Annotated in this window: 113 protein-coding genes, 3 tRNA genes and 1 riboswitch (2 of these 117 only partly in view); of the genes, 52 read left to right on the top strand and 64 right to left on the bottom strand. The window is 55.5% G+C overall.

What is annotated here, in order from left to right; all coding sequences use genetic code 11:
• Both ACR2TX_RS12145 and ACR2TX_RS12140 read left to right on the top strand, forming a co-directional pair.
• On the top strand, positions 1-850 hold the final stretch of the coding sequence (locus tag ACR2TX_RS12145) for a DEAD/DEAH box helicase (RefSeq protein WP_077728038.1). The gene continues 893 nt to the left of window position 1, outside the view; only the last 850 of its 1743 coding nucleotides appear in the window; its start codon lies off the left edge, out of view; it ends in the stop codon at positions 848-850.
• 15 nt (positions 851-865) lie between these two features.
• Complete coding sequence (locus ACR2TX_RS12140) at positions 866-1753, top strand: ATP-binding protein (RefSeq protein WP_077728037.1); 888 nt, start codon at positions 866-868, stop codon at positions 1751-1753.
• Positions 1754-1961: 208 nt separating this feature from the next.
• Here the strand turns inward: ACR2TX_RS12140 and ACR2TX_RS12135 are convergent, their stop codons facing one another.
• From ACR2TX_RS12135 to queA, 6 genes are all read right to left on the bottom strand, one after another.
• The gene (locus ACR2TX_RS12135; RefSeq protein ID WP_077728036.1) at positions 1962-3080 is read right to left on the bottom strand and encodes a polysaccharide pyruvyl transferase family protein; all 1119 of its coding nucleotides are present in this window, start codon (positions 3078-3080) and stop codon (positions 1962-1964) included.
• Positions 3081-3113: 33 nt separating this feature from the next.
• Positions 3114-4682 (bottom strand): FAD-dependent oxidoreductase, encoded by a 1569-nt coding sequence (locus ACR2TX_RS12130; protein ID WP_077728035.1) that lies wholly within the window; start codon positions 4680-4682, stop codon positions 3114-3116.
• A gap of 71 nt (positions 4683-4753) precedes the next feature.
• On the bottom strand, positions 4754-5008 hold the full coding sequence (locus ACR2TX_RS12125) for a YkgJ family cysteine cluster protein (RefSeq protein ID WP_077728034.1): 255 nt from the start codon (positions 5006-5008) through the stop codon (positions 4754-4756).
• 4 nt (positions 5009-5012) lie between these two features.
• Positions 5013-5435 carry an HIT domain-containing protein gene (locus ACR2TX_RS12120; protein ID WP_077728033.1) on the bottom strand — a complete coding sequence of 141 codons (423 nt, stop codon included), beginning with the start codon at positions 5433-5435 and terminating at the stop codon, positions 5013-5015.
• 7 nt (positions 5436-5442) lie between these two features.
• Positions 5443-6549, bottom strand: coding sequence for a lysylphosphatidylglycerol synthase transmembrane domain-containing protein (locus tag ACR2TX_RS12115; protein WP_077728032.1), 1107 nt, complete (start codon positions 6547-6549; stop codon positions 5443-5445).
• Between the two features lie 40 nt (positions 6550-6589).
• A complete protein-coding gene (gene queA, locus ACR2TX_RS12110) occupies positions 6590-7624 on the bottom strand; it encodes a tRNA preQ1(34) S-adenosylmethionine ribosyltransferase-isomerase QueA (RefSeq protein ID WP_077728031.1) in 1035 nt (344 codons plus the stop codon).
• An 83-nt stretch (positions 7625-7707) separates the two neighbouring features.
• Between queA and ACR2TX_RS12105 the strand changes: the two genes are divergently transcribed.
• The 4 genes from ACR2TX_RS12105 to ACR2TX_RS12090 all read left to right on the top strand — a co-directional run bounded on the left by ACR2TX_RS12105 (position 7708) and on the right by ACR2TX_RS12090 (position 9178).
• Positions 7708-7794 (top strand) — tRNA-Leu (locus tag ACR2TX_RS12105).
• Between the two features lie 252 nt (positions 7795-8046).
• Positions 8047-8295: a type II toxin-antitoxin system HicA family toxin gene (locus tag ACR2TX_RS12100; RefSeq protein ID WP_077728012.1), complete on the top strand. Its 249-nt coding sequence runs from the start codon at positions 8047-8049 to the stop codon at positions 8293-8295.
• On the top strand, positions 8292-8870 hold the full coding sequence (locus tag ACR2TX_RS12095; protein ID WP_240502359.1) for a type II toxin-antitoxin system HicB family antitoxin: 579 nt from the start codon (positions 8292-8294) through the stop codon (positions 8868-8870). The genes ACR2TX_RS12100 and ACR2TX_RS12095 overlap by 4 nt, the downstream gene beginning before the upstream one ends.
• Entirely contained in the window at positions 8870-9178 is a 309-nt protein-coding gene (locus ACR2TX_RS12090) for a hypothetical protein (protein WP_077728011.1), read from the top strand. Before ACR2TX_RS12095 ends, ACR2TX_RS12090 begins: the two co-directional genes overlap by 1 nt.
• A 158-nt stretch (positions 9179-9336) precedes the next feature.
• Here the strand turns inward: ACR2TX_RS12090 and ACR2TX_RS12085 are convergent, their stop codons facing one another.
• From ACR2TX_RS12085 to ACR2TX_RS12030, 12 genes are all read right to left on the bottom strand, one after another.
• Positions 9337-9990, bottom strand: a complete 654-nt coding sequence (locus ACR2TX_RS12085; protein WP_077728010.1) for a hypothetical protein — start codon at positions 9988-9990, stop codon at positions 9337-9339.
• 301 nt (positions 9991-10291) lie between these two features.
• Positions 10292-10927, bottom strand: a complete 636-nt coding sequence (locus ACR2TX_RS12080; RefSeq protein ID WP_205780634.1) for a hypothetical protein — start codon at positions 10925-10927, stop codon at positions 10292-10294.
• Between the two features lie 312 nt (positions 10928-11239).
• Positions 11240-11803: an NUDIX domain-containing protein gene (locus ACR2TX_RS12075; RefSeq protein WP_077728008.1), complete on the bottom strand. Its 564-nt coding sequence runs from the start codon at positions 11801-11803 to the stop codon at positions 11240-11242.
• Between the two features lie 3 nt (positions 11804-11806).
• Positions 11807-12874 (bottom strand): uroporphyrinogen decarboxylase, encoded by a 1068-nt coding sequence (hemE, locus tag ACR2TX_RS12070; RefSeq protein WP_077728007.1) that lies wholly within the window; start codon positions 12872-12874, stop codon positions 11807-11809.
• Positions 12875-13002: 128 nt separating this feature from the next.
• Positions 13003-14625: an AAA family ATPase gene (locus ACR2TX_RS12065; protein ID WP_077728006.1), complete on the bottom strand. Its 1623-nt coding sequence runs from the start codon at positions 14623-14625 to the stop codon at positions 13003-13005.
• Positions 14612-15694, bottom strand: a complete 1083-nt coding sequence (gene aroB, locus ACR2TX_RS12060; RefSeq protein WP_077728005.1) for a 3-dehydroquinate synthase — start codon at positions 15692-15694, stop codon at positions 14612-14614. The genes ACR2TX_RS12065 and aroB overlap by 14 nt, the downstream gene beginning before the upstream one ends.
• Entirely contained in the window at positions 15691-16221 is a 531-nt protein-coding gene (gene aroK / locus ACR2TX_RS12055) for a shikimate kinase AroK (RefSeq protein ID WP_077728124.1), read from the bottom strand. Before aroK ends, aroB begins: the two co-directional genes overlap by 4 nt.
• 134 nt (positions 16222-16355) lie before the next feature.
• Positions 16356-18461, bottom strand: coding sequence for a type IV pilus secretin PilQ (gene pilQ, locus ACR2TX_RS12050; protein WP_240506836.1), 2106 nt, complete (start codon positions 18459-18461; stop codon positions 16356-16358).
• 128 nt (positions 18462-18589) lie between these two features.
• Positions 18590-19057, bottom strand: a complete 468-nt coding sequence (locus tag ACR2TX_RS12045) for a pilus assembly protein PilP (protein WP_240502357.1) — start codon at positions 19055-19057, stop codon at positions 18590-18592.
• Positions 19058-19160: 103 nt separating this feature from the next.
• A complete protein-coding gene (locus ACR2TX_RS12040; protein ID WP_077728003.1) occupies positions 19161-19805 on the bottom strand; it encodes a type 4a pilus biogenesis protein PilO in 645 nt (214 codons plus the stop codon).
• Positions 19802-20386, bottom strand: coding sequence for a PilN domain-containing protein (locus ACR2TX_RS12035; protein ID WP_077728002.1), 585 nt, complete (start codon positions 20384-20386; stop codon positions 19802-19804). Before ACR2TX_RS12035 ends, ACR2TX_RS12040 begins: the two co-directional genes overlap by 4 nt.
• The gene (locus tag ACR2TX_RS12030; RefSeq protein WP_077728001.1) at positions 20386-21447 is read right to left on the bottom strand and encodes a pilus assembly protein PilM; all 1062 of its coding nucleotides are present in this window, start codon (positions 21445-21447) and stop codon (positions 20386-20388) included. Before ACR2TX_RS12030 ends, ACR2TX_RS12035 begins: the two co-directional genes overlap by 1 nt.
• A 239-nt stretch (positions 21448-21686) precedes the next feature.
• Between ACR2TX_RS12030 and ACR2TX_RS12025 the strand changes: the two genes are divergently transcribed.
• Both ACR2TX_RS12025 and ACR2TX_RS12020 read left to right on the top strand, forming a co-directional pair.
• Positions 21687-24113, top strand: a complete 2427-nt coding sequence (locus ACR2TX_RS12025; RefSeq protein WP_434132268.1) for a penicillin-binding protein 1A — start codon at positions 21687-21689, stop codon at positions 24111-24113.
• An 8-nt stretch (positions 24114-24121) separates the two neighbouring features.
• Entirely contained in the window at positions 24122-24718 is a 597-nt protein-coding gene (locus ACR2TX_RS12020) for a hypothetical protein (RefSeq protein ID WP_434111787.1), read from the top strand.
• Positions 24719-24881: 163 nt separating this feature from the next.
• Here the strand turns inward: ACR2TX_RS12020 and rpmE are convergent, their stop codons facing one another.
• Positions 24882-25085: a 50S ribosomal protein L31 gene (gene rpmE, locus ACR2TX_RS12015; protein ID WP_077727999.1), complete on the bottom strand. Its 204-nt coding sequence runs from the start codon at positions 25083-25085 to the stop codon at positions 24882-24884.
• Between the two features lie 206 nt (positions 25086-25291).
• Here rpmE and ACR2TX_RS12010 point away from each other — a divergent pair, with 206 nt between their 5' ends.
• Both ACR2TX_RS12010 and ACR2TX_RS12005 read left to right on the top strand, forming a co-directional pair.
• Positions 25292-26071, top strand: a complete 780-nt coding sequence (locus tag ACR2TX_RS12010) for an exodeoxyribonuclease III (RefSeq protein WP_086133580.1) — start codon at positions 25292-25294, stop codon at positions 26069-26071.
• A gap of 19 nt (positions 26072-26090) precedes the next feature.
• Positions 26091-27380, top strand: coding sequence for an AmpG family muropeptide MFS transporter (locus ACR2TX_RS12005; protein WP_205780633.1), 1290 nt, complete (start codon positions 26091-26093; stop codon positions 27378-27380).
• 77 nt (positions 27381-27457) lie between these two features.
• On the opposite strand, the gene lpdA is transcribed toward ACR2TX_RS12005, so the two are convergent.
• From lpdA to aceE, 3 genes are all read right to left on the bottom strand, one after another.
• Positions 27458-28879: a dihydrolipoyl dehydrogenase gene (lpdA, locus tag ACR2TX_RS12000; protein WP_434111784.1), complete on the bottom strand. Its 1422-nt coding sequence runs from the start codon at positions 28877-28879 to the stop codon at positions 27458-27460.
• A 98-nt stretch (positions 28880-28977) separates the two neighbouring features.
• Positions 28978-30321, bottom strand: a complete 1344-nt coding sequence (gene aceF / locus ACR2TX_RS11995; RefSeq protein WP_077727995.1) for a dihydrolipoyllysine-residue acetyltransferase — start codon at positions 30319-30321, stop codon at positions 28978-28980.
• Between the two features lie 10 nt (positions 30322-30331).
• Positions 30332-33019: a pyruvate dehydrogenase (acetyl-transferring), homodimeric type gene (gene aceE, locus ACR2TX_RS11990; RefSeq protein ID WP_133716934.1), complete on the bottom strand. Its 2688-nt coding sequence runs from the start codon at positions 33017-33019 to the stop codon at positions 30332-30334.
• A gap of 427 nt (positions 33020-33446) precedes the next feature.
• On the opposite strand from aceE, the gene ACR2TX_RS11985 reads away from it, so the two are divergent.
• A complete protein-coding gene (locus ACR2TX_RS11985) occupies positions 33447-33770 on the top strand; it encodes a PilZ domain-containing protein (protein ID WP_077727993.1) in 324 nt (107 codons plus the stop codon).
• Between the two features lie 83 nt (positions 33771-33853).
• On the opposite strand, the gene moeA is transcribed toward ACR2TX_RS11985, so the two are convergent.
• Positions 33854-35122 (bottom strand): molybdopterin molybdotransferase MoeA, encoded by a 1269-nt coding sequence (gene moeA, locus ACR2TX_RS11980; protein WP_077727992.1) that lies wholly within the window; start codon positions 35120-35122, stop codon positions 33854-33856.
• A gap of 58 nt (positions 35123-35180) precedes the next feature.
• On the opposite strand from moeA, the gene ACR2TX_RS11975 reads away from it, so the two are divergent.
• Complete coding sequence (locus ACR2TX_RS11975; protein ID WP_077727991.1) at positions 35181-36272, top strand: PA0069 family radical SAM protein; 1092 nt, start codon at positions 35181-35183, stop codon at positions 36270-36272.
• Between the two features lie 100 nt (positions 36273-36372).
• Complete coding sequence (locus tag ACR2TX_RS11970; RefSeq protein WP_077727990.1) at positions 36373-37515, top strand: GGDEF domain-containing protein; 1143 nt, start codon at positions 36373-36375, stop codon at positions 37513-37515.
• A 205-nt stretch (positions 37516-37720) separates the two neighbouring features.
• Here the strand turns inward: ACR2TX_RS11970 and ACR2TX_RS11965 are convergent, their stop codons facing one another.
• From ACR2TX_RS11965 to ACR2TX_RS11945, 5 genes are read right to left on the bottom strand one after another with little or no spacing between them, the layout of a single operon-like run.
• Positions 37721-38722, bottom strand: coding sequence for a peptidylprolyl isomerase (locus ACR2TX_RS11965; protein ID WP_077727989.1), 1002 nt, complete (start codon positions 38720-38722; stop codon positions 37721-37723).
• Positions 38723-39013: a BolA family protein gene (locus tag ACR2TX_RS11960; RefSeq protein WP_077727988.1), complete on the bottom strand. Its 291-nt coding sequence runs from the start codon at positions 39011-39013 to the stop codon at positions 38723-38725.
• Positions 39013-39312, bottom strand: a complete 300-nt coding sequence (locus tag ACR2TX_RS11955; RefSeq protein ID WP_077727987.1) for a YciI family protein — start codon at positions 39310-39312, stop codon at positions 39013-39015. The genes ACR2TX_RS11960 and ACR2TX_RS11955 overlap by 1 nt, the downstream gene beginning before the upstream one ends.
• A 4-nt stretch (positions 39313-39316) precedes the next feature.
• Positions 39317-39859, bottom strand: coding sequence for a septation protein A (locus ACR2TX_RS11950; protein WP_086133583.1), 543 nt, complete (start codon positions 39857-39859; stop codon positions 39317-39319).
• A gap of 32 nt (positions 39860-39891) precedes the next feature.
• On the bottom strand, positions 39892-40272 hold the full coding sequence (locus ACR2TX_RS11945) for a hypothetical protein (RefSeq protein WP_086133584.1): 381 nt from the start codon (positions 40270-40272) through the stop codon (positions 39892-39894).
• Positions 40273-40516: 244 nt separating this feature from the next.
• Between ACR2TX_RS11945 and ACR2TX_RS11940 the strand changes: the two genes are divergently transcribed.
• Entirely contained in the window at positions 40517-40828 is a 312-nt protein-coding gene (locus tag ACR2TX_RS11940) for a DUF1244 domain-containing protein (RefSeq protein WP_077727984.1), read from the top strand.
• Positions 40829-40846: 18 nt separating this feature from the next.
• On the opposite strand, the gene ACR2TX_RS11935 is transcribed toward ACR2TX_RS11940, so the two are convergent.
• Together ACR2TX_RS11935 and ACR2TX_RS11930 are read right to left on the bottom strand one after the other, a co-directional pair.
• On the bottom strand, positions 40847-41191 hold the full coding sequence (locus ACR2TX_RS11935) for a phenylpyruvate tautomerase MIF-related protein (protein ID WP_086133585.1): 345 nt from the start codon (positions 41189-41191) through the stop codon (positions 40847-40849).
• Between the two features lie 12 nt (positions 41192-41203).
• Positions 41204-41593: a flagellar basal body-associated FliL family protein gene (locus tag ACR2TX_RS11930; RefSeq protein ID WP_086133586.1), complete on the bottom strand. Its 390-nt coding sequence runs from the start codon at positions 41591-41593 to the stop codon at positions 41204-41206.
• 92 nt (positions 41594-41685) lie between these two features.
• Between ACR2TX_RS11930 and nagZ the strand changes: the two genes are divergently transcribed.
• Genes nagZ through ACR2TX_RS11915 form a run of 3 tightly spaced genes read left to right on the top strand, consistent with a single transcriptional unit; the run spans position 41686 to position 44032 of the window.
• Positions 41686-42732 (top strand): beta-N-acetylhexosaminidase, encoded by a 1047-nt coding sequence (gene nagZ, locus ACR2TX_RS11925; RefSeq protein WP_434132262.1) that lies wholly within the window; start codon positions 41686-41688, stop codon positions 42730-42732.
• A complete protein-coding gene (locus ACR2TX_RS11920; RefSeq protein ID WP_133716941.1) occupies positions 42729-43280 on the top strand; it encodes a hypoxanthine-guanine phosphoribosyltransferase in 552 nt (183 codons plus the stop codon). The genes nagZ and ACR2TX_RS11920 overlap by 4 nt, the downstream gene beginning before the upstream one ends.
• Before the next feature lie 14 nt (positions 43281-43294).
• Positions 43295-44032: an S-methyl-5'-thioinosine phosphorylase gene (locus ACR2TX_RS11915; RefSeq protein WP_077727979.1), complete on the top strand. Its 738-nt coding sequence runs from the start codon at positions 43295-43297 to the stop codon at positions 44030-44032.
• Between the two features lie 12 nt (positions 44033-44044).
• Here the strand turns inward: ACR2TX_RS11915 and ACR2TX_RS11910 are convergent, their stop codons facing one another.
• A complete protein-coding gene (locus ACR2TX_RS11910) occupies positions 44045-44491 on the bottom strand; it encodes a thiosulfate oxidation carrier protein SoxY (protein WP_077727978.1) in 447 nt (148 codons plus the stop codon).
• Positions 44492-44565: 74 nt separating this feature from the next.
• Here ACR2TX_RS11910 and soxZ point away from each other — a divergent pair, with 74 nt between their 5' ends.
• Positions 44566-44877 carry a thiosulfate oxidation carrier complex protein SoxZ gene (gene soxZ / locus ACR2TX_RS11905; RefSeq protein ID WP_205780632.1) on the top strand — a complete coding sequence of 104 codons (312 nt, stop codon included), beginning with the start codon at positions 44566-44568 and terminating at the stop codon, positions 44875-44877.
• 14 nt (positions 44878-44891) lie between these two features.
• Here soxZ and ACR2TX_RS11900 read toward each other — a convergent pair whose 3' ends face one another.
• Both ACR2TX_RS11900 and ACR2TX_RS11895 read right to left on the bottom strand, forming a co-directional pair.
• Positions 44892-46472, bottom strand: coding sequence for a peptide chain release factor 3 (locus ACR2TX_RS11900; RefSeq protein ID WP_077728120.1), 1581 nt, complete (start codon positions 46470-46472; stop codon positions 44892-44894).
• Positions 46473-46592: 120 nt separating this feature from the next.
• Entirely contained in the window at positions 46593-46688 is a 96-nt protein-coding gene (locus tag ACR2TX_RS11895) for an entericidin A/B family lipoprotein (protein WP_240502365.1), read from the bottom strand.
• A gap of 988 nt (positions 46689-47676) precedes the next feature.
• Here ACR2TX_RS11895 and ACR2TX_RS11890 point away from each other — a divergent pair.
• The gene (locus tag ACR2TX_RS11890; protein WP_086133591.1) at positions 47677-49326 is read left to right on the top strand and encodes a M12 family metallo-peptidase; all 1650 of its coding nucleotides are present in this window, start codon (positions 47677-47679) and stop codon (positions 49324-49326) included.
• 1227 nt (positions 49327-50553) lie between these two features.
• Positions 50554-50641: riboswitch (cyclic di-GMP riboswitch) on the top strand.
• An 86-nt stretch (positions 50642-50727) separates the two neighbouring features.
• Positions 50728-52575, top strand: a complete 1848-nt coding sequence (locus ACR2TX_RS11885; RefSeq protein ID WP_139841027.1) for a reprolysin-like metallopeptidase — start codon at positions 50728-50730, stop codon at positions 52573-52575.
• Positions 52576-52722: 147 nt separating this feature from the next.
• On the opposite strand, the gene ACR2TX_RS11880 is transcribed toward ACR2TX_RS11885, so the two are convergent.
• Positions 52723-53439, bottom strand: coding sequence for a cistern family PEP-CTERM protein (locus tag ACR2TX_RS11880; RefSeq protein ID WP_166642523.1), 717 nt, complete (start codon positions 53437-53439; stop codon positions 52723-52725).
• A 171-nt stretch (positions 53440-53610) separates the two neighbouring features.
• Here ACR2TX_RS11880 and ACR2TX_RS11875 point away from each other — a divergent pair, with 171 nt between their 5' ends.
• The 3 genes from ACR2TX_RS11875 to ACR2TX_RS11865 all read left to right on the top strand — a co-directional run bounded on the left by ACR2TX_RS11875 (position 53611) and on the right by ACR2TX_RS11865 (position 55902).
• The gene (locus ACR2TX_RS11875) at positions 53611-54567 is read left to right on the top strand and encodes a transposase (protein WP_077727972.1); all 957 of its coding nucleotides are present in this window, start codon (positions 53611-53613) and stop codon (positions 54565-54567) included.
• A gap of 319 nt (positions 54568-54886) precedes the next feature.
• Entirely contained in the window at positions 54887-55264 is a 378-nt protein-coding gene (locus tag ACR2TX_RS11870) for a (2Fe-2S) ferredoxin domain-containing protein (protein WP_077727971.1), read from the top strand.
• Between the two features lie 161 nt (positions 55265-55425).
• Positions 55426-55902 carry a septal ring lytic transglycosylase RlpA family protein gene (locus ACR2TX_RS11865; protein WP_077727970.1) on the top strand — a complete coding sequence of 159 codons (477 nt, stop codon included), beginning with the start codon at positions 55426-55428 and terminating at the stop codon, positions 55900-55902.
• A gap of 249 nt (positions 55903-56151) precedes the next feature.
• Here ACR2TX_RS11865 and rsfS read toward each other — a convergent pair whose 3' ends face one another.
• Both rsfS and ACR2TX_RS11855 read right to left on the bottom strand, forming a co-directional pair.
• Positions 56152-56511, bottom strand: coding sequence for a ribosome silencing factor (rsfS, locus tag ACR2TX_RS11860; RefSeq protein WP_077727969.1), 360 nt, complete (start codon positions 56509-56511; stop codon positions 56152-56154).
• 112 nt (positions 56512-56623) lie between these two features.
• Positions 56624-57406, bottom strand: coding sequence for a S1C family serine protease (locus tag ACR2TX_RS11855; RefSeq protein WP_077727968.1), 783 nt, complete (start codon positions 57404-57406; stop codon positions 56624-56626).
• Positions 57407-57707: 301 nt separating this feature from the next.
• Between ACR2TX_RS11855 and ACR2TX_RS11850 the strand changes: the two genes are divergently transcribed.
• Positions 57708-59084, top strand: a complete 1377-nt coding sequence (locus tag ACR2TX_RS11850) for a phenylacetate--CoA ligase family protein (RefSeq protein WP_077727967.1) — start codon at positions 57708-57710, stop codon at positions 59082-59084.
• A gap of 42 nt (positions 59085-59126) precedes the next feature.
• Here ACR2TX_RS11850 and ACR2TX_RS11845 read toward each other — a convergent pair whose 3' ends face one another.
• Positions 59127-60842 carry a LysM peptidoglycan-binding domain-containing protein gene (locus tag ACR2TX_RS11845; protein ID WP_434132258.1) on the bottom strand — a complete coding sequence of 572 codons (1716 nt, stop codon included), beginning with the start codon at positions 60840-60842 and terminating at the stop codon, positions 59127-59129.
• Positions 60843-60901: 59 nt separating this feature from the next.
• On the opposite strand from ACR2TX_RS11845, the gene ACR2TX_RS11840 reads away from it, so the two are divergent.
• The 7 genes from ACR2TX_RS11840 (at position 60902) to ACR2TX_RS11810 (ending at position 65517) form a co-directional block, all read left to right on the top strand.
• The gene (locus ACR2TX_RS11840) at positions 60902-61633 is read left to right on the top strand and encodes a methyltransferase domain-containing protein (protein WP_133716952.1); all 732 of its coding nucleotides are present in this window, start codon (positions 60902-60904) and stop codon (positions 61631-61633) included.
• An 8-nt stretch (positions 61634-61641) separates the two neighbouring features.
• On the top strand, positions 61642-62130 hold the full coding sequence (rnhA, locus tag ACR2TX_RS11835; RefSeq protein WP_240502355.1) for a ribonuclease HI: 489 nt from the start codon (positions 61642-61644) through the stop codon (positions 62128-62130).
• The gene (gene dnaQ / locus ACR2TX_RS11830; protein WP_077727963.1) at positions 62111-62824 is read left to right on the top strand and encodes a DNA polymerase III subunit epsilon; all 714 of its coding nucleotides are present in this window, start codon (positions 62111-62113) and stop codon (positions 62822-62824) included. Before rnhA ends, dnaQ begins: the two co-directional genes overlap by 20 nt.
• Before the next feature lie 57 nt (positions 62825-62881).
• Positions 62882-62971, top strand: a tRNA-Ser gene (locus ACR2TX_RS11825).
• A 44-nt stretch (positions 62972-63015) separates the two neighbouring features.
• Complete coding sequence (locus ACR2TX_RS11820; protein ID WP_077727962.1) at positions 63016-63663, top strand: response regulator; 648 nt, start codon at positions 63016-63018, stop codon at positions 63661-63663.
• Positions 63664-63679: 16 nt separating this feature from the next.
• Positions 63680-63767: transfer RNA gene (locus ACR2TX_RS11815), tRNA-Leu, on the top strand.
• Positions 63768-64059: 292 nt separating this feature from the next.
• Positions 64060-65517 carry a TrkH family potassium uptake protein gene (locus ACR2TX_RS11810; protein WP_077727961.1) on the top strand — a complete coding sequence of 486 codons (1458 nt, stop codon included), beginning with the start codon at positions 64060-64062 and terminating at the stop codon, positions 65515-65517.
• A 19-nt stretch (positions 65518-65536) separates the two neighbouring features.
• Here ACR2TX_RS11810 and ACR2TX_RS11805 read toward each other — a convergent pair whose 3' ends face one another.
• From ACR2TX_RS11805 to ACR2TX_RS11785, 5 genes are all read right to left on the bottom strand, one after another.
• The gene (locus ACR2TX_RS11805; protein WP_077728119.1) at positions 65537-66013 is read right to left on the bottom strand and encodes a YbhB/YbcL family Raf kinase inhibitor-like protein; all 477 of its coding nucleotides are present in this window, start codon (positions 66011-66013) and stop codon (positions 65537-65539) included.
• A 138-nt stretch (positions 66014-66151) separates the two neighbouring features.
• A complete protein-coding gene (locus ACR2TX_RS11800) occupies positions 66152-66589 on the bottom strand; it encodes a universal stress protein (RefSeq protein ID WP_077727960.1) in 438 nt (145 codons plus the stop codon).
• Positions 66590-66616: 27 nt separating this feature from the next.
• On the bottom strand, positions 66617-67117 hold the full coding sequence (locus ACR2TX_RS11795) for a hypothetical protein (protein ID WP_077727959.1): 501 nt from the start codon (positions 67115-67117) through the stop codon (positions 66617-66619).
• A gap of 31 nt (positions 67118-67148) precedes the next feature.
• Positions 67149-69038 carry an ATP-binding cassette domain-containing protein gene (locus tag ACR2TX_RS11790; RefSeq protein ID WP_077727958.1) on the bottom strand — a complete coding sequence of 630 codons (1890 nt, stop codon included), beginning with the start codon at positions 69036-69038 and terminating at the stop codon, positions 67149-67151.
• Positions 69039-69091: 53 nt separating this feature from the next.
• Complete coding sequence (locus ACR2TX_RS11785; RefSeq protein WP_434132257.1) at positions 69092-69667, bottom strand: YcxB family protein; 576 nt, start codon at positions 69665-69667, stop codon at positions 69092-69094.
• A gap of 112 nt (positions 69668-69779) precedes the next feature.
• Between ACR2TX_RS11785 and bfr the strand changes: the two genes are divergently transcribed.
• Entirely contained in the window at positions 69780-70247 is a 468-nt protein-coding gene (gene bfr, locus ACR2TX_RS11780) for a bacterioferritin (protein ID WP_077727956.1), read from the top strand.
• Between the two features lie 125 nt (positions 70248-70372).
• Positions 70373-70582 (top strand): (2Fe-2S)-binding protein, encoded by a 210-nt coding sequence (locus tag ACR2TX_RS11775; RefSeq protein WP_077727955.1) that lies wholly within the window; start codon positions 70373-70375, stop codon positions 70580-70582.
• 147 nt (positions 70583-70729) lie between these two features.
• Here the strand turns inward: ACR2TX_RS11775 and ACR2TX_RS11770 are convergent, their stop codons facing one another.
• From ACR2TX_RS11770 to uvrA, 3 genes are all read right to left on the bottom strand, one after another.
• Positions 70730-72019: a porin gene (locus ACR2TX_RS11770; protein WP_077727954.1), complete on the bottom strand. Its 1290-nt coding sequence runs from the start codon at positions 72017-72019 to the stop codon at positions 70730-70732.
• Positions 72020-72297: 278 nt separating this feature from the next.
• Complete coding sequence (locus ACR2TX_RS11765; protein WP_077727953.1) at positions 72298-72999, bottom strand: DUF2959 domain-containing protein; 702 nt, start codon at positions 72997-72999, stop codon at positions 72298-72300.
• Positions 73000-73356: 357 nt separating this feature from the next.
• Entirely contained in the window at positions 73357-76245 is a 2889-nt protein-coding gene (uvrA, locus tag ACR2TX_RS11760) for an excinuclease ABC subunit UvrA (RefSeq protein WP_077727952.1), read from the bottom strand.
• Positions 76246-76346: 101 nt separating this feature from the next.
• Here uvrA and ACR2TX_RS11755 point away from each other — a divergent pair, with 101 nt between their 5' ends.
• The 4 genes from ACR2TX_RS11755 to ACR2TX_RS11740 all read left to right on the top strand — a co-directional run bounded on the left by ACR2TX_RS11755 (position 76347) and on the right by ACR2TX_RS11740 (position 79607).
• A complete protein-coding gene (locus ACR2TX_RS11755) occupies positions 76347-77708 on the top strand; it encodes an MFS transporter (RefSeq protein ID WP_434132458.1) in 1362 nt (453 codons plus the stop codon).
• A gap of 140 nt (positions 77709-77848) precedes the next feature.
• Positions 77849-78328, top strand: a complete 480-nt coding sequence (gene ssb, locus ACR2TX_RS11750) for a single-stranded DNA-binding protein (protein ID WP_086133601.1) — start codon at positions 77849-77851, stop codon at positions 78326-78328.
• Between the two features lie 496 nt (positions 78329-78824).
• On the top strand, positions 78825-79103 hold the full coding sequence (locus ACR2TX_RS11745) for a DUF883 family protein (protein ID WP_077727950.1): 279 nt from the start codon (positions 78825-78827) through the stop codon (positions 79101-79103).
• Between the two features lie 18 nt (positions 79104-79121).
• On the top strand, positions 79122-79607 hold the full coding sequence (locus ACR2TX_RS11740) for a phage holin family protein (protein WP_077727949.1): 486 nt from the start codon (positions 79122-79124) through the stop codon (positions 79605-79607).
• A 57-nt stretch (positions 79608-79664) separates the two neighbouring features.
• Here the strand turns inward: ACR2TX_RS11740 and ACR2TX_RS11735 are convergent, their stop codons facing one another.
• Positions 79665-80396 carry a Crp/Fnr family transcriptional regulator gene (locus tag ACR2TX_RS11735; RefSeq protein ID WP_077727948.1) on the bottom strand — a complete coding sequence of 244 codons (732 nt, stop codon included), beginning with the start codon at positions 80394-80396 and terminating at the stop codon, positions 79665-79667.
• 328 nt (positions 80397-80724) lie between these two features.
• On the opposite strand from ACR2TX_RS11735, the gene ACR2TX_RS11730 reads away from it, so the two are divergent.
• From ACR2TX_RS11730 to ACR2TX_RS11720, 3 genes are all read left to right on the top strand, one after another.
• On the top strand, positions 80725-81336 hold the full coding sequence (locus ACR2TX_RS11730; RefSeq protein ID WP_156879499.1) for a uracil-DNA glycosylase: 612 nt from the start codon (positions 80725-80727) through the stop codon (positions 81334-81336).
• 235 nt (positions 81337-81571) lie between these two features.
• On the top strand, positions 81572-82858 hold the full coding sequence (locus ACR2TX_RS11725) for a YhjD/YihY/BrkB family envelope integrity protein (RefSeq protein WP_077727946.1): 1287 nt from the start codon (positions 81572-81574) through the stop codon (positions 82856-82858).
• A 124-nt stretch (positions 82859-82982) separates the two neighbouring features.
• A complete protein-coding gene (locus ACR2TX_RS11720) occupies positions 82983-83759 on the top strand; it encodes a class II glutamine amidotransferase (RefSeq protein ID WP_077727945.1) in 777 nt (258 codons plus the stop codon).
• An 11-nt stretch (positions 83760-83770) separates the two neighbouring features.
• Here the strand turns inward: ACR2TX_RS11720 and ACR2TX_RS11715 are convergent, their stop codons facing one another.
• On the bottom strand, positions 83771-84292 hold the full coding sequence (locus tag ACR2TX_RS11715) for a metal-dependent hydrolase (RefSeq protein WP_077727944.1): 522 nt from the start codon (positions 84290-84292) through the stop codon (positions 83771-83773).
• A 146-nt stretch (positions 84293-84438) separates the two neighbouring features.
• Here ACR2TX_RS11715 and ACR2TX_RS11710 point away from each other — a divergent pair, with 146 nt between their 5' ends.
• Positions 84439-85392, top strand: coding sequence for an ornithine cyclodeaminase family protein (locus ACR2TX_RS11710; RefSeq protein ID WP_434132253.1), 954 nt, complete (start codon positions 84439-84441; stop codon positions 85390-85392).
• Positions 85393-85620: 228 nt separating this feature from the next.
• On the opposite strand, the gene ACR2TX_RS11705 is transcribed toward ACR2TX_RS11710, so the two are convergent.
• Positions 85621-86019: a Dabb family protein gene (locus tag ACR2TX_RS11705; RefSeq protein ID WP_434132251.1), complete on the bottom strand. Its 399-nt coding sequence runs from the start codon at positions 86017-86019 to the stop codon at positions 85621-85623.
• 17 nt (positions 86020-86036) lie between these two features.
• Positions 86037-86231, bottom strand: coding sequence for a hypothetical protein (locus ACR2TX_RS11700; protein WP_434132249.1), 195 nt, complete (start codon positions 86229-86231; stop codon positions 86037-86039).
• Positions 86232-86263: 32 nt separating this feature from the next.
• On the opposite strand from ACR2TX_RS11700, the gene ACR2TX_RS11695 reads away from it, so the two are divergent.
• Positions 86264-86800 (top strand): CPBP family glutamic-type intramembrane protease, encoded by a 537-nt coding sequence (locus ACR2TX_RS11695; RefSeq protein ID WP_077727941.1) that lies wholly within the window; start codon positions 86264-86266, stop codon positions 86798-86800.
• A 109-nt stretch (positions 86801-86909) separates the two neighbouring features.
• On the opposite strand, the gene ACR2TX_RS11690 is transcribed toward ACR2TX_RS11695, so the two are convergent.
• Positions 86910-88052 (bottom strand): Rieske 2Fe-2S domain-containing protein, encoded by a 1143-nt coding sequence (locus tag ACR2TX_RS11690; protein WP_077727940.1) that lies wholly within the window; start codon positions 88050-88052, stop codon positions 86910-86912.
• Between the two features lie 52 nt (positions 88053-88104).
• Positions 88105-89163 (bottom strand): NAD-dependent epimerase/dehydratase family protein, encoded by a 1059-nt coding sequence (locus tag ACR2TX_RS11685; RefSeq protein WP_168175310.1) that lies wholly within the window; start codon positions 89161-89163, stop codon positions 88105-88107.
• Positions 89164-89627: 464 nt separating this feature from the next.
• On the opposite strand from ACR2TX_RS11685, the gene ACR2TX_RS11680 reads away from it, so the two are divergent.
• Positions 89628-90866 (top strand): YncE family protein, encoded by a 1239-nt coding sequence (locus tag ACR2TX_RS11680; protein ID WP_434132244.1) that lies wholly within the window; start codon positions 89628-89630, stop codon positions 90864-90866.
• A 208-nt stretch (positions 90867-91074) separates the two neighbouring features.
• On the opposite strand, the gene ACR2TX_RS11675 is transcribed toward ACR2TX_RS11680, so the two are convergent.
• The 4 genes from ACR2TX_RS11675 to ACR2TX_RS11660 form a co-directional block, all read right to left on the bottom strand.
• A complete protein-coding gene (locus ACR2TX_RS11675; protein WP_077727937.1) occupies positions 91075-91581 on the bottom strand; it encodes a cupredoxin domain-containing protein in 507 nt (168 codons plus the stop codon).
• Positions 91582-91918: 337 nt separating this feature from the next.
• Entirely contained in the window at positions 91919-92434 is a 516-nt protein-coding gene (locus ACR2TX_RS11670; RefSeq protein WP_434132242.1) for a WbuC family cupin fold metalloprotein, read from the bottom strand.
• Positions 92412-93326 (bottom strand): zinc-dependent peptidase, encoded by a 915-nt coding sequence (locus ACR2TX_RS11665; protein WP_077727936.1) that lies wholly within the window; start codon positions 93324-93326, stop codon positions 92412-92414. The genes ACR2TX_RS11670 and ACR2TX_RS11665 overlap by 23 nt, the downstream gene beginning before the upstream one ends.
• A complete protein-coding gene (locus tag ACR2TX_RS11660) occupies positions 93323-94222 on the bottom strand; it encodes an isoaspartyl peptidase/L-asparaginase (protein WP_077727935.1) in 900 nt (299 codons plus the stop codon). Before ACR2TX_RS11660 ends, ACR2TX_RS11665 begins: the two co-directional genes overlap by 4 nt.
• A 270-nt stretch (positions 94223-94492) precedes the next feature.
• Here ACR2TX_RS11660 and ACR2TX_RS11655 point away from each other — a divergent pair, with 270 nt between their 5' ends.
• Positions 94493-94672, top strand: coding sequence for a hypothetical protein (locus tag ACR2TX_RS11655; RefSeq protein ID WP_077727934.1), 180 nt, complete (start codon positions 94493-94495; stop codon positions 94670-94672).
• Between the two features lie 40 nt (positions 94673-94712).
• On the opposite strand, the gene ACR2TX_RS11650 is transcribed toward ACR2TX_RS11655, so the two are convergent.
• The 3 genes from ACR2TX_RS11650 to ACR2TX_RS11640 all read right to left on the bottom strand — a co-directional run bounded on the left by ACR2TX_RS11650 (position 94713) and on the right by ACR2TX_RS11640 (position 98150).
• Positions 94713-95267 (bottom strand): DUF488 domain-containing protein, encoded by a 555-nt coding sequence (locus ACR2TX_RS11650; protein ID WP_168175309.1) that lies wholly within the window; start codon positions 95265-95267, stop codon positions 94713-94715.
• Between the two features lie 239 nt (positions 95268-95506).
• Positions 95507-96931 carry a hypothetical protein gene (locus ACR2TX_RS11645; RefSeq protein WP_347258143.1) on the bottom strand — a complete coding sequence of 475 codons (1425 nt, stop codon included), beginning with the start codon at positions 96929-96931 and terminating at the stop codon, positions 95507-95509.
• Between the two features lie 58 nt (positions 96932-96989).
• A complete protein-coding gene (locus ACR2TX_RS11640) occupies positions 96990-98150 on the bottom strand; it encodes a lipocalin-like domain-containing protein (protein WP_434132240.1) in 1161 nt (386 codons plus the stop codon).
• Positions 98151-98206: 56 nt separating this feature from the next.
• Between ACR2TX_RS11640 and ACR2TX_RS11635 the strand changes: the two genes are divergently transcribed.
• Positions 98207-99571, top strand: a complete 1365-nt coding sequence (locus ACR2TX_RS11635) for a YihY/virulence factor BrkB family protein (protein WP_434132238.1) — start codon at positions 98207-98209, stop codon at positions 99569-99571.
• 259 nt (positions 99572-99830) lie between these two features.
• Positions 99831-100373, top strand: a complete 543-nt coding sequence (locus tag ACR2TX_RS11630; RefSeq protein WP_168175308.1) for a CAP domain-containing protein — start codon at positions 99831-99833, stop codon at positions 100371-100373.
• A 290-nt stretch (positions 100374-100663) separates the two neighbouring features.
• On the opposite strand, the gene gnd is transcribed toward ACR2TX_RS11630, so the two are convergent.
• From gnd to ACR2TX_RS11600, 6 genes are all read right to left on the bottom strand, one after another.
• Positions 100664-101677, bottom strand: coding sequence for a phosphogluconate dehydrogenase (NAD(+)-dependent, decarboxylating) (gnd, locus tag ACR2TX_RS11625; RefSeq protein ID WP_434132235.1), 1014 nt, complete (start codon positions 101675-101677; stop codon positions 100664-100666).
• Between the two features lie 103 nt (positions 101678-101780).
• On the bottom strand, positions 101781-102596 hold the full coding sequence (gene mutM, locus ACR2TX_RS11620; protein ID WP_077727927.1) for a bifunctional DNA-formamidopyrimidine glycosylase/DNA-(apurinic or apyrimidinic site) lyase: 816 nt from the start codon (positions 102594-102596) through the stop codon (positions 101781-101783).
• Between the two features lie 40 nt (positions 102597-102636).
• Positions 102637-103602, bottom strand: coding sequence for a DUF4340 domain-containing protein (locus tag ACR2TX_RS11615; protein WP_133716994.1), 966 nt, complete (start codon positions 103600-103602; stop codon positions 102637-102639).
• A complete protein-coding gene (locus ACR2TX_RS11610) occupies positions 103602-105086 on the bottom strand; it encodes a GldG family protein (protein WP_434132231.1) in 1485 nt (494 codons plus the stop codon). The genes ACR2TX_RS11615 and ACR2TX_RS11610 overlap by 1 nt, the downstream gene beginning before the upstream one ends.
• Positions 105083-105829 (bottom strand): ABC transporter permease subunit, encoded by a 747-nt coding sequence (locus ACR2TX_RS11605; protein ID WP_077727924.1) that lies wholly within the window; start codon positions 105827-105829, stop codon positions 105083-105085. Before ACR2TX_RS11605 ends, ACR2TX_RS11610 begins: the two co-directional genes overlap by 4 nt.
• A complete protein-coding gene (locus tag ACR2TX_RS11600; RefSeq protein ID WP_156879487.1) occupies positions 105826-106770 on the bottom strand; it encodes an ATP-binding cassette domain-containing protein in 945 nt (314 codons plus the stop codon). The genes ACR2TX_RS11605 and ACR2TX_RS11600 overlap by 4 nt, the downstream gene beginning before the upstream one ends.
• 425 nt (positions 106771-107195) lie before the next feature.
• Between ACR2TX_RS11600 and ACR2TX_RS11595 the strand changes: the two genes are divergently transcribed.
• From ACR2TX_RS11595 to ACR2TX_RS11570, 6 genes are all read left to right on the top strand, one after another.
• Positions 107196-108335, top strand: a complete 1140-nt coding sequence (locus ACR2TX_RS11595; RefSeq protein ID WP_434132228.1) for a sensor histidine kinase — start codon at positions 107196-107198, stop codon at positions 108333-108335.
• The gene (locus tag ACR2TX_RS11590) at positions 108310-109071 is read left to right on the top strand and encodes a LytR/AlgR family response regulator transcription factor (RefSeq protein ID WP_434132225.1); all 762 of its coding nucleotides are present in this window, start codon (positions 108310-108312) and stop codon (positions 109069-109071) included. The genes ACR2TX_RS11595 and ACR2TX_RS11590 overlap by 26 nt, the downstream gene beginning before the upstream one ends.
• A gap of 38 nt (positions 109072-109109) precedes the next feature.
• Positions 109110-110033, top strand: a complete 924-nt coding sequence (gene hemC / locus ACR2TX_RS11585; RefSeq protein ID WP_434101740.1) for a hydroxymethylbilane synthase — start codon at positions 109110-109112, stop codon at positions 110031-110033.
• A complete protein-coding gene (locus ACR2TX_RS11580) occupies positions 110026-110850 on the top strand; it encodes a uroporphyrinogen-III synthase (protein ID WP_434132223.1) in 825 nt (274 codons plus the stop codon). The genes hemC and ACR2TX_RS11580 overlap by 8 nt, the downstream gene beginning before the upstream one ends.
• Before the next feature lie 69 nt (positions 110851-110919).
• Positions 110920-112149, top strand: coding sequence for a uroporphyrinogen-III C-methyltransferase (locus ACR2TX_RS11575; protein WP_434132220.1), 1230 nt, complete (start codon positions 110920-110922; stop codon positions 112147-112149).
• Positions 112146-112379, top strand: the start of a protein-coding gene (locus ACR2TX_RS11570; RefSeq protein WP_077727917.1) for a heme biosynthesis HemY N-terminal domain-containing protein. Its footprint extends 1050 nt past the window's final position; only the first 234 of its 1284 coding nucleotides appear in the window; the start codon lies at positions 112146-112148; its stop codon lies off the right edge, out of view. Before ACR2TX_RS11575 ends, ACR2TX_RS11570 begins: the two co-directional genes overlap by 4 nt.

The raw sequence follows: 112379 nt of genomic DNA, 5'->3' as shown, positions 1-112379 counted from the left end.
GGACATCGTCGTCGCCACCGACGTCGCCGCGCGCGGACTGGACGTGGAGCGGATCACGCATGTCGTGAACTACGACATTCCCTACGACAGCGAAGCCTATATTCACCGCATCGGGCGCACCGGGCGCGCCGGGCGCAAAGGCAAGGCCATTCTGTTCGTCGCTCCGCGCGAAAGGCGAATGCTGCGCGCCATCGAGCAAACCACTAGACAACCCATACAGCAAATGCGGCTGCCTACCCTGCAGGACATCGCCGACCGCCGCATCGAGCAGTTCAAGGCTCAGTTGGTTCAAACTCTGGACGACGAGGACGTGAGCTTTTACCGGGAACTGGTGGACAAATTGGTCACCGACGAAATAGGCGATTCCGCCGATATCGCCGCCGCTCTCGCCTATCTGATGCATCGCGAACGTCCGCTGGAAGCTACCGAGGAACCGGAACTATCGGCTCCGGAACCGGTTCGTGAACGCCGGCGGGAAAGAACACGCCCGGAAGGAGGAACACTGCGCTACACCATCGACGTCGGCCGCGAGCACGGCGTGCAGCCCAAGGATATCGTCGGCGCCATTGCCAACGAAACCGGGCTTTCTTCCAAGCTGATCGGTCAGATCAAACTATTCGATACTTACAGCACGGTAGAACTTCCGGCCGATCTCCCGGACGATTTCTTTAGGCTACTGAAGAAAACCTGGGTAAAAAACCAGCGCCTCAATCTGCAATTGCTGGACAACGGCGGTCGGAAACCAGGCAAGAAGCCGGCAAAGTCCGGCGAACGCAAGTTCGGGAAACCGAAAGCCTCGGGGCAGGATAAACCGGCGGCGAAACGCCGCCCCAAAGAAGACCAGCCTTAAACCAGCCGTCCGTCTATGGAATTACTCGCACAACTGATCGCCAGGGCATCCGAACTGCTCGATCGTCTCGAAAGACGGATGCCTTCCGGGCCGGCGGAACCCGATTGGGAAGGCGCCATCGCCTTCCGATGGCGCGGGGCCGGTCACGCCAACCCTTTGCAACCCATCCGAAATCCTCACCGGCTGGCCCTGGCCGATATCTTGTGCGTCGACCGGCAAAAGTGCGAGCTGGACCGGAATACCCGGCAATTCCTCCAGGGATTGCCGGCCAACAACGCCTTGCTTTGGGGCTCGAAGGGTACCGGCAAATCCTCGCTCATCAAGGCTCTTCTCAACGAATATGCCTCCGTAGGTCTGCGTGTCATAGAGGTGGACCGGCAGCATTTGGTCGAGCTGCCGGACATCTTGGATCTGCTCTATCCGCGCTCGGAAAAATTCATTCTGTTCAGCGACGATCTTTCGTTCGAAGCGGACGATGCGGGCTACAAGGCTCTGAAATCAACGCTGGAAGGCTCGTTTAGCGCCCCGCCGGCGAATGTATTGATCTACGCCACCTCCAACCGGCGGCATCTGCTGCCCGAGTACCACGAGGAAAACCTGCAAGCCCGCCACGTTGAGGGCGAAATCCATCAGGGCGAAGCGGTGGAGGAAAAGATCTCGCTGTCTGAACGTTTCGGCTTGTGGCTGTCTTTTTATCCGTTCAATCAGGACCAATACCTGGACATCGTCCGGTACTGGCTGGACAAGCTCCACACCCCTTTGGACGACTGGGAAGCGGTGCGTACCGAGGCTCTTCGTTTTGCCCTTCAACGCGGTTCCCGCAGCGGCCGAGTGGCCTGGCAGTTCGCGAAGGACTGGAGCGGCCGCATGCAGCTCGATATTCGGCCGGCGAATAACCCCTGACCGTTTCAGATGACTACGGGAATCGACCGAGTATCACTCAGCGCCGAAGCAGCTAGAGCATTTTCTGATTCGGTGTACGGGAGCCCCATACGTAGGTCGGCAATCCCTTGCCGACGTACCGGCTCGGCAAAGGGCTTTGTCGGCAAGGGATTGCCGACCTACGTTCTTCCCGCCCCACACGAATCCGTACACCGGGATCAAAAACGCTCTAGCCTGATCTCGTCAGAAGACGGACGAGAAGCTGATTCGTCTCTCGCGCACGGGATTGGAGGGCGGGGAGCCGTCGCTTGATCCTGGCGCGAATTTCATCTCGCGTGTCCCAACAACGGTCTATCCTGGCGATGAGCTGACCGATCCCGACATCGCCCAGCGGCGGCGTTTCCATCTCCAGATCGTCAAGAAAACCTACGACTTTGGACGCGTAGGGAAGCGCCACGAAAGGTGTCCCCTGAAGGGCAGCGAAGATCAGAAAATGGAGCCGCATACCCACGGCGAACTCGAAACGCCCCAGAAGACCAAGCGTTTGCTGAGCAGAGTAATGCCGTCTCAGAATTTCCGCTCGTTCCGAATTGTGCATGTGCGCCACCACCCCGTGGCTGTGCTGGACGTCGGTCCGTTCCATCGGAACGAAAACGACGTCGGCATCGAGCCGGTCCACCATGAAATCCGCGGTATTGGCGAGCAGCGCGTGATAATGCTCCGGGTCGAGATCGGGAGCCGCAGGACCCGGCTCTCTGACCGAAAAGCCCACCAGGTGGCGTTCGAACTCGACACCCTCCGATTTAAGGGCTTCGAGCGGAAGCGGCTCCGGACGTAGGAGCAGAGCGGGATCGGCGGTCAGATGAATCTCGCGATCGATCCCGACGTCTTCGAGCAGCCGATAACCTTGGCGATCCCGCACCGTGATGATGGCCGCGTGGTTCAAAGCCTCGCGTACCGCGCTACGCGCACTCGAATCCGTGAGTGGCCCCGCGCTCACCGCGTACACGACCACAGGAACCCCGAATTCATGCGCGAGAAACACTTCCCTCAAGTAGGTCTCGGCGTCGCGATCGTAAAGAATGCCGCCTCCACCGAGGATAAACAGATCGAGCCCCTCCACTTCCTGGCTGACTTCTTTCCGGGTCAGGTTCCGGACCGGGACAGCACGCTCGACCTTGTGCCGGCTCAGCGTATCCTCAGGGTTCCGCGAAAAAACCGTGATCTCGGCCTCGATGGACCGGCGCAACTGGCTCACTATGCCGTCCAGAATGGCCTCGTCGCCGAGATTCATCCCGCCGTAGGATCCTGAAATGCCGATGCGGAATCGTCGGTTCTGCTGATCCATCGACTGTCTCCGAAAATCATCTCAACCCAAACCTCAAAGCGGCGAAAGCGACGGCCAGGAGAGCGCGATTCCCTGCCGCCGAAGCAGGGATTGGAAATCTTCCAGCAGTGCCTTGCGGCTTCTCACGAAGCGCGGCGGAACCTTGCGCTCAAGGCAGAACGCCGCCAGCAGCCCCGCCGCCTCGCCCACGTTCCATTCGACATGGTGTACCCGATAAGCTCCGTTCGTGATGTGCGTCACGCCCAGGTTCTTGCCGCCGGGCAATAGGTTTTCGACGCGCACCGGCAGCAACGATCCGAGCGGAATCTGGAATGGCCAGCAGCCGAGGTCCAGGTAACCGGCGCCGCTGGTACGGGGGTGGAGATCGATGCGGTAACATCCGATGCCGACCGAGTCGTCGAAAAATTCGGGACCGTCCGGTCGGAGCGGATGTGCAATCTGCTGTTCGAGTACGGTGAACTCGGCCCGGATGCGCCTGGACTCCCGGATGTAAGGCGCCGGCGCGAGTCCGTCGACGGTCCCGCCGACCACGTCCCGGCGAAGGCGGAGCCCTCGATATCCGATTCCTCCGTCCGGCCGCGGAGCTTCGGTCTGGAGCCAGTAAAGCAGACTGAGGCTGAGTTGCCGCGCGGCCTCCAGATTTCGTGCCTGCTCCACTTCGTCGACGCCGCAGACCGGTCCGAACCAGTAATCGTTCTGGGGCCAATTGACTACGCTGACGTCGCTGGGCGCGAAGCCATGCTCGAAGTTGGTGACATCCAAAATTCGACGAAAGTGCCACCAGGGCCGTCCGTCCTCCGCCTCAAACAAGAAACGCGTCAACGGCTCGTGGGTTTCGGGCCGACTCGTAGTCCAGCCGAGCAATCGCCCCGGCCAGTCCGGCGGCCGGTAATCACGCCACAGCTCGTATTGCCGTGGCTTATCGATAGTGTGGTCCTCGCCGGGAAGGTACTCCATGGCGAAGCAAACCGTGATCGCCTGCTGATCCTTGGGATCGGCCATCTCGGACGCGTGGGGCTCGCCGGTTTCGGCGCGGGATTCGGCGCCCAGCACATGTTCCACTCCGGCCAGGGCGAGCAACTCGCCCTGCGGAGTCGCGTCGATGAAATAAGATGCTTCGATCAGGGTGTCACGTCCGGATTCAAGACCTCTGACGACCACCCCGGTCACCCGATCACCGTGGGTCCATGCGTCAATCGGGCGATGGGGGTGCATAACGAACATTTTGCCGCTGAGTTGATACGGGGCGATCATCTGATGGAGAACCGCGACCGCGACGCGCGGATCGTGGCAGAGTCGGCTGACCCAACCGTTGCCCGGATTGAGATGCTTCGCCGCCGTTGCCACCGGCGTGAGCGGCAAGTGCGCGCGGTAGTATTGGCGGATACCTTCCCGCAGCGCCTTATAGCTGGCCGTCGCGCCGAATTCCTCGATCCACGGATGCTCGTCCGGGGGAACCGCCTGATTCGTCAACTGACCGCCGATCCAGTACGTTTCCTCGGTCAGAACGACCCGATATCCCACCCTGGCCGCGCCCAGGGCGGCAGCACAGGCGCCAAGCCCTCCTCCGATGATGGCGACATCCGTGCGAAGAACCTCCATGCCTGATCTCCTCCGTTCACTCCCTGGATATTGACTGTTGCGAACGGTGCGAGTTCTGGTTCGCCGGCGGACTACGGGAGCGTCGCATCTTCCAGCCAGGTCAGATAGGCGATCGCCTCTTCCCGGCTGTTGCCGCACATTTCCTGCGACGGCTGCAGTCCCGCGCAACAAGCCGGACGGCCGGGCTGCCCGAAAATGGCACATCGAAAATCAGGGGTCAGATGGATGCACCGAACGCCTGACGGCTTGCCTTCGGGCATGCCGGGAAGCGGGCTGGAAATTGATATGGCGATGCAGCAGGCGCCGCAGCCGGTCCGGCAGTCCATGGTCTCAATCGAAAAAGACAAAATGTTGCAAAGGCGCGGCTCCGAGCTTTCGCCTGATCTCCATGATAGTAGGTGCGTCGTAAGGCAACGGATCGAAGCGACCCCAAATCGGACCGGGCCACGCCGGATCGCCTCGATAGCGCACCACATGGTGAAGGTGAAGCTGTGGCACCAGATTGCCGATGGCGGCGATATTCATCTTATCGGCACGAAACAGCTCCGACAGCGTACGGGAGATGTGGGACGATTCCCGCATAAGCTGAACCTGGTCCTCATCCGTCAACTGATAAATCTCGCTAAGCTCTTCCCGCTCCGGAACGAGGATGAACCACGGATAGCGGTTCTCATTCATCAGCAAAAGCCGGCACAACGGAAAATGGCCTAACTGAATACAATCCTGCGACAAACGAGGATGCAATTCGAACATAAAGGGCTCAATCGATACCGATTCGCGGCTGCCGGACATCGGAGCCATACACGCGCTTAACCCAACGCGTCATGACCGGCACGCCGATGATCAAATAGGGATAGTAGCTGATCAGCCGCCACAGAATGGCCAGACCCAGGGCCACGCCAGCCGGGGCGAAATCCCCGAACAGCCAGGAAAAACCGAGTTCGGCGACGCCGGCGCTGCCGGGAGTCGGCGAAAGAACCATGACTATCCATAACACGGCTTGTCGACCAATGGCGAGCAGATGATCGAACAATGTCATCGGCACAGGGGAAAAAGCCGCAAGAACGCAGTTCAAGACCAGATATCGGCCTATCCATGCAAGCGATGTCGCCACCCAAACCTGAAACCAGAAAATCGATTTCCTATCCCGCAAATCACGCGAGGCCGTGAGCAGGTCGTTGACCATGTGCAAGCCTCGCGAGCGCCAGAAGCGGAACATCCGTAGCATGAGCAGCCTGGTCAGCCACCAGTTGATCCAGTGCGGCGCTACGAACAATGCCGCAATAAGCAGTATCAAGTAGACGACCAGCCCACCCCAAGCCACCCAAAACCCGACCATCATGCTGGTTCCGAGCAGTTCCGACCGAATGTAGTGCAAGGGCGCGAAAATGTCGGCCTGAGGAACGAACAGGCTCGCGAAGAAAGGGAGCGAGGTATAGAACACCTGATCGAGAAAAACCGTGGTAAATACGATCGCGGTGCTGCGACCGATGCTGATCTGTTCTTTGACCAGCATAAACACCGCAACGGCGGCTCCGCCGACCATGGATGGCGAAACCGCGGCGAAGAAATCCCAAAGGAGGATTATTTCGAGACAGGTCCGCCACTCCAGCTTACGGTCGGTCAATATCCGCAATTGCCACATGTAGCCGAAATCGCGCAGCATCATCATCAGGAGCGCCAAAGCAATCCAGAAGACCGAACGCGAAGTCCAGGCGAAACGATCCAGCACCTCGCCCATCGGAAGGCCGCTCTTGACCCATTCGCCATACAGCGTGTAGCCGACGATACCCAATCCCAAAACGACCGGTAACAGAATTCGCCCGGGGCTGAACTGCTTAAGAAGCTCGGACGTCTTCGCGACCATTCCGGTTCCGCATAAAAATTGATGGTCTGGGTATTATCGGTTACGCATGCGGCTTGTGCGTGACAAACATCGCGTCGCCGTAACTGAAAAACCGGTATTTGCGCTCTACGGCGTGCCGATAGGCCGCCAGAACCTCGGAATAACCGGCAAAAGCGCACACCAAGGTCAACAGGGTGGATTCCGGAAGATGAAAATTTGTAACCATGGCATCGACACAACGAAAGTGGAAGCCCGGACGAATAAACAAATTCGTCTCGCCTTTGTAAGAAGTCAGGGACCCTTTAAGCGAGGCCGACTCCAATGTCCGCACTACGGTTGTTCCGACGGCAATCACCCGCCCCCCGCGCTGCCGAACCTCGTTAACTTTTTCCACCACGTCCGAACCGACCTCGCAAAGCTCCGAATGCATTTTGTGCTGATCCAGTTCATCCACCCGCAAGGGTTGAAACGTGCCGCTGCCCACATGCAGCGTCACAAAAGCCCGCTCGATACCCTTCGCAGCCAGGCGCTCCAGCATCGCTTCATCGAAATGCAGACCGGCGGTGGGCGCCGCTACGGCACCGGACGCCTTCGCAAACACGGTCTGATAACGTTCCCAATCGTATACCGAATCCGGCCGGTCGATATAAGGCGGCAGAGGAATATGCCCAACGGCGCTCAAGACTTCATCGACGGTTCGACCGTCGAGAAGCATCAGCAGGAACAAATCGTCTTGCCGTCCTTGAACTGTGCATCGAAAACCGCCTTCGAGAAGAATTTCGGTTCCCGCTTTCGGAGCCTTGCTTGCACGCACATGGGCCAAGCCCATACTCGGACCGAGCACCCGTTCGATCAAAACCTCCACCCTGCCTCCGGACGCTTTGCGGCCAAAAAGCCGCGCCGGCATGACTTTGGTATCGTTAAAGACTAGAAGGTCGCCCGCACGAAGCAGTTCCGGCAGCTCGATAAACATACGATCGTCAATTTCGCCGGTCGTTCCATCCAAACACAGCAGCCGACTGGCGCTACGCTCCGGTAGCGGGTACTGGGCGATCAGATCCTCGGGAAGCTCAAAAAAGAAATCACTTTTACGCATCGACAGATGGTAACAGTCGGGGAGAAAAGAATGCAGTATGTGGCTTTTTAAGAGAGATTTCTTTATAATTCGCCTGCTTTCGCGCCGAGGTGGCGAAACTGGTAGACGCGCCAGACTCAAAATCTGGTTTGGGAAACCAAGTGCGAGTTCGATTCTCGCCCTCGGCACCACTTAAAAAATCAAGACGTTATGAACTCGAAAGCATCCGACAAAAACGGCAAGCAAAAACGCCCGTAGATGCAATGTAGAGAAGTAACGCAGAAATGAGCCCGGCAATGAACCGGGCTTTTTTGTTTTTTCCAAAGAGAAGCTCGAAGATGAGCCAGACTAGCGTATGCTGCTCAAAGCGACGTGATTAGCAACCGTGCAACTAAATTACAGTTGCTAATGTAACCATCGGTTACTAAACTCTGTTTCGAGTCGTGAGTAAGAAAGAAAAACTCATCGAACGATTGATCGCGGTCCCTTCAGACTTCACGTGGACGGAACTCGTGAGCGTCTTGCAACACTTTGGATATCGGCAAAGACAGGGGGATGGATCTCGTGTCAAGTTTGACAACGGCAATCCGAATGACATGATCAATCTACATAAACCGCATCCAGGTTCAATCGTTAAACGCTACGCTTTGGAGATGGTCATAGAGAAATTAAAAAACGCGGGGTATTTATGATGAATATGCTGCGCTACAAAGGCTACTATGGTTCCGTTAACGTTAGCTTCGAGGACGGATGCTTATATGGGAAGTTGGAATTTATCGATCCACTTGTTACATTCGAAGCCCAAACCGTACCTGAGCTTTTAAATGCATTCCATGAGGCAGTAGACGATTACATTGCTACGTGCGAAGAACAAGGCGTCAAACCACAAAAGCCCTATAGCGGATCATTTAACGTTCGGATCGGCCCCGAACTCCACAAAGCAGCAGCTCGGGTTGCTAGGTTACAAAAGACTAGACTTAATGAGTTCGTCAAACAAGCAATTCAACGAGCGGTAGAGACGTTTGACGCTAGCGAACGTAACCGAGAAGTTCCATTAATGTGTCATAGGTCTCTGGGCACGGATGAAATGCTCTCGGCCATTTTCGACTTGCGTTCCGCCCTTCAGAATACACCCGATACACCCGTGCAACTACTTCGGGGACTTGCGGTCTTGCGGAGCACTACCGCAACGATTACTAACGAACCAGAAGATAAGCCGATCATTGTTCCGGATAATTTAGTCGGGTACGCCAGGACGGTAAATTAATGAGCACAGAAAAGCAAGTTGAAACAGAGGAACCAACTCGGTTCGCGTTCTCGCACAAAGAGATTGCCGAAGTATTAATTAAGAAACAGGGAATCCACGAAGGCATTTGGTCCTTATATATGGAGTTCGGGCTATCTGCTGCCAATGTTGGGCAATCCGAAAGCAATCTTCTCCCTGCTGCGATTGTTCCTGTAGTGAAGATAGGCATTCAAAAGGCAGAAAAGTTGACCTCGATTGCGGTTGACGCATCGGAAATTAACCCAGCGCCAAAGAAAAGCAAGAGGACACGTCATTCAACACCCGAATGATGTTGAGAAGTAAGTATTATCCCCCCGACAGAGCCGGGGAACTCCCGATTTGGTTAGAATAAGGCCCGCGCGAGCTTTTTCTAACCCGCCAATTATCCAAATAAAAAAAGTACGGGTAAGTCGAAACTCGGCTGGGGCCATCTCTAAGCAAGCGCCCATCAAGCAATCGAATTGATCAGCCGAATCTTTTCGCCTTGAGTAAGCCGATAAAACCGGCGGAGTTCTTCCATCATCTCGCCTGCCCGCGCTTTTTTCAGATAACGGGTTTCCAATCGAAGGCAATACTTGCCTGCATAATGGTTGGCATCTTCATAGCGCTGCCGCTGAACCTGGTCCAATGCCGCGTCGTAAGCCGGGGCCTCGAATAGGCAATATCGAAGTTCCGAAGGTACAAGACTTTTGCCCTGCCGCTTCCATAGCGATGTGGCGGTTACGAATTTATCCACCTCGGCCTGCATCTCCAGTTCCATCAGCGTCACGCCGCGCTCGACGCCAGCGTTCCATATGAGATAAAGAAAGTGACTGACGCCTTCCACGGCCAAAAGGAAATCGATGAAATTTTCGGAATGAAGACTCACCAGCGGATCATCATCGGTCAGGCGGGCCAATACCGAGGCATCGAGGAAAAGTGCGAGATCCAGATGGTCATCTTGTTGCGAGACCAAGAGCTTCTCTTTGCTTTCGCGAGGATTGATGCTGGTGTCCAAACGCCGCGCGAGGTCCGGATCGGTAATCAAGAAATCCTCCACATCGAGATCAACCTCGATGCGATAGATGCGCTCCAGCAGCTTCTGCAGGACATTCAGGCGCATAATCCTAGAAACGGCAGTTGGACGCGTCCGAGTGTGCGGCGGGCGGGCCGGATGGCAAGCCTGTCCTGAGCTCGGTCGAAGGGCCTGTCCTGAGCCCCGTCGAAGGGGCGCGACGAGGCAGCGAGGTAGTCTCCCGCGATGAGAAGCAACGCCGCCAGGCAGCTCGCCCGCCGTGCAATCGGGTGCGTAGCCTTTTCACCTAAGCGGTGAGATCGGTAGAAGGTAGGACGGTCAGAATTCATGCGGCTTTTCTACTCCTTCTAAAGCGGCCAACTGCCGTTTCTAGGAAGTGGCGCCTCCTTCAGTTGTGCCGGCGACTGATCGAGCCTTGGGCCGGCTCTATGCCCAGTTTCCTCAGCTTGTCAGCCGCGCGCTTGCTGCCGGTTCGAAGCCAGATTTCGTAGAGCCTCATAATATCGGTGCACGAATTCAACGGGGTTCTTTCCCCGACCTCCGACAGTACGTCCACGAACGATTGGAACTTTTCGGAAAGCTCGCCAAAAATCGCGCAGAAAGCTTTACCTCGTAAGGTGCCTCGGTTAAGGTCGCACAGATATCCATAGGCGGTACCCCCCATGGCGATGTAATAGTCGATGTCGACGAGCTTTCGATTGAGGCTGGAGGAAAACAAGCCGGATATCAATAGCGCCACGTCTCCGAGCCTGCGCAGAATTTGATGCCTCTCTTCCATGCTCGCCGCCTCCACGGCTTCAGCGTAGATCAAGGCAAGTGGCTGCAATGTGACGCCTTCGGCGGTACGGGAAAACAGCTTGTCCGCCTGGGTGAAATAGGCAAGCAAGTTGACGATGTAGTAGACGGTGTCCTCTCCGGCATCGACTTTTTGATTCGATAAAGCCGTTGTTACCGATTCCCTGAAGAATTCCTGGACGTTTACATCCGTAATCAAGTTCGCGTCGAGGTTTTCAGGCGCCATCATGTCTAGACCTCCAAAGAGTTAAGATCTACCCCAAAAAGCGACGAATCCGCCCGTGTTGCAAGCCGATCATGAAACTTCTCCTCGAGTATAGCAACTGTCCGTGAGCCTACGCCTCCGGTATGCCGGGAGAAAAAACGGATTATCCATTGGACGACGACGAGCGGTTGCGGTTCTCCTTACCGTGATCGATCAGAGCTTTTGCCCCAATTCAATCAAGGTTATGTCGCTTATCGATAATACAGGCAAAAGCCGGACCATTCGGGCGCCGTAACCCGATGGTGGAACAGCGGACCTATTGGCAGACCGGTTTAACTAACGGCAGGCGGGAGGAAGCAAATTTCTGAGGCAAGCAAGCTTTAACAGGCCGGCGGCACTGATCGAGTCGGTGATTGTGCCGTCCATCACCATGCGCACCGCCTCCAGCAAAGGCAGCTTCTTGATTGTAATAGCCTCCGTCTCTTCGAAGTCCGGTTCGCCCTCCACCAAACCCTCCGCAAGGAACACATAGCCTTCCTCGTCGGTAACCGAGTTCGTGGTATGCAAGTGCATGAAAACACTCCAGTCCTTGGCTATCAGGCCGGTTTCCTCCTTGAGCTCGCGTTTCGCGGTCTCCAGAATGTCTTCACCTTCGGGCGAACCGCCCATGGGAATTTCCCAGAAATAGGCATCGGGCACGTAGCGATATTGGCCGACCAGCCAAGTATTGCCTTCGGCGTCTATCGGTATGATGCCGATAGCCTGACTCTTGAAATGGATCCTGCCATAAATACTCAACCCGCCGGATGGGTTGATCACCTCGTCCTCGTCCAGACGAATCCACGGATTTTCGTAGACTTCCCGACGCCGAATCAATTTCCAAGGGTTGTGCTCCGACATAAATCAACGTCCGTGAAATGCGGGACTGAGTTCGTGCACGGCTTCGATCATCGCCTTGGCGTGCTCGGGATCGACATCGGGCAATATCCCATGTCCCAAGTTGAACACATGTCCCTCTCCGTGACCGTATTGCTCCAAGACCCGCTTTACTTCGGTGCGTATGGCCTCGATCGGTGCATACAAAGCCATAGGATCCAAATTGCCTTGCAGCGCGACCTTGTGCCCCACTCGTCGACGCGCCTCTCCGATGGGTGTGGTCCAATCCAAGCCTAAGGCGTCGAATCCCGTTTCCGCCATGGCTTCCAGCCACTGTCCGCCGCCCTTGGTAAAGAAGATGGTCGGTATGATTTTGCCGCCGTGGCGCCGATTCAGCTTGTCGAGTACGCGCTTGGCGTAAGCCAAGGAGAATTCTTCGTAATGCGCCGCCGGCAGAATTCCACCCCATGTGTCGAACACCATGACCACATCGACGCCTGCGGCGATTTGGGCATTGATATACAGCGCTACGGCGTCGGCCAATTTTTCCAGGAGATCATGGAGAACCACGGGTTGCTCGTACATCAATCCCTTGACCCTGCGAAACTCCTGCCCGCCGCCGCCCTCGACCATATAGGTGGCCAAAGTCCAGGGACTACCCGAGAACCCGATAAGCGGAACGCTGCCGTCCAGATTTTGTTGAATCAGGCGTACAGCATCCATGACATACCGCAAATCGGTTTCCGGATCAGGAACCGACAGCCGGCGCACATCCGCAGCACTGCGGACCGGATTTCTGAAATGGGGCCCCTCGCCTTCGACGAACTCCAGACCCAAACCCATGGCATCCGGCACCGTGAGAATATCGGAGAATAGAATGGCGGCATCCAGACGGAAGCGCGCGAGAGGCTGCAACGTGACCTCGCAAGCCAGTTCGGGCGTGCTGCACAATTTCATAAAACTGCCCGCTTGCTCCCTGACGCGACGATATTCGGGCAAATAGCGGCCCGCTTGGCGCATCATCCAAACCGGGGTCCTTTCGGTGGGCTGTCTCAATAGTGCACGGATAAGACAATCATTTTTAGGTGCATTCATGGCATCACGCAAATCAATGGCAGAAAGATCGGGTTACAGCAATGGGCGTAAAAATCGACACTCGGGAGCAAGACATGGCATTCACGCCGAATTCATAACACGCCTTTAGAACATCCGTTCGATTAATTTCAACGAGCCGAAGAATCAACCGACGAGCTAAGCTCCGCATGCCGCGGCATCATTCGCCGAATCTCTTGGTGAATAGATTTCATCTGTCTGGGCAAAGGCTGACCGACGGAAAGGGGTAAAGTCGCCGTTGCTTCCTTGGCCGCAGGCAGAGTCGGATAGATTCCGAAAAACAGCGGATAGAGATCACTGCTCCCCTTGCGGGAACGAAAACTGGCCAGTTCGCTGCCCGGCGGAAATTGTTTGGCCAGCTTACGCACCGCGTTCAATCGGGAAACGGCGACGATCTGCAAGGTGTAGGCTTCGGGACTTTGATTCATCAGCCATTCGGCACTCTTAAGACCTTCCATAACGATCTCTGGCGATCTCGAACGCTCGCTCTCTTGCGCACCCGATTGGCCCCTCTTCGCCTCAGCTTCAGTTACAGCGCCGGCCGGCGGCAAACGGTCCGGCGACATCTCGATCTGCGCCTCCGACATGCTTTTCGGTTCTTCCATGACCGAAGGCGGTAGTGGCTCACGCTGGGTGTCCGGTTCTATCGGCTTATGAGCTTCAACTGTTTTCTTCGCCTCCGCTTCGAACGTACGTGTCGCTGCCATCTCTACCGATTCGCGAATCGGTAGGCTCTCCGACTTTTCGCTCTCGGCTAGCGGCAAAGGCACAGATGACGATTGTGGATCAGTAAGCGGCTCGTCAAGATTCGGGGGCTGGACAGCTTGGGCCTTTTCGGAGTCGGGAGAGACAACGGAGACCATCTCGGGATTTTGGACAACAGGGCCATCGTAAATCTGTTGGTCCGGCTCCGGGATCTGCCGCGAGAACATCAAAAAAAACGCGTAGGCCGTTGCGCCAACCAATAAGCCGGCGCCGGTAAGCCAACCGACCTTAGTCGATATCGCCGCTGTGGCCGATCCGTAGGGAGATCCCAGAATTTCGATCACTTTGCCAGGAATTCCTCGACTTCTGGCATGCAGCCGTTTTACGAAGGATTCCGTAATTCCGTGCTCGGTGACCAATTCAGGCAACGTCACCCTCAATTGGTCCGCGAAGAGTCCGCATTCCTCTTCCGATAGTGCGGGAATCTCCAATATAAACGCATCGCCAAGAGCGGATTTGTCGGTGTCGGATTTTTGCGGCATTTCTTCGGTGCGCATTGCGAATACCAAGCACAAGGAAGGATAACGGCCAGCTAACTGCCATAAGGCGTCTAAAAGCCCCGACACGAGCGCGCCGGCATCGTCGAGCAGCAGCACCACGTTTCGACGCTCCTTGGCATAGCTTTCCAGCAAATCGGTCAAATCCGCTCCCGACGATGCCGATCTCGATTTTTCCTGATTTAAGGCGCGGGACAACTCATCGACGATGCGCTCAAAACTCACGCCGGGCGCTGACGTCAAATAGCAAACCGTTGCAAGTGGCGCCAAGCGGGTCTTGAGAAGACGCAAGAAGGTTGTCTTGCCGATGCCTTCCGGTCCGCATACGACGATGGGCTGAGCCAAGTTAACCGCCAAGTGCGAAAGCAAGTCGAACTTTTGTATGCGTGCCGCAGAAATCAGCGATAAGGATTGCCCGCCATGAGCGCTCTCGCGACCGCTGGCGGGCAGTGAAAGCTCAGCCGCGCCCATATTCACTCAAGGTGGCCCGAAGCAACTCGAGATCGACCGCTATAGGCAAAGTTGCCCGCCCGATCTTTTCCGGCAAGATTAGCCGCAGCTTACCTGCCACGTTTTTTTTGTCGACAGCCATCAGGTCCAAATAGCGGTCTACATCCAAATTCGCTGGCGGCGTCACCGGCAGCCGTGCCCGCCTAAGCAACGAAATGATGCGCTCGACGCTATCAGTATCCAGCCAACCCAACCGTCGTGAGAGATCTGCGGCCTGACAGATTCCGATCGCTACTGCTTCGCCGTGCAGATAGCTTCCGTAACCCATTCCTGTTTCAATGGCATGCCCAAAGGTGTGCCCCAAATTCAGTGTTGCTCTCACCCCGGACTCCCGCTCGTCTTCGGCTACAACCTCCGCCTTGTTGATACAGGATCTCTCGATGGCGTAGGTTAGGGCGTCGGCATCGCGGCCCAAAAGCATCTCCAGGTTGGCTTCCAGCCAGACGAAAAATTCGAAATCGCGGATAAGACCGTATTTGATCACCTCGGCCAAGCCGGCGCTAAACTCCCGGTCAGCCAATGTATCGAGCGTCGAAGTATCGGCCAGCACGCATTGCGGCTGATAAAAAGCCCCGATCATGTTCTTGCCGCGCGGATGATTGACTGCGGTTTTTCCACCTACGGAAGAATCCACCTGCGCCAGCAAAGTCGTCGGAATTTGAATGAACGGCACGCCCCTCTGATAACACGCGGCGGCGAAACCCACCAGATCGCCGATTACCCCGCCCCCTAGGGCGATGAGAGACGCGTCTCGGCTGAATTTTCGGACAAGCAACTCATCGAAGATGACCATTGCCGATTCGATGCTTTTATAAGACTCGCCGTCCGGCAAAACCACCTCGGCGGTCTGCTTGCCGTCTAGGCTCTGTCTGACCCGGTCCAAATAGAGGGGGGCAACCGTTTCGTTGGTAACCACCATGACTTGGCTGGAACTGAGGTGCCTAGACAGGAGTTCGCCGGACTCCAGAACTCTCGAACCGATATAAATTGGATAGCTGCGTTCGCCCAGGCTGACAGTCAGGGTTTTCATGAATTCGCGTTTGCTCGGTTATAGGCTTTCAAGATTTGGCGGACGGCGCTGCGGCTGGAATGCGTTCCCGTATCCACGATGAAATCGGCCAAAGAGCGATAAATCGGCTCCCGCACCCGCAACAACTCTTGTAGTCGCTGGCGAGGATTTTCGGTCTTGAGCAGCGGCCGGTTGGAATCTTTGTGAGTTCTCTCAAGCTGCTTTTCGACCGAACACTGCAGATATACGACGAATCCCCGCCCATGCAGCACTTCTCGATTCTTCGGCAACAGAATCGATCCCCCCCCGGTAGCCAACACTATTCCGTCCTCGCAACACAACTCGGCCAAAACTTCGGATTCTCGCCTTCTGAAGCCTTCCTCACCCTCATACTCGAAAATCATAGGGATACAGACGCCGGTGCGATGTTCTATCTCCCTGTCACTATCCACGAATCGGACACCCAAGGCTTTGGCCAGAAGTCGCCCAATGGTCGTCTTGCCCGCTCCCATGGGCCCGATCAAATAAATATTGTGCGTATGTCTCATGCTGCCCGAGGTGAGAAATCGGGTCATCATACCATGTGTGTCGAAAATACCGGGCAGTAACACTCACAGCCGGCCTGAAAACAAAAAGGCGCCGCCGTTTAAGGCCGCGCCTTTGTTTCCAATGTCAGCAGAAATCAGCGAAGGGCGAGATCTTGCTTGAGAACTTTCGGCGTGATGAAAACGAGCAACTCCCTTTTTGTATCTTCGACATTATTTCTCCGGAACATATATCCGATTCCCGGCAGATCCCCGAAAAACGGAACTTTGTCGGTGTTATTCCGATTCAAGCCCTCGTAAACGCCTCCCAACACCACGGTTTCCCCGTTGGCAACTTGTGCCGTCGTTTCGATCTCGCGCTTATCGATTGCCGGGCCAACTGGCGTTTGCTGGCCTTGTTCATCTTTCTTGATCAACAATTCCATCAACACTTGATCGTCGGGCGTGATATGCGGCGTCACATTCAGCTCAAGCACTGCCTGCTTGAAGGTGATGTTGGCCGACGCTCCTCCCCCCGCTACAACCGTAGTTTGATAAGGAATCTCGACACCCTGCTTGATGACCGCCTTGGTCTGGTCCGAGGTAATCAGCCGAGGATTGGAGACTGTTTCGCTACGCCCCTCACGCTGTGCGGCCGATAACTCGAGATCAAGCAAGTAATCGCCCGCTTTGATGAGAGTGAATCCAAGGGCGCTCGCGCCACCAGTCGCGGCGGTTGCCGCGCCCTGAGCCGCGAGATCCACCAGCACGTCGGCGTTGGTCGACTTCTCCCCGCCGGCGGCCGGTTGCTGGAAAATGACGCCGCTTGATCCCGAACCTGCATCTGAAAAGGAATCGGCGCCTCTCCCTTTAACCAGCCTGTTGACCTGAAGCCGACTACCCAAATCCCTCAGAAAATCGTTTCTGGCAATGACGATCCGAGATTCGATCAGTACCTGCCGAATTGGCTTGTCCAACTGGCGAACAAGATCGCGGACTCGCTCCAAATTGCGCGGAGTATCTTTCACGATCAACTGATTGGTCCGCGGATCGACGGTTACGTTACCCCGACCGGATAAAACCGATTGACTCACATCCAGTGTCGATACGGCTGTGGATGCCGACGCACCGCCGATGCCGGCCGGTTGACTCATGGATTGGCTAATCCGTTCAGTGGTGCCGACTAAAACTTTCTTGATATCTTCGGCCGTGGTGTAGTTGATCTGGATGATTTCCGTCCGCAGCGGCTCCAAATCTTCCACGACTTTCTGAGCTTCGAGTTCCTCCTTCTCCTGTTTATTGATTTCTTCCAACGGTGCGACGCGGATGATGTTTCCTTCTTGCCGTTTCCCCAATCCCTTGGACTTGAGGACCAATTCCAAAGCCTGATCCCACGGAACATCGTTGAGCCGAAGGGTTACATTCCCCTGAACGGTATCGCTGGCAACAATATTCAGGTTGGTAAAATCAGCCAGAATTTGAAGAACAGACCGCACCGGAATGTCCTGGAAATTTAGCGTCAGCTTCTCGCCCGAGTACGAGAAATTCTTTTTCTTGATTTCCTCTTTTTCCATTTTGGTCAACGGACGAAATTCCACCGTCAGGACGTTATCGGTCTGGTAAGAGGAATAATCGTAGTCGTCGGAAACCGTCGCTACGACCATCCTCGCATGGGCACCTTCCGTCGTGGCGTCGACGGAACGGACAGGAGTAGCGAAATCCATGACGTCGAGCCTGCGCTCCAATTGCGGAGGCAGACCCGTGTCGGCAAATCTGACAATGACCTTTTGTCCCTCTTCGTGGATATCAACCAAGGACTTAGGATCGCTCAGCGTCACTAGAAGTCGTCCCTCACCCTTTTCGCCACGACGAAAGTCAATGTTTTCAATCCGCCTATCGCTTCCGCCGAGTGGCCGATCCATAAACTGCGATTTTGTCGATGCTGCGCTCGCGGCGGCAATCGGTGCAGTGCCGCTTTGCAGTGTGATAAGAATATTGTCACCGTCTAGCCGGCTGGTGTAGGGCATCATGTTGGTCAAATTGATGACCACGCGGGTACGACCGGACGATTCCACGGCTTGAACACTTTGAGCTCCACCCACATTGATCGGCACTAATTTCTGGTCCAAACCGTTCGTTACGCCGGGCAAATCCAGTGCAATGCGGGCGGGATTTTCGGTATGGAAGATTCTCGGCTCTCTGGCGGGCCCACTTAAACCCAAAAGCAGCTGTAAGTTATCCCCAGGCAGGATCGAAAAATCCACGGACTTAAGTACAAGCCCCTCCGCCTGACTGACGGGCAGATGCAGGGACAAACCGATCAGAATAAGACCCATCATTCTTTTGTATCGCTGCCGTGCGGCCGACGCGATACGGTTACCTATTTCCGCTCTCATTTCTTCTCCCCCACTTCCGCCAAGTCAAGAGACGCTTTACGTTCACGCCATGCCCCGGGACTGTCGGATATGATTTCTACCAATTCGATCAAGTTTTCTTTGATGTTGACGATCTTGCCGAAGTTTTTTCCCATGTGATTACCGACGCGCACCCGGTGAATCGTTCCGTCGGTAGCTTTCACTAATCCCCACAGCGAACCTTGCCGATCGACCGTTCCGACCATGCGTAGCGTATCCAGCTCGTAGGATTCCAGTTCCTCCTTAGGGCGATTGATATCTGGCCGGATGCTACTCGCAATTTTTTCCTCTTCAGTCTCCTGAGCCTTCTCATCGATAACGAAAGGATTTCGCAAATCCTCCGCATTGAATACAAATGGCTCTACTGTCTTAACTTCCGGCAACGGCTCGACTGATCCTTTCTGACGTGCCTTGACCTCTGCAACGTAGGCCTGTAAATCCGTCAAATCGTCCCCGGCGCATCCGGTTAGTCCGATAGCGAGCATCCACGACACGAGGAGTCGTGGATGGCACGGCGGTACCAAAAACTTCAAGTGCCCACCCATAGTGCTACTTTCTTTGTTGTGGCTTTTTAACTTGATTCGCTGGAGCAGGCCCCTCGTCCAGGTAGCGATAAGTCCTGACCAGCGCGCTCATGACCAATGGGTCCTTTGCGGATTTCTTTGCTCCCGCATCCTTGTTGTGGGCTGCGATCTTCACGTTATGTATCGTTACGATTCGCGGTAACGACGCCAGTCCGCTGATGAACGCACCGAACTCCATATAGTCGCCGATCACGCGGATTTCTATGGGTAACTCCGCATAGAACTCTTTGGCGATTTCGGCGCCGGGTTTGAAAAGCTCGAACTCCAATCCGGCCGCTAAGCCGGTTTGAGAAACGTCGACCAATAATTCGGGAACCTGGGTTTTATCGGGTAGCTGCCTGAGCAAATCGCCGAAACTCTTCTCGATTTCCGCCATTTGCTCCTTGTATTCTTCTAGATTTGCGGCCTTTTTTTGCCGCTGCTCAAATTTGTTCTTGAGTTCCAGTTCCTTGCTTTCTTCAGTTTCGAGCTGCGCGATTTGATCCTGAGTGTCCAAGTAGTACCCCAAGCCACTCAGAATTAGGCATAGTATGGTAATAATCGCCACCTTGATCGGTAGCGGCCACGCGCCCGCGTTTTCTATGTCCCAATTGATTTCGGAAAGATTCATGACGGTTTCCTTTCCTGATTGTCCGCCTTATCTCCTCCCTGCTTGACCTGAAGCGTAAAGCGGTTGCCCTGTGCTTTTTTGCTTTCCTTAGCCTCCTGCTTGGTCTCGATGATGTTTAAAAGGGGCTCCCTCATCCAAGGCGAAGACTCCAAATTCCGCATGTAAGCGGAAACTCGGGCATTGGACTGGGCCATTCCATTCATCGTCAGATTGCTATCCAACTGGGTTAAATCCGTTAGATAAACACCTTCGGGAATGGTACGCGCCAACTCATCGAACAAATGGACGATCTCGGGCCGGCTCGCTTGCAATCGCTGGATGACTTCCATCTTGGCGATCAGCCGTTTTTTCTTGGTTTCCAACTCTTCGATTTCCTTGATCTTCTGATCGAGCAGGGCGATCTCGGACTCCAAGTATTGATTACGCTGGCTCTGATAATCGATCATGCTGCCGATGAAATAATGAACGAAGCACAGAATCGCCCCGGTCGATAGCAACGCGGCCAGGGTAATAGCGACGAATTCCTTTTGCCGTTGTTTGCGATGTTCCGCACGCCAAGGAAGTAAGTTGATTCGAGCCATCAGTCCAAACTCCTTAATGCCAATCCACAAGCAGTCATAAGTGCCGGAGCATCATTGCTCAAACTTTGCGGTTTAACGCGCGGCGCGAGAGACATGGTGACAAACGGGTTGGCGGAAGTAGTGGGGATACCCAGAATGCCTTCCACGAAACGATCGATCCCTTGGATCGAGCCGCACCCTCCGGCCAACACGAGCCCGTCGACGGTGCGATGCGAGCTTGAAGACAGGAAAAACTGCAGCGAGCGGCCGATTTGCTGCGCCATCGCTTGTTTGAACGGCTCCAGCACTTCGAGCTGATAATTGTCTGGAAGACCGCCGTGTTTTTTTGCCAAACCGGCTTCCTCATAGGAAAGCCCGTAACGACGCTGGATTTCTTCCGTCAACTGCTTGCCGCCGAATCCCTGCTCGCGGGTATAAATGATGCGGCGATTATGGATCACATTCAGGGTCGTCATGGTCGACCCGACATCAGCCACGGCGATGGTTTGATCCGAACTGTAGCCGGGCAGTTGATCCAAAATAAGATTGCACGCATTCTCCAGGGCGTACGATTCCACATCCACGACTTCCGCCTTGAGTCCGGCCATCTCCAGAGCCGCCACACGATCCTCCACATTCTCCTTACGAGAGGCGACCAGTAGCACATCGACCATGTCCGGATTTTTCTCGGCTTTGCCCTGCACCTCGAAATCCAGGCTCACCTCGTCCAGTGAGTAGGGAATGTATTGATCCGCCTCCAGTTCGATTTGCGCTTCCAACTCGTCATCGCTTAGAGAAGCGGGCATCGAGATCATCTTGGTTATTACCGAAGAACTCGGTACCGCCACCGCCGCGTGCTTCAATCGGGTGCCCGATTGCTTGATGACCGATTTGATAACATTGCCGATGATTTCAACCTTAGCGATGTTCTTGTCGATCACGGCGTCCAACGGCAACGGCGCGACAGCATAGCTTTCCACCCGATAGTTCTGTCCGTTTCTACTCAGTTCCAGCAGCTTTACGGCCGCCGTGCTGATATCGATGCCAAGTAGCGGCGGTCTCTTGTGGTTCAAAAAAAACATCGATGACTTCCTAAACTGGCCTTGACCTCATGCAAGCGATACCGTGTCTTAATGGCGTTTCTCATCGCCCGCTAGACTCTGTACTGTAGTATAGTAGGGATTAGAAGTTTGCCCATGACACGCCAAACACCGATCAACCGTGCACTTCGGAGCTACTATTTGTAGCCGCAGCCTGAAAACACCTTTTTGATTGTCGAGTGAGAACCCGCAACAGTCGACGCCAAGCGCGCTCCCGTTCAGTGAGCCTCTTGAAGCTAATCTTTTTTTTCCTCCTTGCCGGATTCGCGAGTTTGGCCTTAGCCGCGTTCTTGCTTTATCGGTTCATCGAACCGCAACTCCCGGATATAGAAGTTTTGCGGGATGCGCGGTACCAGACTCCGATGAGCATTTACAGCAAAGATGGCCTCCTAATCGCGCAATACGGCGAAATGAAGCGCAGCCCGGTCAGCTTTTCCGAAGTGCCAGAAAAAGTCATTCAGGCTTTCTTGGCGGCCGAGGACAATCGGTTTTTTGACCATCCGGGCGTGGACTACCAAGGTTTATTGCGAGCGACGTTTTCCTTTCTTCGGACGGGCAAGAAGAAGCAAGGTGGCAGCACGATCACCATGCAGGTGGCCCGCAATTTCTTTTTAAGCAGCGAAAAGACCTTTTTTCGCAAACTCAAGGAAATCGTGCTGGCGATCAAAATCGAATCGGAATTGACGAAAGAACAGATCTTGGAGCTGTACTTGAACAAGATCTACTTCGGCCACCACGCGTATGGCGTCGTAGCTGCGACTCAGGTCTACTACGGCAAAGGGATTAACGAGCTCGACCTGGATGAAATCGCGACGATTGCGGGTTTACCGAAGGCTCCCTCCGCGTTCAATCCGATAACCAATCCAGAGAGGGCGGCGAGCCGGCGAAACTATGTCCTAAAGCGGATGCGGAAACTGGGCTACATCAATGATCAGACTTACCAGGACATGATCAACCGGCCTGTCACCGCAAAACTCCATACGACCCCCGTCGAGTTAAATGCCCCCCATGTCGCAGAGCTGATCCGCAACGAGATGTATCGGCAGTATGGCGAATCCGCTTACACCAGCGGTTACAGGATATACACCACGATCGACAGCCGCTTGCAGGCAGCCGCAGACAGGGCGCTGCGCCTTGCGCTGCACGACTACGATGAGCGTCACGGATTTCGGGGCGCTAAGCAACGAGTAGATTTAAAGAAGGACAAGCGCCCCAAGGACTGGGACGAGCGATTATCCAGCATCCCCAGAGCGGGAGAAACGGTACCCGGGCTGGTCCTAGCTGTTAAAGACAGCTCGGCAGAAATTTATCTCGGCGACAAACAGCGCATCGAACTGGACTGGGACGGCCTTAAATGGGCACGCAAGTATATCTCCGAGAATGCACAAGGTCCTCTGCCCAAAAGCACCAAAGAGATACTCAAGGCCGGTGATCTCATCAGGCTTCGCAAAGACGGCAACGACCATTGGAAACTTAGCCAGATGCCGGAAGTCGACGGCGCGCTGGTCGCATTGGATCCGACCAGCGGTGCCGTAGTCGCGCTGAGCGGCGGGTATGATTTTGCTCTCAGCAAGTTCAACAGAGCGACTCAGGCGCAAAGACAGCCCGGCTCCGGCTTTAAACCAATACTCTACGCGGCAGCATTGACCCACGGATATACTCCGGCGAGTGTCGTAAATGACGCTCCCGTTGTCTTTTCCGACCCGTCCCAGGCGGACGGATTCTGGCGTCCTCAGAATTACTCGGGCCGATTTTACGGCCCCACGCGACTCAGAGTCGCACTCGCCAAATCACGAAACCTCGTATCCATTCGATTGCTTCAAAGCATCGGCCTCAAGAAGGCCATAGATATGGCCATGCGCTTCGGCTTTCAGCCCGAAGAGCTGCCACGATCTCTCCCGCTAGCCTTAGGAAGCGGCACTGCAACGCCCCTCCGGATGGGGCAAGCCTATGCCGTGTTCGCGAATGGCGGCTTCCACGTCGAACCGTACTTCATCGAACGCATCGAAACCGAAGCCGATAGAACGATCTTCCGAGCTACGCCGCAAATCGCATGTGCGAATTGTGCCGAGTCCGATGATCACCAAACGAATTTTGCGCCTCGCACGTTATCTCCCCAGGTCCATTACATGATGAACTCCATGCTGCAAGACGTGGTACGAACCGGGACCGCGACCCGTGCAATGGAACTGGGGCGTAACGATATTGCCGGCAAAACCGGCACAACGAATGAATATAGGGATGCCTGGTTTAACGGTTATGTTCCCTCTCTGACGACCATCGCTTGGGTCGGCTTCGATTCATCAAAATCCTTGGGAAAAGGTGAAACTGGCGGCAAAGCCGCACTGCCCATGTGGATGTATTTCATGCAGGAAGCCCTCAAAGATTTACCCGAGCAGACTTTTCCGCTTCCAAGCGGGTTGACCATCGCTCGGATGGATCCGGGCACGGGAATGCTTGCTCCGCCCGGCAGCGCTAATGCTATCTTCGAGGTTTTCCCGTCGGAACGCGCCCCTCGTTACTATGCTGCGCCGCGCGTAAGCGAACCGCCTCCCTCTGAAGTCATGGAAGACGAGGCCGAGCCGGAATTACCGAAGCCCCCTCCCCTTCGAACGACGACCGAAAAACCAATCGAATCGCTATTTTGATCTCCATCATGTCTACGAGAGATAAAGCACGCCTATTGATCGCTCAGGAGGCTGCGAGGATTATCGCCGAAGAGGGTGTAAACGATTATCTTCCGGCAAAAAACAAGGCTGCCGCCCGCCTGGGGATAGCGAATTCACGAAGCCTTCCCCGAAACGAGGAAATCGACCAGGCGTTAGAGGAATACCATCGACTCTATCGGGCTGAAACACAACCGCTGCACATTGCTCGTCTTCGAAAACTCGCATTAGAGGCCATGCGTTTCCTGGAAGAGTTTTCGCCGCGATTGATCGGTGGCGCGTTGGATGGCAGCGCCAGTAAATACAGCCCGATCATCTTGTATGTATATCCCGAAAGCCCCGAAGAGATCATCAAGAAATTGGTTGAAGCCCGCATACCATTTAAGGAAGGGGCCTTTTCGTTGAATTTGGGACACAGGCGGGGCATGACGTATCCGGCGCTGGATTTTTTTGTCGATGGCGTCCGCGTCGAATTGGCGGTACTCCCGCCGGAATTGAAGGGGCAACGGATCAATCGAAAGGAAAAGACGGTGCCTGGCGGCTCTCTCCAGGACGTCGAGAAACTGATTAACGGCATTTCGCCGTGAGACTCGGCCGAAGCCTCACGAGAACGACAATCAAAGACCAATATCTATCGGTTGATCGATAATCCGGTTTTGACCGGCCCAAAACGGAGAGCATTCCTTGCTCATTGCCGTTAAACGAGGGGCGGCCAGGCCGATTTCGAAAGACGCAAACGAGGCTGAAAAATCAGCCCCGTCCGTACTTGCGTCGGAACTTGTCAACACGACCGGCAGTGTCGACGATCTTCTGCTTGCCTGTATAGAATGGATGGCAAGCGGAGCAAACTTCAACCTGCAAATCTTTGCCAAGCGTCGACTTGGTTTCGAAGGTATTGCCGCAACTGCAATGGACGGCGATGGACTTGTATTCGGGATGAATATCCGGCTTCATAATGAGGCTTTCTCCAGGAAATCAGAACAAAGGGACGACAAATTTTTCATGGTACTTAAAACGGCTCTTCACTGCAAGATGGACGCACTCTTTAGCGCGGATCGTCCTGCTTCCAACTGAACATCGGCCCACCCGCATCAGCCTTTATTTCCATTTTCGGCGACAGCACTCTAGCGGCTATATACCTATCTGAGATATAAACCATAATGCGTATAGTTTCCCTCAATGTTAACGGCGTGCGGTCAGCAGCGCGCAAAGGCTTTTTCCACTGGATGGATAAACAGAATGCCGACGTTGTCTGCCTACAGGAAACCAAGGCTCAGACACACCAACTGGAAGACCCTATCTACTGGCCTAAAGGGTACCAGTGCTACTACCTGGATGCTGTCAAAAAGGGCTACAGCGGTGTGGCATTGTATAGCCGACGGGAACCGGACGAAGTCATTCAGGGCATTGGCTGGCCTGACATGGACGCCGAGGGGCGTTATCTCGAGGCCCGATTCGGCCCGCTAAGCGTCGTTTCCCTATACTTGCCTTCCGGATCGTCCAGCGAAGAACGGCAAGCGGTGAAGTTCGATTTCATGAACCGCTTCCTGCCGTATCTTCGGGAATGCGCACAGTCCGGGCGCAATTATATTTTCTGCGGCGACTGGAATATCGCCCATAAACCCATTGATCTCAAGAATTGGCGATCCAACCAGAAAAACTCCGGGTTCCTGCCCGAAGAGCGTGCTTGGCTGGATGTCGTATTCGAGGAGGACGGCTGGGTCGATGCCTTTCGTGTCGTCAATCAGGAGCCTGAACAGTATACCTGGTGGTCGAATCGCGGTCAGGCTTGGGCCAAGAACGTGGGTTGGCGTATCGATTATCACGTGACCAGCCCCACTCTCCGGGAAGCAATCCTCGCCGCCCATGTTTACAAGGAAGAGCGCTTTTCCGACCATGCGCCACTCACCATCGATTATGACTACCCTTTCCTGGCGTGACGCGCTATTTAACAGACGGATGTTGATCTGCGTCCTCACGGGGTTTTCCTCGGGGTTGCCTCTATTCGTGCTGATCAGCCTGATTTCGGCCTGGCTACGCGACGGAGGTGTCGACCTCAAAGAGATCGGGTTGCTGGCTCTCGTTCAATTTCCTTACATCTGGAAGTTTTTGTGGGCGCCACTCTGTGACCGATACGGTCTACCAATGGGGCGACGCCGGACTTGGATGCTGATTACCCAAATTGCACTGCTGCTCTCGATTCCCGCTTTTGGTTGGCTCGCTCCCGTTCCAGACATCGCGACCATTCGTTGGCTGGCGGTAGCGGTAGCACTATTTTCAGCAACCCAGGACATTGCAATCGATGCCTTTCGGCGAGAGATTCTCAGGGACGAAGAGCAAGGACTTGGCAATGTGATCCACGTGAATGCGTACAAAATCGCCGGGCTCGTACCGGGATCTCTGTCGCTGATCCTCGCTGATTATTTGTCTTGGGACGCCGTCTACTTGATCACGGCCCTGTTCATGTTCCCCGGCATTCTCCTGACGCTCATCGGAACCGAACCGGAGTTTTCCAGCCACGCCCCTCCGACGCTACGTCAAGCCTTAGTCGATCCTTTTCGTGAATTTGTTCAACGAAAGGGTTGGAGCGGCGCGTTAACGGTCCTGGGATTCATCTTTTTTTACAAGCTGGGCGATAGCATGGCAACGGCGCTGGCCACGCCCTTTTATTTAGACATGGGCTACAGCAAGACCGAAATCGGCGTGATCGCCAAGCATGCCGGACTTTGGCCTAACGTTGCAGGCGGCATTTTAGGTGGAATATGGATGATTTCCCTGGGGATACATCGGTCTCTTTGGGTATTTGGCGTTTTACAGGCGCTGGTGATTCTCGGCTTTGCCTGGCTTGCCACGGCCGGCCATACCTTGGCTGGCCTGGCTGCCGTTATCGGCGCCGAGGCGTTCGGTGTCGGATTGGGCACGGCCGCGTTCGTTGCCTACATCGCCACCGCCACCAATCCGGCGTACACCGCCACCCAGTTCGCGCTGTTTACCAGCCTGGCCGCAACGCCACGGACGCTGGCCAATGCATTCACCGGCTTTCTCGTCGAAGGTGGGGACATTAAGATGGGAAACATTTCGCTGCTTCACATCGAAGCGCTAGGCTGGGAACGCTTCTTTTGGGTTTGCTTCGCGCTCACCCTTCCAGGCATGCTACTACTGTTCAAAGTCGCGCCATGGAACGGAGGCAAGCGGAGCAGAGATCCAGGACGTCTCGAGCCTCAACCCGATTCGCAGTCATCCGACTGAAAAATTTTGCGCCGAAGGAACACGTTGCGCGGATAAGAGAGCGCCCTCTGGATGCTCTCCTCCGGCGCGAATTCGGCCTACTTTCGAATATAAAGGTCCGTAATACTGCCTTCCAGCATCTCGGCGGCAAACGCAAAGGTTTCCGACAAGGTCGGATGCGGGTGAATAGTCAAGGCGATATCTTCCATATCGGCGCCCATCTCGAGCGCCAGAACGGCCTCGCTGATAAGCTCCCCCGCATTAGGCCCGACGATCCCTGCCCCCAGAATCCGCTTAGTCTCTTTATCGCACAAAATCTTGGTTACGCCCTCTTTGCGATCGATGCCTAGAGCCCGCCCGCTCGCCGCCCAGGGAAATGCGGCTTTGTCGTAGGCAATCCCTTGAGCTTTTGCCTGATTTTCCGTAAGTCCCATCCAGGCCACCTCTGGATCGGTGTAAGCTACCGAGGGAATAGTTAACGCCTGAAACGCCGAGCGCTCTCCGGAAATGACTTCCGCCGCCACTTTCGCCTCGTGAGTCGCTTTGTGTGCCAGCATCGGATTGCCCACGATATCGCCGATGGCGTAAATATGAGGCACATTGGTTCGCTGACAGGTGTCTACCGGAATGAAGCCTTTGTCGTCGACTTTGACGCCGGCATTCTCCGCACCGATCAGATTTCCGTTTGGCTTCCGGCCTACGGCGACCAGGATGCGGTCGAACAAGTCTGATTCGGGGGCGCCTTCACCGCCTTCGAAATAAACCTGCAATCCTTCCGACTTCGCTTCGATGCGCGTTACCTTCGTCTTAAGGAAAATATTCTCGTACTGTTTCTTGATGCGCTGATACAACGGCTTAACCAGATCCGCATCGCAGCCCGGAATGATCTGGTCCATCAGTTCGACAACCGTGATCTTCGAACCAAGCGCATGATAAACAGTGGCCATTTCCAAGCCGATGATGCCGCCGCCGATGATCAGAAGACGCTTAGGCACTTCGGCGAGTTCCAAGGCATCCGTGGAATCCATCATGCGCGGATCGTCGTGAGGGAAACCCGGAATCTGTACCGGCTGCGAGCCGGCTGCGATGATGGCGTGATCGAAACTGACCGTCTTTGTGCCATCTGCCGTTTCAACCTGTAGCGTTCGGTCCGAAGAGAATTTGCCCACGCCGTTGACGATGGTAACTTTGCGCTGCTTGGCCAAGCCTGCAAGCCCCGTCGTAAGTGTCTTCACGACTTTGTTCTTCCAGTCGCGCAGCTTGTCCAAATCAACGTTCGGCGAACCGAAATTCAGTCCAAAACTTGAAGATTCCTGCGCCTCCTGAATGACCTTGGCGGCATGCAGCAATGCTTTCGAAGGAATACATCCGACATTTAGACAAACGCCCCCCAACACCGGATAACGCTCGACCAAAACCACCTGTCTGCCCAAGTCGGCGGCTCGAAAAGCGGCGGTATAACCACCCGGACCGCCGCCCAAAACGACAACTTCGGCATGTAGACTAGATGTATCGGACATCGAACGTATACCTTCTATTAAGAAAAAATTGCAGATTAGCGTTCCATCGCAAGTTGTATCGAACCGGTTTGCCGGCAAGCCTCAAAGCATCCCGGCTTCTATAAAAGGACTCGCCGCAGTTCGGCCAGCAATCCAGCCAAATAAACCGTGAATCGTGCCGCCTCGGCTCCATCGATGACGCGATGATCGTACGACAGGGACAATGGCAACATCAGGCGCGGAACGAACTGTCCGTCCAGGTAAACGGGCTTGGTTTGCGCTCGGGACAAACCAAGTATTGCCACTTGAGGCGGATTGATGATGGGCGTAAAAGCCGTACCGCCGATTCCGCCGAGGCTCGAGATAGTAAACGACGCCCCTTCGAGATCGTTGTTGCGCAGTTTCTTGCCACGGGCTTTCGCGCCGAGTTCTGCCAATTCCCTAGCCAAGTCGAAAATGCCTTTTTGATCGACATCCCGAACTACGGGCACCACTAGGCCTTCCGGAGTATCCACCGCCACGCCCAAGTGATAGTACTTTTTAAGGATCAGCTCTTCGCCGTTGGCTGCGAGGGATGAATTAAACGTCGGAAACTCTTTGAGCGCTGCCGCTACGGCCTTGATGACGAATGGCAGAAAGGTCAGCTTCACATTCTGCTTTTCCGCCTCGCTCTTGAGCGACTGGCGAAAGGCTTCGAGATCGGTGATGTCGGCTTCATCGTGTTGCGTCACATGGGGAATGCTCATCCAACTCCGAAGCAGATTCGGGCCGGAAAGCTTCTTGATGCGGGACAACGGCTGTCTATCGACGGTGCCGAACTGAGCGAAATCAATTTCCGGCTGAGGCGGAATGGCGAAAACACCACCAGCCATCGCTTGCTCGACCCGCTTCAGGCTCGCTTTTACGAATGCCTGAACATCCTCCTTCAAAATACGGCCTTTTGGCCCGGTGCCTTGAATTTTCTGAAGCTCAGCCCCCAATTCACGGGCGAACTTCCGAATCGATGGGCTCGCATGAGGAGGATGCGCATGCTCTTCAACAACTTTTAAAGCTCGTTCGGCGATGGCCGGCGCGGGCTTCGGCTTCGCTTCCGGCTCTGCTACTGAGGAAGGCGCGGGCTGCTCGGCAACGGGCTTGGGCGCCGCTTCGCCGGAGACGATCTTTCCAGCTTCCGCTTCCGCCTCAGGCGGAGCTTTCTCTTCCCGTTCCGGCTGGGCCCGATCAGCAAGCTCCAACTGCAATATCGGCGACCCCATGCTCACCCGATCACCGACATTGACCTGCATTTCTTTCACCACGCCGGAAAACGGCGAAGGCACCTCCATCGCCGCTTTATCGCTTTCCAGCGTAATCAAGGAATCGTCGGCCTTGATTACATCCCCCGGCTTAACTAGCACTTCGATGATCTCGACGTTCTTGAAATCCCCGATATCGGGAACTACGACTTCTTTTAGCACTGCCATAGCGATTCCTTTACACCTTCACTGGATTGGGCTTTTCCGGATCGATGCCGTATTTAGCCATAGCTTCCGTCAGTGTAGAAGTCGCCACGCCGCCCTCATCGACTAAGGCTTTTAGTGTCGTAAATGCGATGTAATGCCGATCCACCTCAAAAAATCTCCGCAATTCGGAACGTTGATCGCTGCGACCAAAGCCGTCGGTACCCAGCACCGTATAGGATCTCGGAACAAAGGGCCGGATTTGATCGGCGAGCATTTTAATATAGTCGGATGCCGCGATGATCGGCCCCTGGGTTCCGGCCAGGCAATCCTCCACGTAGCTGACGCGGGGCGGCTGATCCGGATGCAGGAGATTCCAGCGCTGTTTGTCGAGTCCGTCACGGCGCAGTTCGGTAAAGCTGGTGACGCTCCAAACGTTCGCTTTTACGCCGAAGTCCTGCTCCAGCAACTCCGCCGCGACGATGGCCTCGCGGAGTATCGTACCGCTGGCCAAAATCTGGGCTTGAGCCGATTCGCCGGCGTCCTTGAGCTTATACATGCCCTTGACGATCCCTTCGCGCGCGCCGGCCGGCATGTCAGGATGAGTATAATTTTCATTCATGACGGTGACGTAGTAGAAGATGCTCTCGCCCTCCTGATACATACGCCTGAGGCCGTCTTGAATAATCACGGCCAGTTCGTAGGAAAAGCAAGGATCGTAAGCTACGCAATTTGGAATCGCCGACATGCTGACGTGACTATGCCCGTCCTGATGCTGCAAACCCTCGCCCGCCAGCGTCGTACGTCCAGCAGTTCCTCCCATCAAGAAGCCGCGCGCCTGCATATCGCCCGCGGCCCACATCAGATCCCCCACCCGTTGATATCCGAACATCGAGTAGTAGATGTAGAACGGGATCATCTGGATGTTGTGGTTGGTATAAGCCGTACCGGCCGCGAGCCAGGAGCACATGGAGCCCGCCTCCGAAATGCCCTCTTCCAGGATCTGCCCTGATTTGTCCTCCTTGTAGTACATCACTCCGCCGGCATCCGCAGGAACGTACAACTGCCCGACGGAAGAGTAAATACCGTATTGGCGGAAAAGTCCCTCCATACCGAAAGTTCGGGCCTCGTCCGGTACGATGGGTACGACGTACTTACCCAATTTTTTATCCCGCAACAGCAGCGTCAGGATGCGCACGAACGCCATCGTAGTCGACATTTCCCGATCTTCGGTGCCCTTCAGCAGAGGTTCGAAGACATCCAGCTCCGGCACCTGCAAAAGCGGCGCGTCGCGTCGCCGTTGCGGCACGTATCCGCCCAGGCTCTTTCGACGCTCGTGCATGTAGCGCTGCTCCGCACTGTCTTCCGGCGGCTTGTAGTACGGCAACTCCATCAGCTGGTCATCGGGAATGGGAATATTGAAACGATCCCGGAAGTGGCGGATCGCCTGTTCGTCCATTTTCTTTTGCTGGTGCGTGGTCATGAGCCCTTCGCCCGCGCTGCCCATGCCATAACCCTTGACCGTCTTGGCCAGGATCACCGTCGGCTGTCCGGTATGGTTTACCGCCGCATGATAAGCGGCGTAGACCTTGTGCGGGTCGTGCCCGCCACGATTCAGGCGCCAGATGTCCTCGTCGGACATATTGGCCACCATCTCCTTCAGCTCCGGATACTTGCCGAAGAAGTGCTCGCGGGTGTAGGCACCGCCTTTCGCTTTGTAGGCTTGATACTCGCCATCCACGGCCTCTTCCATGCGCTTCTTCAAGAGGCCGTCTTTGTCTTTGGCCAGCAGAGGATCCCAATAGGAACCCCAGATGACTTTGATGACATTCCAGCCGGCACCGCGGAACTCCGCCTCAAGTTCCTGGATGATCTTGCCGTCGCCCCGCACTGGCCCGTCGAGCCGCTGCAGATTGCAATTGATGACAAAGATGAGATTGTCCAATTTCTCCCTGCCGGCAAGCCCGATGGCTCCCATGGATTCCGGCTCATCCATTTCGCCGTCGCCGCAGAAACACCAGACTTTGCGGCCCGAGGTCGCCAGAATCCCCCGATCCTCCAAATATTTCATGAAGCGCGCTTGATAAATCGCCATCAGCGGACCAAGCCCCATGGATACCGTCGGAAACTGCCAAAAATCTGGCATCAACCAGGGATGTGGATAGGAGGAAAGACCGTTGCCGCCGATTTCGGCGCGAAAACTGTCCAGCTGTTCTTCGTTCAGGCGTCCTTCCAGAAACGCACGGGCGTAGATGCCGGGAGCGGCGTGCCCCTGAAAGTAAATCAGATCCCCGCCGTGGTTCCCATTGGCGGCATGGAAAAAATGGTTGAAACCCACGTCGTAAAGCGTCGCAGCTGAAGCGAAGGTGGCAATATGTCCACCGTATTCGCTGGTTTTACGGTTGGCTCGGACAACCATCGCCATCGCGTTCCAGCGGATATAAGAGCGGATGCGCTGCTCCAAACCGGCATCGCCCGGCAAGCGGGGTTCCATGTGGGGCGGAATGGTATTGATGTACGCCGTATTCGCCTTATAAGGCAGGTTCGCCCCCGCGCGGCGTGCCTGATCGACCAAGCTTTCGATCAGGAAATGCGCACGCTCGATACCTTCAGTCTCGATAACGGCCTCCAGGGCCTCCAACCATTCTCGGGTTTCTTCGGGATCGATATCGTTGACGCTCTTAAGGTTTTGCGATGGGTGAGACGGACTCACGGCGGACATAGGAAAGGTTCCTCCACTGATTAAGGGCTTCCAGCTAATTTTTTCGAATGCAGACAAGCAAGCGACAAGTCATCTATTGAATTCCGACCTTTAGATTGCTTGAAACGAAAGAATTTCTGGCATGTTTGTTGAACCGTTGATCCAGTGATTACAGAACTGTGCAACTCTGACTTTGCCTTCTGAACGAGGTCAACGTTGTATTGTTAGAAAAAAAAGTCCAATCGGAAAATGTTACAGACTACGAGCCGATTACGCCAGAAAAGCTAATCTGAAAAACTGCTCGGCTAGCGATTTTATGAGCTTTGATCACCTGGTATTATCGTCCGGTAGCCAGATCCGAGGCACAAAAACATCGCCCGCTCATCAATTGCCGTGATAGTGCAGCGTTTGTGAGCGACTCTACTTTTAAGACAACCGGTCGCCCCATATGTTAGGAAGCAAAACAAATTCGGAAAAGGAACGTCGGCGTGCCCCGCGGTTGGATTCGCGAATTTCCGCCTATCTAATCATGCCATCGAGCGCCCCATTGCGTGGCGTCGCGAAGAACATAAGCCGTTCAGGCGTCTTCATTGAGACTACCAAACCGCTGAAACGGCTCATCGGTGAACCGGCTCGGCTGGTCTTTACGCTCGAACATGGAAACTTGGTGAGGTTGGCTCGCTATTCGGTGGTTATCGTGCGGGAGTCACAGCACGGAATCGGCCTCGGCTTTTGGCATTCGAGCAAGGCGGTGGATTCGCGTAAAGCCTAGCCGTAGGTTTATAGTCACTCCCGAGCCAAACACGCCTGCCCGCTTGGACCCAACGGCCCGAAACATTGAGAAACTCTCGCAACCTACATCAAGCAGGCAAACGGTAAAACATCGACCATTTCACCGGGCTCCACAGAAGCGCGATCGTGCGCCAGAATAATCATGGCGTTTGCCAGGCTCATGGAGCGAAGAATGCCGGAACCCTGTTTGCCGCTCGTACGCACTTCCCAGTCACCGGTTTCGGTTCTTTCGAGAATGCCCCGCTGGTACTCCGTGCGGCCCGGCTTTTTAGCAAGCCGCTCGAGACACTTGGCTTTCAGTGTGGGAATAACCGGCCGCTCCAGAATTCCCATTTTCTTTTCCAGTAATGGAAGGACAAATTGGTAAAAGTTTACCATCACGGCGACCGGGTTACCCGGCAACCCGATGAATGTCGACGCGCCGATACTACCAAAAGCCACGGGGCGTCCCGGCTTCATGGCAACCTTCCAAAAACCGATATTGCCTATCGAAGACAGAACCTCCTTGACGAAATCGGCTTCACCTACCGATACGCCACCCGAGGAAATGATCACATCCGCAGCGGATGCAGCCCTTATCAAAGCTTCGCTTAGTAGCTCGGGATCATCGGGCACGATGCCCTGGTCCATCACCTTGACACTTAACCGTCTTAGTGCCGAGTGGAGCGTATAGCGATTGCTGTCGTATATGCCGCCGGCCTCTAAGGATCTTCCTAGCTGATGCACTTCGTTTCCGGTCGATAAGAGCGCTACCCGAGGTCGCCGCTTGACCTTGATTTCACTTATGCCTAACGAGGCGATCAGCCCGATATCCGGTGGGGTCAGATAGCGTCCTCCGTTCAGAACCGTTTCGCCCCGCTTGACGTCCTCACCAGCCATGCGGACATTATCCGCCATGCGATGCCGCCCACCGGTTATGCAGATCCGATCCCCGTCGACATCGACATGCTCCTGCATCAGCACGGTATCCGCACCGGCCGGCATGGGCGCACCGGTCATAATGCGTACCGATTGTCCTGGAAGCACGGCGCCGACAAACGGCGTTCCCGCCAGAGCCACGCCTACCACCTCCATTTTCACGATGCTTCCAGCGCCCGGCAAATCCGTTCCTCGTATGGCGTAGCCGTCGACAGCCGCATTGGTATGGGATGGAACATCTAAAGGCGAGACCACAGGGTCATGCAAAACTCTCGTTACGCCCTCGAGGATGCTGACTTGTTCGTAACCCCTGACCGAGGAAACGGCATTCAGTATACGCTCTAAGGCATCATCGACATGAAGTGCGTCGTGCTCATCATTGTCGCTACAACTGGGTCGGTTAGTCGTAGTCATGGCGAGACCAATCTGGAAATATTCGGTGCCAGTGAGAATGGTACTATTGGAGGCGAGTATGAGCGACAATGAATGCCAAAAAATCCGGGTTCCGAATTCGCCGACAAAAGGCCGAGGGGCCGTAAGCAATCGGGAATCCCGCTATTCCGAGACCGTCCGAGAAAAAATCGACGACGACTGGTGGGCAGAGGATGTGCCCCCGGCAGCAACCACCGTAACACACGATAGCGCTCGGAGCATTATCACCCATAACCGGTCGCCCGACATCCCTTTCGATCAGTCGATCAATGCCTACCGGGGCTGCGAGCATGGTTGCATTTACTGCTATGCGCGGCCTAGTCATGCTTACTTGGGACTGTCGCCGGGACTGGACTTCGAAACCCGGCTGTTCGTCAAATCCGATGCGGCGAGTCTCCTGCGCAAGGAGCTAGCGAAAAAATCCCATCGTCCATCTCCAATCGCTTTAGGCGCCAACACCGATCCTTACCAACCTATCGAGCGGGAATGGCGCATTACTCGGGAAGTTCTCGAGGTACTCTACGAATGCCGCCATCCGGTTAATATCACGACCAAATCGGCACTCATCGAACGCGATCTCGACATTCTCTCGGCAATGGCGCGCGAGCATCTGGCCCAAGTTCAGATTTCGATTACCACGCTTGACAAGGGGTTGGCCCGAATCATGGAACCGCGGGCTACGAGCCCGCAACGCCGACTCCAAACAATTCGCATTCTAGCGGACGCTGGCGTGCCAGTGACCGCACTGGTGGCCCCGGTGGTTCCGATTCTGACGGACGCGGAGCTCGAAGCCATCCTTGCTCAGGCAGCCGCACATGGCGCCATCAGCGCCGATTACATCGTGCTGCGCCTTCCTCTCGAACTGAAAGAATTATTCCGCGAATGGCTGGAAACCCATGTCCCGCTAAAAGCCAAGCACGTTCTGGCGCGACTGCGCGATATCCATGGCGGTAAACCGTATGAATCTAGTTTTGGCCTTCGCCACTCCGGGTCAGGGATTTACGCCGAACTCATCCGGAATCGGTTCCTGGTGGCTCTCAAGAAAAACGGGCTTAACGCCACCGAAATCCATTTAAACCCGGAGTTATTCAAGCGTCCTAGTGATGCGCCTGTGCAAACCAGCTTATTTTGATACTTTTGATACCTGCTCGAATCAAAAATGGCGATCCAAAACTTATGCTAGGCTTTTATGCTGAAAATAAGCGTCATCGCACCGACTAAGGATCCTAAGTTTGGACGAGCTTTACACCGAATTATGCGTCCTACAAAGCCACCTGGGTAACCTCGTCGATCGCATTCGGCAGAACCAGATTAAATTGCATCGCTTCCAAACGCTGGAAATGACCTTGCTCACGCTGAACTCTCTGCGTGAACTGGTCGATCAGGTGTTGGAAGACACTCGCGTTCTATTCGAGCTTGACGCCGTTAGCTTCGTATTGGTCGACGAAAAAGGCGAACTCGAGCGCTTCCTCAGAGAGGATGGTCTAAACGTCGACAAGCAGCCAAATCTTATATTGCTGCCCAGCGGCGAAATCCTGGACCGTACGTTCCGCAAGACCTTAAGACCTTACCTAGGGTGCTACAAACCCGAAAAATGTGCCGCATTCTTCCCACGCCTTCCGGATACTTCGTCCAGCGTTGCACTCTTGCCTCTCTATCGTCGAGGCAAACTCATGGGGAGTTTAAATCTCGCCAGTACCGACACCATGCGCTTTTCCGAGCAGATGGCAACGGATTTTCTGGATCGGCTGGCCTGCGTGCTCAGCGTATGCCTGGAAAATACCTTGAACTTCGAACTGCTGCGACGAACCAGCCTTATCGACACGCTCACCGGCGTCAACAACCGGCGATATTTCGAACAACGCGTCAGTGAAGAAATCGACCGGGCACTACGCAGCGGCGAATGTCTGTCATGTTTATTTCTGGATATCGATCACTTCAAGACGATCAATGATACTTATGGGCATCAAAGCGGTGATCGGGTGCTGGTCGACGTGGCACAGACCATCCGCTCCATGCTGCGCAACAACGACGTGTTAGCGCGCTATGGCGGCGAGGAGTTCGTTGCGCTTCTTTCGACAGGAACGGGCAACCGGGCTGCCACCGATGTAGCAGAACGAATCCGCCAACGCATTGCCGATCGCGAGTTCTACGATAAGGATGGCGAGGCGCTGAAGATAAGTTTGTCTATCGGCGTAGCCACTTTGGACCCAACCAGGGTCAGCGGGATCGATGCCACCGAGGCCCGCCTTATCGAAGCAGCTGATATAGCTTTGTATCGAGCCAAAAACAATGGTCGAAATTGCGTAGTCAGCAACGGCTTTGTCGAACCGAGCTTTCAAGAAACATCGCAACAGTGCGTTGCCGGCTTCTAGCCAGCATTTCCCATACTTCTCCAATCGCAAACGGTATCTTCGGGAACGTCGGAGCCGATCTTTCAATCGCGAACCGACGCTTAATCGCCACCTTCCGCGCGCGGTAGCGTACCGTTTTTGCGCTGCGCCACGCACCGCTGCGACGAAGGGAAGAAATGTGGGTTAGAGCCGGAAAACACCTCCGGCTCTAACGGATAGCGCGAGTTTATTCGGCCGGCTCTTGCGATTCAGCGGGGTCTTCCTGAGGACCACCTTCCGGCTGCTGTTGCGAAGGATCCGCAGCAGGACTTTCCGACGGTTTTTCCGGCGCCGTGCCAGCACCGGGCTGCTGCGGCGAATCGATCGCAGGTTTCTCAGCCGGTTTCGGCTTCTCGAACTGCTCTATCTTCGCCTTGTTTTTCAGCTCTCCAATGTGTTGTTGCAGCCGTTGTGTCTGCATCATGGATCGCAGCTGGTCTTTGACGGCATCAAAGGGCGGTGGCGGCTGGTCGCGCGAATCTTCACGCAGGATCACGTGCCAACCGAACTGAGTTTGAACGGGCGTTTGGGTCAATTCGCCATTCTTTAAAGCAACTACCGCGTTTGCGAAAGGCGGCACCATCTGCTGCGGGTTAAACCAGCCCAAGTCGCCACCACTTCCCTTGGAGCCAGGATCCTTGGAAACTTTCTTCGCGATATCCGCGAACTTTTCCCCTTTTTGTAGTCGCTTAATGACGTCCTTCGCCGCCTGCTCGGTATCCACCAGAATGTGCCTGGCTTTGTACTCCGTCAACTTCATCGAACCAACGCGCTGGTCATATTCTTTCTTCAAATCTTCGTCGGAAATCGCAGCGCTGTTGATGAAATGTTCCGCGGCAATTTGCGACAAAACCATTCGATCGGCATTTTCCACGCGCGCGGCGTATTTCGGATCATTGGTCAGCTGCTGGGCCTCGGCCTCTTGGCGCAATAGTTCTCGTTTAATCAGTTCATCGATGATTTTTTCTTCCGATATCCCGTTGTCCCCGCGGCGCTGAGCCAGTTCCGCCGATAAGATATCGACTGCGGCTCTACTGATCGGTCTGCCGTTGACTACGGCGACTGAGTTTTCAGCCGTCGGGGCCTCAGTCGTGCTTGTCGCACCCTTTTGGCCATCAGTGCCAACGTTATTGCATCCCGCGATAACCAATACGCTGGCGATAGCGGCGACAAGTGAATATGTCTTCATTTACGCATTTCCTTTTTGTTGAAATTCAAGTGGAGTAAAAGCCTTCATACTGAAAGCGTGTATCTCTTTCTGCATCAAGTCGCCCAGCGCACGATAGACCAACTGGTGCCGCTGAACCGAACTCTTTCCTTCAAACATCTCAGACACGATAGTGGCGTAAAAATGCCCACCGCCGGTTTCCATGGCACCTGCATGGCCGGCGTGCGCCATACTATCGTCGGTAACTTCCAAATGTACCGGCGAGAGCACCTCTTCCAGTCGGCTCCTGATTTTTTCGACTCGACTTATCATTATGGAAGCACCTTCTTGAACGGTTTGATCGTCACCCGAGCATACACGCCCGCCAGACGATAAGGGTCCTCATCTGCCCATGCTTGAGCAGCTGCCAGACTGGAGAATTCGGCAACGATCAAGCTGCCGGTGAACCCGGCTTCGCCCGGATCTTCGCAATCGACAGCCGGATGGGGACCTGCCAAAATCAACCGCCCCTCGGCTTGCAGCGCTTTCAACCGATCGAGATGCGCAGGACGCGCTTCGAGACGATTTGGCAGACTTCCCTCAGCATCCTCACAAATAATGGCGTAGAGCAAAAAACTACTCCTCCGGATTGGGTTCGGGCAAAAAACGAGATAGATAGATGGACTGGGCAATGACAAACACGAACGTTAGCCCCAAAAGGCCGAAGAGCTTGAAGTTGACCCAAGTCTCTGTACTGAAATTGTAAATAACAAAAAGATTGACACCACCGAGCGCGACGAAGAACGTGGCCCAACTCAGATTCAATCGGCGCCAAACCAAATCCGGCAGTTCAATTTGATTACCTAGCATGCGCTCGATCAGTGTTCGCTTGCCGAATAGTTGACTACCGAGAAAGGCCATGCCGAACAGCCAATTGAGTACAGTCGGTTTCCACTTGATGAAAAGTTCATCTTTCAAGAATAAGGTTGCACCACCGAAGATAACGATGATTGCCAGCGAGACCAAATGCATAGGCTCGACTTTGCGCGTCTTTAACCACGTGACCGCCACTTGTACCGCAGTCGCTACGATAGCGGCGAGAGTTGCAGCGTAAATATCGGAAATCTTAAAAACGATAAAAAAGAGAAAAATCGGGAAAAAATCGAACAGCAATTTCATAGTTCGGGCATAGGTAAAAAAGAGATTAGGAGTCAGGCGTAGACGTCCACACCCAACATCTGGCTGAGAGCGCTTTTTGCCTCATATTGCGGCAAATCGAATTGTGCGCGATAGGCATTTAGCGCGTGCTTCGTTCTCGCGCTCAGTATCGTTTGGTATTGGGCAGTTCGTTGTTCCTCAGCTTCCTTCCTGAGTTGAGTTGGCTGGTTGAGGCGATCCAGGACGGCTTTCAATTCATCTGAAGACGCGACGCCGCCTGCGCTATTGTCTCCCATATTAATACTGGCATTTTCTACGCCAGCCATTATCCTTGGGTCAGCCGAAGTGACTCCTTGGACGGCTATAAGTTCCCGCTGCCGTTTGATTTCAGCGAGCGCGTAAGCAGAAATAGAGGCGGCTTTTTGAATATCCATAGTCGGACGGCGCCTGCGGCTTTACCTATTCATTCCCTTATAATAAATACTATTTCACAGAACATTATATCCGACAATACTTTGCAAACCGGCAAACCGAAGCTTAACACATCGAAAGCGTATGCATGGCCAAGCACCATTCCGGAAGCGAGAAGCGTTCCCCAAGTTACCAGGGGCACTCCGGACGGAAGCTATTCCGAGGTTCCTCGGTCCAATCTTCAAACACATCCAAGCACTCAGAGCTATGAACGAACAAACCCGAATCGAACTGGAAGCAGCAGCTTTCCGACGGCTGCTGCAACATCTGCGCGATCGTTCCGACGTGCAAAACATCGATCTGATGATTTTGGCGGGCTTTTGCCGTAACTGCCTGGCCAAATGGTATAGCGCCGAGGCGAAGGAGCGCGGTATCGACATCGATTATCCGGCGGCGCAAGAAATCATTTACGGCATGCCGTATGCCGAATGGAAGGCCAAGTATCAAAAAGAGGCCACACCGGAGCAACTCAAGGCCATGGAGGAAATCCAACGCCGCAATGAAGCCGCCGGACATTAGCGGCAACGGCCCAAAGGTTTAGAACGTCCCGCCGTTCCAGCCCCATTGACTGCCTTTGATATCGGTAAATTCGATGTAGACCCGCGCTGGAGGAATATCGAGCCGTTGTTCCAGCAAACTGCAAATTGAACGGGATAGCGATTTGATCTGGCCGGCGGGCAATCCGATGCTCTTGAGTTCCGCATAGGCTGCCGGCTCGCCGGTGCCGCCGAACAGCATAGGAACATCGCTGTTCAAACTCACCATGACGTAGGACTCTGGTTTTCCGAGCTCTTTGGCCAACAGGCGCGAAGCCGCCGTCAGCAGCGGCTCGCGCTGGTCGGGAGAAACTTCCCGATTAGTCTGTATCGTCAGATAAGGCATAGAAGAACTCCACTACTGGATAAGAAAATCGGTAAAAAAGAGATCCTTTAGTCCTTCGCCTGCGCCATATTTTTCCAGCGTTTTGGTGACATCCTGTAACGCCGCTTGACGAAGCTTCTCCCGCTCGTCCACAGCAGAAAGCTGCTCGGGATTGCGATTCGAAAAGAGCATAATCAACGCATGACGAATAGGCGGCATGTGCATTTTGATTTTTTCCGCATGCTCCTTGCTATCGATCAACAGTTGAATGTCGGCTCTAAGATAATGGCGTTTGCCCTCAAGATTTACCAGCACCGATTCTAAAGGCAAATATTCGACTCCACCGTCTCCTTCGCCGCTCATGCCATAACCTAACGGACTAAATAAAAGAAGAAACAAAGCCAGAATTTTCGATCTTCCCACGAGGTTCTCCAGTGGCTTTCGGTTAGCGTCTCGTCGCGTTCGCTCGATTATAGTTTAAAATCGTGGACCTTCAGTATTTCCGGCGGACGCCCATGAAACCATCTAAGCCGCTAGGGCCTGTGATGCTCGATCTACAGGGCCTAACCGTAAGCCCCGATGAAAAGGACAAATTGACCCACCCCGCCGCAGGCGGGCTCATTTTGTTCAGTCGGAACTACGAGTCGCCGAGGCAACTCATGAATCTCGTGGGGGAGATTCGCGCGTTACGCCCCGAAATTCTGATCGCAGTGGATCACGAGGGTGGTCGCGTACAACGCTTCCGCGAAGGATTTACACGATTGCCGCCCGCCGCCCGTTATCACGAGATAGCAAATGGGCAACCGGACCACTCCGAAACAGCGGCCGAAACGGCCGGTTGGCTTATGGCGGCGGAACTTCGGGCCGTCGATATCGATTTCAGTTTCGCGCCCGTTTTGGATGTCGACTCGGGCGTCAGCGACATCATCGGCAATCGCGCGTTTTCCCGCGATCCTTTCGAAACCGCACAACTCGCCCGGGCTTTTGCGAGAGGTATGAGACGAGCCGGAATGCCATCCGTGGGCAAGCACTTTCCCGGTCATGGCGGCGTGGCGGAAGACTCCCATCTGGCACTGCCGATCGACCACCGCAGCATGGACGAAATCGAAAACCGCGATTTACTGCCATTCCGCGCCCTCATCGAATTCGGATTGGAGGGAATCATGCCGGCCCACGTGATTTACGCGGAAATCGATGAGCGGCCGGCCGGTTTTTCATCTTTTTGGATTCAAGAAGTTCTTCGCCGCCGGCTCGGATTCGACGGAACCGTGTTCAGCGACGACTTATCCATGGCCGGCGCAGCATTTGCCGGAAATCATGTTGACCGCGCCAGGCTAGCGCTCGAAGCGGGCTGCGACATGGTACTGGTCTGCAACATGCCCGACGCCGCGGGCGAAGTCCTCGAATCCTTGACGAATCATTCCAGCACAGAACGCGAGCCCCGCCTCCAGCGCATGCGGGGACGTTTTTCCATGGATCGTAATGCCTTATTGGCGAGCACTGACTGGCAGCGCGCCACAGAACTGATCGCATCTATCAACGAACAACCGGGACTCGCATGAACAAATCGGAAGAAATCGAACGAGTAATAGCCGAAGCCGACTGCCTTTTTTCGGAAAACGAGGTCAACTCGGCCCTCGACCGCATGGCGGCCGAGATCACTACACTCATCGGCGATAAGACCCCTTTGTTGCTCTCGGTTCTCAACGGCGGCATCATTCCCACCGCAGAGATTGCCCTGCGTCTGCGCTTCCCCTTGGAAATCGACTCCATCAAGGCCGGCCGCTACCAGGGAGAAACCCGCGGCAGCGAAATTCGCTGGCTCTTGAAGCCTAGCATCCCCCTCCGTGATCGGACAGTACTGATCATCGACGACATCCTGGATGAGGGCATCACCCTGGCTGAGATTCGGAAATACTGCCTCGAAGAAGGCGCCGAAGCCGTGTACACGGCTGTTGTCGTAGACAAGAAATTGAATAAGGAGAAACCTTGCCGAGCCGATTTCATCGGATTGGAAGCCGAAGATCGCTATTTGTTCGGATTCGGCATGGATTATAAAAGCTATCTTCGCAATTGGCCGGGCATCTTCGCCTGCAAGCACGTTTATTGATAAAGGGAGCTGTCATGACTTTAATGGCCATCATCGGGGGAACCGGTCTCACACGGCTCCCTGATCTCACGATTGTCCGGCGTGAGCGAATCGCCACGCCGTATGGAGATCCTTCTTCAGAACTGGTTTTTGGCCATTTTCATCAGCAAGAACTGGTGTTTCTGGCGCGCCATGGCAACCCGCACATCATTCCGCCACACAAGATCAATTACCGCGCAAACATCTGGGCGCTGAAAGAAGCCGGTGCGGCCAGCATTCTGGCGATAGCCGCGGTAGGAGGAATCCGCGCCGATATGGTGCCGGGAAAAATCGCCGTTCCAAACCAAATCATCGATTACACGTACGGACGGCCACACACGTTTTTCGAGACTGATCTCGAACTGGTAACCCACGTCGATTTCACTCACCCCTACAGTCCATGGTTGCGGGAAAAGATATTGACCGCAGCTCAAGTGGCGGGCGTCAGTATCATCGATGACGGCGTATACGGCTGTACCCAGGGGCCGCGGCTGGAAACCGCGGCGGAAATCAACCGCATGGAACGCGACGGCTGCGATCTCGTCGGAATGACCGGTATGCCGGAGGCCGCCCTGGCACGCGAACTCGGCATCGATTACGCCTGCTGCGCCGTGATTGCCAATTGGGCGGCGGGAAAAACGGCAGCCGAAATTACAATGATGGAAATCGAAGCGAACTTAGTGGCGGGAATGGCCGATTTAACATCCATCCTGAGGCATTTCGTTCAGGCATAAGACATCGGCAGATTAACCGCAGCCGCCAACCATGACCCTTACCGTCTTTTGCGTTCCGAAAAATTTCCCCTCGGACTCGGCGATGACCAATATGGCGCTTGTTTCGTTCATCTTTACGCGCAAGGAAGCAAATCCGTCGGTTCCGGGCTCGAAGCGAATCTGAGCCGCCAGCGGCGTGGGATTTTTCTCTACGAAAATGAGCATGCGCGAGGTGTTCGGCAGCCGGCTATCGACTGAAATCGGCACGATCGCGCCGTTCTCGGCCAGTTCCGGCACTTCGAAGGCAATTCGGTTGGTTTCAGCCCACGACGCTCCCGCCAACATATCCGAAAGCAGTCGGCTGAAACCGTTCTCCATCCGTTGAGGTGCTCTGGATTTCGCCACCCCAAAAACGACTTCCCAAGGTAATGTTAATGCCGCTACTAGCATTCGAACGAAGTTGCGTCTGGATTGCGTCATTTCGTATCCCTGCTTGAATCCAAGCGATCTAATGATTACCTTAACTTTGGCCCCGTTCGACCTGAGTCACTAAAATGTCCAGCATCAAGATACGCACCAAGCAGGAAGAAGGCCTAACCACCGTCCGCATGCTTATCACCCATCCGATGGAAACCGGACGCCGCTGGGATGAGCTGACGGAAAGAACCATTCCGGCTCACTTCATTCGAGAAGTCAGAATAGAGCACAATCAACGCTTGGTCGCAAGCTGTGAGCTAAGCACAGCCGTATCCAGAGATCCCTACATCTCAGTGAGATTCCGTGGCGGAAAAACGGGCGACAAGATTCGTGTCACCTGGGCGGACAATTTGGGAAACACCGACAGCGCCGAAAGCACCATCGGTTAAGGTTACGCAGCACCTTACAGTTCACGGGTTGCGCTGAAGCGAATATCCGGCCAGCGCTCCTGGGTAAGCTGCAGATTGACTCGGCTGCTGGCCAAATAAACCAAATAACCGCTGCCGTCTTCGGCCAGATTGTCGAAAACCTTGCGCTTGAATTCCTCCAGCTTCTTCGGATCATCACACCCGACCCAGCGTGCCGTGGTGACCGGTACGTTGTCGTAAACGCATTCGACGTTGTACTCCGATTTCAACCGGAAGGCCGTCACATCGAACTGTAGGACACCCACGGCGCCCAGAATAAGATCGTTATTCTTAAGCGGCCGAAAGAGCTGGGTCGCGCCCTCCTCGGTCAATTGCTGCAAGCCCTTTTGCAGGGCCTTCGCGCGGAGCGGATCTTTCAGCACCACCCGGCGGAACAACTCCGGCGCGAAATAAGGCACCCCTTCGTATTTGAGCGTCTCCCCCTGGCTGAACGTATCGCCCACCTGGATCGTGCCATGGTTATGCAAGCCGATGATGTCGCCCGGATACGCCTCTTCGACATTGGTTCGGGTATCGGCCTGGAACGTGATGGCATTGGCGATCTGGACCGTTTTGCCGATGCGGACGTGGTGCATTCGCATGCCCTTCACGTACTTGCCCGAGCAGATTCGCATAAAAGCGATGCGGTCGCGGTGCGCCGGGTCCATATTCGCCTGAATCTTGAAGACGAAGCCGGTGAACTTTTCTTCCTCGGGCCCCACGACGCGCTCGCGGGCTTGCCGCGCTTGAGGCGGTGGCGCATAGTCTGCAAACGCGTTCAATAGCTCCAGAACGCCGAAATTATTGATCGCCGAGCCGAAAAATACCGGAGTTTGCTTTCCGGCCAAGTAGGACTGGATGTCAAACTCGTGACTGGCGCCGCGCACCAGCTCGATCTCCATCCGCAACTCGTCTGCCTGATCTCCGAGTATCTCTTCCAACCGAGGGTTATCCAATCCCTGGATGACCTCCCCTTCGACGATGCGATCACCGTGAGACGGGCTGAACAACTGAATTGCGTCGTCATACAACTGATACACGCCTTTAAAGCGCTTGCCCATGCCGATGGGCCAAGTCATGGGCGCGCATTGAATCTTTAAAATGCGTTCGATCTCGTCCAACAATTCGATGGGCTCCCGCCCTTCGCGGTCGAGCTTGTTAATGAAGGTGAGGATCGGAGTATCCCGCAACCGGCAGACCTCCATGAGCTTAATGGTCCTTTCCTCGACACCCTTGGCGCTATCGATCACCATCAGGGCGGAGTCCACCGCCGTGAGCGTCCTATAAGTATCCTCGGAAAAATCCTCGTGTCCGGGAGTATCCAACAGATTGAAAATCTTATCCTTGTGCTCGAACTGCATGACCGAGGTCGTAACCGAGATTCCTCTCTGCTTTTCCATCTCCATCCAATCCGAGGTGGCGTGACGAGCCGCCTTGCGTCCTTTGACCGAGCCGGCCAACTGGATCGCGCCTCCGAACAGGAGGAGCTTTTCGGTCAATGTGGTTTTACCGGCGTCCGGGTGAGAGATGATGGCGAAAGTGCGGCGGCGGCTTAATTCCGAAAGAAATTCAGACATCGAAAATTGCAGCGAAAAATACAAATTATACCGCGCTCGCCACGACTAACGGCAGCAGAACACGACTTTGAAAGGGATTATGTTCTTGTCGGGCCGGCCAGTTTTGGGAGTTTGGACGAGCTATCGGTTACGCCGGTCGGCAGCCTCTTCCATTTTCCTGCCGAGCTTTTGGACGTCCTTGCCGAAGCCCGATACGGTATTGCACCCGACGAGCATTGCGATCATCAGCCACATCAGGACGCGAAAAGCGAATTTCCTCACAAGTATCCCCCGCAAAAAATTGATCCAATCACTATAGGGGCTAGTTGCGGCCCATTTCAATACCTTGTCACTTAGCTCGATACGGTACTTTCGAATCCCAGATTTTTCACCGTAATCAAGCGCGATTCCATGCCATGTTCGACGCAGTAGCGCGACTCTAGAAATTTCTAGTTTGGCACAGCGATATTTTCGCTTTCTTACAACAGTGTCGCGCAATAGCGACTAGCCTCATAGACCTCCCTCGGTGAACCTCCACAGACCATTCTTTACTGACTTCTTGGAAGCGGTTGAACGATTTTGCCCGTTTCTTAAGAGCGACATACGAAGCCCGAAAATATCGGCCAATGTCTCGCATTTGTTTACTTATTAAATGCTTATGAATATGGCCCAAATAATGCCTGAAGCCGAAGCGTGCCGAACAAGGGTTACACAAGAAAATCGTTAGGGACGATAAACACAATCGAGGCACCACGGATAACAAGCCAATGCCGTGCGCTATTGGGGGCTCTGGCGATCGTCAGGCTACGTGACCATAACCACTACCGTAAGCCGTGTAGTCATGAAGAAAAAGAATCGAATCTTCTATTCGCCACTGATTTCAACCGAAACCTCGATGCCCCCGCCGATCATTCCGCCAAAAGCGGTTCGACCTGAGAGCAGCGAAAGGTAGCAACGCGAAGCCAAGGTTCGACGGCAGTCATCCCGCGCAGGCGGGATTGTCAATCGAACCTTAAACGGCAAAACCTAGCGGAATAACTCCCTGCCTCAGGATTCCGGTCGATTTCATTCCACAAAAGACCGCTCTGTAGCAGCAGGCTTCCCGACGCGGCCTGATTCGTGACGCCCTGAAAAGGGACACCGGGACTGACTTCCTGAGAATTAGAGGAGGAGATTTCGAGAAACCGCTCGCATCTGCTTTCCATTACTAAGAGGAGCTAAAAAAATGAAGAAGCACTTGGTCTTGAGTCCGTTATACCTGTCTCTGGCCTTCTCGGGGGTAAGCCATACGGCCGTCGCCGAACGAAAATTGCCTGAAGACTTATTTCAGGACGTTTGGAACGCCATACCGGACACCTATCTGCCTCCTCAAGCCAAAAAAGGCAGACATCGTTCGGTCCGGCCTAATTTCGACAGACTCAAAGCAGATGCCATAAATCTGAATATTTTCAATGACACGCTTCTGGTCGCCGAGAAAGACCGTATCGTCGACAATGTTCAGGGGCATTCCGCCTGGGTTGGTCATCTGCAGGGCGAACCCGACAGCGAAGTCATTCTGGCTGTGATCGGAAAAGCCATGTCCGGAACCATCAAGCGGGGGAATGGTGAAATCTACGAGATCCTTGCCAACGATGATGATACTCATACCGTCCGGCAGGTGGACCCGAGAAAGATTCTGCCTCACAAACACCCGATTCCCGATGTTGAAATGGACCCAGATCTAGCCAACGCGCCGGCCAGTTCGGAAGCCGAGACGGCCGCCAATGAGCCGCCGATAGCCGCAGCCACGATCACCGATACGATCGTGGACCTGATGGTCGTCTATACGCCGAAGGCACGCGCCAATGCCGGCGGCACCTCGGGCATTCAAGCCAAGATCGTGAAAGCCGTCGAGGCCGCCAATCAAGCCTATATCAACAGCAAAGTTCATATGAAGCTCAACCTGGTGCGCATGGCTGAGGTCAACTACACGGAAAGCGGCGATATGGCCCGCACGCTTAATGATCTTCGCGGCACAACGGACGGCAAGATGGACGTCGTACATTCCTGGCGCAATCAATACGGTGCTGATCAAGTGACCCTGGTTTCCGCCGACGCAAATTACTGCGGTATCGCCTATCAAATGACGCGGCTGAGTAGCTCCTTTGCACCTTATGCGTTCGCTGTCGTGCATGACGACTCAAGAGCGTACTGTCTCGCCGCGCAAACTCTGGCGCACGAACTGGGCCATAACCAGGGCAACGCGCATGACCGCGCCAACTCCAGCTATGCCGGCATTTATTCCTACTCTTATGGGCATCGTCTGTGCCAAAGCGGCGGTTTCCGGACGGTTATGTCTTACCCCTGCACCGGGGCAACGCGCATTTCGAATTTCGCCAATCCTAGCGTTTACTACAACGGCAAACCCACAGGAATCGATCCGAACATAAATCCCTCAAAGGCCGCGGCGACCGCCTGGTCGATGGAGAAAGCCCGAGCCACGGTTGCCGCGTGGCGTGCCAGTAAAGTGGCCGCTTCCGCTCCGGCGACTCCAAGCAGGCTGGCAGCTTTCTCTCAATCCGACGATGGAATCAATCTTCGCTGGATGGATAACTCGGATAACGAGGAGGGATTCAAAGTGGAGCGCTCCCGCGATGGAGTCAACTGGGAAGAGGTAGCGTTACTCGGCTCCGACATCACCAGTTTCTCAGACACAGGACTCAACCCGAACAGCGAGTACTCGTATCGCGTATCGGCCTATAACGGCATAGCCGAGTCCAGCCCCAGTGAAGTCGTGACAACGGCAACAGCGTCGGTTGTCAATGGCGTTACGGGAAGGACCGACAACGACGCCGATAATGAGCGTCGGCGATATCGCTTTGGTCGCCGCATTTGATCGAATGTCGAATATCGTAGCGTTACGCTTTATCTGATCTTGATCGAGTAGCACCGGCTGGAATCTGCCACTGAGGCAAAAATTCGTTATCTAAGTACATTCAGGGAAGTCTTGCGGCATAGGCAACCTGCAGGACAACCCCGCCAATCTGTCGAGATTCCGCAAATATTTGCGGAATGTACTTAGGGCATTTTCATACCTACTGTACGGGCACTCGCGAGTAGGTCGGGAATCCCTTCCCAATCGCAAACGGTCGCTTTAGTCGCGACCCTTCCAATCGCAAACGGCGTCTTCGGGAAGGGCGTGGCCGGCGCTCCCGGCCAGGCCGTTTGCGATTGGAAGGGTCATCCCAGCGCTCCTGGGATGACCGTTTGCGATTGGAGCGCCGAAGCCCCCCTTCCCGACACCATGTCCCGGTCGAGCGTCTTCGTCGGAAGGGTCGCGACCAAAGCGACCGTTTGCGATTGGGAAGGGATTGCCGACCTACGAATGCTTGAATCCATCCACCCGAGCCGAAGGCGCCAACGACTTCGGCCAAGCCTGTTTTGCCGTACGAGCGAGATAAAAACGCTCTAAGCCCGAACTATCATACGTATCCATCAAAGGGTGCCCGTATGACAGTTCGGGTGAATCGAGTCAGGACTGCAAACCGCTCCGCTCTTAGCCATTCCAAGACGATCTTCCTAGTGTCGCCAGCCGGAATAATCGGACAAATCGCCGCTGGATAACGCGTTTTTCTCGTTTTTTCCTGGAAATGGCCAGTGACACATGCCGCATGGCTGTTGCCAAATGGAGACATGTTTTGCCCGGCCACTCCATGGAACCGGTCATTTTCTGACTCAAGTCCTGCTCTGCATACAAGAGATTCAAGGATTCGCCAGACCGATCACCAACGAACATCGGATTGGCATACGGCGTGCTAAACCGCCATGGCACCGGATAACGTTTGACGTGTCAGCCACTCCGGTGTCGTAGCAACGCTACAAACTCAAAAGAAGCTGCGATTCGCTTAACCTGTGCCAAGGGGGGTACGGGCAGCAATGCATCGTTTATCCGAAGGTGAGGAGCCACCCGGCGAACGATTACGGCCACTGATAAAAAACAACAATCAATGCCTACATGAAACAATCTACAACACTTTTTTGCCGACTCAATCACACAAATTCCCTAGATTTAGACCAATCTTATTTCTACAGAAAAATCGAGCCGCTGACCTAATGCCGCTTGATCTGAAAAAGGCAAAACCATCGAAAGGTGGTGGCGCAAAGTTACCGGTCTACGGGAGCCAGGCTCCTATGACAGCGGGATTGCCAGCTCAAGCCAAAGGTTGCTTTGGTTTGTCTCATCCCCGCGGGTTCCCAGAGACCATCGCCGTCAACTCGACTCTTAGGGGACCACAACGTGAGCAACAAGACTCAGCATTCTAAGTTCACCGCTGCGCGCCGCAAAAATATCCTCGGACTGGCTGGCGTATTTGCAGCCTTAACGTCTATTGTGGGTGTCGTCCATGCGGCGCCGCCGCAGCGCTTATTCAGCGACACGAATCTGACCCTGCCCACGCAGGCCAAGGCGCAGATCAAAGCCATCAAGGGCCGCAGCCGGGGCGTAGCCATCGACTTCAACGCGGTGAAGGCCGATACGCTCACCCTCGAACTGCTCAACGACACCACGGTTACCGCCATCCGCGATCGTATCGAAGACATCGACGGCCGTTTGTCCTGGGTCGGTCATATCGAAGGGCAAGAAGGCAGCAGCGAGGTGATCCTCGCCGTTCGGGGGCAGGCGATGTTCGGAACCGTCGTGATGGACGACGGCAGAATGTTCGAGATCGCCTACGCCGGCAATAAAACGCATGCCGTCCGCCAGATCGATCCCAACAAGACCGCTCCGCATTCGGAACCCCTCGCGCCGGATATTAATGCCGCCGGTGAATTGGCCGGTACAACGACATCCTCGACTAGCCCGTCCACCGCAGCCGCCAGCACCGGCCAAGTCATCGATCTGCTGGTGGTCTACACGCCTCAGGCCCGCGTGAATGCTGGCGGCGTCTCGGGCATAGAAGCCAAGATTATTAACGCCGTTACCAAGGCCAATCAGGCCTACCTGAACAGCCAGGTGGACATGCAGTTGAACTTGGTAAAAATGGCCGAAGTCAGCTATACCGAGACGGGCAACATGTCGACCAGCTTGTCGGATGTCACCGGCACCAGCGATGGCAAAATGGATGAGGTACACTCCTTACGCAACCAGTACGGCGCCGATCAGGTGGCGCTTATAACTGCTGAAAGCAACTACTGCGGCATCGCCTACGTGATGAATAGCCTGGGTTCCTGGTTCGCTCCGTATGCGTTCGCCGTCGTGCATGACGATTCCAAGTACAACTGCCTCGGCAACGATACCCTGGCGCATGAATTGGGCCACAATCAGGGCAACATGCACGACCCGGACAATTCCGCCTACGCCGGCGTGTACCCCTACTCTTATGGTTACCGGATCTGCGGCGTGTTCCACGATGTCATGTCCTACAGTTGCAGTTCGCCACGAATATCGCACTTTTCTAATCCTAACGTTTATTACAATGGCCAGCCGACCGGGGTGGCGAACTACCAGGACACCGCCCGTTCCATGAATGGCACCAGCGCCACCGTCGCCAGTTTCCGGTCCTCGACCACGACCACCACGACGCCCACGGTTCCGACTGCCCCCACAAGTTTGGCGGCGACTACTCAATCATCCAGCAGTATCGCCTTGACGTGGACGGATAAGTCTAGCGACGAAACCGGATTCAAGGTGCAGCGCTCGCTGGATGGCGTCAATTGGAGCGAAGTCGCTTCGCTCGGCAGCAACGTCACGAGTTTCACCAATACTGGCCTCAGCGCCAGCACCACTTATTCTTACCGTGTCTACGCCTACAACAGCGTCGGCAACTCCGCCTTCTCCAATACCGCCTCGGCGACCACCTCGGCTAACAGCGTCGACACAACTCCGCCCACGGTTAAAATCACCAGCCCCTCCAATGGCGTGAAGGTCGGTAACTCGACAAAAATTACCGGCACTGGCAGCGATAACGTCAAATTGCAGGGGCTGAAGCTGGCCATCGACGGCGCCGTGCGAGCTTCAACCAGCGGCGGCTCGATCTCCTATAACTGGAACACCCGCAGCATCGCGAAGGGCACGCACACGATCACGCTGACTGGCACCGATGCGGCGGGTAACACCAATCAAACGTCGATTCAGATTTACAAATGAAAAGGAATTGCAGGATTGCCTAGGGGTTGACAGAAAAGGTTTCTGCCAAAAAAACGGATATTCTTCAGCAAACCTCAAAGAAAAAGCCGTCCCAATGGGACGGCTTTTTAGTTTGCCTGATCAGAAGTCTTTGTGATCTTTTCAGAGCTATGCCTTTTTTCTTCTCCAATTCCTAAAGCCTAGACCAAGCAGACCGGCTCCCAAGAGTGATAAGACGCTCGGCTCTGGAACGGTTATATCGGGCGGTGGAGGAGGAGGCGTAGTTGGAACCGATATGTCACCGAGCACTTTGTCAGAACCTTGTCCATTTGAACCGACCTCCTGAAAACGTGCGTAGCAGCTTGTGCTCGCATAGCAGTCATCCAAAGTGTTGATAAATGCGCTAGTGATGCCAGCTCCATCCAAAATAGGATCTGTGATGAAATCAAGCGAGACTTGCGCAGTTAAGCCTTCGGTAAGCCCGCCATTCGGATTTCCACCCGAGAAATTACTGTTCAACGCGATAGCGATATCGACTTGGTTATACGGATTTAAGGTCACATTGAATAACAGATTAGGGAAATAGCCCGATAGATCTTCATAAGTTCCCGCTACAACACTCACACCCGTTGGCAGGTCGAAGCCGAATCCCATAAGTGTCGAACCTATGTTTGTGGGGGTAAGATTCGCTATATCCAATAACAAATTGAACTCACCAGGAGGCGGAGCAATGTCGGTGAACGTAAAGCCCACGCTCGCTTTCGATCCGGTATTTTCAGTGCTGCCGTATTGACTGTCGTAATTCAAGGTAAACGCCGGCGTAGCACTAGCATCAACTCCCCCTATAAGAAGGAGCCCGCCAAATAAAATTTTTAGAATTTTCATAGTCATTTCTCGTTGTAGTATCTCTCCACAAAACGTCGACTGCATCAAGTGTGCCACCCCAAAGAGACCAACGAGTATATATGCGGGGATCTGATGTCAGAGCTGGGGTCAGGCTTTTATTATTTGGTTTGCATGCTATTGTTACCGTAGTTTTCGATAAGGCTTAGCTTCATGGCCAGAAAACCCCGCATCCACATCCCCGGCGCTGTCTATCACGTCATGCTCCGCGGCAATGCCGGACAGCCTATCTTTTTTCACGATGAGGACAGAGACGTTTTCGAGGAATTGGTTGGCGAGGGCGTCTCCCGTTTCGGTCACCGTATTCACGCCTACTGCTGGATGCCGAACCATGTCCACTTGGCGGTTCAAATTGGCGATGTGTCGCTTTCAAAAACCATGCAACACCTGGCTTTTCGTTATACGCGGTGGATCAACAAGCGCGAAAACCGGATCGGCCATCTGTTCCAGGGCCGATTCAAGGCGATCCTGATCGATGCCGATGCTTATCTGCTCGAACTTGTTCGCTATATCCATCTCAATCCAGTCCGGGCAAATTTAGTCCACGATCCTGCCGAGTATCATTGGAGCGGACATCGAGCTTACCTCGACCTAGATCGCGTTAGCTGGCTTACGACAGAGTGGATCTATTCCCAGTTGGCTCAAGATGTGGCGACAGCACGGGAGCGTTACGCACGTTTCATCGCGGGAGGATTGGACGAGGGTCATCGGGAAGATTTCCATAGAGGCACGGTGGAGGGGCGCATACTCGGGGATGAATATTTCGCCGAGAATGCGCTAAGGCAGTCCGATAAGGCATCACGAGCACAAATTAAACTTGAATCGATCATTAGCGTAGTCTGTGCGGCTCGCAAGATGGATTTGGATCAAATCAGCGGTGCAGACCGTGGCCGAGCGGGCGCCGCGGCTCGTGCGCTGATCGCGTACTTAGCATTGGAACTCGGCGCTGCCACCTTGACTGAGGTCGGCAACTTCCTCAACCGCGATATATCGACCTTGAGCACGGCGGTCAGTCGCTTACGGGAGCGCATAAAGCAAGAATCCGAATTGGCAGCGGAAGCCAAACGATTGATGAATCTTTTGGCCATTAACAAAATTAACAAAGCCTGACCCTTCATATTTTGCCGGTTCGCAGGCCATGTAAATTTTCATCCCACGCTTCTGGCGTTACGCACTGCTCTTAATATGTAAAAATTCTTGACACACTCAGAATGAAAACCGAAGCCAACAGGCTCTTAACGTCAAATGAATCAGTGGTTTTTGACAAAATTGTGAATTAAAACAAAGCCATAAGGCCGTAAATTTTGTTGACAATTACACTCAGAAAAACGCGCACACAGGCAAGGTATCCGCAACATGGACCGGATGCGTGATATAAATCAATAGCTGCGACGGCTTTTTTTTGCGATCTCTTTAAGCCAAGAAACGAATGACTGAAAGCGACATCGATAAAAACTTGCGTACTATCGCTCAAGTCCTAGCGATCTCCGCAACCAAGCGACACATCTTTCTCTGCTGTGATCAGACCAAGCCAAAGTGTTGCCGCAAAGAAGAGGGGCTTGAATCCTGGGAATATTTAAAGCGCCGACTGGATGAGTTAAAGCTGACCGGCTCGGCCGGAATCCAGCGTACCAAGGCCAATTGTCTGCGGGTGTGCCGTCATGGGCCGATTGCAGTTGTCTATCCGGAGGGCGTTTGGTACCACTCCTGTACGCCAGAAGTTCTCGAGCGAATCATTCAAGAACATCTCATCGGCGGAAAGCCGGTAACCGAGTATGCGTTTGCCATGCGGCAAGCTGAAGACTAAATTCTATTAGGCTGGCGGCGCCGATGAGTGTCAATGCCTACGATGTCAGACCGGCTACGCAGTAATCAGCCTATGCCGGTAGCCATGCGATATCGAGAACTTCTATAGCATATAGAGACGTGGACTTGAAAATTAGAACTATAACAATGAGACAAATTGGAATGACGGCATCAAAGATCGGATGGTTTTTGCTGGGAGCCATGCTTTTGCCGGGGTGCGCCACACAATCGGATTATCGGCCTTTCAAATCCGAGAAAAATATTGCGACCACCGAGCGACACCCCCGAAAACAGAGCTATAACCAACCGTATCGGGTAAAAGGAAAAACGTATTACCCGTTGAAAAGCGCCAGAGGCTATAAAGCCAAAGGAGTGGCATCCTGGTATGGATGGGAATCTGGGCATCGGACAGCTATGGGATCACGCTTCAACCCCAACGCACTAACCGCCGCGCATCGCACACTTCCCTTGCCTTCACGGGTGCGAGTGACCAATCTAACAAACAAACGATCAGTGGAGGTGATCGTCAATGATCGTGGACCATTCATCACGAGTAGACTAATCGATCTGTCCCATGCCGCCGCCAAAGCACTTGGCATAAAAGGAACGGCTCGGGTAGAGGTGATGGCGCTTGATTAGATCCTCTTTCTCAACGCTTCGAAAGCTTGCGATCGACATCTTCGAAAAAACGTCGTCCTAGTGATCTCAAACGGTCACTGTCCCCTTTCGCCGCACAATGCACAAACGGCAATGCACCCGAACCGTATCAAAACGGGTCTGAAAATCGAGCCCAGAACGAGGTAAACCGGTAATCCCACTGATTTCCCCCTCGTCATCTGCTTACTTCATGACATCTCTCAACAGGCGAAACGACCACATCGAAGTCGTTCAATGCGCCGCACTGGCCACTGCATAAAGCGGCGAATAATCAGCCTGCCAGAATTTCTCGAGCTGATAAAACTCTCGCGTTTGAGGCTTCATCACATGGACGATCACATCCCCCAGGTCCACCAAGACCCACTCGCCACCACCCTGCCCTTCGACGCCGAGCGGCTGGACCTCGTTATTTTTCGCCTCGTCAATCACGTGCTCAGCCAGTGATTTCACGTGCCGTTCCGAAGTACCGCTAGCGATTACCATAAAATCTGCAATGCCGGTTTTTTTCCGAACGTCTATTACTTTAATGTCCTTACCCTTGCCATCATCTAAAGCCAGCAATACAACCTGCAACAATTGATCTGTAGTCATGTGTCTATGCAAAAGGATTTTCTCCCAATTGAATTATCGTCATTTGTCATTCTCTAGGACCGGAAAATGCCGCGAAAATCTCCCTTGAACGCGCCCCACGACCTTAGAGTCTCTACCGTTTTATGCCATTCTCGTTCAATAAGCTCACGGCGTAGCGAATCGGGATTGCATAGCTAATTCCACTCGGCCGCTCAAGAAGATTCTCTTTCGTCTCCTGGACAAAGACCTTGTTAATTATCCCAACAACGCTGCCGCTTTTGACATCGTACAGCGGACTCCCGCTGTTTCCCGGGTAAGCCGTCGCATCGAGCTGAAAAACATCGTAGGGCTCGGAAAGTCGACGGATGATTTTGGGGTTCAGCCGCTGCGACGTATGTGCCGGGATCGCGATGGGACTTATGGCAGAAACGATTCCTCGATGTGTAGCCGGATTAAGTCCCAGAACCATGCCGATCGGGTATCCCGTAAAGGCGTATGACTCTCCCTCCCGAACCTTACTCGAGTCTCCTAATCGCATAAATGGCAAAGGCGACCCGCCGATTCTTAGCACAGCAATGTCATGAGACTCATCCGTTGCAATTTCAATAGCCTGTCGCACGCTTTGCTTTTCGCCGTCGCGAGTGAAAACAGCCAACATTTCGAATTTTGATCTGTCAGTCGCTTCCGGAAGAACATGTGCGTTCGTCAAGATGTGCAAGCCGTCGCTAATCGCGAAACCAGTCCCCCGGAAGATCGCCGGCGGGGTTCGCGTTCTTTGATAAGTTCCGATCCCGACGATGGCCGGTTTAATCTTTTCTATTATATCGGGCAGTTCGTCGGCATGAATTTTGGCGCTAAAGCCTAAGCTTGTACTGAAAATTCCGATACCGGCTAGACACAAATTCTTGAGTCGCATTCAAATCTGTAAGGAAAGAATTCGCCACTAACAATTATCCGATGAATCGATCGGCTCAGGTTCTGTTTCTATTATGATTAGGCACTATTCGTCAATGCGCTTAGTGAGAAAAGAAGAGCTTGCCATTCACTCTGGCCTGGTTTACAAGAATCGCTCCTACGCGGAATAACCTCTCGTGGCAATCCGGTGGGCCACGAGACTTTTAGGCCAAACGTGTTTATACACTTAGGGCATTTGGACGCGATTCGCAAGCAATCGGCAGTCCACACTAATAATTACTCCTATACAGCACTCTTCTACGATGCATCCAAACCTCGTCAAATGGTTGGTCTACCCTGTTCATGAACGGATGGTAAGCCGCCCCACGTTTACCTATCTAGCCGAATTGGAAAAAACACAGTGGCTTTCGCGTGAAGCGGTCGAAAGGATGCAGATGGAGAAATTGCTGGCCTTGTTGCACATAGCCGATGATCATAGCCCTTGGCATGCGGAACGAATCCGTGCGTCGGGCCTCGACTTAACCGCCAGTCGCGACCTAACCTTCGACGATCTTCGCCGCTTGCCGACAATGAACAAGGCGGACGCGTCCGTTAACAGAGATCGCATAGTTTGGAAAAACGTTCCGGGAGGCGCGCATCGCTACAATACAGGAGGGTCAAGTGGCCAACCGTTGATCTTTTATTTCGGCAGAAAGCGGCAAGCTGCTGATGCCGCCTCGCGCATGCGCGCACGCCGATGGTGGAAGATAGAAGTTGGTGAACCCGAAGTGTTTTTATGGGGGGCGCCTGTAGAACTCAATAAAACAGATCTTGTTAAAAAAATAAGGGATCGACTCTTTAATCAATTGCTTCTGAATGCCTTTGAGATGTCGGAGAGCAGGATGAGCGATTATCTCAAAATAATTCAATCATTTAATCCCGCCTGCATCTATGGCTACGCGAGTAGTTTGAGTCTCTTGGCATCCTACGCAAAGAGCCGGAACAGGGTCCCGAAGTTGTCACGCCTCAAAGTTGTGTGCACCACCGGAGAGCCCCTATTTCCTGAACAGAGAGCGTTAATCGAGGAAGTCTTCGATAAACCTGTATCGAATGAATATGGATGCCGCGACGGTGGGTTGATTGCGCTCGAATCGCCGCAAGGCCAAATGCTGGTTAACAGCGAAAGCCTCATTGTCGAGATTTTGGACGATAACGGGATGCCCGTCGCCCCCGGTGAAATTGGAGAAGTTGTTGTCACAAACCTATGTTCGGAGGCTCAACCGTTTATCCGTTACCGCACCGGCGATATGGCACGACAAACCGACGAATTGTGCAACGTAGGTCGTGGCTTACATGTGATCTCGGAGATCATGGGCAGAACCACCGATTTCGTAGTTCGCCCCGATGGAACGATCATGCACGCCCTGGCGGTCATCTATGTGCTACGTGCAATCGAAGGGGTTCACGAATTCAAGATTATTCAACCATCAACAACTCAACTTGATGTTATGGTCGTTCCAAGCCCCATCTGGCACGAGAGCGCAAAGGATGAAATCGTGAAACAGCTGCAGAGCAGGATGGGACGAGACGTACGGGTAGAGGTCAATACGGTGGATAACCTACCGCCGGAGGCTTCAGGAAAATACCGTTACGTTACCAGCCATGTGCCGTTGCCGGAAAAGCTGGAGATCCGATCCTGATCTCCACTTTGAGGGCACTCTTACAAAACCAAGATATTTTTGCTAGTCCCTCTCGACCTGGACCATGATACTTGTGCCCGGCTGAATGTGTTTCTCGATCTTAGAACCATTCCACTTGCGCAAGTCAGCCACACTGACTTTAAATCGTTTCGAGATGGAAAACAGCGTATCGCCTTGCCGAATGGTATAACTAATCGACTGCGAAGACTTAATCCCAGAACTAGCGATTGCCAGCTTCTTGGCGGCGTCCTTGTTCCAAAGCACTAAATTTTGGCCAGCCTTGACGCCAGTCTTTGCCGATACACCATTCCACTTAGCTAACTGCTCAACATCAACGGAATGTTTCCTTGCGATAGACCAAAGCGTGTCACCCGACTGAACGGTATAAGTCGACCGTTTATTTAGAGACTCAGCAGATTTTCCTTTTGCGGAAACTGCCGCAACACTGTCCCCGCCTCTGATTTTCCCGATTACTTTGCCAGAAGGCTTGGACGCAAAAGATACGACGCCCCGACCACGGCGTGCTTTTTCTTCTAATTTGCCTTTTCGCACCTTCTGGAACTTACCGTTCTTTTCGGCGTAACTGCCATGTGCCCTGCCGGATTCCCAAGCAACGTCAGCATTTGCCAATTTCGAGTCCCGCGCAGCGATCAGCTCGTCAGCGATCGATGGGCGCCCCCCATCTAGAGGTTGGCTTTGTTGCGCCAGCCGTTCCAACTCTTGCTTAAATTCGCTGATTTTCTTGTCGGCAGGGATAAACAACCTATAACTGCCTTCGATGTCGGCGTATTGGCGCTTAAAACCGGGGTTCAACTCGTAAAGCTTGTCCAAGGAGATATCGGCCGCATCAGCCGCGAGCGCCAGGTCCAGTTGCGTGCTTATCTTTACCGGCTTAAACAAGGCTTCGTTGGGAATGTGATGTAAGTCAATGCCGTACTGTTCAGCCTCCGCGAATAACTTCGCAACAGCCAAGAGACGCGGGACATAGGTGCGTGTTTCTCCCGGCAAATCCAACGACCAGAAATCGGTAGGCTTATTTCTGGCCTCGTTCTTCTGAATGGCTCTGGCAACTGCACCCTCACCACAATTGTAAGCCGCTATTGCAAGCAACCAATCGCCATTAAAATCGGAATGAAGTTTCTTCAAATATTTGATCGCCGCTCGAGTTGATGCGTACACATCACGTCGACCATCATATGAACGGCTCTGTTTTAAGCCGTAAAGCCGCCCGGTAGAAGGAATGAATTGCCATAGGCCCGCGGCTTTAGCCGGAGACACTGCATCAGGCTGGAATGCACTCTCGATGACAGGCAAAAGCGCCAACTCGCCTGGAATATCATTCTTTTCGAACTGCTTCACGATAGAATAGAGAAAAGGTTCGGCCCTTTTCTGTACACGATCCACGTAGGTCGGATGATTGACGAACCATTCGAGTTCACGATCTATTTCCTCGTGCTCAACAGGCGGCAAATTGTACGAATCGAACAATCGATCCCACAAACTGTCATATTCGGCCAGGCTCTTGCCATTATGACGACCGGTAGAGGCTTTGTCCTTTTTCCTAAACCAGCGGCTGGTATTCTTAGAGATATGAAAGACGCGGGAATTTTTGCTGTTCGGCGTTGACGCCGATTGAGAATTGTCGGTAAAACTGTTGTCCGTCTTCGTCTTCCCGGCGTGATGCGTACAGGCACTTAGAGACAAGGCAAAAGCTGATGCATAACAGAGCAACTTTACATCGCGTTTTGGCCGTCTCATCGTGTCTACCTCAGAGTTCTATTCGGGTGATTTATAGCGGCATACCAGCAGTTTAGTCAATGAAAACCAAACGCACACCGTCGCCTCACCCTCGCCAGGTATTTCTGGAGTGGTATCACGCCACAACCCTAGGGCAAATACTACAAACCATCGAGGCATCCTACCTCCAAAGTTCGCTGAATCCTACTTACAATCAAAAAATTTTACAAGTCGGCTTACTAGGATGCGAGAATTTATATATTGATGAAATATTTATTCATAACTTCGTCCTTGTTAGCGCTGAGCATCGGGGCGAGCCTTATACCAAACAGGTAATCACGGGGTATCCAAACGCACTACCCGTCGCGACCGCAAGCATAGATATCTTAATTTTGCCTCATGTCATCGACTTCGAAATCAACAAGCACGAAGTCTTACACGAGGTTGAACGCGTGCTAAAACCTAATGGCAGACTCTTCGTCCTTGGCTTTAATCCCTGGAGCGTGCACGGCATCCTTCAATATCTTCCGCGACGCTCATCATTTTGGCAGCTCAACTTTATCAGCTGCTACCGCTTGTTAGACTGGTTGAGCCTTCTAAAATTCGATGCTGAATACAGTGCGGCATTCAGCATTGCGTCGTCCAAAGTGATACAAAAACCCAACTCATTTTTCAGCAAATCTCGCGCTAATCTGTCATTCGCATTCGGCATAAAAGCGGTTAAAAGAACTTACACGTTGATACCAATCACGCCAAAATGGGTCAGCGCACCGGGTTTAGTGCCCAGCCACATGCTCGAAACTTTACAGTAAGAGGCACCGTGACTAACACAGTTAACATCTACACGGATGGCGCTTGCCGCGGCAATCCGGGACCCGGAGGGTGGGGCGTAGTGTTGAAGTACAAAAGCAAAGAGATGGAGCTCTACGGAGCAGAGCCCAACACTACGAATAACCGCATGGAGCTCATGGCGGCAATCAAAGGATTGGAAGCCTTGAAAAGACCCAGCAAGGTCTGCATAACGACGGATTCTCTTTATGTTCTCAAGGGCATTTCCGAGTGGTTACCGGACTGGATCCGACGAGGGTGGAAAACATCAGCAAAGAAGTCGGTCAAGAACGTCGATCTTTGGCAGCGTCTCGTAGCCGCTCAACAAGACCATAGCGTCGAGTGGAAATGGATAAAGGGACACACTGGGCATATCGAGAATGAGCGCGCCGACGCACTTGCCAACCGAGGGATAGACGAACTGTTAGAACCTACAGCGCCAGAACAGGCGAAAACAATTCATGCGACAAGTCGTACTTGATACTGAAACAACTGGGCTCGACCCTGCAGAAGGGCACCGCATCATTGAAATCGGCTGCGTGGAACTCATCAGTCGCAGGCTGACAGGAAATCGCTTTCACGTCTATCTGAATCCAGAGCGGAACATTGATCCAGGAGCCGTTGAGGTACATGGACTGAGCGCCGAATTTCTAGCCGATAAACCTCGCTTTGCCGATATCGCCGAGGACCTTTTGGCTTATATCAAAGGCGCTGAACTGGTTATCCACAATGCTCCGTTCGATGTGGGCTTTCTCAACCATGAACTGCAATTGCTATCCAGCGGCTTTGCCAGCGTGGCGGAATATTGCACCGTTCTGGATACGTTGGTGCTCGCCAAAAAGAAACATCCCGGACAGCGCAACAATCTGGACGCATTGTGCAAACGATATGGTGTAGACAATCGACACAGAGAACTGCACGGCGCTCTACTCGATGCCGAGATCCTAGCCGAAGTCTATCTCGCCATGACCGGTGGCCAGACTTTACTGGTATTGGAGCCGGAATCGACAGATGAGGGTACGGACAAATTACAGCAAACGCCAAAATTGACCCTCTCAATAAATCGCCCTCAGCTTAAAATAATCCGTTGCAGCGAAACGGAACTCCAAGCGCATGCCGCCAGACTTGATGCTATCGATAAGGCAAGCAACGGGAAATGTCTCTGGAAAGCGTAAAGATAGAACCGAAGAGGCTTATACGTTATCCTTATAGGAGAATGTTTGATGAATCGAGGAGAGGTGGCTGAGCGGTTTAAAGCGGCGGTCTTGAAAACCGTTGACGGTTGATCCCGTCCGGGGGTTCGAATCCCTCCCTCTCCGCCATATTCTAAGGTAAGCGCTCTAGTCCAGTTTTAGCCATTGACGTTATGATCGGCATTCTCCTGGTAGATGATCATGAACTGGTTCGAGCGGGCATCGAGCACTTACTGAACGAAGCCGAGGACATGAAGGTAATCGGTATAGCGTGCTCGGGCGAAGAGGCCATCGAGCAAGCTGACCGGCTGAGTCCCGACTTGATCGTTATGGATATCAATATGCCGGGTATAGGCGGGATTGAAGCATGCCGAAAGATCAGTCAAAAACATCCACTGGTGAAAATTGTGGCTTTGAGTGTGTATGCTGATGGACCATTCCCGCACCAACTCCTAAATTTGGGCGCTCACGGCTATGTTTCGAAGAGCTGTCCTATCAGCGAGTTGATCAATGCTATTCGGACGGTATCCGAGGGCAAACGATATCTTAGTCAGGACGTTGCCAGTAAAATGGCCTTGGCCAAACTGGCCGATCAATCCTCGTCGCCGTTTAACGATCTATCGTACCGCGAACTGCAAGTCGTCATCATGACACTTCAAGGCCGGTCGATTCAGGACATGGCGGACATGCTGACGATAAGCCCCAAAACGGTCAATACATACCGGTATCGGGCGTATGACAAACTGTCTGTCAAGAACGACGTAGAGCTGACTCGGTTAGCGACAAGATACGACCTTATCAGCGACACTCCCCTCCGATGAGGATTCAAGTCTATTTGCCTCGGTGGTGGAATAGGTAGACACACGGGACTTAAAATCCCGCGCCCTAACCCGGCGTGCCGGTTCGATTCCGGCCCGAGGCACCAAACCCGCTTTCCGTGAACGGCTGACTCATGCTGTATCTATCGACTCAATCCATCATCAACGGCTCTACGATACTCCACACAATCGCCAGCCATGGCTGACTCCCTTCAGTCAGCTTTACACCAAAACTCCCGCCTTTCAACGAAACAGCCAATCGAGGTATGTTTCAGGGTCAATCTAGCGATATCTAAGGTGGAATCGATTGCAGACAAGCGCAATTCCTCGCTCTTTCGACCGCGGGTCGAGAGTTTCTTTTAGTGACCCTTTGGTTTGATGTTATAGGGTTCTTGTCAGATGAATCGATTCTTATCCCTCGCTAGAGTTTTCGGCCTAATGCTGATGGTTTTCAGCGTGACTTACGCGTTACCTATCCTGACCTCGTTAAGTTACCGTGACGGGACGGTTTCGTTGTTTATCGAAGACATGCTGCTCACTCTAGCCGCCGGCGGACTTTTATGGCTCACGACGAGAAAATTCCAGCGCGAATTGAAAGCCAAGGATGGGTTCTTGCTCGTGGTGCTCGCCTGGACGGGAATGGCGGCGTTCGCGACCTTTCCTCTGATGTCCTACCTCAAGGATTTGTCATTCACCGACGCCTATTTCGAAGCCATGTCCGGGCTCACAACGAGCGGCGCAACAATCCTGACTGGTTTGGATGAATTGCCTCCGGCCATCAACTTATGGCGACACGAACTTCAATGGCTGGGAGGCATGGGAATCATCGTTTTAGTTGTCGCAATTCTGCCGGTACTCGGTGTCGGCGGACGGCAGTTGTTTATGGCCGAGACCCCAGGCCCCATGAAGGAGAGCAAACTCACTCCTCGCATTACCGAGACAGCCAAAAACCTCTGGCTGGTTTATGCCGGCATTACCGTCATCTGTATCGGATCGCTCAAACTAGCTGGGATGAACTGGCTGGACGCAATCTGTCATGCCTTTTCCGCCATGGGGCTAGGCGGGTTTTCAACACACGATGCCAGCATAGGCTATTTCGATTCGCCGCAAATCGAGGGCGTCCTCACCATTTTCATGCTGCTCGCGGGAATCAATTTTGCCACGCACTTCCTGGCGATCCATAGCAGGACCTTTGCCCCTTACAAGCATGATATCGAGGTGGCGCCTTTTCTGATCCTGATTATCGCCAGCTGCGTGGGTGTCGCTTTCTATCTTTGGCAGCAGGGTACTTATGCTGACTATTGGACAGCCTTTCGACACACGAGCTTCAATCTGGTCTCCGCAGCTACCGATTGTGGCTACGCCAGCGTCGACTTCAACCAATGGCCATTATTTGCGCCGCTATGGATGCTCTTCTTGAGCTCCGTCTCAGCCTGCACCGGCTCCACCGGTGGCGGCATCAAAATGATGAGAACCCTAATTCTGGTCAAGCAAAGTCAGCTGCAGATGCTCATACTGACGCATCCCACGACCGTGAACCCCCTCAAGCTTGGCAACATGGTCATTCCATCGAATATTATTCTCGCGGTACTCGGATTCATCTTCGTCTATTTCATGAGCGTCGTGATTCTGACCTTGTTGCTGGTCATCAGTGGCCTAGATTTCGTCTCGTCCTTTTCCGCCATCATTGCCTGCATCAACAACATGGGTCCCGGACTAAACCAGGTAGGGCCAGCCGGCAATTTCGCGGGGCTAACGGATTTCCAGACATGGACCTGTACCCTGGCCATGTTTCTCGGCCGCATTGAGGTTTTTACGGCGCTGATTTTGTTTACGCCGGCATACTGGAAAAAATAAGAAGATTCGTCGGCCAGTATCATTTAATACGCTGATAAACGCCGATCAACTCGGCCTGCGCCAAAACATGTCCTTGCATGGCTTTTTCGAGCTGGGCTTTCGTGGGCTTATGCAGTCCAGACAAAACAGTATCGAGTGCGTAAAGCTTATGGAAATACCGATGCCGCCCTACTGGCGGGCATGGCCCGCCATAGCCCGTCCGCTTCCAATCGTTGACTCCTTCGGCAGTGTCGGCGGGCAAAGACTGCGACGAAATTCCCTCCGATAAACCGCTCGAGCTTGTCGGAATGTTGTAGAGCACCCAGTGGACCCATGTCATCTTCGGCGCCTTCGGATCCGGTGCATCGGGATCGTCCACAATCAACACCAAGCTTTTCGCGCCCTCGGGAATCCCGGACCAGGACAACGGCGGCGACACGTCTTGACCGTCACAAGTGAAGCGCTGTGGCATATCGCCGTTATGCATAAATGCTGACGATTCGATCTTCATGGACATGCCCTGCCCTCCTTTAAACTCCTCTGAAATGACTGCATCACTGGCGATTAGCAGCGCACCACCCAGCAGCAACCACATCCAGCGATTAAACAAATTCATAATCCTTGACCTCCTTGTCAATCAATGAGAAATCAAAATCTAACCCCGGAGACGAACAGCCAGAACGTCGCACTCAGCATGGTGAATCACGCTGGCGGCCGTAGAACCGAGCAACAGACTGATGCCGTGCCTGCCATGCGATCCGATGACAATTAGATCTGCCTGCAGCTCCTTGGCAATGCGGATAATCTCCACCTTGGGACTTCCGATTTCAACCCAGCGATTGTCTTGAGGGATAGCCAAACGATCGGCGATCTCTGCCAAACGCTTCCGCGCCGCATCCATCATCTGATCTGTCAGATCGATGTCGAACGGCACAATCGGCCCATAAGACGAATCCATGACCGGCATATTTTCCACGACATGGATAATGCTAAGTCTGGCGTCGTACTTTTTCGCCAAATCCTGAGCCTGCTGGATCACCTGTTCCCCGTGCTCGGAAAAATCGGCTGCCAATAAAATCTGCCGGTACGTCATCACCAGTCTCCTATTCTCTGCTTGCGCTCACATGGTTCGACCAAACAGGATCATCATAACTTGATAGCTTACGACTACGTACCCGAAAGCCAACCCCAAGCCGAAAAAGAATGAAATGGCCAAAGCATGTCGCAAAATATGCCCAATTACCGCCAAGTGCCAAAGCATCAGAAGCGTCAGAAAAATGTAAACCCCTTTGGCTTCCGGTGTCACCAGCAGCCAGGCAAGGAGCGGAACAGCGGCTGTGCTGATCAAAGCATCACATGCGTATAAAGCGGTCGCCGTTTGTTGCAGGCGGGGAATCCCCTGGCTCAGATAGAGTGCCATATAAAGAAAGCCGAACAGCATTAAAGCTTCAACCACGGCCTCGACGACCGCTCCGCTCCAATCGCGTTCCAATCCGAGCAGCACGACACCTACGATCAAGTAGGCGAGAACCGCGAGCCCTAACAGCAAGCTCGACGCAGGAACATCCCGAGGTCCTTTCTTAAAAAAACAGATATCGAGAAACAGCTTTATCAGCGGCATGTTTACACTTCGGCAGCAAATTCGAACTCGCTCAAGTTTCACCCGAGACCGATTCCAACACCTCACTTGCCTCCAACCAGGCGGACTCGGTTTCCACCAGTAGGCGGTCAATTTCAGCTTTTTCAAGGAGCAAAGACTGTAAGTCCGCCTTCGAGTCACCCTCGTACAGCGCAGGATCTGCCAGCCGCTCTTCGAGACGCCGCTTTTCGAACGTCAATTTCTCCAAAGAGGCTTCAGCCCGTTCCAGCGCCTGCTGAAAGGGTCTCAACGCACGCCGCCGCTCCGCATCCAGGCGCCGTTGATCTTTGCGGGACGGTGCCGCCTTGCTTTCGGCCGAAGCTTGCGATATGGCACGTCGATTGCTCAGCCACTGCCTGTAATCATCCAAGTCACCAGCGAATTTCTCAGCCTTTCCGTCGGCGACTAACCAGAAATCGTCGGCAGCCGTTCGGAGCAAATGGCGATCGTGAGAAACGAGCACCATCGCTCCCTGATAATCCTGCAAGGCCAGCGTAAGCGCGTCACGTGCGTTCAGATCGAGATGGTTGGTGGGCTCGTCCAGCAACAAAAGATTCGGCTTCTGATAAATCAAAAGAGCCAATGCAAGCCGGGCACGCTCGCCACCGGAAAACGGCGCGACTGCGGCCAACGCCTGGTCGCCGCAAAAACCAAAACCGGCAAGAAAATTGCGCAAATCCTTTTCTGCCGCATTTGGATCAAGTCGCTGCAAATGCTTAAGGGGACTTTCATCGACCCGCAACTGTTCGAGCTGGTGTTGTGCAAAATAACCGACCCTCAGGTCTTGCGCTTCCAAACGCTCTCCGCAGCTTGGGCTCAAAACACCGGCCAATAATTTGATCAGGGTGGATTTGCCTGCGCCATTTGTGCCTAAAAGGCCTATCCGCTCGCCCGGATTCAACGTCAGATTAACGCCGCTTAAGATAGGCGTCGAACCGTACCCCACGCCAGCCTCATCCAGCTTCAACAAAGGCGAAGGCAGCTTATCCGGCGGCAGAAAAGAAAATTTGAAAGGCGAGTCGACATGCGCCGCGGCAATCAATTCCAGCTTGCTCAACGCCTTGAGGCGGCTTTGCACCTGGCGCGCCTTGGTAGCTTGCGCACGAAATCGATCTACGAACGACTGAATACGCGCGACTTCGCGCTGCTGTCTTTCATAGGCCGCTTGTTGTTGCCCCAAGAGTTCCGCTCGTCTCGCCTCGAATGCCGAATAGTTTCCGGAATACAGCGTAACCTTTTGGTTCTCGATATGAAGCACATGATCGACGATATCATCAAGAAAATCCCGATCATGAGAAATCAAAAGCAGAGTACCGGCATATCGGGACAGCCACTCTTGAAGCCAAATCACGGCATCCAAGTCAAGGTGATTGGTCGGTTCGTCGAGAAGCAGCATATCCGACCGACACATCAGCGCTTGCGCGAGGTTGAGGCGCATTCGCCATCCGCCAGAAAACCGATTTACCGGCTTGGCCTCATCGCCCGGCGAAAACCCGAGACCGGACATCAGTTTGGCGGCGCGCGCCTTGGCTTCATAACCTCCGATCGCGTCTAGGCGAGAATGGAGCAGTGCCAGCTTCTCACCATCGCCGCTTTTCTCCGCGTCGTGAAGACCGGCCTGGATGAGACGCAATTCGCGATCACCGTCCATGACATAGTCCAAGGCGTTCTGATCGCTAGCCGGGGTTTCTTGGGCCACATGGGCGATATCCAAATTCGGCGGCATCGAAATTTCGCCGGCATCGACATGAATCTCGCCCAGAACCAGACGAAACAAACTGGATTTACCGGCTCCGTTCGCGCCAGTGATACCGACCTTCTCACCGCTATGGATGGTGAAGGAAGCCTCGTCAAACAGAAGACGCTGGCCTCGCCTTAACGCGACCGATTTGAAATTAAGCATGCCAATGGGGTGCCAAGCCGGCACCGGTCATTAGCCGGAAAGGCAGCGCGGAATTAAGCAGCCTGCTCGATTCGCCGGTCGGCTTCTTTGACAAACTCATGGAGGTCCCCTTTTTTGACGGTAGCACGGGGGATGATCAGAGCCGTGTCAATGCCTACGAAAAGAAAGGCGTATTTTTTGGTCATCTCGACGCGAAGAATATCGGCCCATTTCATCCGAGACTCGCCGTTCCGGTTGACCTCTACCAAAACATGCGGCTCGGCCCGCAAGGTATATGTACCGAGGATGCAAGCTCTTTCTTCATCCGAGTACAGTTTCCGGATCTGTCTGCGCAGGCTTCCCTTGAAATAGAGGGGGGTCAAAATGCCCCATAATGCAGCGATCACACCTACGTAGATCGCGGAAAGCGTATCCTGATAGTAAAACCACAAGAACAGCGCGATGAGCGCCATGATACCGGGGAAGATCGCCTGGTGACGACGCAAGGTTTTCTGCCAACTCGCGGAGTTCTGCAATTGATGTTCGTTGAAGGCAACCAGATCCTGTTCGCGGACTTCGTATTCTATTTGGGTCATGCGTCTATCACAGAAATTGTCTAACACCCTGCGCCGCCGACGAACCGGCAGCACATCCCCGGAGCGCTAAAGGGTGACTAGTATACGTAATTCTGTTTCAATTTACTCACTTCGGTGGGCTTGTCTAATCCGAAGCGGGATTTGGTGCTGCACAACGGAGAACAAAATGAAAGGCAATGCCGATGTTATCGCGCGCTTAAACCATTTGCTGATCGGCGAGCTGACTTCCATCGATCAGTATTTAATTCACTCCCGGATGTATAAGGATTGGGGATTTAACCGACTGTATGAACGCATTCATCACGAATTGCAGGAAGAACAGTCCCATGCCGACCGATTGATCAACCGAATTCTATTCCTCGAAGGTGTGCCGGATCTCAGCAAGCGCAACGCACTGCAGATCGGTCAGGATGTTCCAGGCATGCTCAAGAATGACCTGACTTTAGAATACAAAGTAATCGACGAACTCAAAGAAGCGATGGCGTTTTGTGAAAGCGTCGGCGATTACGTTACGCGGGATATCCTTCTGACGCTTCTCAAGGACACAGAAGAGGACCACGCCTATTGGCTGGAGATTCAGCTCGGCCTCATCGAAAAAATCGGACTACAGAACTACCTGCAAACACAGATGTAATCTACACATCCAGCCTGCCCTATCACTCGCCCACCTATGGGCAAGACAGTTCAAATCAAATCTTATTTGATAATAATTATCAGTTGTACTAGTATTTAGATCAGGTTTTTTCATCTGGTCTTGTTATGTACATCTGTATCTGCAAGAAAGTCACCGACGGACAAATCCGAAAGGCCGTTCAGGAACAGGACGTGACAAGCATGCGCAGTCTGCGCTCCAAATTAGGTGCGTGCGATCAGTGCGGCAAGTGTGCGGTTCAGGCCAAACAGCTTATCCGCCAATGCTTGCAGCACGAAAAAACGGTATCAGACCATAACCCGCGCAAGGCCGCATAAGCTTTATCCGCTCCGGATAGCAGCGGGCCGCTTGAGCTTTAGAAGGCTAACGGTCGACCCCGTTAGAACGGAGTGTTCTTCGGAGTGAAAGGCAGAAGTACGGAAGGAGGACGTCCCTGTCCTTCACGACGAAATTCCCAAGATATATTAGAACGTTATGACCACGTCGGCGGAAAAGAGGAATTGATCGCTCTTCTTACCGGCAAAGCTTGCCGCTCCACCAGCATTGTCGTACGCGTCTGCCTTATCAGCCCAATCGTACCGAACGTTCGGACGCACCATCAGCCAATTCACCGGCTTCCAGTTCAAACCGGCCGTGAATGCATAATAACTTGATGCTGGAAGCGCCCCCAATGTCCGCGCAGGCGAAACCACGCGGAAGCCGTCGTCATCGCGGAACCATTCAGCGCGCAGCCCGACAGCAAGATCGTCTGAAATATCGTAGGTGAGGTATTGATTGATCCCATACCATTCTGCATCGGTCCCATTACTGCCAGACCGATCGGTCGCCCCGACGACGCTATTTGCCCATCCATGATCATGCTGGAAGGTGTAGTGTAGGCCTTCCATGATGTCGTGCTTTATCACTAAGCTGTACATGCTCCAATTGTTTGCGTCTTGCTCGGAAATCTCACCGCTGGTGGCGCTAAATGCTACAGAACTGCCCTTGTCATCGCTGGCCCAAGTCACGCCACCGAGAAATGCCCAATTACCAAGACCTTTGTCCCAGGCACCATCCCAACCGGCGGTTTCGCTGCCGGTCACGCCCCCCGCCGTTATCGTCCAGTTCTGATCAATCGGATAGCTTAATAACACGCCTGTGTGGGTAAAGGGTTCTCCGAACTGCATCGTATAAGCATGCGAGTAGAAGAAATTATCCGGTGCCGTCACCACTTCGTTGCCGATGATGGTGTAAAAATGCCCAATCTTCGCAGTGATGCCGTTACCGAAAGGCGCGAATATTTCAAAGTAGGCCTGTGGCAGCGCGATGTCATAGAAGCGCTCCTCGTTCATCAGACGGAGATCCCAATGTCCGCGGGGCGAACCGTAAGCCTGTGTAAATTGGGCGTCGGTGCCGAACATAAAGTCGAAGCGTCCGCCGAAATCCCAGGAATCGCCCTCTGTATTGACGGCACGCTGCAGATAAAAGTAAAGCTGATTCAGTTGAAATTCGGAGGCACGGTCATTGAACGTCACCGGCCCGTTAAATCTTCCGGCGGGCTCATTCGCGTTGTAAGTGATACCGGCGTTAATCCATCCACCAAATTGCAGCCCCAAGTTTTTCATGAATTGGGTATCGTTGACATCGGCGCCCATATAGCCGAGCAACCCGGTGGGCTCGCTCGCTTCCTCAGCCCCAACGGAGGCAGCGAAAACCGCTGCAAGAACGCCTAAAGCCACACGCCCCATTCGGATCTTGGATGAATTCTTATACATATCGCTTTTTCTCTTATGTTTTCTAGAACGATAGTCTTAAGGCAAAGTCCATACCAAGGCGAAAATAATGTGCCCTCAGTTACTTAAGTAACGCATCAGTAAGATTTTGCACCTGTTTGGTGCGCTCTTACGGCTAATTGCACCAAAACAACACTTTGTTGCAATTGACACAATCGGCCATCAAGATGACTTGAAGGCATCCGCAAAGCTAGCACCGGTGTATCAAGAAAGTCGATCAGAATTTTTCTGAAACGAGCTGCTCGGCACTAAACAACGGTTCAACTGGCAGGGAGTGCTTTTTGACCGTTCAGCGAATACACGAAATCATTCGCTCGGTTTATGGAACGCTCCATGGCTGTGATCAACCCGGCAACCCCAACGGTCATCGCTGCCAATTCATGTTCCAGCGACGCAACCGCTTTTGCATTGAGGTTATGCTTCAAAAACAACACCTGATCTTGGAATACGCTCAGTACTGGCTCGATTTTGCCCTCGGCTCGACGCATCGCGGAAATCAGTTGTCCGTAATGCTGCTGAGTGAGCTTAAGCTTTTGCCGACTGCTGCTTCGAAGGCTGCGGTTGGTGTACAGCTCCAACTCATCCTCCCATTCTGCAAAAAGAGCCTCGGCCACGTCCTGCACCGCCGCAATCCGGTCTTTGACTGCTAGAGCCTTGGCTTTACTGTAATCGAACTCGACTTTAATCTGTCGATATAAGTCTTCGAGCTCGCCACCCTGAAAGTCCGTAAGTGCGCTGAACTTATCCAGCGCACTTTGAAATTGCTCCTTGGCTTCTTCCAAACTGTCCCGCGCATTCTCCACACGACTGACGAGGATGTCTCGCTTATGATGCCCCGTCGACTCCACGGCGCGAAAATAGACCTTTTGACATTTTGATATCAAATACCGGGTCAAAGGACCCAAGAGCTGACGACATACCACGGCAAAACTAATTGGATTCGTATTGGAGGACTTATTCATAACGCACACTGCTTGTTTTTCGAGAAAAGCCAACGACAGCCATTTTAAAATCCGTATAAAACCGTTTGTAAGCTCATGGTGACAGCGTTATCATTTTTCACTTACAGAGGTCTTGAACAACTTTGCGTAAGATCCACGTCACGTTGCCGTAACGCAAACTCAATAAGCTTCGCAACGGAGTTTCATCATACAAAGGGAGATATTAAGTGAAAGCACTTAGCGAAAAGCATATGGTTGTTGTAACAGCCCTGGCGCTAGGTCTAATCATCTTCTGGCTAATCGCCTCTGATCCGCAAGCTACCACCGCCTCCACCTCATCACCTACGATAAATAACTCTCCTGATGTTGTCGCTACGGTCACGGCCGCACAGTCTTCCGACTGATTTTGTGAACCGCTTCGCCAAACGCTCGGTTCGGCGGTACCGACTTCGATAAGATTTTCTTCAAGAATGCCCCGGTATAGGAAGCCCTGTTTTCGGCAACCTGTTCAGGGGTGCCTTCCGCCACGATTAAACCACCGCCTTCACCGCCTTCCGGTCCCAAGTCGACCAGCCAGTCGGCGGTTTTGATCACGTCCAGATTGTGTTCAATCACGATCACCGTGTTGCCGTGATCGCGCAATTGATGCAGAACGCCCAGAAGTTGCCGAATGTCGTGAAAATGCAGTCCGGTCGTCGGCTCATCCAGAATATAGAGCGTTTTGCCGGTGTCCCGCTTCGATAACTCGCGGGCCAGTTTGACCCGCTGAGCTTCGCCGCCGGAAAGCGTCACCGCGTTCTGGCCCAAGCTGATGTAGCTCAACCCCACCTCCATCAGAGTATCGAGCTTTCGGGCAACGGCCGGAATCGCGGAAAAGAACTGACTGGCTTCTTCCACCGTCATTTCCAAGACTTCGTTTATCGTCTTGCCCTTGTAGCGGATTTCCAGCGTTTCTCGGTTATAGCGTTTTCCCTTGCAAACATCGCAATGGACGAAAATATCGGGCAGGAAGTGCATCTCCACCTTGATCACGCCGTCGCCGGCGCAAGCCTCGCATCGCCCGCCCTTGACGTTGAAACTGAACCGCCCCGGCGAATAGCCGCGTGACCGCGCCTCCGGGGTCGCCGCGAAGAGTTCCCGGATCGGCGTGAACAACCCGGTGTAGGTCGCGGGGTTGGACCTCGGCGTGCGGCCGATAGGGCTTTGATCGATGTCCACCACCTTGTCGAAATGCTCCAGTCCGTCGATGCCGTCGCTTGATGCCGGCATCGCGGCGGCACCGTTGAGTTCGCGAGCCGCGAAGCGGAACAGCGTATCGTTGATCAGAGTGGATTTGCCGGACCCCGAAACGCCGGTCACACAGGTAAAAAGCCCCACGGGAAACGAAACGTCGATACCCTTCAGATTGTTGCCGCGGGCATTCCGGATCCGGAGCACGCGCTCCGGATCGGGCGGAATACGCCGCTCCGGCACGGCGATCTCGAGACGGTTGGAGAGATATTGGCCGGTGAGGGAATCGTCGTTTGCCATGATCGCTTCTGGCGTCCCCTCGGCCACGATTCGACCACCGTGAACCCCCGCCCCCGGCCCGATATCCACGACATGATCGGCAATCCGGATGGCGTCCTCGTCGTGCTCCACGACTATGACGGTATTGCCCAGGTCGCGCAAACGCAGCAAGGTATCGAGCAGCCGCTGATTGTCGCGCTGATGCAGGCCGATCGACGGTTCGTCCAGGACGTACATCACGCCCACCAAGCCGGCTCCGACCTGGCTCGCCAAGCGAATCCGCTGGGCCTCGCCGCCCGACAGGGTATCGGCGCTGCGCGCCAGGGTCAGGTAATCGAGCCCGACATTGACCAGAAACTGGAGACGCGCGGTGATTTCCTTGACGATCTTGGCCGCCACTTCACCCCGCCGCCCGGTGAGCGTCAGTTCGCCGAAAAATTCGAGTACGCGCCTGATTGGTAAGGCGGTCAGCTCCGGCAGAGAGGAATCGACTACGAACACATGTCTCGCCGCACGGTTCAGGCGGGTCCCCTCGCATTCAGGGCAAGGCTTGCTGGAAAGATACTTGGACAGTTCTTCTCGTACCATCATCGAATCGGTTTCGCGATAGCGCCGCTCCATGTTCGGAATGATCCCCTCGAAAGCATGCCGATGGACCAGCGTATCGCCGCGCGCGGTCAGAACCTTGAATGGAATCGTTTCGGTTCCGCTGCCGTACAGAACGATATCCTGAACCGATTTCGACAGGTGACCGAATGGCTGTTCCGGATCGAAACCGTAGTGCTCGGCCAGCGACTGGACCAAATGGTAGTAATAGGCGTTTCGACGGTCCCAGCCCCGCACGGCGCCGCCCGCCAGACTCAACTGCGGATTCTGGACGACCAGGTGAGGATCGAAGAACTGTTTGACGCCCAGCCCGTCGCAGCTCGGGCATGCTCCCTTCGGATTGTTGAACGAAAAGATCCGCGGCTCCAGTTCGCTCAGGGAGTAGCCGCAATGCGGGCAGGCATATTTGTCCGAATAGACCAATTCGGTTTCCGAATCGTCCATGGACACTACCAATGCGATACCTTCGGCCAACCGTAGCGCCGTCTCGAACGATTCCGCGAGGCGCACGGCCAGGTCCGGCCTCACCTTGAACCGGTCGACCACCACTTCGATGCTGTGCTTTCGGCGAAGGTCGAGCTTGGGCGGCTCGTCCAGCTCGTAAATCTCGCCGTCAATGCGGGCGCGGATGAAGCCTTGGCTGCGCAAGTCCTCCAGCACCTGAGCGTGCTCTCCCTTGCGCTCGCTGACCACCGGGGCGAGCAGCATCCAGCGGCTGTCCTCCGGCTGGCTGAGAACGTGGTCCACCATTTGGCTGACGGTCTGCGCCTCCAGCGAGATGCCGTGCTCCGGACACCGGGGCATGCCGGCGCGGGCGTAGAGGAGCCGGAGATAATCGTAAATTTCGGTGATGGTGCCGACGGTCGAACGGGGATTGTGCGAAGTCGACTTCTGCTCGATGGAAATGGCCGGCGACAAGCCCTCGATATGGTCGACGTCGGGCTTTTCCATCACCGACAGAAACTGCCGCGCGTAAGCGGAAAGAGACTCCACATAGCGTCGCTGCCCTTCGGCGTAAATGGTGTCGAACGCTAGCGACGACTTGCCGGAACCGGACAATCCCGTGATGACGATCAGCTTGTCACGGGGCAGGTCTAGGTCGATGTTTTTGAGGTTGTGGGTGCGGGCTCCACGGATCTGAATCGTGTCCATGCAAAATTCAAGCGCAAAACAGAACCTGTTACTATAGGCCGATTCCCGCCACTCGCAAAGGAGCATATTGCTTGAATCCGACCTTGCAACTCGACACTCCGATGACCCGAGCCGAGGTGCGCGCCAGCTTGTCTCTGGCCGCTATTTACATGTTGAGAATGCTGGGCATGTTCCTGATCCTGCCGGTTCTCTCGGTATTCGCCCGCGAGCTTCCGGACGCTTCGCCGCAATTGGTCGGATTCGCCATCAGCGCTTACGGCTTGACCCAAGCGATCTTTCAGATTCCCTTCGGCCTCTGGTCCGACCGCTATGGGCGGAAACGCCTGATCGTGCTCGGCTTGCTGCTCTTTGCCGCCGGCAGCGCGCTCGCCGCCCTGTCCGATTCGATCTACGGCATCATTGCCGGCCGGGCTCTACAGGGGGCCGGCGCTGTCGCCGGGGTCATCATGGCCTTGGCCGCCGATCTTACCCGCGAAGAACACCGCACCAAAGCGATGGCCTTGATCGGCATCAGCATCGGGATGTCCTTCGCGCTATCTATGGTGATCGGCCCGGTCCTCTCCGGCTGGGTAGGGCTTCACGGTCTTTTCTGGATTATCACGGCATTGGCTCTGCTCGGTATCGTGGTGCTGTACAGCGTTGTGCCGACGCCGGCCGTGAGCCGTTTTCACCGGGATACGGAAATGCGTCCGGCATCTTTGAAGACAGTCCTGGCAAATCGCGAACTTCTGCGGTTAGACCTAGGCATCTTCTGTCTGCATCTCGTCTTGACCGCTACTTTCGTAGTTCTTCCGCTGATTTTGCGCGATTCGCTACAGATGGAAACGGCCAACCACTGGCACATCTATTTGCCCGTCTTTGGACTTGCCCTTGCCAGCATGGTTCCTTTCGTGATTCTCGCGGAGAAGAAACGCAAGATGAAAGCGGTATTCGTCTCTTTCATCGCGTTAATCGTCCTTTCGGACGTAGGGTTTACTTGGCTTCAACACGATTTCTGGATCATATCCGGGCTTCTTTACCTGTTCTTCACCGGCTTTAATCTTTTGGAAGCCACCCTCCCTTCGTTGGTGTCGAAGACCGCTCCTCTCGACCTCAAGGGTACTGCCATGGGCGTTTATTCCACGGCTCAATTTTTGGGCGCCTTCGTGGGCGGAGCTGGTGGCGGCTGGATTTACGGCCGCTACGGAATACCTTATGTCTTCCTGTTCTGCGCCGCCGTCGCTCTGCTATGGTTTATATTTGCCATCGGTATGAAAGCTCCCCGAGGTTTGAGCAGCCTCCTGGTTAACGTGAACGGATTGAGTCATGACCAAGCTTCCAGTTTGTCCAGACGATTGCTTCAAGTGCCGGGAGTTGCCGAAGCCGTAGTCCTGGCCGAAGACGGCGTGGCTTACCTGAAAATCGACAAAGAGAAGCTGGATCGCATGGCGCTGAGCGGATTGTTGCAGGAAGTCGCTGCATGAGCATGCCAAGGCTTCCGACAGTCTTTCGAAATCTGACGAAACCTGTAATTTTTACTTAAAAATTAAGAACTTCAGCCATAGCGGCAAGTCTAATATCTGTTTAAATTCTCAACCGTATCATCGATCGGAGATACCTTAATATGGCCACTCGCGGCGTCAACAAAGTCATACTCATCGGCAACCTAGGTTCCGATCCGGAAGTGCGTTACATGCCCAACGGAGGCGCGGTTACCAGTCTACGGCTCGCCACGAGCGAAACATGGAAAGACCAGCAGACCGGCCAACAACAGGAACGCACCGAATGGCACCAGGTCGTGTGCTACCGAAAGCTGGCCGAGATCGCCGGAGAATATTTGAAGAAAGGCAGCAAGGTATACATCGAGGGCAGTCTGCGCACGCGCAAATGGCAGGACAAGAACGGCCAAGACCGCTATACCACCGAAATCATCGCCGATCAGATGCAGATGCTGGACCGCGCCGGTGGTCCTTCGGCCGGCTCGGGCGGGCGCGGAGAATCCGATCGTTATGCGCCGCCATCTTCGGGATCTTCGAAGCAAGCCCCGCAGCCGGAGCCCGGATTCGGCGGCATGGACGACTTCGACGACGATATTCCGTTCTAAAGAAACTTCGCCCATCCCGAAGAAGCCCTCAAGCTTTTGTTTTCTAAATAAAGTTAGACAGAAAACCACAACGCGCGCGCCATCTTATTGATCAGGCCCGTAAATACCCTCCTGGTATTTCGGGCCGCCGCCCAGGCCCGGTACACGCCCGGCCTGGGCTCACGCGGCTTGTCGCCGCGCCGGGGCATCCCTGCCCCGGATTAACCCAACCTATATTTATAGGCCGGGTTAATAAAGCAACTTTCGGCTTCATTTCCGGGTCCAACGCAGGTACCCGGTCGGTTATGAGACGATCTATATCCGCAAGTCGACCGGCTTATCTCTTGCCGTTTTTCCGAAGCCGGTAAAACGCCAACAAACCACTCAGCGCTGCGGCGGAAGAATCGAGCCTGTAGTTGATTTTTCTAAATGCCGGCGGTGTTTGAAGGGATTAAGTTGCAGCAAAACCACCCTTCGGTCGGCAACGAAACAACCCTGATACAGCTGGAGGTCAGCGATGGCAACAACGGAAGACATCACCAAAGATCTGAAGCAAGACTTGGCCACCCTCAAAGCCGACATGGGCAACTTGATGGCTGCGATGAAGGATTTGGGCGTCGAGCAAGGACGAACCGCTTACGCAAGAGCTCGGGAGGTCGGTGAACGCGCTCGCGGCCACGCGATGGCGGCCCAGGAAAGCGTAGAGCAATATGTAGAGTCACGCCCCTTGGCCAGTCTCTTAGTGGCCTTCGGCACAGGCTTCGCAATCGGCACGTTGCTTGGTACCCGTCGCTAACGGCGGGCCGCTGCCGTGATGCGATCATTCACAGACATCGTCGCTGCGGAAAAAGCAAAGCTTTGGCAGGGGCTGAGCCGATCGGCGGTACTGCTCTCCCTGGCAATTTTCGCCACATTGGCCGCATTCGGCGGCTTGGTTTTCGCGTTGCTTGGCGTCTATTTATCGCTGGAGGCGATGCTGGAGCCTTGGGTCGCCGGAGTAATCGTCGGCGTCGCCATGATTGTGATCGCTTTCATCGCGTTATGGGTTATTGCGCGATCTTTTACCAAACAGGGCAGAGCGGCGCCGTTGCCGCCGTCGTCGTCGAGAGCCTCCCTTGCGGCCGCGCCCCAGCCTCCCTCCGCCATTCCCGACACACTGCGCGCTACCGTAACTGATGCGCTCGGTGCAGCCAATATTCGAACCAGCGATATCGCGATCGCGGCCTTGGTTGCGGGGCTGGTTCTTGGCGCCAGCCCGCATCTAAGGCAACGCTTATTTCGTAGTATTACGAGAGACTGAACCAATCCGCCCGCCGACACTGTCTGCGGCAGGCGGATTATTCAGACTGCCAAGCACTCAGATTTGCGCTACATGCTTGAGAGCGGGGATGTTAGTTTCGTATCTCTTCGCCGGCTTGCATTTTATGGCGCGAAGCATGCGTGAGCGCTTGAATTCCGCCAGAACTCGGCTGACGCTTTCAACCGTAACGCCGAGAATCGCAGCCATTTCCTCGCAGGTCAGCAGAGTTACCGCAGTCGATGTCGAAGTATCGTTTTGAATGGCCGCCAGGAAGTTCACCAACCGGGCGACGCGCGCCTTTATCGATCCGGTGGAAAAGTCGGTAATCCAGATGTCGGCACTCTTCAGATGCTGGTACCAGCACTCGATGAGCCGACAATACAAATAAGGATTATCTTTCTTGAGCTGGGCAATCGTTCGCAACGGCGCACAAATCACTTCCACCTGATCGACCGCCACCGCCGTATGCTGATACGTCGGTTCGATCAATCCCCCGAGACCGAGAAATGCACATTTGGCATGAAGCCGAACGATACGGGCCCTCCCGTCGGGCGAATAGCTGATAAGCTTCACTAAGCCCTGCACAATCGCCAGCACGGTATCGGCCGGATCGCCTTCTCTGAAGATGATTTGTTTGGCGGCGAACGATTTTCGCTTGCCTCCTCGAAAAACCGTTTCCAAACCCGCCATGTCAAGGCCTGCCAATGCATCGCCGGTGTCCTCCTCAAACACCCGAGCCGCGGGATGCCGCGCGATAGGAGAAATGCTGCCCTTTCCTAAATTAGCCATGTGCCACCTCGTCGTCCTGATTGAAATCACACCTCGCAAGCCAACTCCTTGGAAGCTCGCCTATTGGAGAGATCCGCGGTTTGCGAGGTAGCCGACCATTCCTGGTCTATGCGCGAAACGGAACCGAGTTGATCCGCGCTGAGCTAGCAAATCTCAGATTAACAAATTTGCGGATCAAACTCATCCGGTAGACCACAGACTGAAAGCCGATGTTCTCTATACCCCCAGTACGTTCAGGCACCATTTCCCTCCGAACCGGGAGGCAAATTGGCTGGATGCTGAACTTAATGCGTTGGGGCCGTGTCTGCGAAGTAGAGATCCGTGGATCGTGGATTCAGCGTATATGGCCATAGAGGACTTGAGAGACTCGTCCGAACAACTCGAAAATCTTGCCGGCGGCATTCGCCTGTGTGTCGCATGTCGGCTTCACGAGAGCCGCCGACACGCAGTCCCTGGCGAAGGACCGGTAAATGCCGAAATCATGGTGTTGGGCGAAGGCCCGGGCGGCAAAGAGGATGCGGCTGGCCGGCCGTTTGTCGGCCCCGCAGGCCGGTATCTCGACACGCTCCTTCGAGGTCAGGGCATCGCCCGCGACAGGCTGTTCATTACCAACTGCGTCAAATGCCGTCCGCCGAACAACCGCACGCCCCGGCGCGACGAGCTGAAAACCTGCACGAATTTGTGGCTGGAGCGTCAACTCGAGCTGATCTCGCCCAAGGTCATCGTGCTGCTTGGCCAAGTCGCCGCACGTCAGATGCTGGGCGATACCGCGACCGTTTCCGACTTGCATGGAACCACGCAGCCGCGCAACGGACGAAGCTATTTCGTAACTTATCATCCTGCCGCCGCCTTGCGTTTCGATTGGATCGCCGCCACCCTCCAGGAGGATTTCGAGATCCTGGGCAAGTTGCTCGCGCGCTCCACCGATTCATCTCAGTAGCTTTTCAGGCCTGGGTTTCACGGTCGTCGGAGCGGCCCGTCCACGGGACTTCAACGACGCGGAAAAAGGTGGCCTCCTTCCCTGCCCCACATAGGACGCGGCGCTTGCGATACCTTCGTCACGACCCTGCCGGGCTGAATCCGGGATTCGGCGTCCGCGCACATTCCTGTTGCCGCTCTGTCCAAAAATCATTATCAATGCCCTTTGCAGCAAACAGCCTCCTGGATCAAACGTCATGAAAAGCTGGCCTTGGGTATCGATTGACCAGTCTTCGCTACGGAACCGGTTCGCCTACGTAAAAGCTTTGATCAAGAGGCTGATCAGAGACATACAGGAAGGCGGCCTGGACTACCGCGCCATGAGTCTGGTCTATACGACCCTGCTGTCGTTGACCCCGCTCCTGGCGGTCAGCTTTTCGGTACTCGCCGCGTTCGGCGTACACAACCAAATGGAGCCGCTCCTGCTGGAACTGGTGGCGCCGTTGGGCCAGCAAGGGAGGGAAATCGTTAACCGCATCATTGGATTCGTCAGCAACATTAGGGTCGGCGTATTGGGTTTCGTCGGTTTCGCCATGCTGTTCTACACGGTTCTCTCTCTGCTGCAAAAAATCGAGGAGGCTTTCAACTATGTGTGGAGGGCCAAGAAATCGCGCAGCTTTCACAGACGGTTCAGCGATTATCTCAGCGTTCTTCTCGTGGGGCCGGTGCTGGTTTTCTCCGCTCTCGGACTCATAGCATCCATGGCCAGCACCGAAATCGCGCAGATAATCATCAGTCAGGAACCTTTCGGAACCTTGTATTACCTGTTGGGACTGATTCTTCCGTACCTCCTCATCATCGGTGCCTTTACCTTTGCTTATCGATTTCTTCCGAACACCCACGTGAACTTTCGTTCGGCTCTGGTCGGAGGCATCGTGGCCGGCATCGGCTGGCGCGGAGCGGGCTGGCTGTTTGCCGAATTCGTCGCCAGCTCAGCCCGGTACGCCGCCATTTACTCCGGCTTCGCGATCCTCATCGTATTCATGATCTGGATCTACGTAAGCTGGCTCATTCTATTGATCGGCGCTCAGATTTCGGTTTATCACCAGCATCCGCGCTACATCCATCTGGCCGAGCGCGACGTCAAACTCAGCTATCAGCTCTTCGAACGCCTCGGTTTCTTGATCATGTACCTGATCGCGGAACACTTTCATCAGGGAAAAAAGCCGTGGACGACCGACGCCCTAAGCCAGCACCTCGGTCTCCCTGATCTCATGATCGAGAAAATCTTGGACGCGCTGAAAACACGGAATTTGATTCTGGTCGCGGTCGAAGGCGATCAAGGATTTGTTCCCGCCCGTGATTTGTCGGCCATCACGGTATCCGAAATTCTGGAAGCGATACGAACGTCGCCGGCTGAAACGTCGTCCATCGACAAGAACACTCTCTCGGTCCCCGCCGTGGATCATCTATTGGAAAGACTGCACACGTGCGGCGCACAAGCCACCGAGGGGCTTTCTTTGAAGGATTTGGTAGATGCTTGAACTCACGGCAGCCTAATACCGGAATCCAGTTGGGCTACAAGACGCCCCCCCTTGCCGCCTGCTTGCTGCCGTTCTGGCATACTAAAACCCGAGCCCGTCGATCACTATCGCGTAGGTATCCACCATGTGCCAGCTCTTGGGAATGAACTGCAATGTTCCGACCGACATCTGTTTCTCGTTCGAGGGATTTCACGTACGCGGCGGATTGACCGATCACCACCGCGACGGCTGGGGCATCGCCTTTTTCGAAGGCCGCGGTTGCCACTTATTCGTCGACTCCAAAGCGACAGTCGAATCGCCGATAGCCGATCTGGTGCGCCATTACCCGATCCATTCGACCAACGTCATCGCCCATATTCGGAAGGCCACCAAAGGCCGAATTGCCCTTGAGAACAGCCATCCTTTCCGAAGAGAACTGTGGGGCCGTTACTGGATCTTCGCCCATAACGGCACCTTGGAACATTTCGATCCGCCGCGCCCCGATGACGTCTTTCAGCCGGTCGGCGATACCGACAGCGAAAGAGCCTTCTGCTATCTGTTGAATGCGTTGCGTCGGGCGTTCCCACATGGTTCCCCGAGCCGAGAACAGGTCTATGGCGTGGTCGAGCGTATCACTGCCGAGATCGCGGAACACGGCGATTTCAATTATCTTCTTTCCGACGGCGATTCCCTCTTCGCGCACTGTTCCACGAATCTGCACTTCATCACGCGCAAAGCGCCGTTCGGCTGCGCCCACCTGGTCGATCAGGACATCACGGTAGACTTCAGCGAACTCACGACACCGTACGACAAAGTGACTGTCATCGCCACTCTCCCGCTTACCGACAACGAAATCTGGACCAAACTGCGCCGCGGCCAGCTGGTTCTATTTCACGACGGGGAGCCGTTAAATGTCGCCTAAAGGCAAAACGATCACAAGAGCGCTTTAACGACCCGCGCCACACCGAATAACAAGGCCGAGGGCAGCCAAATCCAGCGCATCTCGCTTTTAAGCACAAGCCATCCCCGGGCCGAAAAGAAGGCGTAGATTCCTATGGGCGGCACGGCGAGCGGTCGCCAGGCGAAGAAGTAACGTTTGTTCGAGAACGGCGCGAAAAGCGCAACGCCCAGACCGCCGTCGGTGAGGGCGTCGATGACGGGATGGGATAAGCTCGAAAGAAACAGGAATACGAAAACCGGCCAAGATTTGTGTTCACCGGGCAGAACGGCCATCGATAACGCTCCGAGGCATAGTGCGAAGGAGATGGAGTGAGTCATGCCGCGGTGTCCCCACGGATCACCGTAGCGCACCCCGAACGCAAAACCGACTGCATCCAGATCCGGAATCATCGAGCAGGCGACACCCAATAGCACAACCTCAGGCGATAGAATGCCATCCGGAAAACAGGCGCTCAGCGCGATCGGAACCGCCGCGTGAGAGACGATGGTAGACATAGCCCGGCTCCGAAAACCAAAACCTCATCAATACGTCGATAAGACAGCTGAACCGCCGGATAGCGTTCCCGGCGGGATCATACTGAATTTCAAGTCAGGCGATTCGTGGTAGGCTTCGCTACAGGAACATTCTTCGGAGAGCCTGGATGAAATGGATCGGCGCCGAACAAATAAACGACCGGCTCGATTATCCGTCTCTAGTGGCCTGGCTTGAAGCGGCCCACGGCAGCGAGATCGATGCGATGGACGATCTGCTGCTGAGCCGATCGCATACGGACGGGCAAACGCAGCACTTTCTCGTACGGGCCGCCTGGCAAAGCAAACTCGGCGTCGGAGCGAAGCTGGTGACGGTCTTCCCGGACAATCAAACCCGTGGACTCCCCTCGGTACAGGGCCTTTACGTTCTGTTCGGCGCCGAGGACGGTCGACCCTTGGCGTGCCTCGATGGCACCGCTCTCACCTTGTGGAAAACGGCCGCCGATTCCGCACTGGGCGCGAAGCACCTGGCCCGCGAAGATGCCAAGAGGCTGCTCATGGTCGGCGCCGGCGCCATGGCGCCTCATCTGATTCAAGCGCATCTGGCCGTCCGCCCGTCGATCGAGTCGGTATGGATCTGGAACCGCACGCCGCGCCGTGCGGTAAGATTAGCGGATTCCCTGGCTGGCCTACGGACTTCGATACACCCCACGACGGACCTGGAACAAGCGGTACGCGACGCCGATATCGTCTCCTGCGCGACCATGGCCACCGCTCCGCTCATCCGGGGCGAATGGCTCAAGCCCGGAACCCACCTGGACTTGGTCGGCGCGTTCACTCCGGATATGCGGGAGGCGGACGACACTGCCATCCGGCGAGCCAAGATATTCGTCGACTCCCGCGAGACCACTGTCGCCCATATCGGCGAACTCTGCATCCCCATCCGGAACGGCGTGATATCCGTGACGGATATCTTGGCCGATCACTTCGAGCTATGCCGCGGCATCCATCCCGGCAGACTGTCTCCCGCCGACATCACCCTGTTCAAAAACGGCGGCGGCGGCCATCTGGATTTAATGACGGCGCGATTCATCCTCGATCGCGCTGATCGCAAGAATCCCTGACGCACTTGAGTCCTGCCTCCATCTTTAATGGAGAATCAACAGCCTCGGAGCCCTGTCTGGTTGCACAGCTTGATAGGCATCCTCAGGCTGCACACCGTGATCCCGCCGTACCCGAAGTCGATATCCTGCACTTCCCGTCACTAAGAACTCTTCGAAGACGCTCGCTGCCCGTTCGCCAGGCCAGCCGGTCATGCGCGAGCGGGAATCGTGCTCAATGCTTAGGAAGCCTCATGGGGCCTCGATGAAATCATACACGATGACCTTGTCCACCAAGGGTTTCATTCTTTCGTTAATCACCTTATCGTGGTCCGGATGTCGCGAGTATTCGTCGAGCGCCTGTGCATTCTCGAACGTGGCCACGATAGCCACATCGTACGAGCTGTCGACAACATCCCGCTTGCCGGGCAGAGCGGCTCCCACATGGTAGCTCGACACCATCGGCAGCTTCGAAAGCGATTTGGTCGCGTCGATGTACTGCTGGCGCGCCGCTGAACTCCCATGATCCTTGAGCCAGACGATCACGACATGATGTATGCGTCCTGCGGTCGACGGCACGACCTCGGCCGAACTGGCGACGGTAAATGTCAGAGCACACACTAAGAGGGCGAAGACTGTCATTCGTTTCATGCGATTCCCCATCCTTTTCAATTGAGGTCGAGCAGGACCGGCTGCTCAACGCAGAGTCCTGCAGATTTGCACGGCAAGAGTATAAAGACCGATGTTCCGAAGGGCGTATTGCCGAACACCGCAGCGATAGTAGCATGGCCCCTGATCGGCATCACGATCGCCACGGCGTCGATGATGAGCGCGGCACCCGTCGCCGCTGAGCAGGCCCGCACAGGGTATCATCGAGGAATAAGGCCCGAGAGCGATGTTGAACGTGCGTTTGCGAAGCATAAGACTGGCATTCAAGACCTTCCCCGAGCGCCGGACTTGGCGCGGATGCCTTGGGTTATTCGGCGTATACGCGCTGTGCGCTCTGCTGATCGGATGGGCGACGGGATTTTGTCGTTTGGAGTTGATGAAGGCATCCGCCTGGGTAATCGCCTCAACGCCCGTCGTTTTGCTCGTGACGCCGAGTCTTGTAGAGGAAGTCTTATATCGTGCCGTCTTACTGCCGCATCCGGTTGAAGCGGCTTCTCCGAGAACAAAACTCGTTTGGTCCTCGGTCAGTCTCGTTGCCTTTGTGGCCTCCCATCCAGTCAATGGTTTGGTGTCACGAAGAGCGGTGTTTCTCGACCCGGTTTTTTTGGTGCTGGCGACACTGCTCGGCATCGTATGCACCCTCACCTACCTGAGATCGGGATCGATTTGGGTACCGATGCTGTTTCATTGGCTTACGGGGGTCGTGTGGATCATGTTTCTGGGCGGTTGGCAGAAGCTGATGATCCCCGGAGTTTGGGAGTAACGGAACCGTTATGGAACGCGCTCTGACCGATCTCAGATTCCCCGAATATTGCACGAGAACCGAGCGATGAAGCCACCGGCCATACAAAGGCCCAAGCGCGATTTCGGCGTCAATCGCCGGATATCGGAATCTCTCGATGGCCCGGTTTGCCGCCTCGGGCCGAGACCGCCGCTCGGGCGAGATAATCCTCCCACTTCCGCGCCGTCAACTGCTGAAACATCGGCACGACGGGGTTGAGCTCGATGGGAGGTGCGTCCCAATGCTGCTCATAGCCCTGTTGCTCCGCTTCCAGGGCAATTCCGTCCTCCAGCAGTATGGGCTTGAACACCAGAGGTTTGGCGACGTTCAGCACCATCTGGGTCAGCCACTTCGGCGTTTTCACGGAAAGCAGCGGAATCTTGACGCTGTCGAAATAGAACAGGAAAAACACGCGAGTGGTCCGTTCGTCGATAGGCAGCAGGAACGACCAGTTCTTGATGCTGTCGCCGGTGTTAGTCCATTGGTAGGGATACTCGTAGCACAGTTCGATGGACCGGGTGTTGACCCGGTTACGATCGACGAAAATCCCCGAAAACCGCCCAGCGGCCATGTGGGCGTCGTAGGTCAGGTAAACCCGGTCCTCGTCGGCTTCGTGATGGGTGAGCTTGGCGTCGACGAAGGGACGGTATTTCCGATGCAGGAACGCGTGGGCGAAGTCGCAGATATTGTCGATCACCATGGAATGGTGGGTACGCCAGATGAAATCCACGGCAAAATTGGCCCATGGACGGTCTCCGGTAAGTTCCGGAATTTCGGGGATCTTTCGCTCTCCGGCCAGGGCCGGATCGCCCGGAAACAGCCAGATCAGGCCGTAGCGGACGCTTACCGGGTAGGTGCGCAACCGGTTCTTGATGAGCGGTCTGCCGAAGCTGTCATGGGAATAATCGATCAGCCAGCCGTCCCGGTTGAACGTCCAGCCGTGATAGGCGCAGCGCAGATGGCAGCCATCCACAACGCCGTGAGTGAGCTTGAGCTGGCGGTGCGGACAGCGGTTCTGAACGGCCGCGAGCCCGCCGTCCTTGCCGCGGAACAGGGCAATGGACCTCTTCCAGAACACGACTTCCTTCACCTCCCCTTTCTTGACCGCGCTGTCGTATTCCACCGCGTACCAGCGGTCCGGATCGAGGCCGGCGGCACGGGCCTTTTGCCGGGAGTTTTTGGCTTCCGCGAAATCAGGCGGCGATTGCCGGGATGTGTCTTGCGCATTCCTCATCGTCAGTACTCTCCATATGACCAAGGGTGGATAACGGGGACCAATAGCCGTTTCACTTAGGTGGGGTGATGACACCGCGGCGCACGAAATCCTCGTAGGCTTCCCGAATCGCTTCGGCCAGGCTGGTGGGCCGATAGCCCAATTCCTGTCCGGCCTTCTCGTGATCCGCCCGGCGCCGCATCGAGAGCAGGCGCACCGCGGCAGGCGTGAATCGCCGAGGCGAGTTGGGAAAGATCCGGAACCAGGTCTTGTCGGCCACTTCCGCCAGCGCGGCCATGACGGGTGCGGGCAAGCGCAGTCCAGGGGACGGTCGCCCGGTCACCTGCCCGTAGAGAGCCATCAGGTCGTCCACACTGGCGTAAGCGGTGCTGATGATGTACTTCTGCCCGGAACGGCCTTTCCGCATGGCGAGCACATGGCCCTCGGCGATATCGCGGGTGGAGACGAATTCGAAGCCGCCGGGGATATAGGCCTTGAGCCGGCCATGGGCGTAGTCGATGAGCACGCGTCCCATGCGCGACGGCTTGTAATCATGCGGACCGACGATGGCGCAGGAGGTGGCGACGACCACGTTGAGGCCGTCCGCGTGGGCGCGCAAGGCCTCGTGTTCCGCCAGATGCTTGGTGAAACCGTAGGGCAGATGGCGATCGAAGGGATAGAACGGCATGCCTTCGTGGCTGGGGCGGTCCGGTTCGTACCCGGTGGCGCTGAGCGATCCGGAGACCACGACCTTGTCGACGCTGTGGCGGACGGCGGCTTGCAGAATGTGCCGCGTGCCCAGGACGTTGGTATCGAAGACTTCCCGCTTATGGGCACCATTCCCGGCTATGGTCGAGACCAGCGCCGCGCAGTGATAGACGCGGGAACAGCCGCGCACAGCCGCGTCGACCGCCTCGGAATCCCGCAAATCGCCATAGGCTCGGTCGACGTCGAGTCCCGCCAAGGCCCCGTTGTCGCGGCCCTGCCGAATCAGGACACGGACTTCGTCTCCGTCGGCCAGCAGGCGGCGTACGAGATTGGCGCCGAGATGGCCGGTCGCTCCGGTGACTAGCACTTTTCCCGAGTTCACGTTGGTTCCCTTCTCTGTGGTGTCGAGACCGGATGGTAACACGCTTCTATCCAAGGAAGCGTCTTGCATCTATACGGGGACATGGAGTTCCGATTTACCTTGGTCCGGAGTCCGTCGATGGCCCCCATAGCGGAAATTTGCTGATTTTGCCCTTCACGAAGTGGCTCGTCGGTTCCGTTACCGTAACCGGGGCGAGCGTCTCGTCCGCGATACGCCACGGACGGATATTTCAGGATTCGAAACACCCAAACCCGGAACGTCCCAGATTCGGGTGAACCCGTGCGACGGCAAGTTGTCGTTAGAAATTAGATCGGGTCGAAAATTCACCTCCGCTCAAGATGAGTAACCTCGGTTCTCAAAAGGAAAAATGACCAGCCTCCGTTCAGGAGAACGCCATGCGCCATAGATTTCCCCCCACCACGTTCGGTGTCGCCTTGTTTCTAACGTTATCTGCCTTTTCTCCCATTGGAGTCTCTGCACCCGACAAATCGAATCACGAGGTTTGGATGATCGACCAATCGGGTTTCCCGCCTAGCACCATTCCCGATGACGACATCGGCGGCAAGCTGTACATATTCGATGGCAGAAAGTTGTCCCGGAATGCGGCGTCCAAGGCAAAACCGGAGGTCTTCGAACTAGCGAAATTGGCACAGCGGCTGGACGACACGGCAACACCGCGTCGACCGCACTACATCACCTTCAATGCGTCCCACACGCATGCCATCATCTCGTTTGTGGCCACCGGACATGTTCTCATCATCGAGGCGGCAACACGAAAGCCGGTTTTCCTGGTCGATGTAGGCAAGCAAGCTCACGCAGCCGTCCCTTCGCCGGATGAGGCCTATATTCTGGTCGCTAACCAGAACGGCAAACTCGTACAGAGAATCAACACCGATTACGCAGCCAACACCTTTACCCTCGACCATAGCGCCACTCTGAATCTTGCCGATGGGACGACGCCGAGCGGAGCCCTCAAACAGTTCGGCTCCGCCGATGAGGACGGTGTTCGGCCGGACAACGCCCCCATCCTGGCGCTGCCGGACTCCACCAGTAACTTGGCGTTTGTCACGCTTCGCGGCGGCGGTCTGTTTGTCATCGATCCGCGCGCCACGCCGATGGCTATCGCCGGTGAGTATACGACCTCGACCATCGAACCCGCCGGTCTCCTGGCGGCCCAGACGGGGAACAAGATGTACTTCAATTCGGGCGGCGGCGGTGGAGCCGAACTCGGGTTCCAATCCGTACTTTATGCTCTGCCGGTGAGCGCGTTCTCGCCTTCGCCAAATCCGTATCCGAAGCCAGACACCCCTGCGCCGACGGTGGTCTTCGATCACGGACAACAAGACGTGGATTCGCATGGGCTGCTTGTCACCCGGCAGGAACGTTACCTTTGGGTAGCCGACCGCGCCGCCAACAAGATCATCGTGGTCGATACCGAAACTGACGACGTAGTGAACGAGATAAAACTGGCTGGCGTCGTATCGCGGGACCCGGCACCGGACATTCTCGGAATATCGCCGAGCGGCGATCGGGTGTACGCGACGCTGCGCGGACCGTTCCCGCTCACCGGCAACAATCCGGAGCTCAATAACGCTCTGGGACAGACGCCCGGCATAGGGGTGATCGAGGTCAAACGAGGCGGCAAAAGCGGAATGCTGAAGCTAGTCGCCCCCGTCTCGAACGTCGACGATACTGACGATGAGGAGCGCGCCGACCCGCACGGAATTGCCGTGCGGAGTCGCTGAGGACCGAATGCGTAGCGAGTACGCCGGCTGGACTAAAGCGTCACAAGAGCGCGGGGGGAACGCACCCGCCGGTCGATTCAGCACCGCACCAAAACCCCGTCGCGCCGCCGACAGCGGTCGGCTTATCGTAGGCTCGCGCACGGGCAGATAGAGCGCGTTGCGTTGTGATAACTGATTGCGTGGTCATTGCTGGCGCTCTCCCGAGGCTCTAGCGGACGGTAACTTCGGCGATCATCCCTGCCTGGTAGTGTCCCGGAACATGGCAGCCGATCTCGAATCGGCCGGGTCGATCGAACCGCCAAACCAACTCTTTCGTTTGGCCCGGCTCTACGGTCACGGAATTCGGGCTGTCATGGGGCGTGTCGGGAGCGGCATGCATCTCCCCGGCGTGCGATTCCTGCTCCGCAACCGTACCGATGGTTGCCTCGTGCGTCAGTCGGCCGATGTTATTAACGATCAGGCGCAATGTTTCTCCGCGATTTATCGTAAGCGACGAGGGATCGTATTTCATGCTGTCCAGGGTTTTGATTTCGATCGTGCGCGTGACTTCGTCGGGTTTGCCGGGTTGACCGGCGGCCGATTGTTCAGAACCGGAGTGCTCTTCCGGCAGATGTTGATCTTTCGATACCGGCGATTCGAGGTCCTGCGCCTGCACTACGAGGGCAGACATGACTAAAGTAGCAAGAATGGCGGCGCGGTAGATCGAACGTGACATCACGATATTCTCCTTATCGAAATTCGAAGACGTTTTGTGGCGTGCCCTCAAACTACGACATAGATCTTGAGTGGCGCAAAAAAGTCCGGAGACCGCTTCTATTTCTTATCGGTGCCGAGCTACTAGAGCATTTTCTGATTCGGTGTAAGGGAGCCCCATATGTAGGTCGGCAATCCTTTGCCGACGTACCGGCTCGGCAAAGGGCTTTGTCGGAAGGGCAGCTCTGGCGCTCCCAGAGATGCCGTTTGCGATTGGGAAGGGATTGCCGACCTACGTCCTTCCCGCCTACACGAATCCGTACACCGGGATGAAAAACGCTCTAATCCTCTCCGCATCTTCACTGCGCTTTCGCCGATTCCTGGAACCGCAGGCGATCTCCAGGCTTGGCGACTTCATACCAGGCCACGACCCGCTCCGCGTCCGGATCGCCTTCCTCCGGAGCCCAAGCAGCGAAATCTTTGTCCTCGACGGGGCGGTAAGGGCCCGGTTTGACCTCGAACATGACCGTCTCGGGTGCCAGAACGACCACGGCATGCCAGGTGTACGGCGGAATTTCCACCGCCATATCGCCTCCCGCGGCGCTCAGGTCGATGCGCTCCAGGACGGTTCCTTTTTCGTCGAAGGTAATGATGGAAAACGCGCCGCGCACCGCCAGCATCAGTTCCCATCCGTCCGGGCGCGCGTGGCGGTGAGGGCGGACGTAGGTTCCGGGCTCCATGGCGTTGAACAGGCGCTGGATCGGGTCCTCCAGATCGCGGTGAATGTTCAGATTTTTCCGGAGCCTGGGAGAGGCTGCGGCCTCGCCCATCAGCCGGAGGAGCTGTTTGTCGCTAATCGTTTTCAAAACGTCCATGGTCGTCTCCTGATACGGCGTCGGCAAGCGCTTCGCGCAGCGGGTTATGGCCGGTTTGCCGGCTTTCGCGCGGCGCTTGTGCATCGCGAGTCTGAAATGGGTCTGCCGGTAATGATGAACGAAATCGCGCGGCCGGGTCTTGTCTGTAGAATTGCGCAAGGAGGTCGTAGATTTCCGGATATTCCATGCGCACCAAGTCGGGCGCTTCGAAAAAGTATTCGCTGAGCACCGCAAAAAATTCTCCGGGCGCTTCGGCCGCGTAAGGATCTATGGGAGTCTTCTCCTCCTGGTCCACGCGATCGTTGAAATCTTCGAACGCGGCCGTGAACGCGTCAGTCCAAACCCGCCGCGCCATCCCGCGATGCAAGTTCGGGAAACCGTCGGCTGCGCCATTGAGCATGTCCAGCTTATGAGCCATTTCGTGGATGACGACGTTATATCCTTCGCAATGCCCGGAACCCTGAACGTCCGCCCACGACAATATGACCGGCCCGCGCTCCCAGGATTCACCGGTCAACACATCTTCCCATTCGTGCATGACGCCGATAGCGTCGAATTCCGAGCGAGGGCGTATGAATCCGCCGGGATAAACCACCACCGTACGCCATCCGTCGTAGCAGTCGAAGTCCAGGTTGAGAATAGGGAGACAGGCCAGCGCGGCGATTCGGGTGCGCACCCGGTCGTCCAGAATCATCCCGCCCGCCGGTTCGAAAATCTTTTCGTGAACGAAAAGGGTGGACAATTGACGCAGACGCTCCCGTTCTTCGTTATTCAAGAGATCGAAAATTCGAAGCCCCGCGAGCGACCAAAGCCAGGTCGATTCGGATATCAGCCCCCGCTGAAGCAACTTGCGGCGCCGCCGCCGGCGGAGTAGACGAAAGGGCGAGATCATGGCCGACCCAGGACAGCACTCGGACGGTCCGCGCTCATCGCGGCGCAGAGCATGGTTTCGGTCGTCCAGCACATGCTCCACGCCCCGCTGTGGTCCACGGCGATCCAACCGTATTCGCGCTTCCGCTCGACGGCTTCGCGATAGGTCGCTTCCGAGGCTTGCACGATGTTGCGGCCATCCCGAACACGCGTTTCGAGACGCACCGCAACGCCGTCATCGACGATTTGTTCTCCGATGCCGGTGCAACTGACGGCGGCGTAGCCGGAGGCATAATTGCCCGCCACCGTCGCCGAATCGGATATTCGTTCCGGAAAATTGAACCGGCCGCCGCCGGTGGACGTGGCGGCCGCCAGACGGCCCCGCTGGTCCAGGACCACCGCGCCCACCGTTCCGGCGCCGACCGAGGGCCCGGTCTGCCGCTCCAGATACTCCGCCCAGCGCCGCGCCCGCTCCGGGGGAACCGGGTTTTGCGGCGGCATGCCGAGTTCCCGGGCCAGAAGCTGGGCTCCCAAGGGACCGAGCACCGATTCCGCCCGGTTCTGGAGCGCCCGGGCAAGTTTGATGGGATGGACCAAGTGAGTCGCAAGCATGACGCCCGAGAATTTCAGGCGCTCGCCGTCCATCAGCGAGGCCGAAAGACGCGCAAGTCCGTCGCTTTGCAAGGCCGAGCCGTAGCCGGCGTTGAACAGAGCCGATTCCTCCAAGCGCTTGACGGTTTCCGTCACGGCATCGACGGCGGATTGGCCTCGGCAAATCTCGGCCCATGCCGACGCTGCCAAATCGCCGATAAAAGTCCAGCGTTTCTCGCTTAGTCGGGGATCGGATTCCGGGGAGCCGGCGCCGCCGTGGATCAGGAGAACCGGCGGGCGGGCAATCTCAGCAAAGCGTTTTTCCATGCGGCTTACTGCATATTGATGTTCGATTCGGCGCGATGACGTTTGTCGGTGTCATCCCGTGCAGGAATAACCCAGCGGGCAATTTGTCTAAGATGCGAACTTCGACATATCTTGTCAAAAAAGGGCTTTTCCGGTTCGCGGTCAAAGGATGGGGCAAGGCCGTTTCAACACGATAAAGATCGGCTTCGGGTTCTATGGAGACTCCCCTTCCCCAGATGTCCTGCTTACCGAAAACGACTTGCGTTTCATACATTCTGTGAGGAACCTCCTATGTACAACTATTTTGCCCTTTCTTTGGTCGCCCTGGTCGGCATCGTCGTGTTCGACGACGATCCGACCGGCGTCTCGCTACAGGAGTGGATACTCTACGCGGTGCTGCTCTATGCGGCGTTTTCGTTCTTTCGGCGCTATCTGGCGCAGATCCGGCAGCAGATTCGACGGGGCGGATAAGCGCTCTTGCCCATTTATGCGCCTCGGCCGCCAGGTGTACTCACGTAACATCCGGCGCGAACAACTCCAGGTTTTGCTGAATTCGATCATAGATCAGTCGCGAGCCGACGATTCGTGCGGCGGAATGCAGGTCGTGCCTACAGCTTTCGTTCGGCACGATAAGATGTTCGACAATGTGTCCGCGCACCGTCAGGTAATCGGAAATCAGAGAGCGGTGGCAGCACGACGGATCTTTCTCGGCACACATGAACGCGGTCCGGCAGATTCGTGCCAGCCTTAGTATTTGTTCCACGGCTTCGCGGAAATCCGGCGTCTCCATATAGGCGGCATACGACCGGAATCCCGGATTCAAGACCCTGTGTTTTACATCGTCCGGTGTCGCCGATCGCCATCCGCCCAGATTGTCGCCTTCCCATTGATACTGAATGCCGGCCTGCGTTAAAGCCCGTTCCAGCGTAGGACGGTTGAATTGTCTAAAACGCGCAGAACCGGGCCTGCTGCGTACGTCGACCAGACACCCGATGCCATGCCTCTTGAGCATATCGATCAGTTCGTCAGAGCTTCTGTTGCTGTGGCCGATGGAATAGAGTTTCATGGCTTCACTTCCTTCTTGCTGATTGTTTTTTCCCATTTCCCGAACCGGCACACCCCGCCGGCAGTCCGCCGATGATTCGGGCGGACGTTCGAGTTCGTATGTAATGCACTTTTTGGACTCGAAAAACAATCAGAAGCATCCCGACATTCTGACCTATATCTCGAAATAAGCCGTTGCAGGCGGGCAATCCTTCGCTGACGAGACTTCGGCAGTTTCAGCCATAAGCAAGTTCCGGGCTTCTATAGTGTCTTCAAGTATTCGAGCACGGCCTTGCGTTCTTCCGGGCTCAAGCCGTCGCCGAAAACATGGCCGGCATTGGAGTGGCCGGGCAAGGTCGTATCGTAGATTTTTTTCCGTTCCCGCAGGTCGTCCGTACCGGCTTTCCCCTGCCCCAGCGCCGTGTAGCGCCAGCCCAGGCCGACCGGATCGTAATCGGCCGCGGACGACTCGTACGACCGCGTCCAATACTTCGGCCGTTTCGAACTGTCGAGCAAGGCTTCGATGGTCGGCACCGATCCGTTGTGGAGGTAAGGAGCGGTAATCCAGATTCCGTCCAAAGGCGGAGCGAAATAACCCGGCGCCGGGGCGGCGCGAGCCGTTTCGCCGTAATAGGAGCCGTTGAACCATGCGATGAACCGGTCCGATGCGCCGCCGACAGCGTGTTGCGCCAACACTGGATCGGTGCCGATTTCGTCGAGTCCCAGCACCAGATTGGGATAAATCGGCTGTTCGCCATAGGTACCGTGGCAGCCGGAGCATGTTCGCTCGAATACGGCGCGCCCCTGTTCGGCCAGCTTGCCGTCGAGACCGAAAGGCCACGGCGGCGGTTTGAGCGATGCAAAGTAAGCCAGAATATCCGGCGCGTAGGCATCGATATTTCGCACGGTATCGACGTCATCGGCGCAGAATATGGCGCCCACCATCATGGCCCGTGCGAGATCACCGCGGCCCTCGGCGTTGTAGAACAAGGCGTTCTTCTTTGCCATGCGCCACCAGGGCGGAATGCTGACCGGCGCGACCGATTTCGGCGGCGGCTCGATCAGCGGTTCCGGCGACCATGCCAGCGTTTCCGGATTCCGGTGAGCGATCAGCGCGAACGTCATATTGATGGCCGGATTCGCGCCCATCGTGTCGGTGATCATGTAAGGGGCAATGGCACGGATTCGGTCCGCCCAGCGCCGCCATTCCGCCGCTTCGGCCTCGTCCTCCACGTATGCGCCGACGCCTTCTGCGGCAGCCGTACGGTCCTCGGTGAAATCGAGATTTTCGTTGCCTAGGCCGATGACCAGCTTTCCGGCGAAGAAACCGGCATGGCAGGACAGGCAATTGTTCACTACGAGCTCCACGCCCTTGGGTGTCGTGTAAGCCGTGAGGTTGTAAGGCAACTCGGCGTTTCGGCCGGGTCTCCCCAGAATAAGCGTCATGGGCTCGGGCGCCGAGGCCGTCTGTTTGTAGGCCGAATAAGGCATGCCGCAGGTGATGTACGGCGCGTTGAGCAATGCCTCGTAACCTTTGTTCGGATCGCCCGGACGCTGCTGTTCGGCAGGAACGGGTCCGGCGGGCGAATAGCTGACGGCGTTCGTCTGTTCCCTCGATTCGCAGGCCGCCAGCAAGAAAGCCGTAAAGACGATCGAAGCGACGGACGATGTTTTGGCATTCGGCATGTTCGACTCACAAGCTGGTTTTTTTAGCGGAAAAATCCTTTTTTTGGGAATCGAGCCGTCAATAGCCGGCCAATTCGACGAAACCCCGCCCTGAAAGCGCTTTACCGCGAGGCCCGGTTCCGGACACCGAGACCGCGCCGGACCAGGCGCGAACGGACCGGACGATTTCCTGATCTTCGACTAAGGGAGAAAGGCGCAGTTCGGCTTCGAGCTTCGGCAGCCTCACGATCCAGCCTACCGGATAAGGAACTCCCGAGGGATTAGACCAGTAAGTGGCGGGTTCGAGCCGAACGTCGTTTCCGGAAATCGGAACAGCTCGGCCATCGGATTCGATCAGGAGCCCGCTCGACACTGGCGGCGCGCTGCCGTCCTTGCGCCTCAGCTGGAAAAGCAGGAGCTCACGGCCATCGTCGAGCTGCAATTGATAGCGGTTCAGGACCAGTTGCCCGCCCGGCGGGGCTAGTTTTCCCCAACTGCGGCTGAGCCAGGCCTCGCCGGTTACCTTATGTCGATGCTCGCCCAACCGAACCGTTCCGGATATCGCCATACGGCTAAGCAAATATGCGCGAAGACGGCCTCCCGCAGCAGCCGGGAAGCTTTGCCCAGCCGGCACGACAGCGGGCTTTCGGGCTTCCAATCGGAGGTTGAGTTGCGTCCCGTCGGCGTCGGCCTGCAAGGTGAAGGACGTGGTTTCTCCCAGCGGCACCCTTAGCTTCCAGTCGTCCAGCCAGACCAGCCCGGAAACGGGATCATACCCGCTCATGCCCAGTGCCGCTCTTGCAAAACGTTCGGATGCCCGATAATGGCCGTTGCTCGCATCGAGAAATGCAAACAGCCCCCGATACACGTCGCGGGTGGCCCAGGCCGATGGCCTTTCGGGCTGTTCCGGCTGAAGACCGAGCCGCGTAAAGCTCAGTAGAAAGCCGTATCGGTGACCGTCCGGCGTGTTCATTTGGCCGGTGAATTCCCAGATTTCCATGGGGACGTCCGGATGAATCCCGTGATCGAACGGAAAAGACAAGGACCGGTCGGAACGGTCCTCCGGAAACCTGTCCGCAATTTTTCGCAGCGTTTTCGAGAAAGACGAAAAAGGCATCGCATCGCCGGACGAAACTCGCTCCGGGGGCTGCCGGAGTGTCGACGACGGTACGAGCGACAGCATGACTGCGAGCAGAACGGCGGCTATCCGCACGATAATATTGCCGCGGCCAGTTGCCATATCACTGTTTCCGGCTGCTCCAAACTGTCTAATGCCTAACAAAGATCGTGGTCAGCATGCAAATCAAGCTTTTCAACCCCATCAAGCAGGCGCGCCAAAAACTCGACTCTTTCCACCGGCTCCGCGGCTTGGCGGCTTTGGTGTCCGCCTGGATCAAAGCGCTAGTCGGAGCCGTTCGTAGCGAAGGCTTGGATTATCGCGCCACGAGTCTCGCCTACACCACGCTTTTGGCCATCGTGCCGGGTCTCGCCTTGTGCTTTTCGCTCCTGAAGGCCTTCGGCATCAACAATCAGCTCGAACCGTTCTTGCTGCAAATGCTCGCTCCTTTGGGCGATAAGGCGGGCGATTTGACGAAAGCCATTCTCGGCTTCGTGACCAAGGTCAACGTGGGCGTGCTCGGCTTCGTCGGTTTGGCGGTGCTCATCTACACCATTATTTCGGTGCTGGAAAAAATAGAAGCCGCATTCAATCACATCTGGCGAGTCACACAGGCCCGCAGCTTCGCCCGCCGGGCCAGCGACTACCTCAGCGTGATTCTGCTCGGTCCGGTGCTGATTTTTTCGGCCATCGGTCTCACGGCCTCGATGCCCCATGCCAGCGCAGTCCGGCGACTGATCGCCCAAGAACCTTTCGGCACCCTGTTCTATCTGGGCGGCAAGCTCCTCCCTTATTTGATGATCATCGTGGCGTTTGCGTTCGTCTACATTTACATTCCGAACACGCGGGTACCTTGGCGAGCCGCGTTATTCGGCGGTACCGTGGGCGGCGTGGTATGGAAGCTGGCGGGCCTGCTGTTCGCCAAGTTCGTGGTCGGCTCGACCAGTTACCACGCCATTTATTCGAGCCTGGTCATCGTCATTTTGTTCATGATCTGGCTCGATCTCAGCTGGCTGATCCTCTTGCTGGGCGGGCAAGCCGCCTTTTATTTCCAGCATCCCCATTACGTGCTGGGAAAAAGCCGTTTCTTTCAGCTCAGCAACCGCTTGAAAGAGAGGGTCGGGCTCGCCGTCATGTACTTGGTCGGCGAACGTTTCGTTCATGCGGATAAACCCTGGACCATCGACGAGCTGGCGGAGCGATTGTCACTGCCGTGGGAAACGGTGAAAGACAGCCTGGACATACTACAGGCCGGCGGGTTGGTGGTGGAAGCGGGAAAAGGCGATGAAAGCTTCATTCCGGCCCGCGATATCGCCGGAATTACCGTCTGGGACATTCTGACGGCCATGCGCACGAAACGCGAGGATACCGCCCTTTCGTCCCATGCAGCTTTCACTTTGCCGGAACTCGCGAAGATCGCGGAGGATTTGGAAAATGCCTCGGCGACGACCGCTTCGGCCCGCCGTTCGCTACGGGATCTCATCCTGGCTCAATCGTCGTCGACGCAGGGAGATTCAGAGCAGCTTCGTTCTTCGTGCTCTTAGCAATGCTGTGATGTCGAGAATTTTCTCGTTTGACGTAACGCCCAGAGCGTCACACCCTCCCGCACCGAATCGGCGCTCGGATAGCAGCCGACGGTCATGCCGCAAGGCATCACGGAGAGTAAAACGCGATAAATCCGCCACTGATCGGAACATCCGTGATTGCCCTCTGTCACAAGGCAGATACTACCGATGAATCGTGCCCAACGACGGCCAAGTCGCGGTACGGTTGGTAATCATCCTTCACGTAATGGAGTACGTCATGTGCCGTTTTCGCAACCCGCCTTTCATCATTTCCGCCTTAATCCTGTGGAGCGGCGCAGGCCTCGCTGCCCAGCCCGCCGATGCCGTGGCCACGATCACCGCCCACAATCAGGTGCGCTCCGCCGACGGGGTGCCGCCGCTCGTCTGGTCGGATGAGCTCGCCACCATCGCCACCGACTACGCCGCCACGCTGGAGCAGCAGGGCTGTCCGCGCGAACTGCCCCACAGCCCTGCCAGTGATCAGGGAGAACTGGGTGAAAACCTCTACTGGGCCGGCCCGGTGATGTGGTCCGATGGCCGCACCGAACCGCAGCAGCTTACCCCGGCTCAGGTTGTCAATTCGTGGGCAGCCGAAAAGGCCAATTACAACTACGAGACCAACAGCTGCGCCCCCGGCAGGATGTGCGGCCACTATACCCAGTTGGTGTGGGCCGCAACCACCGAAGTCGGCTGCGGCTATGCAGTCTGCACCAACAACGCCCAAGTGTGGGTCTGCAACTACCGCCCCGCCGGCAATGTTACCGGCCAGAGTCCTTACTGATCTCCCAGGCGCACACGCACCGCGCGATTGAACGTATTTCTCGCCTCCTACTTTGCGAAGGAGGCGAGACATGGTTGCGGCGTGCCGCCCGGATCGCCTGCGGTCCCACCCGCCACACTACATTGAGCCGTCGAGCGGCTCACCAAGGAGCCAGAGCATCTTCAGGATCGGTTTAGCGGTCCAGGGGATAGTAGGTCGGGAATCCTGTCCCAATCGCAAACGGACCTTTAGTCGGTCCCTTCCAATCGCAAACGGCCTGGCCAATCCGCCAAGTCGCGCTGTCGCTCGCATCACGATTTTTCCTGATGTCCTCCGAATTGCCAGCGCAAGGCGGACAGGAACTTGTCGGCAAACTCGCTGCGTCCGCGGGACGAGAACCGCTGAAACAGCGCGGCGCTCAACACGGGAGCGGGGACGCCTTCGTCGATGGCGGCGAACGCCGTCCACCGCCCCTCGCCGGAATCGGACACATGTCCCGAGAATCTCTCCAAATCCGGTGATTGCAGCAAGGCCGATGCCGCCAGATCGAGCATCCAGGACCGAACCACGCTGCCTCTCCGCCACAATTCGGCGATCTCGGGCAGATCGAAATCGAAACGGTAATACTCGGGATTGCGCAAGGGCGCGGTTTCGGCATCATGGGATTGGCGTTCGAAGCCGATTCCGGCGTTCTTCAGAATATTGAAGCCTTCGGCATAAGCGGCCATGAGACCGTATTCGATGCCGTTGTGAACCATTTTGACGAAGTGGCCGGCTCCATTGGGACCGCAATGTAGATACCCCTGCTCGGCGCTGGCCAACCCGGTGTTTTCGCGTTCCGGAATACGCGGGGCCGCATCCTGGGGCGGTGCCAAAGCCCGAAAAATCGGATGCAGTTTTCGAACGGGCTCCTCGTCGCCGCCGATCATCAGACAGTAACCCCGCTCCAGGCCCCATACGCCGCCGCTGACGCCAACATCGAGGTAATGGACGCCGCGCGGCTTCAAGCGTAGCGCTCTATTCATGCTGTCGCGATAGTGAGAATTGCCGCCGTCGACCAGGATGTCTCCGCTTTCTAGCAAGGGCGAAAGCTTGTCTATCAAATCGTCGACGAAGCCCGCCGGAATCATTAGCCAGACGACGCGCGGCTTGAGCAGTTTGTCCGCCAAATCCCGCAGGCTGTCGGCGGCTATGGCACCCTCCGAAGCCAACATCTCAACGGGTTTTCCCGAGTTGTCCCAAACCACGCAGGAATGATTGCCCCGCATCAACCGGCGCACCATGTTGGCACCCATTCGCCCCAGACCGATCATACCGATTTGCATGGGCTGCCTCCTTTCCATTCGAGAGATATCGGTACGTATGCGCTACGAAATCTTCCTTGCGCGGAAGAACGAGCGCACGGTTCTCAATGCACGATCGCGTATCTCAATGTTGACAGTTCGGACACCAATAAGTTGAGCGCTGCCCTAGCCGCTGCGTTCGGATAAGCTCGCCGCATCGGCGGCATAGTTCGCCGGTCCGTCCGTAAATTTGCAGAGTTTGCTGGAAATACCCCGGACTTCCGGTTTCGTTGACGAAATCGCGTAGCGTGGTTCCGCCTTGTTCTATCGCTTCGGAAAGGACCTCCCGTATCGATACGACCAGTTTTTCGTAGCGAGGCAGAGCTATGCGGCCGGCCGGTCGGCGCGGATCGATGCCGGCCCGGAACAAGGCTTCGTTGGCGTAGATGTTGCCCACACCCACCACGATGCGGCTGTCCATGATGAAGGATTTGACGGACACGCTGCGGCCCCGGGCTTTTCCATGAAGATAGGGCGCATCGAAGTATTCACTTAAGGGTTCCGGCCCGAGTTCGGCCAGGAGGGGATGAGTCGAAGGATCGTCTTCCGTCCAGACGACGCAGCCGAAACGGCGCGGATCGTGGAAGCGGAGACAGGTTCCGTTGGCGAGGATGAAGTCGAGATGGTCGTGCTTTCTGGGCGGGCTGTCCGGGGCGAGGATGCGGAGGCTTCCGGACATGCCCAAATGAACGATCAGCGTTCCGCGGTTTGTGCCGATCAGGATGTATTTGCCTCGGCGCTCGACCGTCCGAATGGTCTGACAATCGAGCTTTTCCGGCAGATCCGGCGGAACCGGCCAGCGTAGCCGAGGCTGGCGAACGACTATCGCCTGAACGGTCTGCCCGGTTAGATGAGGCGAAATGCCGCGCCGCGTGGTTTCGACTTCCGGCAGTTCGGGCATGGCGGCGTTATCGGGCAGCGTCCGACAGCTTGAAGAAGCGTCAGTCCGCCGCCTCTTCCCCTTCTTCGCCCGGCTCTGCCGATTCTGCCGGTTCTTGCTGTTCTTCCGCGTCCGCTGGAGATTCTTCCTCGGTCTCCTCGTCTTCGGCTGGGGACAGTTTCGGCTCCTCGGGCTTGAGTTCCGGTTTTTGCAGGCTGAGCAGCTGTTTTGCGGCGTTTCCGGTCACTTCGTACTGAAGCCCCAGATCCGGTCGGACAAGAAGGAGATCCGGCTCCCGCTGCATGATGAAGAACTCGACCGGATTGCCCTCGGCCAGGGTAATTCGGATTACATCGCCTTGAGCGGGCTGTTCCACCCGCTTCACATCGATGGCTCTCGCCGTATTCCAGGCGTTGAGGAGATCCGAAATGCTTTGATTGGGTTCGGCCGGCGGCTCCAGAATCCATTTGCCGTCCTGCCCCAAGGTAGCTTTCAAGCCCGGTATGAAAATCTCTTTGATTTTCGCGTCTTCGGGCAGGAGCTTCTTGTCCACGTAATCCGTGGCGGATGCGGTGAGGTGATGAAAGAAATCGTCGTTGACCAGGTGCAGGGTATCCCCGATTTGCACGTAACGCCGCATGTTGATGGGATCCGAGCCGCCGAACTTCATCGTGGTCGCATCCAGAATCAACGTGGCTTTCGGCTTGTCGAGCTCGAATTTGGGGAGGTCCTCGGCACTTACCGGGTACTGCGCTTCGCTGTTGGCCTCGGCGATGCCGATCAGCTGCCGGACGCGAATGTCGTTGGCCGGGGCATAAAACGGCTTGGTCAAGCGCCAGTGCCCGTTTTGCTTTTCGAAGGTGATGGCGTCCTTATTCTGCAAGGTGATGGCGGTAAGCGCATTTTCGTCGATAGCCGCGAGAGGCGTAGTCTCGGGCTTTTCCTTGCCGGGCTCGAAAAATGCAACGGCGGCAAGGACGGCTATGACGATCAATAGCGCTAGATTCAGGATCAGTCTCGATTTCATTAACGTCTCCGGCGTTTAAACCAAATGGCAGCTCCCGTGCCGATCAGCCCGGCGGGCAAGGCGATCAGGAAACCGATGGCGATCACGCCGGAAGCGACGGGCGACAGTTCCAGCTTCCGGTCCGGCGCCGTCTTGGCTGGAATATTGATCAAAGCCTCGTTTTGGCTCAGCCAATGAACGATGTTGAGGCCGAGATCCAGATTGCCGCCGTTGCCGAGAAAGGCATTCGACAGGAAGTCGCCGTCGCCGATCACGACGATTCGCTGTTCGGACGGCTTTTCACCAGCATCCTTGGCCGCCCCGGCTTCCGGTTGTCCGGCTTGTTCTGCCTTCGATCCTTCGTTCGGCTTAGCTTCAGACGGCTTTGCTTCGGACTTGCTTGCCGAAGCGGCCGGCTCCGTCTTATCCGTCGGTTTTATCTCGCGGGTCAAGGTGTAACCGATCTGGAGCGGGCCTTTGCGCTCGCCTTTGTCCGCGTCGAACTGGATTTTTCCTTCGATCGCTCCGGTCTCGGTCCAGGAGCGAGCCAGAGTGCTGAGCAGAGGTTCCCGCTGGAAATCTCCGTCTGCGCTTTTGTCCAGCGCCGTCGCGGCCGGAAACAGCGTCATGGTCTGAAAATTGAACGTGATCGGATGCGCCGGATATTCCGCGACAAGGGCGAAAGTGGGGTCGTCTATGCCGAAGAGCTGGGTGGATGCATCCACCACGGTTCCGGGCAGGAACTTGATTCCCAGCTGCTGAGCCAGCGGATCCAAGCCATGCAGTTCGCCGGGGTCGGTCAGCCACAACAGATTTCCGCCGTTTTTCACATAGTTCTGGACCAGCGTAATTTCACCGGGAAGGAAGTTCGCTCGCGGCCCCGCCAGGACAAGCACGTTGGTGTTGTCCGGAATGTCGGGCGTCACCGCCAGATTCACCATCGACACCGTGATGCCTTTCCGCTCCAGTTCTTCGCCGAACTGGCCCAGATCATGGTTGGCCTGGCCTTGCGGCGACCGTTCCCCATGACCCTCGAGGAAGACCACGTGCCGTTCCTTGGCCACGGCCAAGCGCTGCAAGGCATTGGTCAAGGTGGCCTCTTCGGCGTTTTGAATTTTTTCGGTGCGGCCCTGGTAATCCACCATCATTTCGCCGTCCATGGTGATACCCAGTTCCCTGACTTTATCGGGCTGAGTATCCGGATTGACGAAATTCAGCGTCAGATCGTTCTTGTAACGGCTGTAGCGTCCGACCTGATCGCGAATCTGGTTTCGCAGCTGGGCGTTTTCCCGAGCGTACGCGGTAATCGTTACCGGTTCTTTCATCAGGTCCAAGACCTTGCGGCTGGCCTCGGAGAGAGTGTGGCGGCCGCCCGCGGTCCAGTCGAACTGGGCCGTGTAGCGCGTGCTCAGCCAGGCCACAAGGCCGACGACGGCCAGAAACAGCAAGGTGAAGAGAAGGTTTTGCAGGCGTAGTTCGAGGTGCGTCTTGCGGTTGATCTTCATTTTTGCAGGCGATCGTTATCCAGACGATGGACGCTCAGAACGAGAAACGTGAGCGTAAAGAGCAGGAAGTAAATCAGATCGGTCGTCGATACCAGACCTTTCAGCAAACTCTCGTAATGGCGCAGGATCGAGAGATATTCGAGCACGCCGCCCGCCGAGTTGCCGGTCCAGTCGATGATCCACAGCAGCAGCAATGCCCCGAACGTGCTGACGGCGGCGATGGTCGGCTGGCTGGCGAGCGCCGACATGTATAGCCCCACGGCGGCAAACCCGGCCAGCAGCAACACGAGGGCGATGATGCAGGCCGCCAGCTTGCCCATGTCCAGTCCGCCCCCGACCAGCAGCGACAGCGGCATCAGACCGATCATCGCGACCATGATGAGCAGGAAGGCGAACACGCCGAGATACTTCCCGAGAATGATCTCGGTCATCGACACCGGAGCGGTAAACAGAAGGCTCAGCGTGCGGTTGCGGCGCTCCTCGCTGATCAGCCGCATCGTCAGGAGCGGCGTCACCAATAGGAGAATGACGCCGGCATTGCCGAACAGCGGGACGGCGATCAGGTCGGTGACTCCGGGCGCATCCTCCATGCCGGCGATGCGGGCTTGCAGCATCACGTAGTAGTCGAGCTGCGCCAGAAACATGTAGCCCAGAATGATCTGGATCACGCCCAGAATCGACCAGGCCAAAGGCGAAAGAAACAGCGTGCGGAGCTCTCGCCCCGCGATGACTAAGGCCATCATGCGGCTTGCTCCTCCATAACGGGAGTGTGTTGGGTGATGTCTATGAAGATTTCTTCCATGCTGCGCCGTTCGGGGGTCAGTTCCAGCAGTCCCCAACCCAGCGATACCGCAGCTTCGGAGATCCGTTCGGCCGGGTTTTTGTCCTTGTCGTGAAAGATTCGATAGCGCCGCTCGCCGAGGTCGTCGATCTTTTGAACGCCGTCGATGGCATAAAGCTTCATGAGATCGGCCCCTAAACGGGTTTCCAGCACCACGCTGGACGCGCGCATCTGCTGTTCCAGGCCCTCGATGCTGTCGCTGAGCACCAGCTTGCCCTTGTGAATGATTTGCACGCGGGTGCAGGATTCCTGGACTTCGGGAAGGATGTGCGTCGAGAGAATAATCCCGTGCTGCTTGCCGAGCTCGCGGATCAGTTCGCGAATCTCCCGGATCTGGATCGGGTCCAGCCCCACGGTCGGCTCATCGAGAATGATGACCGACGGGGAATGCAGGATCGCCTGGGCGATACCGACCCGCTGCTGATAACCTTTCGACAGATTCCCGATCAATCGCTCGCCGACGTCGGTCAAGCCGCAACGCTCTTTGGCGCTATCGACCGCTGTCGGGATTTTTTCCCGGGGAATCTGATGCAGTTTCCCGCAGTAGTCCAGGTATTCGTCCACCGTCAGCTCCCGATAAACCGGCGGTATTTCGGGCAAATAGCCCAGCTCCCGCTTGGCCTCCTTGGGATTGTCCAGTATGTCGATCCCGTTGATGAGGATCTGCCCGGAGGTAGGCGCGAGATTGCCGCAGATCATCTGCATGGTGGACGACTTGCCCGCCCCGTTGGGGCCTAGAAATCCCAGAATTTCGCCCTTTTCCAGGCTGAACGTAACGTTGTTGACGGCGCAGTGATCGCCGTAATAGCGATAAAGTTGTTCGACTTGAATGAGTTGAGTCATAGCGCGCGTAAGATACAAAAATTTTTCCGAAAGGCAAGATACGGGCCACTTGGGCACCAGGTGCCGCACGCCCGTAAAAAATAGCGGAACCCAATAACGGTACCACAGAGCAGTCCTCGCCGTCCTGATCGTGTTATTTGGAAGCGGCGAGTGCGCCGACTGGACTGAGTGTATCCAAAAGCAAGGCGAGCCTGTGCGCCATCGTTTCGGACGCAGCACGCAAGCCTATCGCAAATGCCGTTCAGGACGCTTGCGACCGCCCCTCTCGACCGCTTCGAGCCACTTATCCAGCAAATTCCGATGTTTTCCTCCAGCAAGCTTTTCCGGGACCTCTACACTCTTATGGAGCAACAAACTCCACAGCCTGACTTTTTGAACATTCGTCGGACAATTGATCATTGATGCAGCGGCGGAAAACCGAGCAAGTGAAGTCTATACGGCCTAAGGACAGTCCCGGGCGACGGGAAGCATCGCCGACCATCCGCGGTACCGGGGCCGCGACCAGCCGCGCGGCCGAGTCCTTTCTTCCCGACTTTTGCAGCCTCTCGACCGCCCTGATGCTAGTCGTTTCGGCCGAATTACTGGCTTTCGTTCTGACGCTCGCCGATTCGTCGTCCGATTACGGCTTCTGGTCCGACTTGGGGCTGCGCTCGCTGTTCATCGTCTGGATCGCGCTGACCAGCGGAGTCGTCCTTTGCAGTATTCGCTCGCGGCTCGCCCGACTAGACGCCCTCTGGTGCGGAGCGGCGACCTTCTCCGTCATCCAGACCGCGACATTTCTGATTGCCTGGCTAGGCCATGACGGCCCGTTGAATCCGGGACATGCCATTTCCTTTGAAAACCTCGACGGTGTCTACTATTTGAAAATTCTCGGGGCCAGCAGTCTCATTACGGCGGCCTGGCTGCGTTACCTCTATATCCAATCGCGCTGGCGTCTGCAAATCCGGGCCGAAGGTGAAGCCCGGCTCGATGCACTACAGGCGCGGATGCGCCCCCACTTTCTGTTCAATAGTCTCAACACCATCGCCAGCCTCACTCGGAACGATCCGAAAATGGCGGAAGAACTTCTGCTGGATTTGGCCGAGTTGTTCCGCGCGGTACTCAAGAAAGAGACCAAATGGGTGGCGCTGAAAGACGAAGTGGGCCTGACTTGCCAATATCTCAACATCGAGCGGCAGCGTCTCGGCGAACGTCTGCGCATCGACTGGCGTCTGAAGGACGCTCCGGAGGACGCACTGATCCCTCCCCTGAGCATTCAGCCGCTGGTGGAAAATGCGATTTATCACGGCGTCGAGCCGTCTCAGCGTGGCGGCAAAGTGGAGATCGGCGGTCAACTCACGAAACGGCATCTCGTTCTGACGGTAAAAAACACTCTGCCGGAAGCGGATGCGCGCCGCTCGCGCCAAGGTGCAAGGATAGCTCTGGCCAATCTCCGCGCTCGTCTCGAAGCCTGTTTTCCGGGCGAGGCGCGCCTCCTCACCAGCGTGGTCGACAATTGCTACCAAGTTCGAATCGTCTTTCCTTATCTTCCGAAAAATCATGAAAATCCTGATCGCCGACGATGAGGCGCCGGCTCGAAGCCGTTTGCGGGATTTGCTCAGCGAGATCGACTCGTCATTGATCGTCGTCGGAGAAGCGGCCGACGGCGAACAGGCCTTGAGGCTCGCCGCTCAGATCCAGCCGGATGCGGTTCTGCTGGATATCCGAATGCCGTGGATCGACGGCATCGGAACCGCACGCGAACTCGCCCGATTGCCTCAGCCGCCGGCCGTGGTCTTTACGACGGCTTACGACGAACATGCATTGGAGGCATTCGAGGTCAGCGCGGTCGATTATCTCCTCAAGCCGGTGCGAAAGGACCGTCTGGCCGCCGCCTTGCGAAGGGCGGAACGATTTACCGAAACCGCGTGGAATAAACTCGAGACCGCCCTACCTGCCGGACAATCGACCCGTAGCCATTTATGCATCCACAGCCATGGCGACATACGATTGATTCCGGTCGACACGGTGCTTTATTTCCGCGCCGAGCAAAAATATACGACGGTGAGGACCCCCGACGGAGAAACCTTGATCGACGATTCGTTGAAGTCTTTGGAAGAAGAATTCGGAAAGAGCTTCATTCGGATTCACCGCAACGCCTTGGTGGCAATCGACCATATCGTCGCACTGGAAAAATCGTCCTCCGGCGGCACGGCGCTTCGTCTGCGCGGCATCCCCGAGACCTTGGAAATAAGCCGTCGGCACCAGCCTTCCGTAAGAAGCCAGCTAAAACAACTCGCTACGATTGGTGAGGACGGCTGATTTGATACAATGGCTTAATTTACGCACGGTCGATACTGATGCCACAACGTATACGCATCGCCACCCGCAAAAGCGCCCTGGCCGTATGGCAGGCGGAACACGTCGCGGCGCGCCTGAGGGCCGCATGCCCCGATATCGAAGTCGAATTGGTGAAAATGGTCACGCGCGGCGACAAATTGCTCGACGCCCCGCTGGCCAAGGTGGGCGGCAAAGGTTTGTTCGTGAAGGAACTGGAGGAGGGGCTGCTGGCAGAAACGGCCGATCTGGCCGTCCACTCCATGAAAGACGTGCCGGCGGAACTGCCCGACGGCCTGCATCTCGCCGCCATTCTGCCGCGCGAGGATCCCCGCGACGCTTTTGTTTCCCTGCGTTACCCGTCCTTCGATGTGCTGCCTCCGCACGCGAAGATCGGTACCTCCAGCCTTCGCCGGCAATGCCAGATCAAGGCCCGTCTCCCCGAATGCGAAACGCTCAATCTTCGGGGCAATGTCGACACCCGCCTAAATAAGCTCGAGACCGAGCAGTACGACGCCATCATCCTTGCTGCAGCGGGATTGAAACGGCTCGGCCTGAGCCATCGGATTACGGAAATACTTTCGACTGAGACCAGCCTCCCCGCGGTCGGCCAAGGCGCCATCGGCATCGAATGCCGCCGGGATGACATTTGGCTGAACGAGTGTCTAAAAGCATTGCACCACGAGGAAACGGCTATCTGCGTCACGGCAGAGCGAGCGCTCAACGAGCGCCTGAACGGTGGCTGCCAGGTGCCCATTGCCGGATACGCGGAATTGTCCGGGGAACATCTGAGACTGCGGGGGCTGGTCGGCACGCCTGACGGAAGTTCACTGATTCAAGGCGAAATCGAAGGTTCTTACGCCGATCCGCAGGCTTTAGGGATAGCCTTGGCCGAAGATTTATTATCGCGCGGGGCCGATCGCATCTTGAACGCACTCTATGCCTGACATGGCAAGCTCGACGAATGCCCCTCTAGCCGGCATAGGCATATTGGTCACCCGACCGCGGGAACAAGCCGGTGGCCTGTGCGCTCTAATTGAAGCCGCCGGCGGCCATGCAATGAGGCTGCCGTTGCTGGAAATCGTCGCTGTCGGCGATCCTACCGCAGCGGCGGAACTTTTGTCGCGGCAAGACCGGTGGGATTGGTTGATATTCGCGAGCCCCAACGCCGTCCGCTTCACTCTGGCGATTCATGGCGGGTCGTTCAATCCGCCGCGGCCGGCGCGAATCGCGGCTATCGGCCAGACTACTGCGGAAGCGCTTACCAAGGCCGGAATTCGGGTAGACCTGATACCTAAACCGCAGTTTAATAGCGAGTCGCTCTTGGCGTCGCCGGAAATGACTGATGTATCCGGCAAATCGATATTGATCGTCCGGGGCGAAGGCGGACGGGAGCATCTTGCGCAAACACTCAGGGCGCGTGGTGCGGAAGTTGCCTACGCGGAAGTTTATCGCAGAATTCTTCCCGCGACGGATATCGGTTATTGGATTGACCTGAGGCGCCAAGGCGGTATCGACATTGTAACCATCACCAGCGGAGAGGCTTTGAATAATCTTACGCAGCTCTTGGGCGAGGCCATACACGAGTTCGCCGAGCATACCCCGCTCGTGGTGCTCGGCTCGCGCGTCGAAAAACTGGCTCGCGATCAAGGCTGGCGTCATGTGATCAGTGCGGAGCCGGCCTGCGATCAAGCCATAGCGGAGACGATAATTCGTCATGTCGAAACGAAGAGAACCGCTCAAGACCGCCAGGCCAGCCGATAATCGGCCCGCTGATTTCGAGTCCTTTCTCCAATAAAAGCTATTAAGGTTCAATACTACGGGGATACAGCATTGGTTGACGTAAATAACGAATTGATGTCGTCCACCGGCCAGCCCGCCAATGGAGCGGAAACCGAGGCCGTAAAGACATCTGCCGCGCCCCCCAAGAAATCCCGCAGCTTCGCGTGGATCGGTTATCTCATCTTGCTCGGCATACTGGGTCTTACCGCCGGAGGCTGGTACTTTCTTCAAGAGCTACGCTCCAAGCAGGAAGGTCTGGGCGGCCAATTGACCAGCAAGGACCAGCAAATCATGGAGTTCACGCGGCAGTTGAGCGCGATGCAATCCGAGATGGCCACACTGCACTCCCAGCTCGCCACCCTTCAATCCCAGGTGACGACGGAGGATTCAAAATTCGAGCGGCTGATCGGCGATCAGTCCGCCCAGCTCAACGAGAGATTGAACCTGACGCGGAACGAACTGAATGAATCGGTTCAGCGCATCCAACGACAGCTCAACAAGACCCGTGGCGATTTGTTGGTAGCGGACGCCGAGTACCTTCTGAGCATCGCCAACCAAAAACTTCACCTGATCGGCGACGTGAAAGCCGTAATTGCTGCCATGGAGGCCGCGGACCAGCGCCTGCACGACAGCGGCGATCCGGCGGTGTTCAAAGTCCGGGAAGCGTTGGCCGAGGAAATCGAAACTCTCCGGCGGCTCAACGCTCCGGATATCGTAGGACTTTCCTCCAGACTGCTGGCTCTTGAAAGCAAGGCCAAGGATATTCCCCTGTTCTTACCCCATGCGGGCAAAGTCAGCGAACACGACGACACCCCCGAAACGGCCGAACCCGCCGCGGGGGCTGAAGGTGAAGGGCCGCTCGGTTCCGCGCTGGACAATATCAAGGACCTGGTAACGATACGCCGCACCGATCGGCCGGTAAATGCCGTTCTCCATCCGGAACAGGCGGAGGCGCTACGTCAAGTTCTGCTGCTCAAGCTGGAAACGGGCCGAGCGGCGCTCCTCCGAGGCGACGAAGAGATGTACAAAGCCAATCTGGCCTCCGCGCGCGAGTGGCTGAACGAGCACTTCGATCCCGACGCGAAAAAAACCCAGGAGGTCGCCGCGGAAATCAGCGCACTGGCGGACCAGCCGATTCGCATGCCATTCCCGGATATCAGCAAGTCGTTAACTCTCTTGCGGAACATCGAAAAGCTACGTCTGGAAGCCGAGCAGGCCGAGACGAAGGCCACTGGGGAAAGGCAATCCGGCGAGGCACAACCTGCGGGAGCACAGCCGTGAAAAAAGCCTTCATCTATGTGCTGATCGCCGTCTCGATCGCCGTCGGAGTGGGCTTTTTCGTTCACCGCCGATTGATCGCCGGCGACGCGGGCTATGTCATCATCGGCTACGATCGCTGGGTGCTGGAATCCTCGCTACTCGTGATCCTGGTCACTTTGATCGTCGCTTTCGTTCTGTTCTACTTTTTGGTCCGCGTCGTCTTGCAGGCGATGAGCATTCCCAAAGTCCTC

The organism is Methylocaldum sp. GT1BB (assembly GCF_051027545.1).
In the GTDB taxonomy this organism is placed as follows: domain Bacteria; phylum Pseudomonadota; class Gammaproteobacteria; order Methylococcales; family Methylococcaceae; genus Methylocaldum.
Note: the sequence above shows the minus strand (reverse complement) of the source record. Positions and strands in the feature narration are given on the sequence as shown.

Excerpts from the sequence above, each read along its gene's own strand:
- ACR2TX_RS11710 (WP_434132253.1), top strand. The coding sequence starts at position 84,439 with ATGAAATGGATCGGCGCCGAACAAATAAACGACCGGCTCGATTATCCG.
- ACR2TX_RS11590 (WP_434132225.1), top strand. The coding sequence starts at position 108,310 with ATGAAAATCCTGATCGCCGACGATGAGGCGCCGGCTCGAAGCCGTTTG.
- soxZ (WP_205780632.1), top strand. The coding sequence starts at position 44,566 with ATGTCCAGCATCAAGATACGCACCAAGCAGGAAGAAGGCCTAACCACC.
- ACR2TX_RS11875 (WP_077727972.1), top strand. The coding sequence starts at position 53,611 with ATGGCCAGAAAACCCCGCATCCACATCCCCGGCGCTGTCTATCACGTC.
- ACR2TX_RS12130 (WP_077728035.1), bottom strand. The coding sequence starts at position 4,682 with ATGGAGGTTCTTCGCACGGATGTCGCCATCATCGGAGGAGGGCTTGGC.
- ACR2TX_RS11600 (WP_156879487.1), bottom strand. The coding sequence starts at position 106,770 with ATGACTCAACTCATTCAAGTCGAACAACTTTATCGCTATTACGGCGAT.
- ACR2TX_RS11900 (WP_077728120.1), bottom strand. The coding sequence starts at position 46,472 with ATGTCTGAATTTCTTTCGGAATTAAGCCGCCGCCGCACTTTCGCCATC.
- ACR2TX_RS11845 (WP_434132258.1), bottom strand. The coding sequence starts at position 60,842 with ATGAGACGGCCAAAACGCGATGTAAAGTTGCTCTGTTATGCATCAGCT.
- ACR2TX_RS11840 (WP_133716952.1), top strand. The coding sequence starts at position 60,902 with ATGAAAACCAAACGCACACCGTCGCCTCACCCTCGCCAGGTATTTCTG.
- ACR2TX_RS11610 (WP_434132231.1), bottom strand. The coding sequence starts at position 105,086 with ATGAAGATCAACCGCAAGACGCACCTCGAACTACGCCTGCAAAACCTT.
- ACR2TX_RS12140 (WP_077728037.1), top strand. The coding sequence starts at position 866 with ATGGAATTACTCGCACAACTGATCGCCAGGGCATCCGAACTGCTCGAT.
- ACR2TX_RS11635 (WP_434132238.1), top strand. The coding sequence starts at position 98,207 with ATGCAAATCAAGCTTTTCAACCCCATCAAGCAGGCGCGCCAAAAACTC.
- dnaQ (WP_077727963.1), top strand. The coding sequence starts at position 62,111 with ATGCGACAAGTCGTACTTGATACTGAAACAACTGGGCTCGACCCTGCA.
- ACR2TX_RS12065 (WP_077728006.1), bottom strand. The coding sequence starts at position 14,625 with ATGGGCGCGGCTGAGCTTTCACTGCCCGCCAGCGGTCGCGAGAGCGCT.
- ACR2TX_RS11965 (WP_077727989.1), bottom strand. The coding sequence starts at position 38,722 with ATGAAGACATATTCACTTGTCGCCGCTATCGCCAGCGTATTGGTTATC.
- ACR2TX_RS12005 (WP_205780633.1), top strand. The coding sequence starts at position 26,091 with ATGTTGATCTGCGTCCTCACGGGGTTTTCCTCGGGGTTGCCTCTATTC.
- ACR2TX_RS11770 (WP_077727954.1), bottom strand. The coding sequence starts at position 72,019 with ATGTATAAGAATTCATCCAAGATCCGAATGGGGCGTGTGGCTTTAGGC.
- ACR2TX_RS12080 (WP_205780634.1), bottom strand. The coding sequence starts at position 10,927 with ATGATGGCGCCTGAAAACCTCGACGCGAACTTGATTACGGATGTAAAC.
- ACR2TX_RS12115 (WP_077728032.1), bottom strand. The coding sequence starts at position 6,549 with ATGGTCGCGAAGACGTCCGAGCTTCTTAAGCAGTTCAGCCCCGGGCGA.
- gnd (WP_434132235.1), bottom strand. The coding sequence starts at position 101,677 with ATGCAAATCGGTATGATCGGTCTGGGGCGAATGGGTGCCAACATGGTG.
- ACR2TX_RS11890 (WP_086133591.1), top strand. The coding sequence starts at position 47,677 with ATGAAGAAGCACTTGGTCTTGAGTCCGTTATACCTGTCTCTGGCCTTC.
- ACR2TX_RS11725 (WP_077727946.1), top strand. The coding sequence starts at position 81,572 with ATGAAAAGCTGGCCTTGGGTATCGATTGACCAGTCTTCGCTACGGAAC.
- ACR2TX_RS11705 (WP_434132251.1), bottom strand. The coding sequence starts at position 86,019 with ATGAAACGAATGACAGTCTTCGCCCTCTTAGTGTGTGCTCTGACATTT.
- ACR2TX_RS12040 (WP_077728003.1), bottom strand. The coding sequence starts at position 19,805 with ATGAATCTTTCCGAAATCAATTGGGACATAGAAAACGCGGGCGCGTGG.
- hemE (WP_077728007.1), bottom strand. The coding sequence starts at position 12,874 with ATGAATGCACCTAAAAATGATTGTCTTATCCGTGCACTATTGAGACAG.
- ACR2TX_RS11720 (WP_077727945.1), top strand. The coding sequence starts at position 82,983 with ATGTGCCAGCTCTTGGGAATGAACTGCAATGTTCCGACCGACATCTGT.
- ACR2TX_RS11755 (WP_434132458.1), top strand. The coding sequence starts at position 76,347 with ATGACCCGAGCCGAGGTGCGCGCCAGCTTGTCTCTGGCCGCTATTTAC.
- ACR2TX_RS11640 (WP_434132240.1), bottom strand. The coding sequence starts at position 98,150 with ATGGCAACTGGCCGCGGCAATATTATCGTGCGGATAGCCGCCGTTCTG.
- ACR2TX_RS12135 (WP_077728036.1), bottom strand. The coding sequence starts at position 3,080 with ATGGATCAGCAGAACCGACGATTCCGCATCGGCATTTCAGGATCCTAC.
- ACR2TX_RS12085 (WP_077728010.1), bottom strand. The coding sequence starts at position 9,990 with ATGCGCCTGAATGTCCTGCAGAAGCTGCTGGAGCGCATCTATCGCATC.
- ACR2TX_RS11795 (WP_077727959.1), bottom strand. The coding sequence starts at position 67,117 with ATGCCGCTGATAAAGCTGTTTCTCGATATCTGTTTTTTTAAGAAAGGA.
- ACR2TX_RS11660 (WP_077727935.1), bottom strand. The coding sequence starts at position 94,222 with ATGGAAAAACGCTTTGCTGAGATTGCCCGCCCGCCGGTTCTCCTGATC.
- aceE (WP_133716934.1), bottom strand. The coding sequence starts at position 33,019 with ATGTCCGCCGTGAGTCCGTCTCACCCATCGCAAAACCTTAAGAGCGTC.
- ACR2TX_RS11735 (WP_077727948.1), bottom strand. The coding sequence starts at position 80,396 with ATGGCTAATTTAGGAAAGGGCAGCATTTCTCCTATCGCGCGGCATCCC.
- ACR2TX_RS11915 (WP_077727979.1), top strand. The coding sequence starts at position 43,295 with ATGACTTTAATGGCCATCATCGGGGGAACCGGTCTCACACGGCTCCCT.
- ACR2TX_RS11650 (WP_168175309.1), bottom strand. The coding sequence starts at position 95,267 with ATGAAACTCTATTCCATCGGCCACAGCAACAGAAGCTCTGACGAACTG.
- ACR2TX_RS11810 (WP_077727961.1), top strand. The coding sequence starts at position 64,060 with ATGAATCGATTCTTATCCCTCGCTAGAGTTTTCGGCCTAATGCTGATG.
- ACR2TX_RS11800 (WP_077727960.1), bottom strand. The coding sequence starts at position 66,589 with ATGACGTACCGGCAGATTTTATTGGCAGCCGATTTTTCCGAGCACGGG.
- ACR2TX_RS12095 (WP_240502359.1), top strand. The coding sequence starts at position 8,292 with ATGATGAATATGCTGCGCTACAAAGGCTACTATGGTTCCGTTAACGTT.
- ACR2TX_RS12035 (WP_077728002.1), bottom strand. The coding sequence starts at position 20,386 with ATGGCTCGAATCAACTTACTTCCTTGGCGTGCGGAACATCGCAAACAA.
- ACR2TX_RS11960 (WP_077727988.1), bottom strand. The coding sequence starts at position 39,013 with ATGATAAGTCGAGTCGAAAAAATCAGGAGCCGACTGGAAGAGGTGCTC.
- ACR2TX_RS11680 (WP_434132244.1), top strand. The coding sequence starts at position 89,628 with ATGATCGACCAATCGGGTTTCCCGCCTAGCACCATTCCCGATGACGAC.
- ACR2TX_RS11670 (WP_434132242.1), bottom strand. The coding sequence starts at position 92,434 with ATGGACGTTTTGAAAACGATTAGCGACAAACAGCTCCTCCGGCTGATG.
- ACR2TX_RS11920 (WP_133716941.1), top strand. The coding sequence starts at position 42,729 with ATGAACAAATCGGAAGAAATCGAACGAGTAATAGCCGAAGCCGACTGC.
- ACR2TX_RS11665 (WP_077727936.1), bottom strand. The coding sequence starts at position 93,326 with ATGATCTCGCCCTTTCGTCTACTCCGCCGGCGGCGGCGCCGCAAGTTG.
- ACR2TX_RS11880 (WP_166642523.1), bottom strand. The coding sequence starts at position 53,439 with ATGAAAATTCTAAAAATTTTATTTGGCGGGCTCCTTCTTATAGGGGGA.
- ACR2TX_RS11765 (WP_077727953.1), bottom strand. The coding sequence starts at position 72,999 with ATGAATAAGTCCTCCAATACGAATCCAATTAGTTTTGCCGTGGTATGT.
- queA (WP_077728031.1), bottom strand. The coding sequence starts at position 7,624 with ATGCGTAAAAGTGATTTCTTTTTTGAGCTTCCCGAGGATCTGATCGCC.
- ACR2TX_RS12020 (WP_434111787.1), top strand. The coding sequence starts at position 24,122 with ATGTCTACGAGAGATAAAGCACGCCTATTGATCGCTCAGGAGGCTGCG.
- ACR2TX_RS11745 (WP_077727950.1), top strand. The coding sequence starts at position 78,825 with ATGGCAACAACGGAAGACATCACCAAAGATCTGAAGCAAGACTTGGCC.
- rsfS (WP_077727969.1), bottom strand. The coding sequence starts at position 56,511 with ATGACTACAGATCAATTGTTGCAGGTTGTATTGCTGGCTTTAGATGAT.
- aroB (WP_077728005.1), bottom strand. The coding sequence starts at position 15,694 with ATGAAAACCCTGACTGTCAGCCTGGGCGAACGCAGCTATCCAATTTAT.
- ACR2TX_RS11895 (WP_240502365.1), bottom strand. The coding sequence starts at position 46,688 with ATGCTCGTCGGGTGCAATACCGTATCGGGCTTCGGCAAGGACGTCCAA.
- ACR2TX_RS11740 (WP_077727949.1), top strand. The coding sequence starts at position 79,122 with ATGCGATCATTCACAGACATCGTCGCTGCGGAAAAAGCAAAGCTTTGG.
- ACR2TX_RS11850 (WP_077727967.1), top strand. The coding sequence starts at position 57,708 with ATGCATCCAAACCTCGTCAAATGGTTGGTCTACCCTGTTCATGAACGG.
- ssb (WP_086133601.1), top strand. The coding sequence starts at position 77,849 with ATGGCCACTCGCGGCGTCAACAAAGTCATACTCATCGGCAACCTAGGT.
- aceF (WP_077727995.1), bottom strand. The coding sequence starts at position 30,321 with ATGGCAGTGCTAAAAGAAGTCGTAGTTCCCGATATCGGGGATTTCAAG.
- ACR2TX_RS11615 (WP_133716994.1), bottom strand. The coding sequence starts at position 103,602 with ATGAAATCGAGACTGATCCTGAATCTAGCGCTATTGATCGTCATAGCC.
- ACR2TX_RS11985 (WP_077727993.1), top strand. The coding sequence starts at position 33,447 with ATGTTAGGAAGCAAAACAAATTCGGAAAAGGAACGTCGGCGTGCCCCG.
- ACR2TX_RS11655 (WP_077727934.1), top strand. The coding sequence starts at position 94,493 with ATGTACAACTATTTTGCCCTTTCTTTGGTCGCCCTGGTCGGCATCGTC.
- ACR2TX_RS12010 (WP_086133580.1), top strand. The coding sequence starts at position 25,292 with ATGCGTATAGTTTCCCTCAATGTTAACGGCGTGCGGTCAGCAGCGCGC.
- ACR2TX_RS11690 (WP_077727940.1), bottom strand. The coding sequence starts at position 88,052 with ATGAGGAATGCGCAAGACACATCCCGGCAATCGCCGCCTGATTTCGCG.
- ACR2TX_RS11790 (WP_077727958.1), bottom strand. The coding sequence starts at position 69,038 with ATGCTTAATTTCAAATCGGTCGCGTTAAGGCGAGGCCAGCGTCTTCTG.
- ACR2TX_RS12120 (WP_077728033.1), bottom strand. The coding sequence starts at position 5,435 with ATGTTCGAATTGCATCCTCGTTTGTCGCAGGATTGTATTCAGTTAGGC.
- ACR2TX_RS11805 (WP_077728119.1), bottom strand. The coding sequence starts at position 66,013 with ATGTCCATGAAGATCGAATCGTCAGCATTTATGCATAACGGCGATATG.
- ACR2TX_RS11950 (WP_086133583.1), bottom strand. The coding sequence starts at position 39,859 with ATGAAATTGCTGTTCGATTTTTTCCCGATTTTTCTCTTTTTTATCGTT.
- nagZ (WP_434132262.1), top strand. The coding sequence starts at position 41,686 with ATGAAACCATCTAAGCCGCTAGGGCCTGTGATGCTCGATCTACAGGGC.
- rpmE (WP_077727999.1), bottom strand. The coding sequence starts at position 25,085 with ATGAAGCCGGATATTCATCCCGAATACAAGTCCATCGCCGTCCATTGC.
- lpdA (WP_434111784.1), bottom strand. The coding sequence starts at position 28,879 with ATGTCCGATACATCTAGTCTACATGCCGAAGTTGTCGTTTTGGGCGGC.
- aroK (WP_077728124.1), bottom strand. The coding sequence starts at position 16,221 with ATGAGACATACGCACAATATTTATTTGATCGGGCCCATGGGAGCGGGC.
- ACR2TX_RS11605 (WP_077727924.1), bottom strand. The coding sequence starts at position 105,829 with ATGATGGCCTTAGTCATCGCGGGGCGAGAGCTCCGCACGCTGTTTCTT.
- ACR2TX_RS11870 (WP_077727971.1), top strand. The coding sequence starts at position 54,887 with ATGACTGAAAGCGACATCGATAAAAACTTGCGTACTATCGCTCAAGTC.
- uvrA (WP_077727952.1), bottom strand. The coding sequence starts at position 76,245 with ATGGACACGATTCAGATCCGTGGAGCCCGCACCCACAACCTCAAAAAC.
- ACR2TX_RS11940 (WP_077727984.1), top strand. The coding sequence starts at position 40,517 with ATGAACGAACAAACCCGAATCGAACTGGAAGCAGCAGCTTTCCGACGG.
- ACR2TX_RS11935 (WP_086133585.1), bottom strand. The coding sequence starts at position 41,191 with ATGCCTTATCTGACGATACAGACTAATCGGGAAGTTTCTCCCGACCAG.
- ACR2TX_RS12090 (WP_077728011.1), top strand. The coding sequence starts at position 8,870 with ATGAGCACAGAAAAGCAAGTTGAAACAGAGGAACCAACTCGGTTCGCG.
- ACR2TX_RS11945 (WP_086133584.1), bottom strand. The coding sequence starts at position 40,272 with ATGGATATTCAAAAAGCCGCCTCTATTTCTGCTTACGCGCTCGCTGAA.
- ACR2TX_RS11675 (WP_077727937.1), bottom strand. The coding sequence starts at position 91,581 with ATGTCACGTTCGATCTACCGCGCCGCCATTCTTGCTACTTTAGTCATG.
- ACR2TX_RS11820 (WP_077727962.1), top strand. The coding sequence starts at position 63,016 with ATGATCGGCATTCTCCTGGTAGATGATCATGAACTGGTTCGAGCGGGC.
- ACR2TX_RS12030 (WP_077728001.1), bottom strand. The coding sequence starts at position 21,447 with ATGTTTTTTTTGAACCACAAGAGACCGCCGCTACTTGGCATCGATATC.
- ACR2TX_RS11715 (WP_077727944.1), bottom strand. The coding sequence starts at position 84,292 with ATGTCTACCATCGTCTCTCACGCGGCGGTTCCGATCGCGCTGAGCGCC.
- ACR2TX_RS11910 (WP_077727978.1), bottom strand. The coding sequence starts at position 44,491 with ATGACGCAATCCAGACGCAACTTCGTTCGAATGCTAGTAGCGGCATTA.
- moeA (WP_077727992.1), bottom strand. The coding sequence starts at position 35,122 with ATGACTACGACTAACCGACCCAGTTGTAGCGACAATGATGAGCACGAC.
- ACR2TX_RS11865 (WP_077727970.1), top strand. The coding sequence starts at position 55,426 with ATGACGGCATCAAAGATCGGATGGTTTTTGCTGGGAGCCATGCTTTTG.
- ACR2TX_RS11645 (WP_347258143.1), bottom strand. The coding sequence starts at position 96,931 with ATGCCGAATGCCAAAACATCGTCCGTCGCTTCGATCGTCTTTACGGCT.
- bfr (WP_077727956.1), top strand. The coding sequence starts at position 69,780 with ATGAAAGGCAATGCCGATGTTATCGCGCGCTTAAACCATTTGCTGATC.
- ACR2TX_RS12075 (WP_077728008.1), bottom strand. The coding sequence starts at position 11,803 with ATGTCGGAGCACAACCCTTGGAAATTGATTCGGCGTCGGGAAGTCTAC.
- hemC (WP_434101740.1), top strand. The coding sequence starts at position 109,110 with ATGCCACAACGTATACGCATCGCCACCCGCAAAAGCGCCCTGGCCGTA.
- ACR2TX_RS11630 (WP_168175308.1), top strand. The coding sequence starts at position 99,831 with ATGTGCCGTTTTCGCAACCCGCCTTTCATCATTTCCGCCTTAATCCTG.
- mutM (WP_077727927.1), bottom strand. The coding sequence starts at position 102,596 with ATGCCCGAACTGCCGGAAGTCGAAACCACGCGGCGCGGCATTTCGCCT.
- ACR2TX_RS11975 (WP_077727991.1), top strand. The coding sequence starts at position 35,181 with ATGAGCGACAATGAATGCCAAAAAATCCGGGTTCCGAATTCGCCGACA.
- ACR2TX_RS11695 (WP_077727941.1), top strand. The coding sequence starts at position 86,264 with ATGTTGAACGTGCGTTTGCGAAGCATAAGACTGGCATTCAAGACCTTC.
- ACR2TX_RS11580 (WP_434132223.1), top strand. The coding sequence starts at position 110,026 with ATGCCTGACATGGCAAGCTCGACGAATGCCCCTCTAGCCGGCATAGGC.
- ACR2TX_RS11855 (WP_077727968.1), bottom strand. The coding sequence starts at position 57,406 with ATGCGACTCAAGAATTTGTGTCTAGCCGGTATCGGAATTTTCAGTACA.
- ACR2TX_RS12125 (WP_077728034.1), bottom strand. The coding sequence starts at position 5,008 with ATGGACTGCCGGACCGGCTGCGGCGCCTGCTGCATCGCCATATCAATT.
- ACR2TX_RS11775 (WP_077727955.1), top strand. The coding sequence starts at position 70,373 with ATGTACATCTGTATCTGCAAGAAAGTCACCGACGGACAAATCCGAAAG.